Source organism: Paenactinomyces guangxiensis, from assembly GCF_016055185.1.
Lineage (GTDB): Bacteria > Bacillota > Bacilli > Thermoactinomycetales > Thermoactinomycetaceae > Paenactinomyces > Paenactinomyces guangxiensis.
Window position 1 is genome coordinate 115,344 of the sequence record NZ_JAECVR010000002.1, and the last position, 115,343, is coordinate 230,686.

The 115,343-nt window shown below is 41.3% G+C and carries 91 protein-coding genes and 5 pseudogenes (2 of these 96 cut by a window edge); 86 read left to right on the forward strand and 10 right to left on the reverse strand.

The features are described from left to right. The 19 genes from I8U27_RS03810 to I8U27_RS03900 all read left to right on the forward strand — a co-directional run. Positions 1–206 carry the 3' portion of an ATP-grasp domain-containing protein gene (locus tag I8U27_RS03810; protein ID WP_181750685.1) on the forward strand. Its footprint begins 1,042 nt before the window's first position, so only the last 206 of its 1,248 coding nucleotides appear in the window; its start codon lies beyond the left edge, outside the window; it ends in the stop codon at positions 204–206. A gap of 12 nt (positions 207–218) precedes the next feature. After that, complete coding sequence (locus I8U27_RS03815) at positions 219–5,918, forward strand: non-ribosomal peptide synthetase (protein ID WP_181750686.1); 5,700 nt, start codon at positions 219–221, stop codon at positions 5,916–5,918. Between the two features lie 152 nt (positions 5,919–6,070). Further along, the gene (locus I8U27_RS03820; protein ID WP_181750687.1) at positions 6,071–6,979 is read left to right on the forward strand and encodes a C40 family peptidase; all 909 of its coding nucleotides are present in this window, start codon (positions 6,071–6,073) and stop codon (positions 6,977–6,979) included. Positions 6,980–7,033: 54 nt separating this feature from the next. After that, entirely contained in the window at positions 7,034–8,122 is a 1,089-nt protein-coding gene (locus I8U27_RS03825) for a C39 family peptidase (protein ID WP_181750688.1), read from the forward strand. A 51-nt stretch (positions 8,123–8,173) separates the two neighbouring features. Then, entirely contained in the window at positions 8,174–9,934 is a 1,761-nt protein-coding gene (locus I8U27_RS03830; RefSeq protein WP_181750689.1) for an ABC transporter ATP-binding protein, read from the forward strand. After that, positions 9,927–11,642, forward strand: coding sequence for an ABC transporter ATP-binding protein (locus I8U27_RS03835; RefSeq protein WP_181750690.1), 1,716 nt, complete (start codon positions 9,927–9,929; stop codon positions 11,640–11,642). The genes I8U27_RS03830 and I8U27_RS03835 overlap by 8 nt, the downstream gene beginning before the upstream one ends. A gap of 84 nt (positions 11,643–11,726) precedes the next feature. Then, positions 11,727–11,969: a phosphopantetheine-binding protein gene (locus I8U27_RS03840; protein ID WP_181750691.1), complete on the forward strand. Its 243-nt coding sequence runs from the start codon at positions 11,727–11,729 to the stop codon at positions 11,967–11,969. A gap of 98 nt (positions 11,970–12,067) precedes the next feature. Beyond that, entirely contained in the window at positions 12,068–13,192 is a 1,125-nt protein-coding gene (locus I8U27_RS03845; protein WP_181750692.1) for an acyl-CoA dehydrogenase family protein, read from the forward strand. 760 nt (positions 13,193–13,952) lie between these two features. Continuing rightward, a complete protein-coding gene (locus tag I8U27_RS03850) occupies positions 13,953–14,738 on the forward strand; it encodes a P-loop NTPase (RefSeq protein WP_181750693.1) in 786 nt (261 codons plus the stop codon). A 16-nt stretch (positions 14,739–14,754) separates the two neighbouring features. After that, positions 14,755–15,816, forward strand: coding sequence for a phosphotransferase enzyme family protein (locus tag I8U27_RS03855; protein WP_181750694.1), 1,062 nt, complete (start codon positions 14,755–14,757; stop codon positions 15,814–15,816). Between the two features lie 152 nt (positions 15,817–15,968). Further along, on the forward strand, positions 15,969–17,201 hold the full coding sequence (locus tag I8U27_RS03860) for a phenylacetate--CoA ligase family protein (RefSeq protein WP_181750695.1): 1,233 nt from the start codon (positions 15,969–15,971) through the stop codon (positions 17,199–17,201). Positions 17,202–17,337: 136 nt separating this feature from the next. Then, complete coding sequence (locus I8U27_RS03865; protein ID WP_181750696.1) at positions 17,338–17,595, forward strand: acyl carrier protein; 258 nt, start codon at positions 17,338–17,340, stop codon at positions 17,593–17,595. Positions 17,596–17,600: 5 nt separating this feature from the next. Further along, entirely contained in the window at positions 17,601–18,335 is a 735-nt protein-coding gene (locus tag I8U27_RS03870; protein WP_181750697.1) for an SDR family NAD(P)-dependent oxidoreductase, read from the forward strand. A gap of 10 nt (positions 18,336–18,345) precedes the next feature. Further along, the gene (locus I8U27_RS03875) at positions 18,346–19,803 is read left to right on the forward strand and encodes a class I adenylate-forming enzyme family protein (protein WP_181750698.1); all 1,458 of its coding nucleotides are present in this window, start codon (positions 18,346–18,348) and stop codon (positions 19,801–19,803) included. A 27-nt stretch (positions 19,804–19,830) separates the two neighbouring features. Next, positions 19,831–20,700 carry a hypothetical protein gene (locus I8U27_RS03880; RefSeq protein WP_181750699.1) on the forward strand — a complete coding sequence of 290 codons (870 nt, stop codon included), beginning with the start codon at positions 19,831–19,833 and terminating at the stop codon, positions 20,698–20,700. A 17-nt stretch (positions 20,701–20,717) separates the two neighbouring features. Next, on the forward strand, positions 20,718–21,224 hold the full coding sequence (locus I8U27_RS03885; protein ID WP_181750700.1) for an NUDIX hydrolase: 507 nt from the start codon (positions 20,718–20,720) through the stop codon (positions 21,222–21,224). Further along, positions 21,224–22,066: a class I SAM-dependent methyltransferase gene (locus I8U27_RS03890; RefSeq protein WP_181750701.1), complete on the forward strand. Its 843-nt coding sequence runs from the start codon at positions 21,224–21,226 to the stop codon at positions 22,064–22,066. Before I8U27_RS03885 ends, I8U27_RS03890 begins: the two co-directional genes overlap by 1 nt. A gap of 499 nt (positions 22,067–22,565) precedes the next feature. After that, entirely contained in the window at positions 22,566–23,597 is a 1,032-nt protein-coding gene (locus tag I8U27_RS03895) for an asparagine synthetase A (protein WP_181750702.1), read from the forward strand. Positions 23,598–23,827: 230 nt separating this feature from the next. Next, the gene (locus tag I8U27_RS03900; RefSeq protein ID WP_181750703.1) at positions 23,828–25,000 is read left to right on the forward strand and encodes a nucleotidyltransferase family protein; all 1,173 of its coding nucleotides are present in this window, start codon (positions 23,828–23,830) and stop codon (positions 24,998–25,000) included. A 368-nt stretch (positions 25,001–25,368) separates the two neighbouring features. Here I8U27_RS03900 and I8U27_RS03905 read toward each other — a convergent pair whose 3' ends face one another. Next, on the reverse strand, positions 25,369–25,524 hold the full coding sequence (locus I8U27_RS03905) for a hypothetical protein (protein WP_181750704.1): 156 nt from the start codon (positions 25,522–25,524) through the stop codon (positions 25,369–25,371). Positions 25,525–25,756: 232 nt separating this feature from the next. Between I8U27_RS03905 and I8U27_RS03910 the strand changes: the two genes are divergently transcribed. The 24 genes from I8U27_RS03910 to I8U27_RS04025 all read left to right on the forward strand — a co-directional run bounded on the left by I8U27_RS03910 (position 25,757) and on the right by I8U27_RS04025 (position 59,504). Continuing rightward, positions 25,757–27,262 (forward strand): GH39 family glycosyl hydrolase, encoded by a 1,506-nt coding sequence (locus I8U27_RS03910; protein WP_181750705.1) that lies wholly within the window; start codon positions 25,757–25,759, stop codon positions 27,260–27,262. 225 nt (positions 27,263–27,487) lie between these two features. Beyond that, positions 27,488–28,282, forward strand: coding sequence for a Nif3-like dinuclear metal center hexameric protein (locus I8U27_RS03915; RefSeq protein WP_181750706.1), 795 nt, complete (start codon positions 27,488–27,490; stop codon positions 28,280–28,282). A gap of 376 nt (positions 28,283–28,658) precedes the next feature. Further along, positions 28,659–29,573, forward strand: a complete 915-nt coding sequence (locus tag I8U27_RS03920; protein ID WP_181750813.1) for an ABC transporter permease — start codon at positions 28,659–28,661, stop codon at positions 29,571–29,573. A 14-nt stretch (positions 29,574–29,587) separates the two neighbouring features. Next, positions 29,588–30,460: a carbohydrate ABC transporter permease gene (locus I8U27_RS03925; protein ID WP_181750707.1), complete on the forward strand. Its 873-nt coding sequence runs from the start codon at positions 29,588–29,590 to the stop codon at positions 30,458–30,460. Positions 30,461–30,532: 72 nt separating this feature from the next. Beyond that, positions 30,533–32,182 (forward strand): ABC transporter substrate-binding protein, encoded by a 1,650-nt coding sequence (locus I8U27_RS03930; RefSeq protein WP_181750708.1) that lies wholly within the window; start codon positions 30,533–30,535, stop codon positions 32,180–32,182. Between the two features lie 201 nt (positions 32,183–32,383). Further along, positions 32,384–33,094, forward strand: coding sequence for a YesL family protein (locus I8U27_RS03935; RefSeq protein WP_181750709.1), 711 nt, complete (start codon positions 32,384–32,386; stop codon positions 33,092–33,094). A gap of 138 nt (positions 33,095–33,232) precedes the next feature. Further along, the gene (locus tag I8U27_RS03940) at positions 33,233–36,673 is read left to right on the forward strand and encodes a glycoside hydrolase family 2 TIM barrel-domain containing protein (protein WP_181750710.1); all 3,441 of its coding nucleotides are present in this window, start codon (positions 33,233–33,235) and stop codon (positions 36,671–36,673) included. A 476-nt stretch (positions 36,674–37,149) separates the two neighbouring features. After that, positions 37,150–37,824 (forward strand): GntR family transcriptional regulator, encoded by a 675-nt coding sequence (locus tag I8U27_RS03945; RefSeq protein WP_232345233.1) that lies wholly within the window; start codon positions 37,150–37,152, stop codon positions 37,822–37,824. 291 nt (positions 37,825–38,115) lie between these two features. After that, complete coding sequence (locus tag I8U27_RS03950; protein WP_181750712.1) at positions 38,116–39,270, forward strand: Gfo/Idh/MocA family protein; 1,155 nt, start codon at positions 38,116–38,118, stop codon at positions 39,268–39,270. Between the two features lie 76 nt (positions 39,271–39,346). Then, a complete protein-coding gene (locus I8U27_RS03955; RefSeq protein ID WP_181750713.1) occupies positions 39,347–40,507 on the forward strand; it encodes an extracellular solute-binding protein in 1,161 nt (386 codons plus the stop codon). Between the two features lie 63 nt (positions 40,508–40,570). After that, positions 40,571–41,674 (forward strand): ABC transporter ATP-binding protein, encoded by a 1,104-nt coding sequence (locus I8U27_RS03960; RefSeq protein ID WP_232345234.1) that lies wholly within the window; start codon positions 40,571–40,573, stop codon positions 41,672–41,674. A gap of 4 nt (positions 41,675–41,678) precedes the next feature. Further along, complete coding sequence (locus tag I8U27_RS03965) at positions 41,679–42,542, forward strand: ABC transporter permease (RefSeq protein WP_181750714.1); 864 nt, start codon at positions 41,679–41,681, stop codon at positions 42,540–42,542. Positions 42,543–42,562: 20 nt separating this feature from the next. Further along, the gene (locus tag I8U27_RS03970) at positions 42,563–43,441 is read left to right on the forward strand and encodes an ABC transporter permease (protein WP_181750715.1); all 879 of its coding nucleotides are present in this window, start codon (positions 42,563–42,565) and stop codon (positions 43,439–43,441) included. 173 nt (positions 43,442–43,614) lie between these two features. Further along, the gene (locus I8U27_RS03975) at positions 43,615–44,691 is read left to right on the forward strand and encodes a Gfo/Idh/MocA family protein (protein ID WP_181750716.1); all 1,077 of its coding nucleotides are present in this window, start codon (positions 43,615–43,617) and stop codon (positions 44,689–44,691) included. Between the two features lie 17 nt (positions 44,692–44,708). Next, positions 44,709–45,113 carry a VOC family protein gene (locus I8U27_RS03980; RefSeq protein ID WP_181750717.1) on the forward strand — a complete coding sequence of 135 codons (405 nt, stop codon included), beginning with the start codon at positions 44,709–44,711 and terminating at the stop codon, positions 45,111–45,113. Between the two features lie 72 nt (positions 45,114–45,185). Continuing rightward, positions 45,186–46,589 (forward strand): glucuronate isomerase, encoded by a 1,404-nt coding sequence (uxaC, locus tag I8U27_RS03985; protein ID WP_181750718.1) that lies wholly within the window; start codon positions 45,186–45,188, stop codon positions 46,587–46,589. Positions 46,590–46,622: 33 nt separating this feature from the next. Continuing rightward, the gene (locus I8U27_RS03990; RefSeq protein WP_181750719.1) at positions 46,623–48,749 is read left to right on the forward strand and encodes an alpha-glucuronidase family glycosyl hydrolase; all 2,127 of its coding nucleotides are present in this window, start codon (positions 46,623–46,625) and stop codon (positions 48,747–48,749) included. 115 nt (positions 48,750–48,864) lie between these two features. Next, positions 48,865–50,754 (forward strand): carbohydrate-binding protein, encoded by a 1,890-nt coding sequence (locus tag I8U27_RS03995; protein ID WP_232345235.1) that lies wholly within the window; start codon positions 48,865–48,867, stop codon positions 50,752–50,754. 196 nt (positions 50,755–50,950) lie between these two features. Beyond that, positions 50,951–52,036 carry a mannonate dehydratase gene (uxuA, locus tag I8U27_RS04000; protein WP_181750720.1) on the forward strand — a complete coding sequence of 362 codons (1,086 nt, stop codon included), beginning with the start codon at positions 50,951–50,953 and terminating at the stop codon, positions 52,034–52,036. Further along, positions 52,024–52,872, forward strand: coding sequence for an SDR family oxidoreductase (locus I8U27_RS04005; protein WP_181750721.1), 849 nt, complete (start codon positions 52,024–52,026; stop codon positions 52,870–52,872). Before uxuA ends, I8U27_RS04005 begins: the two co-directional genes overlap by 13 nt. 18 nt (positions 52,873–52,890) lie before the next feature. Beyond that, entirely contained in the window at positions 52,891–55,086 is a 2,196-nt protein-coding gene (locus I8U27_RS04010; RefSeq protein ID WP_181750722.1) for a dihydroxy-acid dehydratase domain-containing protein, read from the forward strand. A 229-nt stretch (positions 55,087–55,315) separates the two neighbouring features. Continuing rightward, positions 55,316–56,218: a fumarylacetoacetate hydrolase family protein gene (locus I8U27_RS04015; RefSeq protein WP_181750723.1), complete on the forward strand. Its 903-nt coding sequence runs from the start codon at positions 55,316–55,318 to the stop codon at positions 56,216–56,218. A gap of 126 nt (positions 56,219–56,344) precedes the next feature. Then, on the forward strand, positions 56,345–57,811 hold the full coding sequence (gene gucD, locus I8U27_RS04020) for an alpha-ketoglutaric semialdehyde dehydrogenase GucD (RefSeq protein ID WP_181750816.1): 1,467 nt from the start codon (positions 56,345–56,347) through the stop codon (positions 57,809–57,811). A gap of 82 nt (positions 57,812–57,893) precedes the next feature. Beyond that, positions 57,894–59,504, forward strand: a complete 1,611-nt coding sequence (locus I8U27_RS04025) for a glycoside hydrolase family 43 protein (RefSeq protein WP_181750724.1) — start codon at positions 57,894–57,896, stop codon at positions 59,502–59,504. Between the two features lie 206 nt (positions 59,505–59,710). Here the strand turns inward: I8U27_RS04025 and I8U27_RS04030 are convergent, their stop codons facing one another. Together I8U27_RS04030 and I8U27_RS04035 are read right to left on the reverse strand one after the other, a co-directional pair. Beyond that, positions 59,711–59,938 (reverse strand): hypothetical protein, encoded by a 228-nt coding sequence (locus tag I8U27_RS04030; protein WP_181750725.1) that lies wholly within the window; start codon positions 59,936–59,938, stop codon positions 59,711–59,713. Between the two features lie 1,246 nt (positions 59,939–61,184). After that, entirely contained in the window at positions 61,185–63,044 is a 1,860-nt protein-coding gene (locus tag I8U27_RS04035) for a sigma-54-dependent Fis family transcriptional regulator (protein ID WP_181750726.1), read from the reverse strand. Positions 63,045–63,214: 170 nt separating this feature from the next. Here I8U27_RS04035 and I8U27_RS04040 point away from each other — a divergent pair, with 170 nt between their 5' ends. The 9 genes and pseudogenes from I8U27_RS04040 (at position 63,215) to I8U27_RS04080 (ending at position 72,658) form a co-directional block, all read left to right on the forward strand. Further along, a complete protein-coding gene (locus I8U27_RS04040; RefSeq protein WP_181750727.1) occupies positions 63,215–63,469 on the forward strand; it encodes a hypothetical protein in 255 nt (84 codons plus the stop codon). A gap of 420 nt (positions 63,470–63,889) precedes the next feature. After that, positions 63,890–64,600 carry a lipoyl(octanoyl) transferase LipB gene (gene lipB / locus I8U27_RS04045; protein WP_198065843.1) on the forward strand — a complete coding sequence of 237 codons (711 nt, stop codon included), beginning with the start codon at positions 63,890–63,892 and terminating at the stop codon, positions 64,598–64,600. After that, positions 64,560–65,552 (forward strand): thiamine pyrophosphate-dependent dehydrogenase E1 component subunit alpha, encoded by a 993-nt coding sequence (locus tag I8U27_RS04050; RefSeq protein ID WP_181750729.1) that lies wholly within the window; start codon positions 64,560–64,562, stop codon positions 65,550–65,552. Before lipB ends, I8U27_RS04050 begins: the two co-directional genes overlap by 41 nt. Positions 65,553–65,581: 29 nt before the next feature. Continuing rightward, the gene (locus I8U27_RS04055) at positions 65,582–66,619 is read left to right on the forward strand and encodes an alpha-ketoacid dehydrogenase subunit beta (RefSeq protein ID WP_181750730.1); all 1,038 of its coding nucleotides are present in this window, start codon (positions 65,582–65,584) and stop codon (positions 66,617–66,619) included. 74 nt (positions 66,620–66,693) lie between these two features. Then, a complete protein-coding gene (locus tag I8U27_RS04060) occupies positions 66,694–67,935 on the forward strand; it encodes a dihydrolipoamide acetyltransferase family protein (RefSeq protein ID WP_181750731.1) in 1,242 nt (413 codons plus the stop codon). Between the two features lie 19 nt (positions 67,936–67,954). Next, entirely contained in the window at positions 67,955–69,334 is a 1,380-nt protein-coding gene (gene lpdA / locus I8U27_RS04065) for a dihydrolipoyl dehydrogenase (protein WP_309506093.1), read from the forward strand. A 68-nt stretch (positions 69,335–69,402) separates the two neighbouring features. Further along, positions 69,403–70,260, forward strand: a complete 858-nt coding sequence (gene lipA, locus I8U27_RS04070) for a lipoyl synthase (RefSeq protein ID WP_181750733.1) — start codon at positions 69,403–69,405, stop codon at positions 70,258–70,260. A gap of 147 nt (positions 70,261–70,407) precedes the next feature. After that, positions 70,408–71,475, forward strand: a pseudogene (locus tag I8U27_RS04075) (2,3-butanediol dehydrogenase). A 337-nt stretch (positions 71,476–71,812) separates the two neighbouring features. Next, positions 71,813–72,658, forward strand: a complete 846-nt coding sequence (locus I8U27_RS04080; RefSeq protein ID WP_181750817.1) for an MBL fold metallo-hydrolase — start codon at positions 71,813–71,815, stop codon at positions 72,656–72,658. Between the two features lie 293 nt (positions 72,659–72,951). Here I8U27_RS04080 and I8U27_RS04085 read toward each other — a convergent pair whose 3' ends face one another. Then, entirely contained in the window at positions 72,952–73,635 is a 684-nt protein-coding gene (locus I8U27_RS04085; RefSeq protein WP_181750734.1) for a Crp/Fnr family transcriptional regulator, read from the reverse strand. A 435-nt stretch (positions 73,636–74,070) separates the two neighbouring features. Between I8U27_RS04085 and hmpA the strand changes: the two genes are divergently transcribed. From hmpA to I8U27_RS04115, 6 genes are all read left to right on the forward strand, one after another. Further along, positions 74,071–75,315 carry an NO-inducible flavohemoprotein gene (gene hmpA / locus I8U27_RS04090; protein WP_232345236.1) on the forward strand — a complete coding sequence of 415 codons (1,245 nt, stop codon included), beginning with the start codon at positions 74,071–74,073 and terminating at the stop codon, positions 75,313–75,315. Then, positions 75,281–75,586, forward strand: a complete 306-nt coding sequence (locus I8U27_RS04095; RefSeq protein WP_181750735.1) for a hypothetical protein — start codon at positions 75,281–75,283, stop codon at positions 75,584–75,586. The genes hmpA and I8U27_RS04095 overlap by 35 nt, the downstream gene beginning before the upstream one ends. Before the next feature lie 334 nt (positions 75,587–75,920). Beyond that, complete coding sequence (locus tag I8U27_RS04100) at positions 75,921–76,907, forward strand: endo-1,4-beta-xylanase (RefSeq protein ID WP_374057903.1); 987 nt, start codon at positions 75,921–75,923, stop codon at positions 76,905–76,907. 46 nt (positions 76,908–76,953) lie between these two features. After that, complete coding sequence (locus I8U27_RS04105; RefSeq protein ID WP_332310901.1) at positions 76,954–77,286, forward strand: hypothetical protein; 333 nt, start codon at positions 76,954–76,956, stop codon at positions 77,284–77,286. 151 nt (positions 77,287–77,437) lie between these two features. Next, positions 77,438–78,799, forward strand: a complete 1,362-nt coding sequence (locus tag I8U27_RS04110; protein WP_181750738.1) for an amidohydrolase family protein — start codon at positions 77,438–77,440, stop codon at positions 78,797–78,799. Between the two features lie 92 nt (positions 78,800–78,891). After that, entirely contained in the window at positions 78,892–79,170 is a 279-nt protein-coding gene (locus I8U27_RS04115) for a hypothetical protein (protein ID WP_181750739.1), read from the forward strand. On the opposite strand, the pseudogene I8U27_RS04120 reads toward I8U27_RS04115, so the two are convergent. Next, positions 79,162–80,423 (reverse strand): annotated as a pseudogene (locus I8U27_RS04120) (MFS transporter). The gene I8U27_RS04115 and the pseudogene I8U27_RS04120 sit on opposite strands and share 9 nt — an antisense overlap. Before the next feature lie 399 nt (positions 80,424–80,822). On the opposite strand from I8U27_RS04120, the gene I8U27_RS04125 reads away from it, so the two are divergent. The 8 genes from I8U27_RS04125 (at position 80,823) to I8U27_RS04160 (ending at position 88,388) form a co-directional block, all read left to right on the forward strand. After that, complete coding sequence (locus I8U27_RS04125; protein WP_181750740.1) at positions 80,823–81,773, forward strand: sugar-binding transcriptional regulator; 951 nt, start codon at positions 80,823–80,825, stop codon at positions 81,771–81,773. A 27-nt stretch (positions 81,774–81,800) separates the two neighbouring features. Further along, entirely contained in the window at positions 81,801–82,799 is a 999-nt protein-coding gene (locus I8U27_RS04130) for a 2-hydroxyacid dehydrogenase (protein ID WP_181750741.1), read from the forward strand. Between the two features lie 19 nt (positions 82,800–82,818). Then, positions 82,819–84,297, forward strand: coding sequence for an FGGY-family carbohydrate kinase (locus I8U27_RS04135; protein WP_181750819.1), 1,479 nt, complete (start codon positions 82,819–82,821; stop codon positions 84,295–84,297). 7 nt (positions 84,298–84,304) lie between these two features. Then, positions 84,305–85,780 (forward strand): FGGY-family carbohydrate kinase, encoded by a 1,476-nt coding sequence (locus I8U27_RS04140; protein WP_181750742.1) that lies wholly within the window; start codon positions 84,305–84,307, stop codon positions 85,778–85,780. Beyond that, positions 85,773–86,384 carry a histidine phosphatase family protein gene (locus I8U27_RS04145; RefSeq protein WP_181750743.1) on the forward strand — a complete coding sequence of 204 codons (612 nt, stop codon included), beginning with the start codon at positions 85,773–85,775 and terminating at the stop codon, positions 86,382–86,384. Before I8U27_RS04140 ends, I8U27_RS04145 begins: the two co-directional genes overlap by 8 nt. Positions 86,385–86,809: 425 nt before the next feature. Then, positions 86,810–87,166: an ArsI/CadI family heavy metal resistance metalloenzyme gene (locus I8U27_RS04150; protein ID WP_232345237.1), complete on the forward strand. Its 357-nt coding sequence runs from the start codon at positions 86,810–86,812 to the stop codon at positions 87,164–87,166. Positions 87,167–87,264: 98 nt separating this feature from the next. After that, positions 87,265–87,666: an ArsR/SmtB family transcription factor gene (locus tag I8U27_RS04155; RefSeq protein WP_181750744.1), complete on the forward strand. Its 402-nt coding sequence runs from the start codon at positions 87,265–87,267 to the stop codon at positions 87,664–87,666. Positions 87,667–88,070: 404 nt separating this feature from the next. After that, the gene (locus tag I8U27_RS04160; RefSeq protein ID WP_181750745.1) at positions 88,071–88,388 is read left to right on the forward strand and encodes a YnfA family protein; all 318 of its coding nucleotides are present in this window, start codon (positions 88,071–88,073) and stop codon (positions 88,386–88,388) included. Between the two features lie 116 nt (positions 88,389–88,504). Here the strand turns inward: I8U27_RS04160 and I8U27_RS04165 are convergent, their stop codons facing one another. The 3 genes from I8U27_RS04165 to I8U27_RS04175 form a co-directional block, all read right to left on the reverse strand. Next, a complete protein-coding gene (locus tag I8U27_RS04165) occupies positions 88,505–88,753 on the reverse strand; it encodes a hypothetical protein (protein WP_181750746.1) in 249 nt (82 codons plus the stop codon). A gap of 91 nt (positions 88,754–88,844) precedes the next feature. Beyond that, positions 88,845–90,596: a phospho-sugar mutase gene (locus tag I8U27_RS04170; protein ID WP_181750747.1), complete on the reverse strand. Its 1,752-nt coding sequence runs from the start codon at positions 90,594–90,596 to the stop codon at positions 88,845–88,847. Next, positions 90,562–91,602 (reverse strand): LacI family DNA-binding transcriptional regulator, encoded by a 1,041-nt coding sequence (locus I8U27_RS04175; protein WP_181750820.1) that lies wholly within the window; start codon positions 91,600–91,602, stop codon positions 90,562–90,564. The genes I8U27_RS04170 and I8U27_RS04175 overlap by 35 nt, the downstream gene beginning before the upstream one ends. Before the next feature lie 572 nt (positions 91,603–92,174). Between I8U27_RS04175 and I8U27_RS04180 the strand changes: the two genes are divergently transcribed. The 19 genes and pseudogenes from I8U27_RS04180 (at position 92,175) to I8U27_RS04265 (ending at position 111,732) form a co-directional block, all read left to right on the forward strand. Next, positions 92,175–93,491, forward strand: a complete 1,317-nt coding sequence (locus I8U27_RS04180; protein ID WP_181750748.1) for an extracellular solute-binding protein — start codon at positions 92,175–92,177, stop codon at positions 93,489–93,491. Further along, positions 93,488–93,937, forward strand: a pseudogene (locus I8U27_RS04185) (carbohydrate ABC transporter permease); the annotation flags it as partial. The gene I8U27_RS04180 and the pseudogene I8U27_RS04185, both read left to right, overlap by 4 nt. Further along, positions 93,904–94,560 carry an AAC(3) family N-acetyltransferase gene (locus I8U27_RS04190; protein WP_181750750.1) on the forward strand — a complete coding sequence of 219 codons (657 nt, stop codon included), beginning with the start codon at positions 93,904–93,906 and terminating at the stop codon, positions 94,558–94,560. The pseudogene I8U27_RS04185 and the gene I8U27_RS04190, both read left to right, overlap by 34 nt. A gap of 631 nt (positions 94,561–95,191) precedes the next feature. Beyond that, positions 95,192–97,222: a sigma 54-interacting transcriptional regulator gene (locus tag I8U27_RS04195; protein ID WP_181750751.1), complete on the forward strand. Its 2,031-nt coding sequence runs from the start codon at positions 95,192–95,194 to the stop codon at positions 97,220–97,222. A gap of 259 nt (positions 97,223–97,481) precedes the next feature. Beyond that, entirely contained in the window at positions 97,482–98,291 is an 810-nt protein-coding gene (locus I8U27_RS04200) for a carbon-nitrogen hydrolase family protein (protein ID WP_181750752.1), read from the forward strand. Positions 98,292–98,512: 221 nt separating this feature from the next. Then, positions 98,513–99,406 (forward strand): nitrilase family protein, encoded by an 894-nt coding sequence (locus tag I8U27_RS04205; RefSeq protein ID WP_181750753.1) that lies wholly within the window; start codon positions 98,513–98,515, stop codon positions 99,404–99,406. Positions 99,407–99,424: 18 nt separating this feature from the next. Then, positions 99,425–100,654, forward strand: coding sequence for a hypothetical protein (locus I8U27_RS04210; RefSeq protein WP_181750754.1), 1,230 nt, complete (start codon positions 99,425–99,427; stop codon positions 100,652–100,654). 553 nt (positions 100,655–101,207) lie between these two features. Beyond that, positions 101,208–102,630, forward strand: a pseudogene (locus tag I8U27_RS04215) (aldehyde dehydrogenase family protein). A 122-nt stretch (positions 102,631–102,752) separates the two neighbouring features. After that, positions 102,753–102,956 (forward strand): hypothetical protein, encoded by a 204-nt coding sequence (locus tag I8U27_RS04220; protein WP_181750755.1) that lies wholly within the window; start codon positions 102,753–102,755, stop codon positions 102,954–102,956. 424 nt (positions 102,957–103,380) lie between these two features. Next, the gene (locus I8U27_RS04225; RefSeq protein ID WP_181750756.1) at positions 103,381–105,507 is read left to right on the forward strand and encodes a BglG family transcription antiterminator; all 2,127 of its coding nucleotides are present in this window, start codon (positions 103,381–103,383) and stop codon (positions 105,505–105,507) included. Further along, positions 105,504–105,941, forward strand: a complete 438-nt coding sequence (locus I8U27_RS04230; protein ID WP_181750821.1) for a PTS sugar transporter subunit IIA — start codon at positions 105,504–105,506, stop codon at positions 105,939–105,941. Before I8U27_RS04225 ends, I8U27_RS04230 begins: the two co-directional genes overlap by 4 nt. A 1-nt stretch (position 105,942) precedes the next feature. Further along, positions 105,943–106,206: a PTS sugar transporter subunit IIB gene (locus I8U27_RS04235; RefSeq protein WP_181750757.1), complete on the forward strand. Its 264-nt coding sequence runs from the start codon at positions 105,943–105,945 to the stop codon at positions 106,204–106,206. A gap of 29 nt (positions 106,207–106,235) precedes the next feature. Next, entirely contained in the window at positions 106,236–107,531 is a 1,296-nt protein-coding gene (locus tag I8U27_RS04240) for a PTS ascorbate transporter subunit IIC (protein WP_181750758.1), read from the forward strand. Between the two features lie 207 nt (positions 107,532–107,738). Continuing rightward, entirely contained in the window at positions 107,739–108,731 is a 993-nt protein-coding gene (locus tag I8U27_RS04245) for a phosphotriesterase family protein (RefSeq protein WP_181750759.1), read from the forward strand. A 12-nt stretch (positions 108,732–108,743) separates the two neighbouring features. Continuing rightward, entirely contained in the window at positions 108,744–109,484 is a 741-nt protein-coding gene (locus I8U27_RS04250) for a creatininase family protein (protein ID WP_181750760.1), read from the forward strand. Between the two features lie 169 nt (positions 109,485–109,653). Beyond that, positions 109,654–110,403: an SIS domain-containing protein gene (locus I8U27_RS04255; RefSeq protein ID WP_181750761.1), complete on the forward strand. Its 750-nt coding sequence runs from the start codon at positions 109,654–109,656 to the stop codon at positions 110,401–110,403. A 66-nt stretch (positions 110,404–110,469) separates the two neighbouring features. Continuing rightward, a complete protein-coding gene (locus I8U27_RS21265; RefSeq protein WP_374057901.1) occupies positions 110,470–110,643 on the forward strand; it encodes a hypothetical protein in 174 nt (57 codons plus the stop codon). A gap of 37 nt (positions 110,644–110,680) precedes the next feature. Next, positions 110,681–111,371, forward strand: a pseudogene (locus tag I8U27_RS04260) (aspartate/glutamate racemase family protein). 193 nt (positions 111,372–111,564) lie between these two features. Further along, entirely contained in the window at positions 111,565–111,732 is a 168-nt protein-coding gene (locus I8U27_RS04265) for a phospholipase D-like domain-containing protein (protein ID WP_181750762.1), read from the forward strand. Between the two features lie 580 nt (positions 111,733–112,312). Here the strand turns inward: I8U27_RS04265 and I8U27_RS04270 are convergent. Then, complete coding sequence (locus I8U27_RS04270; RefSeq protein ID WP_181750763.1) at positions 112,313–112,549, reverse strand: hypothetical protein; 237 nt, start codon at positions 112,547–112,549, stop codon at positions 112,313–112,315. Between the two features lie 144 nt (positions 112,550–112,693). Between I8U27_RS04270 and I8U27_RS04275 the strand changes: the two genes are divergently transcribed. After that, complete coding sequence (locus I8U27_RS04275; RefSeq protein ID WP_181750764.1) at positions 112,694–114,223, forward strand: class I adenylate-forming enzyme family protein; 1,530 nt, start codon at positions 112,694–112,696, stop codon at positions 114,221–114,223. A 246-nt stretch (positions 114,224–114,469) separates the two neighbouring features. On the opposite strand, the gene uvsE is transcribed toward I8U27_RS04275, so the two are convergent. Then, positions 114,470–115,343: the 3' portion of a UV DNA damage repair endonuclease UvsE gene (gene uvsE, locus I8U27_RS04280; RefSeq protein WP_181750765.1), read on the reverse strand. 95 nt of this gene lie beyond the right edge of the window; the window shows 874 of its 969 coding nt (coding positions 96–969); the start codon falls outside the window, past its right edge — the gene reads right to left on this strand; it ends in the stop codon at positions 114,470–114,472.

A 115,343-nucleotide genomic window follows, 5' to 3' on the forward strand; every position in this document is an offset into this window, starting at 1 on the left:
AAAACGATTGGGCAAGGCATCCTGATGTAAAACTAATCCATCAATATCAGCAAGGTGCTTTTGTTCGAGAGGCGTCCTCAAATGGACACATTATTTCTAGAATATTAACAGTTGGCTCAACAAAGAGAGAAGCGCAAGAGTTGGCTTACCAAATATTACAGGATTATGAGATTCATATGATTCTCAAACCTGAGGTACACAAGTAAGAGGAGGGCATTATGTACACAGAGGATTCCCAAAACGCACACCATGATTATTGGGCAAAAATACTTAGTAAACCACTTCCTATATTAACTTTGCCAGGTGAACGTCTAGGTGAGTTAAATCAAAGTGAATGGAAAGAAATTGACTTTAACCTTTTCGAAGTTCACCAGCTAAATGAATTGAGTCAAGAAGTGGAAGTGCCGGTGCCAATCATCTTGTTAACCATGTTTCATGTACTTATTTACCGATATACAAATCAGCAGGACTTATTAGTTGGATTTCCTGTTTCGAATAAAAATAGCAACACGACTCAAAAGAGCAATACATTAATTTTACGCACAATAATCAAGGACACAACTACTTTTGTTGATCTATGCAAACATATTTATAATAATGTAGTTCAAGCTGGCTTATATCAGAGTTTACCTTCAAAAACCTTAATTGAAGAGGATTTATACAAATTAACATTTGTCTATCAATCTCAGACTCAATCGATATCCAATGTATTTTTATGTTCTCCTGGTGAGCAATTTGACAAAAAGGCGATAGCAAACTTTATTTTCATAGAAAACGACGAGAGCATTAGATCGAAAATTATATATAAACATCCTATTCTGGATAATGATATTCTTATAAATATGATATATAATTATCAATCTTTGATCCGGTCTATCTTTTCTAACCCTCAACAGGAGATAAGTAAAATCCCGCTATTGTCTGAACAAGAGTATGAGTTGATAATGAGTTGGAACCCGAATCCGAGTGATTTCATTTATCCTAAAGAAAAGTGCTTACACGAGCTATTTGAGGACCAAGTAGATCAAACGCCAGATAAAACGGCTGTCATTTTTCATAAGAATGAGATTACTTATAAAGAATTAAACGAGCAATCAAATAAATTGGCGTCCTATCTAAAAAGCAAAGGTGTTGGTCCAGATGTGTTAGTGGGAATTTGTTTAGAGCGGTCTATTGAATTAATTGTTGGCATAATGGGAATTTTGAAAGCAGGTGGTGCATATGTACCAATAGATCCGCGCTATCCACAGGATCGTGTTACTCATATCGTAAAAGACACGAATACACCATTAGTATTAACATCAGAGCGTTGCGTGAATTTGTTTGAGGGAATCGATTTAGATACCATTTGTTTAGATACTGAATTGGATCACATATTGTCTCTTGATATTCCTTTACCTAAAAAAGAAGTGATGCCAACAAACCTTGCATATGTGATTTATACTTCGGGTACTACTGGCAAACCTAAAGGAGTAGCAATTGAACATCATAGTCCAGTAGCGTTATTACATTGGGCCTTGAGCATATATCCATTGGATACTTTATCAGGAGTGCTTGCTTCTACCTCTATTTGTTTCGATCTATCTGTGTTTGAGATCTTTTTGCCTCTGATTTGTGGTGGAAAAGTAGTATTAGTAGATAACCTTTTCTCGTTAATAGATCTGCCTGTTGCTAATGAGGTCTCCCTTATTAACACTGTTCCATCAGTTTTGGCGGAATATTTAAGGTTTAATACTATACCACATTCTGTGAAAGTTGTTAACTTGGCAGGTGAACCACTCAAAAGTTCTTTGGTTCGACAGATTTATCAAGCAGAATCCGTTGAGTATGTGTATAATCTGTATGGACCAACAGAAGACACAACTTATTCCACTTATGAATTGATTTTAAGAGATTCTCAAAATGAACCAACCATAGGTAAACCTATAGCAAATACTCATATTTATATCTTAGATAAGCAATTAAAGCCCGTGCCTATCGGAGTTGAAGGCGAGTTGTATATCGCAGGTGAAGGTTTGGCGCGTGGCTATTTAAACCAGCCAGATCTTACGGACCACAAGTTTATACCAAATCCCGTAAAAGATGGCCCTTATACCCGTGTTTATAAAACAGGGGATTTGGCTCGATTCAGAGTTGATGGTTCAATTGAATATATAGGCAGAATAGACGATCAGGTAAAAGTTCGTGGACATCGCATTGAATTGCAAGAGATAGAAACTGTTTTACTTAAATATCCTGGCATACAGCAGGCTTTAGTCTTGGTGAGGGAGGATCTGACTAATCATCTTAAATGTTTAGTGGCTTATATTGTTTTGAATAAAAACTTGAAGCAAAAAAAAGAAATCCTCATAAAAAACATCTGGTCATATTTAAAAAATAAATTGCCTGATTATATGGTTCCATCATATTTTGAGTTCATTGACCATATACCACTAACTTATAATGGTAAAGTGGATCGCAATGCTTTACCTGTATTATCCGCACAGCATAATAATGAATTATCCGAAAGTATCGTAGGTCCTAGGGATGACATTGAGGAGAAAATAGTACAGTTTATTTCTGAAATATTGCCCATTAACTGTGTGGGGATTTATGATTCTTTTTTTGAAATTGGTGGAGATTCTTTATCGGCTGTGAGATTGATGGCAAGGATTCGTGACTATTTTGAAGTAGAATTAACTTTGCAAATGATTTTAGAAATGCGTACTATTGCAGAGTTGGCTGATTTTATAAAAAAATCTGTTCCTACAAAAAAAAGTAAATCTATAATTGGAGAGATGAACTCGCATGAAAGCTCACAGATGACTATATCCCAAAAGTCATTGTGGCTTATGGACAAGTTATATGGAGGCAGTTCGCAATACAATATCGTAAAAGCATTTCGTATTAAAGGAGATCTGGATGTTAAAAGAATAGAATATAGTTTGAACAGGATCATAGAGCGTCATGATGCCTTAAGAACTAACTTTCGTAATCGTGGAGATGGGAATCCCATATCCGTTATTCATAATAAAAAAGAGTTGAAAATAGAGGTCAAAGACTTTAGCCACTGGAGAGATAATCAACTGGATCAACAAGTTACACTTTTTATTCAGAATGAATCAAATTATCAGTTTGATTTGGAGAAGGAGACTCTTATTCGTGTTACCATATTAAAACTAGCTGCACATGAATACGTGATGGTTTTCAATCTCCATCATATTATCGCAGATGGTTGGTCTATGATTTTATTGATTGAAGAATTATTAGGTTTTTATTATGGGAATATAGATGATACCAAACCACCATTTCAATTCTCTGATTATGTGATACTGGAGAATAAAAAGTTACAGGATGTTTCATATAAAAGACAGTTACAATATTGGAAAGCCCAACTGAATAATTGTCCTACTTATTTTTCTCTGCCAACAGATCGGCCTAGGGAGACAATGCGTACATTTCAAGGAGGTTGTTATCATTTTACTTTGCCTATTAAATATAAAGAATTGATAAAGATTTATAGCCAGAGAGAAGGGGTCACCCCTTACATGGTTCTTGTTTCGATATTTATAGCCCTTTTGTATCGGTATACTATGCAAAATGAAATTGTAGTGGGGATGCCGATTTCTAACCGAAGTTCTTCGTACATGGAAAAATCCATAGGTTTTTTTCTAAATACATTGGTATTACGTGTTGATGCATCTGGATATCCAACTTTTAATCAGTTGTTAAAGAGAGTGCGTAAAGTAATGCTGGAGGCTTTTAACAATAAAGACGTCACATTTGAAATGCTAATCGATAAACTGAAGATAAAGAGACCCACTCAATTTAACCCATTATTTCAAGTGATGTTCAATTTCTTTAAACCGCCATTCAAATTAGTAAATAATGGTGAACTTATTATAAAAGAGATGAAAATAGAGAAAACGTTAGCGAAATACGATATGGACTTTTATCTGGAGGAAACAGAAGAAGAATTGAAGGGTTATGTCGAGTTTAATAAGGATTTATTTAACAAAGAAACCATAGTTCAATTTGTAGAACATTATCAAGCGTTATTAGGGGCCATCTTGATTGATGATTTCAAGCCTATTCCTCAATATTTTCTATCTTCGGCTACGAGACAACAAAAGCAAAAAGTTGAGATTAAAGAAGTTGAGGACGGCTCTTTTACTGTTTTTAAAAGTGATGAAGTTGAGCAATCACTCGTTGACCGTTTTTGTCAACAGGTGAATAAATATCCAGAAAAAATTGCTGTTTTGACAAAGAGTGACTGTCTAACTTATAAAAGTCTGAATGAGTTAGCTAATGGGGTGGCGCACAAAATTTTAGGGGCAGGGCTCGAGAAACAAAAAATAGGTTTGTTTTTTGAGCAAGGCGTGCACATGGTAGTAGGTTTAATAGGAACGTTAAAAGCAGGTTCTGCTTATGTACCAATTGATCCGTTTTTCCCAGACAAAAAGATTCTTTTCATGGCTGATGACGCCGAATTGAATGCTATTGTAACCAATTCCCGAAATCTAAAGCGTGTTAGCCGTCTTTTTTCTAATAGCTCCAAGATGATCATCAATATTGATGAATGTCATATAGTGGACGAAAATCCCGAAATAAAGATAGATCCGGACGAGTTGGCTTATATTTTATATACTTCTGGCTCCACCGGTATACCTAAGGGTGTTATGCAAAGTCACCGTAATGTCTTGCATCATATTAAGAACTATACGAATTCAATTAAACTAAGTCCAAATGACCGATTGATCCAATTAGCTTCATACTGTTTTGATGCGGCTGTGATGGATATGTTTGGCGCATTAATGAATGGGGCTACACTATATCCTTTAAATGTAAGAGAAGAGAGTTTTACGGAAATCGGTGAGTGGATCAAAAAACAGAAGATTACTGTTTATCATTCTACTCCTACCTTATTTCGCTATCTTCTGGAATATTTTAATGATGAGAAGTTTCATGATATAAGAGTTGTGGTTCTAGGTGGGGAAGCAGCGCATCAGAAGGATGTGTCCCTGTACAAAAAACATTTCACAAAAGATTGTTTTTTTGTAAATGGTTTAGGACCTACTGAATGTACGATAGGTTTACAATATGTACTAGACCAAGAAACTTCATTAAAAAGTCAGTACGTTCCGGTTGGTTATCCGGTTGAGGATGTAGAAGTTTTATTATTGGATGAAAAAGGAAATCCTACTGATTTATTTGGTGAGATTGCATTCAAAAGTCGTTATGTGGCCTTAGGATATTGGAATAGATTAGATGAGAGTAGTAAAGCATTTTTGAATGACAGCAGTAAAAAAATTTTTCGAACGGGTGATTTGGCTCGGCTTTTACCGGACGGAACTCTCTTATACCTTGGAAGAAAGGATTTTCAGTTTAAGGTAAGAGGATATAAAGTGGATCCGAGTGAAATCGAATTGAGCCTGTTGGAATTGCCTTATATTAAAGATGCATTGGTAGTGGTTCATTCCAATAAAAATGATGAGCCTTTGGTTGTGGCTTATGTGGTGCATATGAACCATATTTCAATGCCAATGCAAGAAATTCGTAACGACCTTAAGGCAAAATTACCTGAATATATGATTCCCACTAGGTTTGAATTTGTGAAAACGATTCCGTTAACATCGAATGGAAAAATGGACCGGCATTCCTTGCCTCGTCCTACTGAACATCAAGAAAAAGCCGGCGGTAGTATTGTTGAACCGCAGAATGAGACTGAAGAAATGATATTGGATATTTGGAAAAGAGTTCTTGGTCAACTGGAATTTGGAGTAACAGATGATTTTTTTGAGTTAGGTGGACATTCGTTACAGGCCATTCAAATGATGACGGAAATCAATAGGGCTTTTCAGGTCAAAATACCGCTGCATGTTTTATTTGAATTTCCTACTATTTCCTGTTTGGCTGAATATATTAAGACGGAGACTTGATAACCATCGTACGCGTTTTCTATAGAGTGAAATATTAAAGATAAGCTTTTTCCTCCCAGTAGAGAGTAAGAAAGATCTGTTGGGAGGAGCATTTAACTAAGTTTCCCTGATAATTGACAAAGAACCAGGAGCAAAAGGTGGAGGGGTATATATTGCAAGTTCAATATATTCAGGTTTCTGTATCAAATCTTTGGGTTCATAAGGATCAGCTCTTTGACGAAGACGAAATGGCTTTAGCCAATTATGTTGAAATTTCAAAGTGGTTTTCTCAACTCCCTCTTCGTTTAAAAGCGACCCGAAAGCGTCTGGAAAGTCAACTTCTTTATGGGGAGCCGGTTTTGATCGAACAAGACTTGGGAGACTGGTTAAAAGTATATGCGAAGGAACAGTTTACAACTAAAAGCTCGTCTGGCTATCCCGGCTGGATTCCTTCAAATCATATTGTGTTTAATGAAAAATATCATTCTCTCTATTCTCAAGGTGTGTTTGCTTATGTGATGTCTAAAACAGCAAATTTAGAGTTGGAAGATGGAACTATACAACTACTCAGTTTTATGACCAAGCTCCCTCTTGTTAAGCAGATAGGAGAATATGTTGTGGTTTTAACTCCTCAGGGAGATGAAGCTAAACTGTTAAAATCTCATGTGGCCATTAGGCATAAGCAAGAGGTAATAACAGACATAGATTTGGCCTCATTAGCGTCTCAATTTTTGAAGGTTCCGTTTATTGGTGGAGGTGCATCCTCATTTGGTTTTGACTGTTCAGGCCTTTTGTTCAGGTTATATCAAGCGAAAGGAATTCAAGTGCCAAGAGACGTCAATGACCAAATCACACATGGACAAAATGTTCCGTTAAGTGAAATTAAAACGGGAGATCTTCTATATTTTAAAACTGATCCAGAAGACTGTGAACGTGTAAGCCATGCAGGAATCTATATAGGAAACAGCGATTTTATCAGTGCTCGGAGAACTGGAATGCCAATCAGAGTAAGCAGTTTGTCTGAGAATTACTATAAGGAAAGGTTTTGGGGAGCGAGAAGATATGTTGCTCCAGAAATTTGATAAGTGTTCATGACTTTTATTTAGTCATATTTTGATAAAGGGAGTAAAGACGGGATGGATTCTAGTAAAGTATATTGTAATTTCTCGTTTTTTGAAAAGAGAGGGATGAAAAGAGTTAAGCAATGGAAAGATTATCTAATATTAGATATGGAGAATCTGCATATAACAGAGGACAAGTTAAGGAGATACAATGTTGATTATTATTATTGCGGCAGTTACACTACTGCACCAATCTTTCTGGCACACAAAGATGGAGTCATTTCTTGGCAAGCAAAAACTCCTTTAGGAACCTGGTTAGAGTTTGATATTCGTTCTTTGATAAATGACAATTGGACCAAATGGTATTGTATGGGATCTTGGTCTTTAAACTCTTCCCCTTTCAAGAGACGGTCAATTAGGAATCAATTTGATCATTTTGGAGATGTCAAAATAGATACACTAGTATTAAATGATGTAGCAAGTGCCTTTCAAGTTCGAGTCACCCTTTTTACGATAGATCTAAAGATTTCGCCGAGGTTGTATTCTTTTGGCATAAGCCTTTCAAACGGTACTGATGTAGGCGGTAGCAGGAGTGGCCCAGATGGAGCTAATAGTTTGGTTGTTCCTAAACGATCCCAGATGCCCTTTTTGGGAGGACAAGTCATGTGCTCACCAGCTTGTGTTTCTATGGTATTGGGTTATTGGGCTGCTGTAACCGATAATGAGACGTTAGACAAGTCGGTTACACAAGTTGCACGTTTTGTTTGGGACAGTGAATATAAAAGTTTTGGTAACTGGTCTTTTAACATAGCATATATCGCATCACTGGGGTTACAGGCAAAAGTGGTTCGTTTGTGCAATCTAAATGATATTGAGCAATGGATTAAGTCCAAGGTACCAGTAATCGTCAGCGTCGCATATAAAAGTGGCCAGCTCAAGGGAGCACCACTAAATGAAACAAAAGGGCATTTGTTAGTTGTTCGGGGATTCGATGAGTTGGGTAATGTATTGGTAAATGACCCTGCGGCGTTAACTGATGAAGACGTTTCACTCACCTATGATCGAATTCAATTTGAACAAGTATGGCTGAATGGATCTAACGGTACCGCTTATCTTATTTATGATCCTAACTGGCCTATACCTAAAAGCAATGGACGCTGGTAAGAGCAAATATGTTCTAAATTCAAGTATAGATAGGGAGCGAATATTTCTTTAATGAAAAAAAATAAGTTAGGGCTCTTTCATGTATATATTTGGTGCATGTCAATATTGAGACCTTATTTAGTTTCGGTTGTTATGTTAATTCTATGCGGATTAACTATTTCCGTTTGTGAGCTATATATACCAAAGTATATTCAGTATCTTATAGATAAAATTATTCCGAATCGAGATGTTTATTTATTGACAAAAAGTGCATTCATCGTGTTATTTTTTCTTGTTTTCAGATTTTTAGCGAGTTCTGGAAAAGAAATTTTGCAACGAAATATCCAGGAAAAGGCCACACGAGATTTGCAATTGAAAATGTTGAAGAAGTTGCACCGTTTAGGTTTACCTTTTATTGAGAAAAATACGACAGGCAAAATCCTGTCCCTACTGAATACGGAAGTTGCAGCGATGCAAAAACTATATGGACTTCACTTTCCGGAGATGGTTCAATATGCGTTATTCTCTGTAGTGGCAATCTTTTTAATGTTGAATCTTAGTGTAAAGCTTTCATTAATTATAATTCCATGTTTTTTTCTGTATTATATAATCGGTCCATACTTGGAGAAGCAAGCATCTTTGGCTGCAAATGATTTGGCTACAAGCCAAATCAACCTTGGTCAAAAACTTTATGAAAGCATTTCATCCTTGACGGAACTGAGGGCTAATAACGCATGTGATTGGGATTTGCAAAGAGCCATGCGTGAGACTGAAACGAACATAAATTGTTATACAAAACGTTATTGGTACGCATATTGGAGAGGCACCTGTCGTCGTTTATCTTACTATACTGGGGCCGTTGCTCTGTTTATTTATGGTTTTTTTTTAATAGGCCAACACAAACTGTCTGTTGGAGGATTTGTCGCATTTCTGTTAATTTATTTTAATACAATGTCCAAATTAACATCCGTTATAACGGCGATAACTGAACAAAAAATTCTCATGTTTCAAGCGGAAAAGATCTACTCCTTTATGAATGAGAAAGAGGAAGTCAAGGAGCCTAAAAATCCTAATCCATTCTCAAAAATTAAGGGACAGATTACCTTTGAAAATGTACAATTTTCTTACGGAAATGAACAACGGGTGCTTAAAGGTCTCAATTTTACGATTTCTCCGGGAGAAAAGGTGGGCTTTGTTGGTCATAGTGGTTCCGGCAAGTCAACCATTCTGAAACTTTTTGGTCGTTTTTACGATCCACAACAAGGTAAGATTTATTTGGATGGAATCCCTATAGAAAAACTGTCATTTGCCCATTTGCGTAGCTACATCGGTTTTGTATTTCAGGATATTTACTTGTTTGGCACAACCATTCGCGAAAATATTCGATTTTCCAAGCCAGAAGCAACTGATAGTGAAATCATCGAAGCAGCTAAAGCCGCTTATCTTCACGATTTTATCATGGAGCTGCCTGATAAATATGATACTTACATAGGAGAGAGGGGGGTAAAGCTTTCTGGAGGACAAAGACAGCGCTTGGCACTTGCTCGTATTTTTTTGAGTGCCCCTACTGTAGTAATATTGGATGAGCCTACTTCATCCTTAGACAATCTAAGCGAGGGAAATATACAACAATCTTTGAAATCTTTTTTCAGAAATCATACCGTGATAACTGTTGCTCATAGGCTAAGCACCATTCGTCACTATGATAAAATAATTGTAATTAACAAAGGAAATATAACCGAGATTGGTACGTATGATGAGTTAGTTCAGAAAAAAGGGGCGTTTTATAGATTACAAAAAAAAGAAGGGGTAAAGCGGATCATTTATGAATAATGTGAAGTGGATTCTAATGTATATAAAGGGCATTCGATTGATATATATATCTTCCATCTTACTTTTGCTGCTTGAATCGATTGCTTATATTTATACAATTCAATTACAGCAAAAAATGATAGACGATGTGATTGTTAACGGGATGTATAGTAACTTCTGGGATGTATTGCTGTTAATCATTCTGTGCTATATCACTTATTCACTATTATTTGTGATTAACCCATTTGTTCAAAGCAAAATCCATGGATCTGTCAAAAAGGTTTTGACGAAAGAAGCTCTTTCCCATTTGTACAGAATTCCACATGAACGGTTTCAAGAGAAACGAACGGGACAATACGTACATTTTCTCTCCAATGAAATCCCCATTGTTGCGAGGTTTATCGGAGAAGATATTTCCGATACCATAAAATATATTGTTAATACATTTGTTATCTGCCTCTTGATCGCTTTAACAAACATATGGATGTTTGTGTGTGTATTGGCATTATGCATGGTATATTTAAAAAGTGTACGATATTTCTCGCAAAAACAAAAAGAAATTTCAACGCATATGCAAAAAGATAAAGGAAATTTAATCGCCATATTAGAAGAAGGTGTTGCATCTACACGCGAGATTATTGCTTTTAATCAAATGAAGTGGTGGGAGGCGAAATATTTAGACATATTTCAAAGGTATTATAGTAGAGTTATTGAGGAAGGAAAGTGGAGAGTTAAGCAGATTTTCACACAGGAATCTGTGACAACGTGTACTTATCTCATTGTACTGGGATTTGGTGTTTTTCTTATTTTTAAGGGAAACATAACGGTAGGCATGCTTGTAGTTATTTATCAATTGATTGCTGAATTGATTCAATCGTTCGAAAAGACCAATAGACTCATTGTTGATTTTAGTGGAAAAATGGTAGTGGTAGAACGGGTTAGGAACTTCATAGAAGATAAAAAAGAAAAAGTAAGGGTGAAGAAATTAAATGAAAAAATATATTCATTAAGATTTGATAAAGTATCATTTTGTTACGATCAACAAATGCATGTTTTGCAGGACTTGAGCCTCAATATCCCTATAGGAAAAAAGGTCGCTCTTGTGGGGGCCAGTGGTAGTGGAAAATCTACGATGGCACAATTGCTCATTCGACATTTCGCTCCTCAACATGGAAATATAAATGCAAATGATATACCGATTGACTTGATCATGACAGAAGAATGGACACGAAAAGTCGGGATTGTTTTTCAAGAACCCTATTTGTTTGCGAATACGATACGCGAAAACCTACTTCTTGGGAATCATCAAGTCTCAGAAAAAGACTTGGTTGATATGTGTAAAGCCATGTGTATTCATGATTTCATTATGAGTTTGCCCAATGGATATGATACCAATATTGGAGAAAGGGGAGTAACTCTATCAGGCGGTCAGAAGCAACGATTAGCTTTGGTCAGGGCTTTGTTAAGGAATCCTGAAATCCTGATTTTGGATGAGGCGACATCTGCGCTCGATTTTAATACAGAGCGTATTGTACAAAACAATATAGATCGGATAAGGAAAGGAAAAACAACGATTATTATTGCCCATAGACTATCAACTATTAAAAATGCAGATATCATATATGTTATACGTCTAGGTCGAGTTGTAGAATCTGGTAAGCACGATTGGCTCATAAATCATAATAACTATTATAAAAGCTTAGTAGATGCGGAAAAAGTTAAAACTTGAACTGTTAGATGTTTGCATGTAGTTTTCCTATTTTGTCTCTTTAAAATATGACGTCTCTTCTAAATGGATAAGGAGGTAATCCTAATGGAAAATAACATGAAAGAAATTATCAAATTAAAACTAAACGGTATTTTGAACAGATGTGTTGCTTTGAATGACGATAGCGATTTGTTTAATGAAGGTATTGATTCTTTGAGTTTAATTGAATTGATTGTTGCATTAGAGGAACAACTTAATATTCAGATATCAGATGATGATCTTAGTAGAGAAAATTTCAGAAGCATTAATTCTATTTGCAATCTATTGACTAGTAAATATATAAATTAACAGGTAGTAATCAAATGGTTTAATTGTTACTCGAATACTGTTTTTTTAACGAGGTATAGCGGGTAAAAATTAGATAAAACATGAAAGGATGAAAGTAAATGACTCCTGTATCTGGATTTGAGAAAATACAAAAACTATTAGATAACGGTGTTCATTGCTTTACGGTTCTGGATGATAAAGATGGTGGGAGTTTGGATCCTTTTGATTATTTCCGGTTGATAGAATCATTGGTAGAAGACTCGCCGGCTGTTGCATTGAGTATGTCAATGCATTTATACACAGTGTGGGGATTGCAATTTTTGTTTAATGAAAAGCAGAAACTAACCTATTTCGAAAAAGTTAAAAACGATCGAGCGCTTTTTGGTTCCCCAAACGAACCAGCTCTTTACTTTGTGACGGGGAGAAATTTCAATGAGGACGAATATCCAATTATTGCAAGAAAAAGTGGAAATATATATTTTGTTAGCGGCAAAAAAAGGTTTGTCTCTTTAGAACCATTTGTAAAGTACTTACCAGTTTATTGCTATGTAAAAGGATACAATAGTTCAAAAATTGGTTTAGCTCTTTTTATAATTGATAAAAATTCTGAGGGTGTTTCAGTAACTAAAGATTGGAATACTATATCTATGAAAGAATCATACAGTAATACAGTATGTTTTGATGATGTTATAGTGAAAGAGGATCAAATAGTCTTTTGTGAAGGACAAACTATTGATAAAGCTGATATCCTCGCTTATCTATTTCGGCTAAGTGTTTGTTCTGTGTACTATGGAATCATGCTTAAAGCTATAAATATGGTTACTGAAAGTTGCAAAAAAAAGAAAGTACCTCATACAAATAGTAAACTAAGTTCTTTCCCAGGCGTTCAGTTTACTCTTGCTGAAATGATAATTCTGCAAGAAACATGCTATTCCCAAATAAAGCGTTTTTGTGAATTATTGAAAAATTATATAGTTACGTACCCAGACAATATAGGAAAAGATTCGGCTTTAAATACAATAAGTATAATAACGAAGGAATATGTTACAAAGTCGGCCGAGGAAGTGGTAAACAAAGCGATGAAAATCGAAGGAATTGGCAGTATTTTTGAAGATAATATTCTCTCAAAACTATATCTGGATATTAAGGCGGGCCTATTTCATCCTCCACAGTCTGATGTTGTGTACGAGATATTAGCAAAACAAAAATTGGGTATTTTCTCTTTCAGAAGACGCTGGTTGTAGTTCTAAATAAAATCTAACCTTATATAAAGCTCCCTGTCAGGTGATATAGAGAGTTTTACTACATCCAATTTAAGCTGAAGAATGTCAAACAAAAAGTGGTTCTCCCGCACTTTTGATGAAATTCAGCCTTAGTTATCATAAAATAGCTACTAGTCATAAAATGAGGGATATTAACGGGGAGACGTTCATCTAAGTGCGACACGAGATTTACAGAATTGGCGTATTGGTGGAGAAAAGATAACAATCAATTTAAAGTCCCTTTTTCGCAAACCAATTGACCTACTTCCAGATCGTTCTACAAAATTATTGGTAAAGCTGATCGATTGCATCTCCTAAAGAATTAGGAGATGCTCTGGAAAATATTTACACGAAGTGTATTTGTCAAAAAATTGACCATTTGTGATAAATTTATTCAACCGGAACTGGGTAACTTTTTTAATGATTACGCTCTTGCTTAAAACAGTACCATTCTTGGCATGGATAAATGTATTTTTCCTGCACTAAAGGTACTGGAGAGGATGATACTTTCCTATTGACAATGTTCTTTAATAGTAAAATGTATATAATAAATTAAATAAGAATTTTAATAATAGTATTGACAAATATATGATTGAATTTTATAATATATACATAAATATATTTATATTCATAATTTAAAAATATTTTCTAAGTATTTTTATATTAATAGGAAAGTATAATTATCTAACTATAAATAAGTGTGACTCTTCTTGAAAAAGTTAATTCGTAAAGGAGATCTTTAATGTTATCAGAATCAACTAAAGTTATCTATATTTATAGTGGTAAGGGCGGTGTAGGAAAGTCGACGGTTGCTGTAAATCTAGCATATGCTTTTCAAACTTATTATAACAATTTACGAGTAGGATTGTTTGACGCTGATTTTCAAGGGCCTAGTATACCAACAATGTTAAATGGAATAGAGGTTCAAAAGAAAATACATATGAAAAAAAACACTATCCAGCCAGCAATTATTGGTGAAATAACTGTCTCATCACCTGGTTATATTGATGGCTATCAAAACGGGAATTACTTTTTTGGAAAGTATATTGAAGGAGCTTTGCACCAATTATTATACAAGCCAGATTGGGACTGCGATGTGTTGATAGTAGATCTTCCACCTGGTTCGGGAGAATTGCATAAGCAATTACTTTCCCAAGTAAAGGGGAAAGTGGTACTTGTAACAACACCTGAACGTATTAGTTACGCAGATACTCAAAAAGGGATTGATATGTTACGACGGCTGGAAATCCCAATTTTAGGTGTTATAGAAAATATGTCTTATATAGGATGCTTCAACTGTGGTACGAATATTCATTTGTATCAAGGAGATGTGGAGAACGAGTTTGCTCAACCGAACCAATTACCTCTCTTAAACTCTATTCCAATTTTACCTGAGATAAGTACAGGTAATAATAAAGGCATTCCATTCATATTAGAAGCCCCTGAGCATCCAATTAGCATGAAATTTAAAGTTTTGGCCTCTGAACTTTTGACGAGTTTCACGTCAAAAAGATTCCAAGATCACTAAGGAAAGAGGAATATACATGCTAAAACCAATTGATTCTGAAATGGGGTTGTTACCTAATATTATATTATATGATGTAGCGGAAGCCTATGGATTTAACGAATTTTTAGTATTTCCTTATATGAACATTAATGAAATACCAGTAAGTATTAACCAACGTTCGGAAACGTCTCGAAAAGCAGTTTTAGAGTCAGATCATAATATGTACTTGTTAAAAGAATTTCCTTGGTATACAGAAGATGAAGAACGGGTACAAGAGCTATTGAAGTTTCAGAGCGAGCTCTATGAAAATGGTGTTCCGGTTCCCAAGATTATACAAACAAAATATGGAGATCTTTATATAGAAATCTATAAAAAAAAGTTGTTTTTACAGGAGTATCTGGAAGGTGTGTCTTGGAAAAGTACAGTTTCACAAGCTAATCAAATTGGTCGTATGCTCGCAACCTTTCATGTAACCAGTAGGAATTTATCAACAATGAAGCCATGGAAATTTCGACTTCAAAGTTTGTTTGATTTAGCTCAAGGAATCCTTACTTTACTTACCAAAAAGTTTGTATACCATCGAAAACAACTTCCTTTGAAAGAGGAAAAAATAATTTCTTCCTATTTACACATAGCTAACAACCGGATTAAAAAACTTAAAGCTCATTGTATGTCATTAGGTTATGGAAAAGAAAAGTTAATTGTACACGGTGACTTTAATCCGAATAATTTGATTTATACTAAAAAAGATCAAGTTCTGGGTTTAATTGATTTTGATAATGCTACTTTTGATGATCCTCTTCATGATCTTGCCGAGGGTCTGATCAATGTATCAGGCATACGTTTCCGGCCTTTTTCTTCTCGTTATCAAGAATTTTTACCTACACTTAATTCCGAGAGGTTTATTGCCTTTTTACAAGGATATAAAAGCAAAGTGACTATGAAGATAGATTGGGAACTACTTCCATACTGTATAGCTACAACTTATATTGAACTTATGACTTTAGGTCTATTAAGAGGAGATTTATTGTATAGAGATGCTCTGTCCCGTTTAAATCAGCTTGATTTGATTATTAGCCAAGTACACGATTATTTGTAAAAAGAATGTATTTCAGAACCATGCTCTTTCGAGAAAAATGACATTCATTTACAATCTTAATTTTTAAATTATTATAATACGACAGCAATTTCAGATAATTAGATATCAACTTTTACAGATATAATATTGTTAAATCATAGGAGAGTTTTATTATGAGAGATCCACTGTATCTTAATCAAGAGAGGAAATTAAGGCTCTTATTAAAAAAAGCACAAAACAGGTCTCCCTTTTATCAAAAACGCCTTGCTGAATTAAATACAGAGACATTTTTGCTGCAGGATTTAGATTCAATTCCTTTATTAGAAAAGAAAGATCTGATTGGGAAAGAAAAAGAACTTCTTCCATTAAATTATCCTCATCAACAACTTCATATGGAACTAACGAGTGGTTCAACAGGGCGCCCTCTCATTTGTTATAAGTCAAACCAAGAGTTATTATTAAAACAAAAGGATTTATGGAAATTACGGATGGAGTATGGAGATATTAGCTCAAAAGATCGGTATGGAATGTTTTATGCATTTACAGAAGATACATTCAATACAAAGCCAATTAATCGTGTAGGTAATATATTGTACCTTTCAATGCTTAACATGTCAGCAAAAACACTTTATAAATACTATCATGCTTTAATGAAGTTCCAACCATCTTGGTTTTTATCTCCACCTTCTGCTATGGCGTTATTTGCTACTTATTTACTTGAGACCGGACTGGAACCTAAAGCTATTGGCTTGCGCTACATCGAGTTAACAGGTGAACTCTTGTTTGATCATCAGCTAAGAGTAATAGAAGAAGCATTTGGTAAGATAGTGCACAATCATTACGGTTGTCGAGAATTCTGGTGTCTAGGTATGACATGTAAGGTTGGGAATTTACACATTAATGTTGATCGTTTCATATTTGAAGTCATTAACATTGACAAGGCTGGTATTGGTGAATTGGTTGTAACAGATCTTAACAACACTACATGGCCATTAATACGTTATCATCTGGGTGATTTAGTACATCAAGAATTAACAACATGTAGCTGTGGTAAACCATTACCAGTATTAAAGGTTACTGGTGGACGTACTCAGGAATATGTACGTATTGGCGAATGGGTTTCTAATCCAATTCTTTTTCACTATTGTGTAATGAAATTGAATCATATGGAAGGAGATTGTATCCGTCAATTTCGGATTATTCAGGTTAAGGAAGCTGTTTTTGATATTTTCCTAGTTCCAGGTACTTGTTTCAACAAAAGTAAAGAAGATTTATTTGTTCAGGAGATTTTACAAAAACTTCCCAAGAATGCACAAATAAATATACGACTGGTACATACGATTGAATTTACTACACACAAATTCACATACTTTGTTCCTTATAAACAAGGTAATGAGAGTAAATAATAAGTTTCTCTAGTATGTGATAAAGTAATGTTTTTTTATGGTTATTGATTTTCAGTAAAAAAAATCGTTGAAATAATCAAAAGGATTCTCATGAAAGATTTTATCTTTTTACGAGATACGTTAAGGAGCTGGTATGATGGGGATTTTTCAAGAGGTACTGAAAATTGTAATTGAGGAATTAGATGAACGTACAGTCCTTGAAACTCAATTAACTGGTGAGGAAAGTCTTATTGAAGATCTTGGCTTTGATTCCATTATGTTACTACAGCTGATCATTCGACTTGAAGATCATTTTCAGATTGATTTTGAAGTTGAAGATATGTCCCTTGAATTGTTTAAAAGCATAAATAGTCTCACGGGGTTTATTGAACATCTTATAGAAAAGGAGAAATAGAAAATTTGAACGTCTCGCTCAATGGGAAAAAGATACTAATTGTGGGTGCTTCTGGTATCTTAGGGGATTGTTTGTTGCGTCGTCTTTTAGAAGAAGGTGCAATAGTTGGAGGCACTTATTATTCTCAATCCGTAAAAACGTTAACTGAAGATTTGGTTCCATATGATCATCAACTTATATTACAGCATGTGGATGCGTCAGATCCTATTTCTATTCAGAAGGGGCTAACCAGGTTGGTTAAACAACTTGGAACAATTGATTCCTACATCTATAATTCAGGAATTTGTGAAGATGCTTTACTCCCCTTTATGTCTTTTAAAAAGTGGAAACATGTTATGAGTGTTAACTTGGATGGAGCTTTTTTAGCTGGAAGAATAGTTAGCAAGGAGATGATCCGTCTCAAAAAAGGAAAAATTTTGCATATCGCTTCCTATAAGGGGGTATTTGGTTCTTATGGTCAAGCAAATTATTCTGCTTCAAAGGCCGGTATGATTGCCTTAACCAAGACAATGGCTAAAGAGTTAGGGCAGTTTGGTATTTCTGTTAATGCACTATGTCCTGGTTTCATGATTACAAATCTGAACCGTAATCCAGAAAAAAAGCGAGAACGCGCAATACAAGATAGTGTACTCTCTAGTATTTCTGAACCTTTAGAAGTGGTTGATTTTATTATCTATTTGCTATCCGATAAAATATTTAACTTGTCTGGTCAAGTCCTTCACCTAGATAGCCGAATGTGAGGTGCATTGAATGTGTAGTTCTCTAGGTTCAATTGGAGAGCTTTTATTACAAAGCGTCGAGCGTTATCCAAATAAAGTAGCTGTAAAATCGAAGCGAAAACAGTTGACTTATACCGAATTGTTACAAGAAATTGCTAACATACAAGCAGTATTGAAAGGCTTAGTAAGACCAGGAGATGTTGTTGCTTTACAATTGCCAAATTCAATTGAATATATTGCTGCATACTTTGCGACATCTTTGTTGGGAGCCACCATATTCCCTGTATACTGGAAAGTTGCAAGAGATGAAGTGTTGACTATTTGTAACTATGTAGGAGCGGTGGTGCTTTTAACAAATAAAGTTATTATACAGAAGTATAAAGGAACAGATTTATTTTGCCTGGATGTGACTTCTATCAGTCGTAAATCTTTTACTTCCTTACATGTTGAGCCTGGTTCCTTATCCCAACCGGCGATCCTCTTACAAACTTCTGGTACAACATCCAAACCAAAAGTGGTCGCTTTATCGCATGAAAATCTAATAAGCAATGTAATTGCTCATTGTCATTCACTTGGGCTAACACCAGACGATCGGGTTCTTATTGCTCTCCCGTTTCCTTTTGGGTATTGTAATACCTCTCAATTACTCAGTCATATTTATTTGGGAGGAACGATTAGTATATTACCAGAACCATTTTTGCCTAATCAATTAATAAAGCAGATAAAGGAAGACCATATTACAGTATTTACAGCCGTACCCACTATGTTATTGATGCTAGAAAAGGCTATTCGTAAGTCGTACATGCTAGAAAACCTTCGAATGATTTGCTTTGGTGGTGGTATGCTACCACAGTTCACATTAAAAAAATTAATAGAGCGTTTTTCCCGAGTGCAATTTGTTCAAACTTACGGTCAGACAGAAGCAGGACCACGGATTAGCAGTGCATTCTTAACATCAAACTTTTCGGTTAGTGATGTTGGTTTACCGATTCCAGGAGTTGAAATACAAATTTGTTCTGAAGACGGTAAACCCGTTCCTATCGAGGAGATAGGGCAAATAACAGTTAAAAGCCCTAGTGTCATGATTGGTTATTATAAGAATGCTGAAGAAACGGCGAGAGTACTCAAAAATGGTTGGCTGCAAACAGGTGATATTGGATATTTGGATAAAGATGGACATCTGCATGTAACCGGGCGACTGAAAAATGTAATAAAAACCAGAGGAATACAAATTCACCCGGAAGAAATCGAGCAGTTCATTGCTGAACGATTTCCAGTTTCTCGTGTTCTGGTTAAAGGATCCTCTTCATCATTACATGGAGAGGTACCAGTAGCATATTTAGAACCACAACCTGAAGCTGTGATTGATGCTAATGCCGTAATTGCTGTTTGTCGTCAGTATTTATCTCCCTATAAAGTACCACATGAAATAAAACTGGTTAAAAACCTGGAAACAACATTCACCGGAAAAATACGCCGATATATTTGAGCGTTCCTGCAGGGGGAAGTTAAAAAGATGTTTGTCTATCGTTTTGGTCCTTTTTTTGTTAAGGTGATTTTTCCGTCTGGTACAGTTGATCTTGAAAAAAAGGCAAAAAGATGGTATAAGCATGTTTTGGTTGATCATGTTACTACAATTGACCATGTAAGTTATTTATCTCGCTGGGATTTATGTCCAGATCTTATCCCGCCCACAGAAGATAGAATACTGTGGCAAGAGACAAAATTGGAATTACAGTCAATTTTTAATATTAATTTGTGGGGTAGTTGGAATCCAGATAGTTTTGATGCTAATTTACAATTGCAAGGGGGATGCAGGTTAGATAGTCACACTCATTTTAAAATGTGGGAATTTGTGCAACGTATAAGTTTATATCCGAAAATAGTTAATTCTCGTGCCTTTATGTTGCATTGTGTTGCTTTACTGATAAATGGTAAAGTTTCCTTGTTTATGGGGCCGAGCGGAGCCGGGAAATCAACTATTGCAGAGAAAGCTATCGAAAGTGGATACCAAGTATTGACTGATGATACAGCTCTACTCATGTTTGATAGCCAGGATCAGCTAACCGCTTGGGCGACTCCCTATCCTTCTAAATCAGGTCTTATAGGTTTAGCAGGCAGTTTCCCTGTTAGCAGGTTCTATGTGCTGAAACATTCTCCACAAGTGGAAATTAAACCGCTTCCAAGAAATATATTTGCTCGTTCTTTATTAGAACGCATATTTGAAACTCAATACTCTTCACATGTTTTTGGATTTAAATCGAAAGGATTAGGAAAGGATGTATTTCAGAAGATTTATCACTTTGCGAACCTGGTAACTAAGAAGTATACCGCTGAACAATTCGGATTTAGCTTAGATACAACTTTGAAGGATATTTTTGAATAGACAAAGGAGAAGGTGACATGATATATGTTAATGTGCGTGCGTTGATCGAACGTACAAGTGATGGAAAACGAGAAATCCTATTACAGATTCGTGACCGGGAAGGTGAATTTGAAGCATTAGAGTTGCCCGGAGGACAGATAGAAGAGTTCGAATCATTACTACAAGGGCTACGCCGTGAAGTGTTTGAAGAGACAGGTTTACAGATTAAAACTATTGTTGGAAGTGAAACCTATATAACAACATCGCAGTCAGACTCAAATGTGGAATGTATCAGCCCATTTGCTGTTTACCAAACCATTTACGGACCTGTTGATTCAATGGGAGTATATTTCCGCTGTACTGCTGAGGGGGATCTTTTTAAGCGTGGAGATGGTTCAAAGGATGCGCGTTGGGTAGACATCAAAGAAGTTCAACGCTTAATAGGAGAGACACCAGAAGTATTTTCATGGGTTGACCTCGCAGGTTTAAAGCGTTATATAGCATTCTTGGAAACAGAGGGAAAATATATAGGAGTTGATGAATAATGAGTAATATAGTTAAACAAACAATAGAATATTTTTCGAAAAAAGCTAGTCAATATGATCTTGTTGAAAGTCAAAACTATTGGAGACTGTCTGATAAATTGTTATGGGAAATATTTAATCGTATGATTCTCTCTAAACTACCTTCCAATTTTGTTTTCTTTGACGCTGGTGGTGGAACTGGGCGCTGGTCGTTAAAAATTTTGGAAGAATATCCAGAGGCAAAAGGATTTACCTATGACATATCAGAAGACATGCTCAATCAGGCTCGTCTTAAACAAAAGAAGCATCAATTATATGATCGATGGGAAATTCGTCAAGGTGACCTTCACCATATAGAAGGAATAAAAAAGGAGTCAGTAGATGTTTGTTTTAATTTTCACAATGTAATTGGCTTTGTTGAAAATCCGTCTCTCGTAATTTCCAAGCTTAATGATTTGGTAAAACCAGGAGGCTTTATGGTAACCTTAGCTCCAAATCTCTATCATGCAATATACTTCAATTTATCACTAGGTAAGATAGAGGAAGCGATAAAGGCTGTTAAAGGCAAAGGACGATTTACAGAAGATATGCCATATATCCATTTGTTTTCACCAGAACAATTACGAAACATATATACGAAGAACAATTTAAAAATCGAAAAATTAGTGGGGTTCCCATCATTCATTTATCCCGGGTTTCAGGAAACACAATTAACAGGTGAAACACAAAAGATAGCAGATATTTTATCGGTTTCTGACCTGTTTGAGCGTGTTTTTGAACTTGAATTACAGTTTATGTCAGACGAAGCAACTGTTGCTCGAGGAAACAATCTGTTTATTATTGGTAGGAAGAATGAGGGATAGATTGTGTCTCCTGTCTCTTTGTAAAATTTTCATTGTCCGCTGTTTGTTGGTAACAAAGAAGCATTTTTTCCCAAGCTTGGTGTTATCTCATTTCGTCTCACCATGATGCAGTCCACCTTGTAAGTATTAATAACTCTTATTGTAACAACTACTAAGAATATTTACCAGACACGCCCTAGTGCTACAGTTGTATCATAAAAATTGATATCCAAGAGTTTGATAAAACCAGCTATATTTCAATGAATCTATTGCGAAGATCACTGAAATCAGCGGGAAAAATATCTATCTTCTACTCAAGCACAACTGTAGTACTAGTCAAATCACGGGAACAGTGAAATTTTTACGATTCCTGGGGGCAAGATCTACAACAGTTTATAGGCTTTTATTGAGGATTGAGACCTCTAATTTATGAAACATTCTTTAAACCGGGATTAAATCTCAAATATAAAGAAAACGAGATTAAGTGAGAGAAACTTAATTTATAGAAGGAGGAAAATAAATGGCTAATAATTTTGAATTAATAAGACCGAAGAAATATTGGAAAAATACCTCTACTCACTATTTGAATGTAATTAATGATTCGTGGTACAAGTCTTTAGTAGAAGTGCAAGATTTGATAAATTACTATACTGTCGAATTTTATAAGGAGAAAGATATTAAAACTTTATTCTTGCCTATCACAACTGGTTCCATTTCTAGTCCTATGGGACTTGGAAGTGATTCACTGCCTGTTAGTGTGGAAATGTTTGGCATTAAATCCTATCTTGCTGATTCGATGCAATTCATGTTGGAGTATGGATGTCGCTTGTTTGAAAATGGATGCTATTACATTATGCCCTCCTTTCGAGGAGAATTACCGGATCATAGGCATTTGTGTCAGTTTTACCATAGTGAGGCGGAAATACCGGGAGGTTTGGATGATGTAATTCAATTAGTTGAAGAATATATATCGTTTCTAAGTAGGAAAATTCTTAATGATTTTGGAGATAAGCTTTTAAATATTAATGGGAGTAATAGACATATTGAGAAGATGGCCTATTTACAAGAGCCGCTTCCAAGAATTACTCTTGATGAAGCGGTAAATATTCTGGAAGATTCTGATGAATATGTTGATAAACACTCAGCAGGATTTAAAAGTATTAATAGTAAGGGTGAACTGAAGCTCATTTCAATGTTTGGTGGAGCAGTTTGGTTGACACACTTTGATCATCTTTCTGTTCCTTTCTATCAAAAGTTTGATTCTGTTGACCAATCAAAAGCGCTGAATGCAGATTTATTAATGGGAATTGGTGAGCTGGTGGGTTCTGGAGAAAGGCACGAAACGAGTCAGGATTTAATCAAAGCCCTTAATTTTCATAAGGTTCCTCTTAAAAACTACAAATGGTATAAAGATATGAAAGAAAATTATCCCTTAAAAACCTCAGGCTTTGGTATGGGAATAGAAAGGTTTATATTGTGGCTTTTCAATCATAATGATATTAGGGATTGCGAAGTGCTACCAAGGATAAATGGGAAAAATATTTTACCTTAATACCAGGCCCTCTTCTACAGGGGGCTTAACAGGGTTTTCGGCAGCTATATGGGATCAAAGTGAAAGCAGATGCAAGACCTGATAATAAAGTTGATTTTTAATTTATGGAATGGGCTGTAAGTGAATAGTCATTGATTGCATTGATAAGAATTAGACCCGAATTAGGCTTAATAATATGCTATATTCAACGTTTACAAATTGATTACAGAGATTTATGGAGGGATCAGTTAATGAATGAGTTAAAAGCTGAAGAAAAATTAATTTTGAGTTTAATAAAGTTGGAATTAACAGATAGTGAAGTAGAGTCAGTAGAAAAAAACTTTATTAGCAAGCGGTTGAACTGGGGTTATATAGCTAGATGGATGTTTGAACATAGAGTAGCAATGGTGGTTTATAAAAATCTGTTGAAATACAATTGGGCAAACCGTATTCCGGGAAAGTGGAGACATTTATTCGAATACTACTATTTAGCAAATAGAGAAAGAAACAAGTATATATATGAGGCGATTACACCGGTCTTAAATGATCTATATGAAAATAAAGTCCATTGTATTGCATTAAAAGGATTGTTTTTAAACCATATGGTTTACAACGATTTAGGATTAAGACAAAGTAAAGACATTGACCTATTTTTTCCGGAAGATGAATTAGCTTTGGCGACGGATATCATTTTGAAACACGGTTTTATTCAGGGAGAAATAGACAGGAATAATGGACAAATTATAAAAGCGACAAGGAAAGAGAAAATTTTTAGGAAAATGATATCTCATGAGTTGATTTCATTTATCAAGAAAACAAACAATCAATTTTGTGAGTATATAGAAATCGATGTACAGTATGATATTTTTTCACATGCAAAGCGTCTGAGAGTTCCATTTAACACAGAAGTTTTACATAGTTCGGCTAAGTTGTTAGAAATAAATAAGGGTAAAGGGAGATGTTATCAATTTAAGGAGGAGTATAATTTATTGCAATTATGTTCCCATTTATATCAAGATTCCGTAATGTTTTATGGGATTTTGCAAAATAAAGATCACGAGTTAAGTAAGTATATGGATATATATGAGTTTGTAAAACATTTTGGCCGAGAGATATCTTGGAATGACTTTTCAGAAGAGCTTATTGAGAATAAAGTGAATCACATTGTATATTTTGCGCTTGCTCATGCGGAACAGATTTACGGGGTTTTTGTTCCAGAGTTCTTTAGTGAGCGAATTAAACCTAAAGATCTCCAATATTTAAACCAGTTCGGAGTAGAAGAGAAAAACCCATTAACTTGGACAAAGCCTTTTATAGAGAGAATATTTGATGATAATAAGTGGAAAAAGATTGGTTCTGATACTTCTGCTTTTATCACAGAATCTGTTAAAAATTATATGTATCCTTTTAAAAATAAAGATTAAAATAAATTCTGTGATAGGATGGTTGTTTAAATTTTTGTGAAAAGTAATTTCCCACAGGCTGTAAGATTATTGAGAAACCTAGTACTATAATATTTTTTTCCTTTAGGTAGACAAAAGGAAAATGATTGGGGCCATCACTGATGACAGCCTATCGCCATATCCGGGAACCAAAGTTTCTCTATTATGTGATCCGGGAGAAAAGTCAGGTGTACGATGCGTTAAAACATTTCTTTGGGAACAAACAGGTCAGTTAAACCCTCCGGATTTGCGGGTTTAACTGAAATAACAAAGTCATCCTGCTTATGGATCTCCGATATGTCGCTTTTTCAAGTATTGACTTGAGAAAGCGATTTTTCTTCTCTACATCATCATAGGTTGTATATTTCACCAACATATTTCTTTACTGGCAGAGCCGTTGAACAGAGTTGAAAGAAGAATGGTAAATCGTACACCGGCCATTCCCGATCTTCTTCGGCATTCGGATTCACCGGCGTATGGTTCGTAATCTGTGTGATTGCTTTCACTGTAAAAAAATATCCTTATATGGCGGTAGATTTATTTTATCATAAACTTTGTTTATTGGATATACAAACTTGGCGATGGGATGATATAATGAATTCAACGGCGCACAGAAATCTCGAAATTATTCGGCATTTCTCCTGCTTTCTGCCCGCCGCGGGTGGAATCTCATGTGTGAGTTTACCCTGTTAAGAATAGTGTTGCAATCTATAATATTTAGTGAACCAGGAGGATAGGATGATTAAAATAGTAGTAACCGAAAATTCTCCAGTACAATTCAAAAAGAACTGGAAATTTTGTGTTGGAACGGGCAGACTAGGACTTGCCCTTCAAAAGGAATACTTGGAACATCTAAAAATAGTAAAAGACGCGATCGGATTTGAATACATCCGGGGACATGGCTTGTTACACGATGATATCGGCATCTACCGTGAAATAGAAATAGATGGAGAAATTCGTCCCTTCTACAACTTTACTTATATTGATCGAATTTTCGACGCGTATTTGGAGTTAGGGATCCGTCCATTTGTAGAAATAGGATTTATGCCAAAGCTATTGGCTTCAGGTGACCAAACGATTTTTGAATGGAAAGGGAATGTGACCCCGCCAAAAAACTATGAAAAATGGTCTGATTTAGTAAAGGCAGTAGTATCCCATTTTGTGGAACGTTATGGACTTGAGGAAGTTTTGAAATGGCCATTCGAAATTTGGAACGAGCCGAATCTAGTAAACTTCTGGAAAGATGCAGATAAACAAGAGTACTTTAAATTATACAAGGTAACTGCGAATGCTGTGAAGGCGGTACATCCTGACCTCCAGGTTGGCGGACCGGCCATTTGTGGTGGAGCAGACGAGTGGATTGTCGAGTTTCTTGAATTCTGTGATATAGAGAAAGTGCCGGTTGATTTTGTTTCTCGGCATGCTTATACATCTAAAAAGCCAAAAAAGATAACGTTTGATTATTACTATCAGGACTTAGTTGAAAATACGGCTATGTTAGCTGAGTTTGAAAAGGTCCGGGGATTAATTGATCAATCTGCTTTTCCACACTTGCCTCTTCATATAACGGAATACAACACATCTTATAGTCCAATCAATCCAGTGCATGACACGGTGTTAAACGCTGCATACTTAGCTCGGATTCTCAGCGAAGGAGCAGATTACGTTGATTCGTTCTCCTACTGGACATTTAGCGATGTGTTTGAGGAATTAGGTGTACCAAAGGCCCAGTTCCATGGGGGATTTGGATTGATCGCTTTAAACGGAATACCAAAGCCGACATTTCATTTGTTCTCCTTCTTCAATTCCTTGGGTGAAGAGCAGCTCTACCGTGATGAAAATACATTGATTACAAGAAGACGGGATGGCAGTATCGCCTTAGTTGCCTGGAATCTGGTTATGGATAAAGGAACAGGCTTTGAAAAGGAAGTTGAATTTGAGCTTCCTGTTTCCTTTAATGAGGTTTTTGTAAAACGGCAAACGGTTGATGAAAATCACGCAAATCCGTGGAGAACATGGCAGGAGATGGGGCGTCCAAGATTTCCTGATAAAACCAGCGTAGAAACCTTACGCCAAGTAGCAAAGCCTCTAGTTAGAACATCCAGAATGAAGTCTGTAGGGGGCAAAGTAACATACCGTGCAACCTTAACAAAAAATGAAGTAACATTAATGGAATTCATTCCTGTTAAGGATGAAACGGATACGTATATTGGTTTAGATGATAGCTTAATAACTTCTTATTGAACCTCCTCCACCTGTAGAGGTGGAGGTTTCTTACCATTAGGATAGAAAATGCTTCTGTGTAAGTAAGGGTTTGCCTTACTCACTCAATCGAAAAGATTTGGAAGTTATCGTCTCCGTAAGTAAGCAACAGGTACATGGAGTAACAGGGGCGAAACAGACCATCTACTATTAAGAGAGATTAAATATGCTGTTAAAATTTTAAATTCCTGTGAAAGGAATGAAATAATGGCGATAACTGTTCAGAATATCTTGGATAAATTAATGGAACCAGTGGGGAAAATTCCAAATACGGTGGATACACTTAAATCTGGTGATCCAAACATGGAAGTAAAGGGAATTACAACTAGTTTCATGCCCACACATTATGTGATTCACCAGTCCATTAAGATGGGGGCAAATCTGCTCATCACCCATGAAGGCTTATTTTACAGTCACATGGACAATACAGAGACATTGAAAAGTGATCCAGTATATAATGAAAAACGGCGTCTGATCGATGAGTCTGGTATTGCCATCTATCGTTTTCATGATTATTGGCACCGATATCAACCTGATGGTATTATGGTTGGTTTAATTCAGGCTTTGGGGTGGCAACCATATGTTGACGAGAATCAACCAGCTGCAACGATTCTTACTGTTCCTGTAATGACTGTAAGGGAAATTGCCGAGTACGTTAAAAATAGGCTGGGTATTAAGTTTGTACGTGTTACTGGAGATTTATCTACACCATGCACCCGTATTGGTTTATTAGCAGGGTATAGGGGGGGAGGTGATTTGTCTATTCCGCTTTTTGAGAAGGAGAATCTTGATTTAATTATTTCTGGAGAAGGTCCCGAGTGGGAGACTCCGGAATATGTTCGGGATGCTGTCTATCAAGGGAAACAAAAGGCTTTCATTGTTCTAGGTCATGCGGAAAGTGAAGAACCTGGTATGAAGTATTTATCGGAATGGATGAAAACGATTTTTCCTAGTATTCCCATTCACTTTGTTCCTGAAAAGCAAACGTTCCAAGTGATTTAAGATGAAAAAAAGAACATTTAGATATTATTTGAAAACGCTTGCAACAATGGGCACACGGATGATAAACTACAGATATAAAAGATAGTTTGTTGCCTATACAAACTATCTTTTTGAGCCATTCGAAATAACTGCCGATAACTGGGCTATAAATCGCGAATAAATTTTTAAAAGGAGGCGAAACAATTGTTGGAATCATCAAACATGATAAACTACAGATATAAAAGATAGTTTGTTGCCTATACAAACTATCTTTTTGAGCCATTCGAAATAACTGCCAATAACTGGGCTATAAATCGCGAATAAATTTTATAAAAGGGGGGCGAAACAATTGTTGGAAGCATCAAAGCAGAAGCAAGATATTGGGATACCAAAAGTAATGAAGACAAAGAAAACATTAGTATTTAAAACAATCAAAAAAGATTGGCAATTGTACTCCCTGCTTGTTTTACCAATTATTTATCTGGTGGTTTTCAAATACATTCCGATGATTGGTAATATGATTGCCTTTAGAAGATTCATTCCTGGAGGTAATATTTTTGGTGAAGAGTGGGTCGGTCTTCATTACTTTAAAATGTTTATTGAGGACCCAACCTTCTGGCAGGTATTTAAAAACACTCTTATTTTGAGTAGTTTAACATTACTATTTGTTTTTCCCGCACCGATTATTATTGCTCTATTATTAAATGAAGTGAAATCGAAAAAGTTCAAAAAATTTGTTCAAACCACTTCTTATTTGCCACATTTCCTATCCATCGTTATTATAAGTGGGATGATTTTACAATTAACATCTACCACTGGTGCGATCAATGAGTTAATTCAATTCTTTGGCGGGGAGCCTATCATTTTTATGCAGGATCCAAGCTGGTTTAGACCGGTTTATATCGCGTCGGAGGTTTGGCAAACCATGGGTTGGGGAGCAATTCTTTATTTAGCTGCACTGACAAATATCGACGAATCCTTATATGAAGCAGCTAAGATAGATGGTGCAAACAGATGGAAACAAACCATTCATATTACGATTCCAGGGATTCTTCCGACAATTATTACATTACTCATCCTGAATATTGGAAATTTGTTGGCGGTGGGATTTGAAAAAATCTTATTAATATATAACCCACTCAACTATGAAACTTCGGATGTTATATCTACATACCTTTACCGGGTAGGTTTACAATCAAGCAACTTTAGTTATGCGACAGCCATTGGTTTGTTTGAAGCAGTCATCGGATTGATTTTAGTCTTCTCTGCCAACTATCTATCCAAAAAATTTACAGACAATGGACTGTGGTAAGGGAGGAGAGAACAGTGAAGGAATCCATACAGTACAAAATATTTAAAGTTTTTAACGTGATTATTTTATTGCTCGTTGTATTTGTGACATTGTTCCCCTTTCTGAATGTCGTTGCCCAGTCATTTAGTGATCAGGCGGCAATTAACGCAGGTAAAGTAAATCTGATACCAAAAGGGTTTAACCTTGAAACCTATAAAACGATTCTTCATGACAAGGCCTTCTGGACCAGCTATAGGAATACAATTATATACACGGTTGTTGCTACATTGATCTCCATGGTTATGACGACAATGTTGGCTTATGCATTATCGAAAAAGCGTCTGATGGGACGCAAGTTCTTTACCTCTTTTGCCGTTTTCACAATGTTTTTTAACGGAGGATTGATTCCGAACTATATCCTTATTAAAACGCTTGGGTGGACAAATACGATATGGGCCATGGTTATTCCTGGTGCAATCAGTGTTTTTAATATGTTAATCATGAAAACATTTTTCGAGTCATTGCCGGAGGAACTTGAAGAAGCGGCAGCGATTGATGGATCTTCTACTTACGGGACACTTATAAAAATCGTATTGCCGTTATCCAAACCGATTTTAGCTACTATGGTATTGTTCTATGCGGTAGGGAACTGGAATTCATGGTTTTCGGCATTTCTATACTTGGATAAGCCAGACATGTTCCCAGTGACTCTTTACTTGAGGAATCTTTTGGCGGGAGCAACATCGGGTGAATCGGCTGGTGCAACAAATGCAGATAATCTAACGCAAATTGCTGCTAATATCAAGGCAGTAACGATGGTATTAACAGCATTGCCAATTTTAATGGTTTACCCGTTTATTCAGAAATATTTTGTTTCTGGTATCATGCTTGGAGCAGTTAAACAATAACGGTTGCAACTTCCTAAATAAGTTTATTATAAAAAATTTATTATAAAACAACAAAAAATAGGAGGTATTACGATGGCGAAAATTTCAAAAAAGTTAGCTCTTTTCGTTGCGATGGTTACTTTGATCGGCAGTTTATTGACTGCATGCAGCAGTGACCAAAGCACGAGCTCGTCTTCTTCTATTCCAAAGGGTGCAGCGATGGATGACTATGGAGTAGGAAAGCAATTTAAAGCAACAAAACCGATTTCATTCACAACGATGTACAACGATGCTGCGTGGTATGCTTATAAAAAGGATTGGCTTCTGTGGAAAGAAATAACTAAGAGAACCAATGTTACCTTAAAACCGACGGTTGTTCCGATGAGTGATTACAACCAAAAAAGAAGTTTATTGATTAGTTCCGGGGATGCCCCGTTAATTATCCCTAAAACTTATCCGGGTCAGGAAACACCATTTGTTGCTTCTGGTGCTATTTTGCCAATTAGTGATTACGTTAAATACATGCCTAACTTTATGGATAAGGTAAAAAAATGGAATTTGGAGCCTGAACTGGATACTTTAAGACAAGCGGATGGAAAATATTATATACTCCCCGGATTGCATGAAAATGTTTGGCCAGATTACACATTGGCTGTAAGAACAGATATTTTCCAAAAGCATCATATCCCAATTCCCAAAACATGGGATGAATTTGAAGCAGCATTGAGAAAATTAAAGGAAATTTATCCTGATATTACACCATTCTCTGAGCGCTGGAGTACAGGAAATTCAACAACTCCGTTGGGTGCTTTATTGGGATATGCAGCTCCTACTTTCGGAACTGTGGGCGGCTGGGGCACAACAAACTATATTACATTTGACCAAAAACAAAATAAGTTTGTTTTTGCGGGTGCAACACAAGAATACAAAGACATGCTCACGTACTTTAACAGACTTGTAAAAGACGGCTTGATGGACAAAGAAAGCTTATCACAAAGTGATGATACGGCAGTTCAAAAATTTGTTAACGGGAAATCATTTGTTATCAGCACAAATTCCCAAGAAATTGAAGTAATGCGCAATAGTATGAAAAAAACACTGGGGGAAGGCAACTTCTCCATCTCAAAAATTGACGTACCTGGAGGTCCTAAAGGCCATGTCATTGCTGGTTCAAGATTGGAAAACGGGATCATGATTAATGCCAAAGCGAAGGATGACCCGAATTTTCTTGCTTTGCTGCAATTTATTGATTGGTTATGGTACAGTGACGAAGGTCAAGAATTTACTAAATGGGGTGTAGAAGGAACAACCTATAAAAAGGAAAATGGCAAACGTGTTCTTATGCCAGATATTAACTTCCTTGGACTAAATCCGGCTGGAAAGAAAGATTTACGTAAGGACTTTGGATTCGGAACGGGTACATTCTCTTATGGTGGAACAACAGAGTTACTTCGCTCTACAATGAACCCTGAAGAAATTAAATTCCAGGAGAGTATGCTCAAAAACAAGAAAGTATTACCAGTGAATCCGCCATATCCAATGAGTGCTGTGGATCAAGAACAGGCAAATCTTCTTTCTACACCATTAACGGATATGGTAAAACAAAATACAGCGAAATTTATTTTGGGTTCGCGTCCATTATCTGACTGGGATAAATATGTTAGCGAGTTGAAGGCTAAAGGAATGGACAGGTACGTAGGTCTAGTAAATAAAGCATACGAGGATTTCAAGAAGAAGAAATAATCAAATTAAAAGATTAAATGAAACTGCTGGCAATGTTTTTAATATGAACTTATTTGCTGGCAGTTTCCCTATATCAGTGTAAGAACAAACCTTTTATAAAATGGTTGTGGAAAGATAAGCAACTACTTGTATTCACAACCATTTTTCCACTATTTGTTTGTAATACCTTCACCATCAAAAATAAGCTTGAGGAAGATTAGTATGCAGAAAAGAAAAGAGTTTGGCGATGGACTTCTATTTCGTTTAACCAATTATATTTATTGCCTTTTAATGACCAATATTTATTTTGTATTAAGCAATATGATCTTTCTGTTTTTTTTCATGACATTAAAACCCAGTTTTTCTAATATCACTATCTATTTCTTGGCACTGACTCTAACAGGCCCATCGATTTCAGCACTTTTATATTCAATTGGAAAACTCATCCGTGAAAAAGAACTTTCCCCGCTTAAAGACTTTTTCCACGGATATAAAATAAATTTTAAAGACACGATGAAATTTTGGTTGCCGCTGCTTTTGGTCTTATATATTCTGTTTGTTGATTTGCAATATTTTAATGCAAACCCATCTACAATCAACAATGTTTTATCGGCAGTGTTTTTAATTGGCATTATATTAATGATCATCTTATCCATGTACGCATTTTTGATTAATGCAGGTTTTAAATTTCGTTTGAAAGATATTTGGAAACTTTCAATTTATTACAGTTTTAAAAAAGTGAAAATTACCTTTGGTAATCTCGGTATCGTCATCATCTCTATGTTTCTTACCTCTATTATATCTGATGTTTTAATTGTATGTATTCCCAGTCTTGTTTGTTATCTTTTTATGCTTAACAGCAAAGAGATTATGGAAGATATAAAGGTGAATTTCTGTCAGCCGCAAAAAATCCAAGTTAATCAAAAAATATAAGATCAATATGATGGAAATGATCATGGCATGTTTCGAATGAAAATGGTGGAACATGCTTTTACTTTGGAGTATTACTAATTGCAGTTGTTTCTTATATCGAATACACCTAAACAAATAAAGAAAGTGGGTGCACCAAACATGAATAAGAAAACACTTTTTAATGATGGATGGGAATTTGCCAAAAGCAGCTTGGAAGTTGCAGATCTTTCTACTTTGAAATTTGAACCGGTTGATATACCCCATGATTGGCTTATTTATGATACATTAAATCTTTATGAAAACAGTATAGGTTGGTATCGTAAGAGATTTACATGCACGAAAGAAGATAAGCAGCTTCTTTTGTGTTTTGATGGGGTTTATATGGATTCTTCCCTATATGTGAACGGGCAGTTTGTAGGTGAATGGAAATATGGTTATTCCTCTTTTGAACACGAGATAACAGACAAGATCGCGGAAGGGGAAAATGAAATTCTTGTGAAAGTAGTATATCAAAGCCCGAATAGCAGATGGTACTCGGGTGCCGGCATCTATCGCAATGTATGGCTAAGGACAAGAGAAAAGAATCATATTGTAACAAATGGAATTTACATAACAACGAAACAGAAGGATGATGGATGGGAGGTAGAGATCGACACAGAAATGAACATCTATGAAGACGTACAACTCTCACATACGATCATGTATAAGGATCAAATGATTGCTACAACTTCAAAGAGAGTTGTTGCAGGAAATGACTCTAGTTCACATAATCGACAAAGGCTATTTGTAAAAAATCCTTTGTTATGGAGCACGGATGACCCTAATCTTTATAAGCTTATCACCCGATTATATCTAATTGAGACAGATAAGAATGCAAATCAGAGTTTGAAAGAGATTGAATCGATATCTCATAACATTGGGTTTCGAAACATTATACTTGATCCCCATCAAGGTCTTTTGCTAAACGGAAAAAAGATGAAATTAAATGGGGTTTGTGAACACCATGATTTAGGAGCCTTAGGAGCTGCGTTTAATAAAGCCGCTCTAAAAAGAAGGTTTGTAATATTGAAAGAAATGGGCGTTAACGCTATACGAACCGCTCACAATATGCCTGCAAAAGAACTTATGGAATTAGCCGATGAGATGGGACTACTTGTCGTCTCGGAAGCCTTTGATATGTGGGAAAGATCAAAAACTCCTTTTGATTACGCAAGATTTTTTAAAGATTGGGCTCATATCGATGTAAAAAGCTGGGTAATGCGGGATCGGAACCATCCGAGTTTGCTGATGTGGAGCATTGGAAATGAAATTTATGATACTCATGCAGATGAAAGAGGGCAAGAAGTAACAAAAATGCTCATGGATTACGTACGAAAATATGATCCGAAAGAAAATGCAAAGGTTACCATTGGTTCCAATTATATGCCCTGGGAGAATGCTCAAAAATGTGCTGATATTGTTAAGGTGGCGGGATATAATTACGCAGAAAAATATTATCAAAAACATCATGAGGAACATCCGGACTGGATTATCTATGGCAGTGAGACAGGCTCTGTCGTACAAAGTAGAGGCATCTATCATTTCCCATTTGAAAAATCTATTCTTGCAGATGATGACGAGCAATGTTCTGCCCTTGGAAATAGTGCAACGAGCTGGGGGGCAAAGTCAGCAGAAGCATGTATTCTAGCAGAAAGAGATACCCCTTTCTCCCTCGGTCAATTTATATGGACCGGATTTGACTATATAGGTGAACCCACACCTTATCATACCAAGAACTCCTATTTTGGACAGATTGATACGGCAACATTTAAGAAAGATTCGTATTACATCTATCAAGCAGCATGGACCGACTACAAGACAAAGCCAATGGTGCATATTTTCCCTTATTGGGATTTTAATAAAGGTCAAATGATTGATGTTCGAGTATGTTCGAATGCTCCTAAAATTGAACTGCAATGCAATGGTAAGACGATCGGAACCCATGAGATTGACCGTGAACATGGAACGCAACTTGTTGGGTGGTGGAAAATACCTTATAAAGAAGGTGAAATAAAAGCAATCGCCTATGATGAAACAGGCAAAGTGATTGCGACAGATGTAAGAAAATCCTTTGGAGATGCGAAGAAGATTTGTTTGCATGCGGACAAAGAAAGACTTATTGCAAATGGAACAGATTTAATTTTTGTAGAAATAACCATGGAAGATGAATATGGCAATCCAGTAGAGAATGCAAATAATCGAGTGCATGTTCATGTTACTGGAGCAGGTCGATTAATAGGTCTTGATAATGGTGATAGTACCGATTATGACCAGTATAAAGGGGTATCCAGAAGATTATTCAGTGGTAAGTTAATGGCAATCATAGGAGCAACATTAGAGCCCGGAAAAATTCAGATTGAAGTATCATCCATAGGTTTAGAAAGTCAGATGGCAGAATATGAGTCTCTGCCAATAGAGGATGGAGCATTAGAGGGGATTTCTGCACGCATGGAAAATCAAGATTTGCCATGTGTGATGGGAAACAAAGAAGAAATTCCTCTTCGTAAGATTGAATTGATCAGCGATTCAGGACAAGTGTTTGATGAATCAAGAAAAGAGATGGTTGTCCGAGCAAAATTATACCCGGAAGATACTTCTTATCAAGAAGTAGAGTGGAGTGTAGTGAATGACTCCGGGATCGTCTCAAACATTGCCAAAGTAGAAGCGTTCGGCCATGAAGCGAAGATCATCGCTTTAGGGGATGGAGAATTTCGAGTTCGTTGTACCAGTAAGAATGGTACTGACAAGACGAAACTCATATCCGAACTAGAATTTAAAGCAGTTGGTCTTGGTACAGCCTACAAAGATCCTTATGGATTTATATCTGCAGGACTCTATGATTATAGTAAAGGTGAAGTTGGAAACGGAAATGAAAGAGGAGTAGCTACAAGCAGAGATGGTGAAACCCAAGTAGGTTTCCGTGATATTGACTTTGGTTCTTATGGCTCTGATACCATAACGATTCCAATTTTTGCGTTAACAAACGAAGAGTATTCTTTGCAAATTTGGGAAGGAATGCCTGATGAAGATGGAAGTTCATTACTAGCTGATGTAATCTATCAAAAAGAACCCAAGTGGAATGTGTATCAAGAAGAAACCTATCACTTGTCAAAAAGACTTCGCGGTATTACTTCAATTTGTTTTGTCCTTCATCAGAAGGTACATATCAAAGGGTTTTCTTTTGAAAAAAAGAATCGAGCGTTTGAACAAAATATCACAACAGAATGTGACCGCATCTATGGGGATACATTTACAATAACAGAAAATAGCGTTGAAGGTATAGGAAATAATGTTTCTCTAGAGTTTGAACAAATGGATTTTACAAGTGAAGGTGCTACGAAACTGGTCGTTTTTGGCAGGTCGCCTATAGATAAAAATACCATTCATATCCGATTTACTAATCATGAAGGCGAAAGCAATCAAATCATCGAATTCACTCAGTCTGATGAATACGAAGAACGAATATTTGAATTGGAAAAAATTACAGGAGTACAAAAAGTAACCTTCATATTCCTGCCAGGATGCAATTTTGATTTTGGTTGGTTCCGTTTTGAACGGTAAGAAGCTAGTACTACAGTTGTAATTAAATCTAAAGCATCAAAATTTAGTTATGTAAATCCTCCTTTCTTATATCCTTCTTAACAGAACAAATAAATGGCGTATCTTTTATAATAAATCCAAAAATGCTTTCGGGAAAATAACAATAACAAGGCCGGCCATCCATGTGGACCGGCTTTTGTTTGTGCATCGGGCATTTGCTTACATAGCATTTCCAATTAAAATTTCTTTTGCTATGGTAAAAAAATTCATAATTTTTAAAATTTAAGGATAGGTTCATTTTATGTCAGAAGGGGTTATATTAGACTTTAAGTATTTAACCGAGAGCAAAGCCCATATTTATCGGTCGATTATAACATATATATATTGAATTATTCGTGAATAGGAAATATAATAAATTTAACAATTACCATACTAGTATGATTAGAGTATTAATTATACAAGTATATCTGATTACCGATTGTGAGGTGAAAGACATATTGACATTTAAAACACGCATCAACGGTTCAACAAGGGATTTTATCTACCAAACACTTAGAGAACAGATTATTAATTTAGAGCTAAAGCCGGGAACAAAGATTTCAGAGAAGGAAATCGCGGAGAAGTTTAAAGTAAGCCGTACGCCGGTACGCGAATCGTTTCTTAAGTTGGCACAAGAAGAGTTGCTGGAAATCTATCCGCAAAGCGGAACAATCATATCTCGGATCGATTTGGATCATGTAGAAGAGGCAAGATTTACCAGAGAGATGATTGAACGCGGGATTGTAAGAATAGCTTGTGGCGAATTTCCGGAAGAATTGCTGTTTCAGCTGGAATCGAATATCACCATGCAAGAGTTATGTGTTGAGAAAGGGAATCATCAGCGATTGTTTGAGCTGGATGAGGAGTTTCACAAAACTTTGTTTTATGGATGTAAAAAAAACCGAACCTGGGAAATGATTCGGCAGATGAATTGCCATTTCGACCGGATCCGCATGCTTCGATTAGCTTCCAACACAGATTGGAGGGTAGTGATTTCACAGCATAAAGAAATCTTTGATTTAATCATAAAGAAAGATCCGGATAAGGCAGAAAAAGCAATGATGAACCATTTGAAACTAGTCATTCTGGAGAAGGAAGAATTGCAGATTCGCTATCCGGATTATTTCAAATGAACGGAGTAGATAAAAGGACGAAGCAGCAGTAATTATCTTTGAGTTAACGAAACGCGATTGAATCAAAAAAACCTGAAAGCGGGAATTCCGGTTTATGTATGGAATAGAAGATCTGTTTAAACCGGTCTTTCGACTCTTGATATGTAAGCGCTGTTACACGGACTGTGGCTATGGTCGGATGGCCCATTGATGGTTTTAATGAACCTGACAAGAGTATATGAATCGAAAAACTGTTACTTTTACTCATTGATAATCTGTTCAACCGTAAAGATAGAAATGGAGGACCAATCCATGATCAATATTGCCATTGTTGGTACCGGTGCCATTGCAAGATCGCATATTGAAGGGTATCTTGCATTCCCCGAAAGGTGCAAAATCGTTGCGTTAGTGGATATCTATCCACAGAAGGCTGCTGAAACGGGTAAAAAGTTTAAATTAAATGCCGAGATCTTCAGTGATTACAGGGATCTGTTGGATCGTCCCGATATTCATGCGGTTTCTATCTGTACACCTCCTTATGTGCATGCTCCCATTTCGATTGATTTTCTCAAAGCGGGCAAACATGTTTTAGTTGAAAAACCAATGGCCTCTTCATTAAAAGAATGCGATGAAATGTTGGAAGCAGCTGCAACAAGCAATAAGCTTCTTTCGGTGGTTGCCCAAAATCGGTTTAGAACCCCGGTCATGAAGTTAAAACATGTCCTGGATACCGGATTGATCGGTAAAATTGCACACGCTCAAGTAGATTCATTCTGGTGGCGCGGTTATAGCTACTATGATCTATGGTGGCGCGGAACATGGGAAAAAGAAGGGGGCGGCTGTACGCTCAATCACGCCGTTCACCACATTGACATGCTTCAATGGATGATGGGCATGCCATCCGAAGTGTCGGCCATGATGAGCAATACGTTACACGATAATGCTGAGGTTGAGGATTTATCCATTGCTATCTTCCGTTATGAAAATGGAAGCTTATCCCAAATTACAAGTTCTGTTGTTCATCATGGGGAGAATCAACAATTAATTTTCCAGGGAGAAAAAGCCAGAGTGTCTGTTCCGTGGAAAGTTAAGTCCTCCAAGTCGAAGGAAAATGGTTTTCCACTGGAAAATCCAGAACTAGAGCGGGAAATTCAAACGATTTATGATCAGTTCCCTGAAGTAGTCTATGAAGGTCATCAAGGACAAATCGATGATTTCCTTACAGCGGTTAAACGCGGGACCAGCTTACTGATTGACGGGGTTCAGGGAAGGCGGACACTTGAGCTCATTACGGCAATATATAAATCGGCAAGTCTTGGACAAACCGTGAAGCTGCCTTTGGCAAAGGATGATCCATTCTATACAAGAGAAGGAATATTGGCCAACGTACAGCATTTCTATGAAAAGAAAAACAGCATTGAGAATTTTAAAGACAATGTAATTACCACTGGCGGAAAATATGAATAAGCCACTTATGCCCTAACTATGAATAATATTCCCATCATTCAATTAAACAATATCCTTTTTACGGGGAGGATTCGTAATGAAAAAAGGGCTAGGAATACTTTTAAGTCTCGCATTGACGGTTGGAATACTGTTAACTGGATGCAGCAGTGATGGAGCAGGAAGCGGCTCTCCTCAGAAAATCACGGTTTACACCGTTGCTGGAGGGGATGAATACTACAAAGATGTGCTGGTTCCCATGTTTGAAAAAGCAATGAAAGGAAAGTACAAGGTCGAATACGGGCGATCGACACCTCAGGAGCTGATTAACAAAATAAAGGCCCAGGGAAAGAACGGCAACATCGATGTCGTTATATCGGGGGTAGACGCATTGCCTATAGGCATGAAGCAGGGGCTCTGGGAGCAGATTCTGCCGAAGTACGGCAAAGAACTTCATGCTGATGAATTGAATGAATTGTCTCAGGCATATGTCAAAAAATTCGATGGGTATGGCATCCCAAACAAAACCGGTCCAGCGGGTCCCGTCCTTGCCTACAACAAGGATAAAGTGAAGCAGCCTCCAAAAACTTATGAAGAATTGAAACAGTGGGTGAAAAAACATCCTAAGAAATTTATGTATGCAGCCGTTCCGTCCAGTGGACCGTCCCGCGCATTCTTCTTTGGACTCGCGCAAAGCATGGGAGAAGATTATAACAAAGTAGAAAGTTTGAATAAGACATGGAGCTATTTAGAGGAGATTGGCCAAAACATTGATCTCTATCCTTCAAAAACATCTGATTCTTTCAACTATCTGTATGACGGAACAGTGGATATAATCCCGCACTCACCTTTATGGGCTGCCATGCTGAAAGCGACCGGAACTTTACCTCCGAATATTGGTCTTATTAAGTTAACCGACGCGAAAACAGTTGTAGATTCACATTTCTATGTGATGCCTAAGGACCTTCCGGAAGATCGAAAAAAGGCCGCATTGGAATTCATTGGTTTCGCTTTATCAAAAGAGGCTCAGGCACAGCAATTGGCGACCGGAGCGATCCCATCCAACAAAAATGCGACGCCGGACCTCATTCTGCCTCAATACAAAGATGATTATAAAAAAATCATAGACAGTGTGATTCCGGAATTTAAAGATGGTGACATGATGATCATCCCGAAAGGAGATGGCGTGCTGTTCCCAGATCCGGATCCAATGAACCAAATCTATAAGACATGGGAAGAAAAAATCCAGTCGAAAAAGTAAGCGGTTTCCTTAATCTCGGCCTTGTGCGCAAGGTCGAGATTCATATACAAGAGGAGGGATAAAATGGAACAAGCTGTAACGTATAAGGAAAAAGCGACAAGCACAAGTGTACAAATGAAGGACCTTGTTAAAAAATTCGGTAATATAACAGCGGTTTCATCGGTCAACATAGATGTTGACAGCGGCGAATTCATGACCCTGCTCGGACCCAGCGGATGCGGCAAAACAACCATTCTCTCGATGATATTGGGAATTCTGGAACCGACCTCCGGATCCATCTCTTTTGATGGGCAAGTCATCAGCCAGACCCCTATGAATAAGAGAGATGTAGGAATGGTTTTTCAGAATTATGCCTTATTTCCACATATGACGGTCGCACAAAATGTTGCTTTTGGACTGGATATGAGAAAGGTGCCAAAAGAAGAAAAGGAACGAAGAGTAAAGCAAGTTCTGGAAATGGTACAGCTCAGTGATTTGGCCGCCCGCTTTCCCAAGGAACTTAGCGGAGGGCAGCAGCAACGGGTTGCCCTTGCAAGGGCTCTGGTCATTCGGCCGAAGGTGCTGCTGTTGGATGAGCCGTTAAGTAACCTGGACGCAAAATTGCGCAAAGAGATGCGGATTCAATTGAAAAGGCTGCATGAGGAAGTAGGAATTACCACCATCTACGTTACCCATGACCTGGAGGAAGCCCTTTCCTTATCCACTAAAGTGGCGGTGATGTCTAAGGGGATTGTCCGGCAGATCGGATCACCGCAAGAAATTTTCTTGCAGCCAAAAAATCATTTTGTGGCCAATTTCGTCGGATATGGAAACTTTATCCACGGAAAATTAAAAAAAGAAATAGACAAATATTTTGTATTTGAAGCAGATAAGGGATTCACATTGCGGGTGAGAAAAAATGGACATCATCGTGTGGGTGACTCTGTCATTCTCACGATTAAACCGGAAAATGTAAAAATTGTGGGCGAAAAAGAAGAAGGGGCCAACTGCATTAAAGGCAAAGTTCTGATCAGCGATTATGTCGGCAGTACGACTAGTTATGAGATCCTTTCAGAAAAAGGGGATATCTTGAAAGTCAATGTTCTGGGATTAGAGCCTCTTCCGCAAAATCATACCATTAATCTTTACCTTGCCCCCGAAAGCTTACTCATTTTGGATAAGGAGTGAAAAGATGAACCAGCAGCCGACAACCAAAAAAACAGATTTTCTTCTTTTACTGCCAGCGTTGCTTCCCATACTGATTCTATTCTTATACCCGCTTCTGAAAGGAGTGTTACTAACGTTTCAGCCTCAAGGGGGAACTGGTTTTACCCTGGAAAACTATATCCAGTTTTTTGCGAAGCCCCAATATTATCAAACGATATATAAAACGTTATACCTTGTTGTCCCCGCCGCATTTTTGGAGTTGTTTGTTGCTTTTGCGATTGCTTATTTTATTCGGGGAAAGAGGAAAGGCAAGAGCCTTATAGCAGGATTAGCCATATTTCCTCTCACATTGGGATCACTGATCGTAGATATGGGGATCATCTCCTTTTTTAAGCCTGCGGGATGGTTTAATCAATTGTTTCTGGGTTTAGGAATCATAGATGAGCCGTTGAAGCTTGTGTACAACTATTGGGGTGCGTTTATTGCCCTGTTTATACTTGGTGTCGCTTTCATTACTTCGAACTTTGTCGGAATGATGGATTCCATTGATCCCAATTTGGAGCAAGCTGCCCGCTCCCTTGGAGCCAGCGAATGGACAACGTTTCGGCGCGTGTTCTTTCCGTTGATCCGTTCCAATGTGTTAACCGTATTTGCCTTGAATCTCATTATGCAGATCGGGGTATACACATCCGCCGTCATCGTCGGGAATCCTGCGTCAGAAACACGCACATTTGCGGTGGTCGCCTTTGAGGAAGCCATGCGCAATTTTAACTATAACATGTCCAATACGGTTGCGATGATCATGGCGATCACTCAAATCGTCTGTCTTGCAATCGTTTTCTGGATTCGCAAGCGCGGATATGTCGGGTCCGCATCGACATTTAAATAAGAACAGAGGAGGGATTTCATTTGCATACGGAAACAACCATGCCCAAACAGGTTGAAGCGGATAATTCAAATCAATCACATGGAATATGGAATTTTCTAAAATACCTCAGAGCCATTCCATTTTGGATCATTATTGTATGTTTCATCACGCTGGTCATAGGCATGACAGTGGCTGTCTTTTTTAACGCCTTTGCTAAAGCGTGGAATGGTACGATTCTTCCCGACGGATATACGCTGCAATGGTTTAAGCAAGCCTGGGTTTCCTATGAAATAGGTAATTACTATCAAATTACTTTAGAGATCGTTTTTTCTGCGACAGTGATATCCCTTGTTTTAAGTTTACCTACTGCTTATATTTTAGCTCGCAGGGACTTTCCCTATAAGAACTTGCTCATCGGCTTTTTCCAAATGCCCTTTACTTTGCCCGAACTGGTGTATGCCATACCGATTACTTCTATATTTTACTCCATCGGATTGGCGGAGACGATGCCAGGTCTCATTCTCGTCAATTTGATCATAGGGATTCCCTTCTCGGTTTTTATCTTGATTCCATTCATCGAATCATTGGATCAGCGTTTGGAATGGGCGGCCCAATCTCTGGGAGCCAGCAAATTTAAGATGTTAACGAGAATTATTATCCCTCAGCTGATCCCTGGGATAACCGCTTCGGCGATTAACATTTTTATCCGTATGTTTAGTAACTTTACGATTATCTTATTGATTTCCGGTCCAGAAAAACAAACCCTTCCCGTCATGGTGTTTAGTGTGCTTAGTAGTTCGGGTTCACAGCCTCCTCAGATGTTAAATTCATTAGCGCTTAGTTTGATGTTCCCATTACTTTTCTTTGCTTTTTTCAGCCTTTGGTTCTCTTCTTACACTCAACGCCGGTTAGGAAAATAATGTTCCAGGAAAAAGATATTTTGCTGGTAACAGCTCTACAACCAGTAAGATTTCGGATATAAGTTTGTCGTTGTTCATATTCAGCAGCAGGAAGATAACGTAAAAAAGATAGTTCTCTTATGTTTGGATTTATGATTAGAATACTGAACTATTCGCAAAGTGGGGTGGCGACATTGTCAAACAAAGATGGGATGAATTATGCTCCAAAAGGGAAACCAAATCCTGTTGTAAAAGAAGGGGATTTTCTTTTTGCGGCTATCGGATTGGATCACGGGCATATCTACGGTATGTGCAATGGTCTGATTGAAGCGGGTGCAACACCTAAGTGGGTTTATGATCCCGATCCTAAAAAGGTTGACGAGTTTTGTAAAAGATATCCAAATGTCCTGGCTGCAACTTCAGAAGATGACATTTTGCAGGATCCATCTGTTCAATTAGTAGCCAGTGCAAAAATCCCTTCTCAGAGATGCGATTTAGGGTTGAAAGTATTGGATCACGGAAAGCATTATTTCTCCGACAAACCTCCGTTTACCACCCTGGAACAACTGGAGGCGGCCCGTAAAAAAACAGCGGAAACAGGATTAAAATGGGCGGTTTATTATAGTGAGCGCTTACATGTGGAAAGCGCTGTGTTTGCGGGTCAATTGATTAAGGAAGGGGCAATCGGGCGAGTCGTACATGTGATTGGAACAGGTCCGCACCGCAGCAATGTGAAAAGCAGACCTGAATGGTTCTTCCAAAAAGAGCATTATGGCGGAATCCTGTGCGATATCGGGAGTCATCAGATTGAACAATTCCTGTACTATGCGAACGCGAAAGATGCCAAGGTCCTTCATAGTAAAGTGGGCAACTATAAACACAAAGACTATCCCGGACTGGAGGATTTCGGTGATGCCACTTTACTTGCGGATAATGGAGCAACCCATTATTTTCGGGTAGACTGGCTGACCCCTGACGGGCTGGGGACATGGGGGGATGGAAGAGTTCTGATCCTGGGAACGGATGGTTACATCGAAGTGAGAAAATACATTGATATTGCCCGTGATCAGAATGGCGATCACCTGTATTTGGTTAATCATCAAGGAGAGAAACATTATGTATTGAGCGGCCAGGTTGGATTCCCGTATTTTGGGGAGCTCATCCTGGATATCTTGAACGGCACGGAGAATGCAATGACACAGGAACATGTGTTTAAAGCGGCCGAACTGTGTCTCATTGCTCAGAAACAAGCTATCCGTGTTGAAGAATAAGAGAAGGGGTGGACATTTTGATCAGATCCGTGGGGCTCCACCATGTAAGTTTATCTGTATCAGACCTGGAAAAAGCCAAAGACTTTTACGGAAGAATTTTGGGTCTAAAAGAAATTGAGCGTCCTCCTTTTGATTTCCCCGGAGCATGGTACAGTATAGGAACGCAACAGATCCATCTCATCGTTCACCCAGCTTCGGAAACCATTCGCCGCAATGAAAAGATTGATACGAAAGAAGGGCATGTTGCCTTAAGGATAAAGGATTATGATGAAGCACTCTCGTGGCTTCGTAAGCAAGGGGTGAAGGTCTTGGAAAAACCGGATAGCAAAAGTGGCTTTGCCCAGATTTTCTGTTGTGATCCCGATGGTAATATAGTTGAGTTAAATGTGGATAGGCAGGACTATATTTCCAAAAAGAACTGATTGTGTCTATTCATTGAGAGATTCTTTGTGGTGGCTTGAGTACTGAAAAATAAAAGAGAGGGTGCTCTTTCATTGATAACTTTTATTCATGAGGATTTTTTATTAAATAATGAAACAGCAAAAGTGCTTTACCACGAATATGCCAAGCAGCTGCCGATTATTGACTACCATTGTCATTTAAACCCGCAAGAAATCGCCGAAAATAAACAATTCCGCAATCTGACGGAGATTTGGCTGAACGGCGATCATTACAAGTGGAGAGCCATGCGAAGCTTTGGGATCGACGAAAAATTTATCACAGGAGACAGCGATGACTGGGAGCGGTTTCGTAATTGGGCTAAAACAGTCCCCTATTGCTTGGGAAACCCTTTATACCACTGGACACATTTGGAATTAAAGCGATATTTTGATGTCGATATTTTGCTTAATGAGGATACCAGCAAGGAAATCTGGGAGCACTGCAATAAGTTGCTGCAACAAGAAAACTATCGTTCGCAAAAAATTATTGAAAGATCAAATGTAGAAGTGGTTAGCACAACGGATGAACCTGTTGACGATCTAGCCTATCATCAGCTGATCCGAAAAAATGAAAAGGTTAAAACAAAAGTTTTACCTGCTTTTCGGCCAGATATGGCACTTGAAATTAACCAGCCGACATTTCAGGAGTTCATCAAAAAATTGTCTGAAGCAGCGGGTTGTGAAATAACTACCTTCGAGAAATTCTTGGAAGCACTTGAGAAACGGATTCATTATTTTCATGATGCAGGATGCCGGATCTCAGATCATGGAATTGAATATCTGCCATATGAAGAATGCTCGTATAAGGAAGCGTCAGCCATTTTTATAAAAGGAAAAAATGGTGAACCTGTTTCGAAACTGGAAGAAGACAAGTATAAAACGTTTACTTTGCTGTTCCTGGGGAAATTATATCATTCTTTAGATTGGGTCATGCAATTGCATATCGGGGCGATCAGAAACAATAGCAAGAGGTGGTTTAAGCAGTTAGGACCGAATACCGGTTACGATTCCATAAGAGATTTTGAGTTAGCCAAGCCGCTTAATCAATTTTTAAACGCTTTAGATGAACAAGATCAATTGCCAAAAACCATCCTTTATAACTTGAATCCAATCCATAATTATGTCGTTGCTTCTGCTTGCGGCAATTTTCAAACCAATGGAGGAAGAGGGAAAGTGCAATTTGGGGCCGGCTGGTGGTTTAACGATCAGAAAGATGGAATGCTCAAACAGATGACAGACCTGGCAAATGTAGGCCTGCTCAGCACTTTTGTCGGCATGGTGACCGATTCAAGAAGTTTCCTTTCCTATACCAGACATGAATATTTTAGGAGGATTTTATGTGATCTCATAGGGAGATGGGTTGAACTTGGGGAAGTGCCAAGGGATTATAAGTTGCTTGGAGAATTGGTTCAGAACATTTGTTACTACAATGCCAAAAATTATTTTGAAATTAATTAAGTTATAACTGATATTATTGCAGAGATGTTGAGGATGAGAGGGGAAATTTCATTGGAGAATTATAAAGAAAATCGAAATGTTAGTAATGAGTACGTACCTAATCATGGGAATGAATATGCCTGCTGGCTGCAATATAACAAAATCAAGGAATCTGCTTGGATGGAGGAATACAAAACATGGTGTTCCAATCTGGTAGTTGTAGAAAATTCTGAGGTGATCAATTCCGCGAAAGCGGAACTATTACGAGGCATTTCTTCCATGCTTGGATTTAATCCTTCTGTTTTAATGGAACCCCAACAAAAAACATTGATCATGTTGGGTACAATCGGAAAAACGGATCTGCTTGACAACCGAATCAACAAGCAGGAATTCGAACATTTAAATCCGGATGGATATGTGATTAAAACGGTGACGGTTGGTGAACACAATCGCCTCCTACTCATCGGGAAAACGGAAAAAGGGGCACTTTATGCGGCATTTCATCTGCTCCGATTGATGCAAACCAGAAAGCATCTTCACAATCTGGATATCATCCAGAATCCGAAGAACCCTTTAAGAATGATCAACCAGTGGGATAACATGGACGGCAGCATCGAGCGTGGATATGCCGGGAAGTCCATCTTTTATGAAAACAATAAAATTACCACCCGGTTAGATCGAATCAAGGATTATGCACGATTACTCTCGTCGGTGGGTATTAATGCAATTGCAATCAACAACGTGAATGTTCATCAGGTGGAAACGAAGCTGACCACCTCCGAATTTTTACCTGATGTGGCAAAGATCGCGGATATATTCAGAGCCTATGGCATTCGAACATTCCTCAGTATCAATTATGCAAGTCCGATTCAAATTGGCAACCTGCCGACAGCAGATCCTCTGGAGCCGAAAGTAAGAGAGTGGTGGCGCGAGAGAGTCGAGGAAATCTATCGTTACATCCCTGATTTCGGGGGATTCTTGGTAAAAGCAGATTCAGAACACCGCCCGGGACCATTCACTTACAACAGAAACCATGCTGATGGAGCAAACGTAATCGCTGAAGCCTTAAATCCATTTGGAGGATTGGTCATCTGGAGATGTTTTGTTTACAATTGCCTGCAGGATTGGCGTGACAGATCCACTGATCGAGCGAAAGCGGCTTATGACCATTTCAAACCGCTCGATGGGAAATTTCTGGATAATGTCATCCTTCAGATCAAGAATGGCCCTATGGACTTCCAAGTGCGCGAGCCGGTCTCCCCATTGTTTGGAGCAATGGAAAACACGAACCAGATGCTTGAATTCCAAATAACTCAGGAATATACAGGACAGCAAAGGCACCTTTGTTACTTGGTGCCACAGTGGAAAGAAGTATTGGATTTTGACACCTTCGCAAAAGGTGAAGAATCGACTGTCAAACGGATTGTAGACGGTTCCTTGTTTCAATATTCAAACTGTGGAATAACCGCTGTTTCCAATATCGGGAATGATACCAACTGGACAGGACATACGCTTGCACAAGCCAACTTATATGGATACGGTCGTTTGACTTGGGATCCTGATCTTTCCTCAGAAGAGATTACCGATGAGTGGGTAAGGCAAACATTTGGACATGACCCCCTTGTCGTTGAACAAATAGGAAAGATGTTGATGGATTCATGGCGGATTTATGAGAATTATACTTCTCCTCTGGGCATTGGCTGGATGGTCAATCCCGGTCATCACTATGGACCCAATGTAGACGGGTATGAATACTCGGTTTGGGGAACTTACCATTATGCCGATTGTCACGGGATTGGAGTCAATCGAACGGTCAAAGACGGAACCGGATATACAGGACAATACTTTCCGCCAAATGCCCAAATATACGAATCGTTGGAGTCCTGTCCGGATGAATTGCTCTTGTTCTTTCACCACGTCCCCTATACACATCGTTTAAAATCGGGTAAGACTGTTATTCAACACATCTACGACACCCATTTTGATGGTGTAGAACAGGCTGAGGGCTTAAAACAGCGATGGACTTCATTAAAGGGAAAAATTGATGATGCGAGATATGACTCTGTATTGAAAAGGCTCAATGAACAGATTGAGCACGCCAGGGAGTGGAGAGATGTAATCAACACATACTTTTACAGAAAGTCCGGTATTCCTGACGAACAAAATAGAACCATTTATTGAGCAAGCCAATTAGTAAATCGAACGAAAGGGCGTGACAATGAGAATGATGAGAAAAAGTTTTGGAGTTATTGCTAGTATTTTACTTTGCTTTTGTTTGATCTCGGGAACCATTGGATTGCCATCGGCACAGGCGAGATCGTCAGTCAGCGCCATTGATTGGAACGCGGAACTTCAGCATGTGGATGGTTTCGGCGGTTCGGGCGCGTTTCACAAAGCCGGTTCCATCATGCGTCTTCCGGAACCGGTCCGCACCAAAATTTTGGACATGATTTTTTCCCAGGAGAAAGGAATCGGCATCACTATCGTACGCAACATGGTCGGTGACGGGGGAACATGGGGCAGCAAGGAATACGACGGGCCGACTGATACGATCGAGCCTGAACCTGGCGTCTTCGTGTGGGACGACCCGGAGTGGGAAACGAAAAAGAATAATTTCGACAAGTACCAAATCTGGTTTATGAATGAGGCCAAAAAGCGGGGCGTCACCACGTTCATGAGCACCGTATGGAGCCCACCGGCCTGGATGAAAACGAACAACAGCGTACTGGGCAAAGGAAACGGGAAGCTGAAGCCCGAACATTATCAGGATTTTGCCGACTACCTGGCCGAATACGTTCTCGGGTATAAGAAACATTTCGATCTGGATATTTCTTATATATCGATCGCCAACGAGCCCGGTTTGGCTCCCAACTATTCGGGATGCGTATGGACGCCGGAAGAAATGAATTTATTTATTCGCGATTATTTGGGTCCTACCTTCAAAGCGAGAAACGTACCGGCGAAGATCGTCATGCCGGAGGACATGAGCTTCTCCGAGGAGTACGCGCTGCCGGCGTTGAACGATCCGGTGACGGTCAATTATATCGACGTCGTGGCTGCACACGCGTACGGAATCGGGACGGACGTGCCGGCTTTCCCGGTATCGGCGGAGAAAGGAAAGACGATTTGGCAAACCGAATACATGAACCAGGGCGCCGAGAGACAAACATATGAAAACAATACGATCACGGATGCGCTTCGGTATGCCAATCTGATCGGCAACATGTTCGACATTACCGGCATCAGCGCCTATTTCTGGTGGTGGCCCGCAGCGAACAACGGCGCCGACGGCTCCGATCTGATCCGTCTCGCCAACGACGGCTCGAATCAGGCGATAAAACCGACGGAAAACGGCTTGTTCCGGGTATTTAAAAGGTACTATGCGTTCGGAAATTACAGCCGTTTCGTGCGGCCGGGATATGTCATGATTGGGGCGGAAAAGCACCCTGTCGACGATGTGATGATCACCGCTTATAAGGATCCGAATACCGGAAATTTCGCGATTGTAGCTATAAACAACAGCACCGCCAAACGGAAAATTACATTCGAGCTAAACCATTTCCCGGATCGGGTGAAAGAGGTCGTTCCGTACCGGACATCCCCGAATGAAAACTTGAAAAAGCTGGACTACGTGAAGGTGAGCGGAAACTCCTTCACCGTTGACCTGAGGGGCTCCAGCGTAACGACGTTCATTCCGAAAGCGTTCGAATTGCCTGCGCTGGAGGACATGAAGGATGTGTTCTCAACGTATGAAGCGGAAGAAAACGACGGCCAGTCGAAAGGACTCGTCACGCACAAGGACGACGCGGGCAAGTCGCACTTGGCCAACGTGAGGAACGGAGACTATATCAAATATGGGAACGTGAATTTTGCCGACGGGTCCGCAAACGGTACGGTGGAAAAACGCCAAATTCTTAGTATGAATGCGCACGTGGCCTCCCTCCATGGCGGTACCATCGAGGTGCGACTTGACGATCCGGAAGACGGCAAGGTCGTCGGAACGATGACAGTGCCGACGCTGAACGATCCCGGACGTTGGGTGACCGTTTCGACGATGATCGATACGAATCCGGAAGACGGCGCGTACGGGTTTCACGATATGTACCTTGTATTTAAGGGCAAGAGCAAAGAACAACTATTCTACGTCGACGCGTTTACGTTTGGCGACGGAATCGAGAGCCCGTAGAATTGATCCAGATTGTTCAAGTAACTGGCCTAAATAGCCGTGACACCATTGGGTACCGCCAGATTTAAAAAAAACGTACGCTAAGGACCGGAATCTCATGAAAAAAGCCGATTTTCCGTACGCTAAAGAAAGGAAATCGACATTAACTTTTTTATTGTATACCTCAAGAATTGTATCAGGGATCGGAGGAATAAACGTGAGAATGGTATTTCGTTGGTTCGGCCAAGGCAACGACCATGTTTCTCTCAGACATATTAAACATATTCCGGGTGTAGAGGGAATTGTGTGGGCTCTTCACGATGTTCCGGCAGGGGAAGAGTGGCCGATGGACAAAATTTTGGAGGTAAAAAAACAAGCGGATGAGCACGGTTTAAATATTGATGTTGTTGAAAGTGTCAATGTTCATGAGGATATTAAACTCGGGCTTCCAACGAGAGCTCAATATATTGAGAATTACAAAAGAACGATAGAAAAATTGGCTAAGGTTGGCGTCAAAGTTATTTGCTATAACTTCATGCCTGTATTTGATTGGACCAGGACGGAGCTGTACAAAGAACTGGAGGATGGTTCAACGGCTCTCTTTTATGAAAAAGCGAAGGTAGAGAATATGGATCCGATCGAATTGGTGGGTAAGATTGCGGACAATCCGAAATATACCATGCCAGGATGGGAGCCTGAGAGATTAAAGCACCTTTCCAATCTTTTTGAAGCGTATAAGAATGTAACAGAAGAAGATTTATGGAATCATTTACGGTATTTCCTGGAAGAAATTATTCCTGTCGCTGAGAATAATGATATTAAGATGGCTATTCATCCTGATGATCCGCCTTGGTCTATTTTCGGACTGCCAAGAATTATTACCAACAAAGAGAATATTAGAAGGTTATTAAAGCTTGTTGACAGCCCGTACAATGGTGTAACTCTCTGCAGCGGTTCGTTAGGTGCAAATCCAAAGAACAATATAGCGGAAATGGTAAGAGAATTTGCCGATCGGATTCCTTTTGCCCACATTAGAAATGTAAGAGTCTATGAAAACGGTGACTTTATTGAAACATCTCATAGAACGTCTGATGGCACTGTGGATATTTATAATATCGTAAAGGCATATCACGAGAATCATTTTACAGGATATGCAAGACCGGACCATGGAAGACATATCTGGGATGAGAAATGCAGGCCGGGCTACGGTCTTTATGACAGAGCTCTCGGAATTATGTACTTATGGGGTATTTGGGATTCTTTAGAAAGAGCGAAGCAGGAGGGATTTTCATGCTCCCGATAAATGAAAATTTAAAAGGAAAAGTTGCGGTTATTACTGGTGGAAGCGGAGTTCTTTGCGGTGCCATGGCCAGGGAGCTGGGCAGACAGGGCCTAAAAGTGGCTGTTTTAAACCGGAATGCAGAAAACGGTGAAAAAGTGGCAGATGAAATTCGCCAAGCAGGCGGTGAAGCCATCGCTGTTTCCTGTAACGTGTTAGATGCCGAAAGTGTAAAGAGAGCGGAAAAAATCGTCTATGACACGTTCGGTGCTTGTGACATCTTGATTAACGGTGCGGGCGGGAACCATCCAAAAGGGATTACCACGAATGAAACATTAAAGATTGAGGATCTTGACAATAAAGAAATTACAACATTCTTTGACTTAAGTGAAGATGGGTTTGGCTTTGTATTCAACTTGAATATACTTGGAACACTTATTCCCACCCAAATTTTTACCAAGAAGATGATTAATAAAAAAGGTGCAATCGTCATTAATATGTCCTCCATGAGTGCTCCATCTCCAATGACAAAAGTGCCGGCTTACAGTGCAGCGAAAGCGGGGGTTGAAAACTTTACGAAATGGTTAGCTGTTCACATGGCGGAAGCAGGAATTCGAGTAAATGCAATTGCTCCTGGTTTTTTCCTGGGAGAGCAAAACAGAAAACTTTTACTTAATGAAGATGGCTCTTTAACCGAAAGATCACATAAAATCATTTCGCATACCCCGATGCGGCGATTCGGTTCTCCCGAAGATCTGCTGGGAACATTGATATGGCTTGCGGACGAGAATATGTCAGGGTTTGTGACCGGAATTACGATCCCCGTGGATGGTGGATTTATGGCTTATTCGGGTGTATAGGAGAGGAGAATAGACCCCATGCCACAATATCCATTGATGAATACCGTTAATCCATATGCATCCAATGTACAAGGAAAAGCGAATGAACCGATATGTGTCGCCGGATTTCTTGACCGGGCCAAAATAGTCCTTGGATCAGCCTATGAAGGTCCAGCTCCCGATTGGAGTTTGGATGCTGTCTATGACCGCCTGGAAGCAAATGCTCCCCGGATCGCCATTATCGGGGGATCTCCTGATCACCCTGCCCATATTATGGATTATTTGACCTCAGCCCGAGCGGCCATCCGAATCTGGCAGAATGGCGGCGTTCCATTTTACTTTTCCACCCCGGTTATGTGCGACGGTACAGCCCAGAGTACGATGGGAATGAGTTATTCGCTGCAAAGTCGGAATGCCGTGGCGCAGATGGTCATCAACCAGATTGAATCCCACGCGTATCATGGAGCCTTTGTGATCCAGGGATGTGACAAGCAGCCGTTAGGCGTTGTAAGTGCCGTGGTTCACGTTGACCGGGTTCGGCGAGAAAGAGGAGAAGCGCCATTCTTTGCGACTTTTGCACCAGCTCATGTGCTGCAGGGCGGTACCATCCCTTCCGCTTTGTATGCTGAACTGGAACAGTTGGCCCAACTCTGGGACCGGAACGGGAATGAAGATCTTGCTTATGACTTGAGAGATGCCATGGCCTATATCCTTCAGTGCACATCTAACACCGCTTTCCAAGGAGTTTTGGAGAGAGCAAGAAATCGCAACCTCATCAGTAAAGAGAAACACAAAGATTATGAAAAACGTTTGGCTGTGGCAACCTGTGACGGAAAAGGCGGTGTGTGTGCGTTTAATGGTACAGGAAACAGTTCGCGTCATTTGGTTGCAGGGTTGGGGTTGGTTCATCCGGCCATTGAACTGCTTACCGCTCCTCCTGAACAGAAGCAGGTCAATCAAGCCTTGGATAGCCTGGCCGTCATGATGAATAATCCGGTTTACGGTGCTGCCAATGTGATGGCTTCCAACATTCGCAATGCAATCCGAATCCATAGCGCCACGGGAGGTTCAACCAACCTGATGATGCACGTGGTGGCAGCCATGCTTTATGGTGGCTATGCATTTAGTCTATCGGATTATGACAAGATTCATCATGAAGTTCCGATTCCCGACTTATTTGACTACAGCCTGACCCAGGGCAGGGACATCTTTGTACTGGCTATGCAGTGCTGCAGCGGGAAGAGCAGAGGGATGGAAAGCCTTTTCTATGAGCTGATTCAAAACGGGGTGCCGATGGATGTGGATGCACCGACTGTGACCGGTACAAGCTGGCGTGAACGACTTACCAGCCTGGATAACCTTTCCGCAGATCATGTAAAAGAAAATCCGATCATCCTATCCAAGCCTCGCCGGCCATTCAGCGGTGTCGATGTGCTGGCTGGGAATTTCTTTGAAACTGCCGTGGTCAAAATCAGCGGCATGACGACAGACCAGCTGGATCAATTTGATAAGAAGGCTGCCTTTGTTCTCTACTACGAAAATGAGGATGATGCCAACCGGGAATTGCTTGATCCGGATCTTTTGAAAAAAATCAAGGGAAATCGGACCTTCAGCCACGATAATCTATTAGCTGTTTTCCAAAACAATGAACCTGACAGCTTTGAAGATTTGAAAGAGCTGGATTACGAAGCATTGTTTGACAAAATGACGGAAAACGGGGCGCTGAAGATCGCGGTTGTTATTTCCGGTCAAGGGCCTTTGGCTTTTGGAATGCCGGAGATGTTTACCCCGATGCAGCACATTAATGCCAACCATAAATTGAAACGCCTGGCTACCTTGATTAGTGACGGCCGCTATTCCGGGGTTACCTATGGAGCAGCCATCGGTCATATGACCCCGGAGGCGCTAGTGGGCGGCGGTATTCTCTATCTGCAAACGGGGGATCTTCTCTACTTAAACCTGCGCAAACGCCAGGTACAGTACTTGAATGAAATATCATTCCGCTTTGGAGCCATTGAATTCAAATTTGACCATGTTATCGAGGAGAGACGAGATCTGGCGGCAGAGAGATTAGAACGCATCCGCAAGCGCCAGCGCCTGGTGGCGGCAGGCAATCGAATGGTTGCTCATACCGACGCAGCCAACGGGGTGGTGCCGATTGCAGTCTATGAACAGGCGGAACTGGATTACAAGACAGACATTACACTTCCTGCTCAGCAAATCAAAGATAAATAGGAACGGGTACAGCGATTAGCATCTCCAACCTGGGATCGCGAGTAAATGATCAAGACCTGCAGAAGGCAGCTAGCGAAATGTCGGCGCAAATGGGCTATGCATGACACCAGTACCCCTTTTTAGTGCTTAGGGTAAAGGTATTCATCAAGTGAGATCGTTGTCTATGCACTTCCATTCTATATTAATAATGGAACGAGGTTTTATATTATAAAACTGGAGGCCATTACCTATGCGAATCATTCGATTTCTAAATGAAAATTTAGTCCCTACTCTTGCGGCCCTAACCGATGACGAGAAAGTTTATGTTTTGCCCCATCGAGATTTTATAGAATTGGTGCAAGTGGCAGAAGAGCAGGGGTCTACTCCCCTTTCTCTCATTGAGGGCATTATGGCCACTTCCAATCCGCTTGACGGGGCGGCATCGGATTTGAATCTGATCGTACCGATTGAAGCTCCTGAGGTATGGGCGTGCGGCGTAACCTACGAACGCAGCCGTGATGCGCGCAACTATGAGGCTACTGGAGGAAAGTTGGATCAAAGCACATTCTACGACAAGGTTTATGATGCGGAACGACCTGAAGTCTTCTTTAAATCCACAGCAGCACGTACGGTCGGACCTAATCAGAACGTTTACTTGCGAAGCGATTCCACTTGGCAAATTCCAGAACCTGAATTAGGATTGGTCATCAGCAAAAGCGGAAAGATTGTTGGATACACCATCGGGAATGACATGAGTTGCCGTGATATTGAAGGAGAAAACCCGCTTTATTTGCCACAGGCAAAAATTTGGAGATATTCCTGCTCTATCGGTCCAGCTATCCGCTTAGCGGAAACTGTAGAGGATCCTTACAATTTTGATATTACTTGCCGAATCTATCGAGACGAAAAGCTGGTAGTAGAAGGTTCAGCCAATACTGGGCAGCTGAAGAGAAAGTTTGATGAGCTGATAACATACTTAGTGCGAGACAATGAGGTGTTTGATGGAACTGTACTGCTAACCGGTACGTGCATTGTTCCTCCAAACGAATTCACCTTGGAAGATGGGGATCGAATTGAAATTGAGATCTCCCGTATTGGAGTTCTGAATAACCCAGTGAAAAGTCAAGTTGGCAAATCTGTTGGCGCTCAATAGCGGGAATTTTGGAACAGCATGATCTTGGCATTTGGATAATAGGACCTGCTTTTTAATTGATTAACGCGCAAAACTACATTTTATGATATAGAACAATTAATTGCAAGGAAAGGATGGATGGAGAAAATGGCTGTGCAAACCGATGTAAAAAAATATCAAAACTATATCAATGGTGAATGGGTTTCTTCTTCTACTAACCAGGTGGATGCAAGCATTAACCCTGCCAACAAAAATGAAATCGTTGGCTACGTTCAAAAATCCGCCAAGGAAGATTTGGACCTAGCCGTTGCTGCGGCTAAAAGTGCCCAAGCACAATGGAAAAAACTATCTGGTGCGGCAAGAGGACAGTTTCTGTATAAAGTTGCAGATGAATTGGAAAAGCGTTTGGATGACATCGCAGAAACGATGACCAGGGAAATGGGAAAAACGCTGCTTGAAGCAAAAGGAGAAACCGCTCGCGGGGTTGCGATTCTTCGCTATTATGCGGGTGAAGGGATGCGCAAAATCGGAGATGTGATTCCTTCTACTGACAGTGAAGCGTTGATGTTTACCAGTCGCGTTCCGCTTGGCGTGGTTGGTGTGATTACACCTTGGAACTTTCCGGTGGCCATCCCTGTTTGGAAAATGGCACCAGCTATTGTATACGGGAACACCGTGGTATTAAAGCCGGCTCAAGAAACAGCTGTTACGGCCGCAAAGGTGATTGAAGCGTTTGGTGCAGCGGGTCTTCCCGCCGGAGTCGTGAACATGGTTACCGGTCCCGGATCCGTGATCGGTCAAGGAATCATTGATCATCCGGATATTGCGGCTGTTACTTTTACGGGTTCCGATATCGTTGGAAAGCTCGTGGGACAAGGTGCGCTTGCTCGCGGTGCGAAATACCAGCTTGAAATGGGCGGTAAGAATCCTGTCATCGTGGCAGCGGATGCTGATCTTGATGTGGCGGTGGAGCAAACCATTAACGGGGCGTTCAAGTCCACCGGTCAAAAATGTACGGCTACCAGCCGCGCGATCATAATGAGTGAAGTTTATGAGGTATTCAAAGAAAAGCTTCTTGCAAAAGTGAAAGAAATCAAAGTCGGAAACGGGTTGAATCCGGACACCTGGATGGGGCCTTGCTCCAGCGAAAGCCAACTGAACACTGTCCTTTCCTACATTGAAAAAGGTGTGGCAGAAGGAGCCGCTCTATTAACCGGCGGCAAACGAATGGACGATGGTGAATTATCCAATGGATTTTATGTTGAACCGACTGTATTTGAAAACGTGAGACCGGATTCGATCATTGCACAGGAAGAAATTTTCGGGCCGGTACTGGCGTTGATCAAAGTGGATACGTTGGAAGAAGCACTGAACATTGCCAACGATGTGAAGTTCGGATTAAGTGCGTCGATCTTTACCCAGAATATTGGAAACATGCTTTCCTTTATTGACGAGATGGATGCAGGTCTTGTCCGCATTAATGCGGAGAGTGCAGGGGTTGAGCTCCAGGCTCCGTTCGGCGGCATGAAGCAGTCCAGCTCCCATTCACGTGAGCAAGGACAGGCAGCGATGGAATTCTTTACTGCGGTAAAAACCGTTTTTGTAAAATCTTAATTCTCAAGGGCTCGTTGTTCGCCTGGGCTTACCTACAGAGGAGGGAAAAGATGATTATGGTTACGTTAGGAGAGAATTGGTTATGTCGAAGATTGTAAATCCAATTTTACGGGGATTTAATCCTGACCCTTCTATTATTCGGGTGGGAGACGATTACTATATCGCTACTTCAACGTTCGAGTGGTTTCCCGGGGTTCAAATCCATCATTCCAAAGACTTAAAAAATTGGAGGCTGCTCACCCATCCATTAGCGCGCAAGAGCCAGCTTGATATGATTGGGAATCCGGATTCCGGGGGCGTTTGGGCTCCATGTTTAAGTTATTCCGATGGAACGTTTTATTTGGTTTTCACCGATGTGAAGAGTCACTTGGGTCCATTCAAAGATACCCATAACTATTTGGTTACTGCCAAAGATATTAAGGGGCCATGGTCTGACCCAATTTATTTGAACAGCAGTGGGTTCGATCCGTCCTTATTCCACGATGAAGACGGCAAAAAGTGGCTGTTGAATATGGTATGGGACCACCGGAAAGGAAAAAATTCTTTTGGCGGCATTCTGTTGCAGGAGTACTCTGTAGAAGAACAACGGTTAGTCGGTCCGATTTACAACATTTTCAGAGGGACGGAACTCGGGCTGACGGAAGGCCCGCATATTTATAAACATAACCGATACTATTATTTGATGACCGCAGAGGGAGGTACCCGATTTGGGCATGCCGTAACCGTTGCGCGCTCAAAATCATTGTTCGGTCCGTATCAGGTTGATCCGTTCGGTCCGATTTTGACTTCTTCCGGTAAGCCGGAACTTGAATTGCAAAGGGCGGGACATGCAAGTTTAGTGGAAACTCAAAACAACGAATGGTATATTGCGCATTTGTGCGGGCGTCCGTTAAGACCCTCGATGAATTGTAACTTAGGACGGGAAACAGCTTTGCAACGGGTTGAATGGACTGGGGATGGCTGGCTTCGACTCGTCGGTGGAGGCAACAGTCCGCATGTAGAGGTGCAAGGTCCCGTACTGCCGGAACATCCTTTTGCGCCGGAACCGCAAACGGAACATTTTGATGGAAAGCATATCAGTATTCATCTGCAGTCGCTTCGCGAACCGCTCAGTGAAGAGTGGGTTTCGATTAAGAAGAGACCGGGCTTTTTAAGACTGACTGGCAGAGAGTCGTTGTCCTCTACTCATCGACAAAGTATGATCGCGCGCAGGCAGCAATCGTTCACCGTTGAAGCGGAAACGGTTGTGCAATTTTCCCCGGAAACGTACCAGCATTTGGCCGGACTCATTTATTATTACAACACGAAAAACTATTACTATTTATGGATTAGTCATGATGAACAGTTAGGTAAATGTTTGGGGATCATGACCAGTGATCGTGGAATGTACGATGAGCCGTTGGAAACTCCGGTTTCAATTGAGGGCTGGGAGCGCGTCTATTTAAAAGTGAAAATTCACTTTGAGCAATTACAGTTTTATTATTCGCAAGATGGTGTAAATTGGATTGCGATCGGGCCGGTGTTGGATGCAAGCAAAATTTCGGATGAGAACGTTGAATTGGTGACCGGCGGCTACAGGATCGACCAAGGCTTTACAGGTGCCTTTATCGGATTGTGCGTGCAAGATTTAAGCGGTCAGAAAAAATATGCGGATTTTGACTATTTTACTTATCGCGAGCTTGACCGTCAATAAACATAAGTACCAGAATGACAAAGCTCCAACAAAGGTAAAGCCCTCTCGCACAACTGGCGAGAGGGCTTTACCTTTGTTCATTTGCAACCTCAAGGGGAAGCAGCGTTTTTTGTATTATCTTCGGTGTTTTCCTCTATCTTGGAAAATGCCTCGACACCAGATAGAGATTTTCGATTTTCGGGCTGCATCCTACGGTGATCCCTAGATTAAGGATTTCGCCCTGTTCTTTCCTGTATCATTTTTTCTATTCTTTCAAACCTTTCGTCAATACTGACCATCCTTCGTTTAATTTCTTCCGCTATGCTCATATGTTTTGTAATTACTTGATCTACATCTTCAGTCTTTCTCCTTTTTGCACTGTGAATGGGAATCCCTTCACCATGAGTGGGAATCGCGTATGGACTGTATGGATAATAAGGATAACCAGAATACATTTTCTCACTCCTCTTTTATTAGGTGTAACATTCCTACCCATTATATGAGTAATGCAGGATTTTGCACCGCCTATATTTAGTGGTTCAGGCTTTTTTCAAAAGGTCATTTTATAAGCTTATCGAAATTTTGGTAAAAGTTTGGGGTAGACAGAAGGCGCATAGTACGTTGGGTGAGAGGTCTGACTCGGATCTGCGGGAAACACATATTTTTGGGGTAGAGATTAAGATCTTTTTATATCCCCAAAACAAAAAATTTATATTTCTAAAACACTGATCATTTTTATGGAGCGTCCACTTATTTTTTTATTTTTCAATCTCCTTAGCATAAGCAGACGACTAATTATTTATAATATTTTCAAGTTTTTTAAAATAGGAATATATTATATTAATCTGATAGATTTTAGAAATTGTAATCTCAACCTCCTCATCAGGAAATGACTTTATTGATGATAGGAGGTGAATCATAATGAATAGTACCCAAAAGCAGCAACGATTTAGAAGAGGACGTTTCTGTCCAAGACGTTGTTTCTGTTTATGCCCAAGACGTCGCAGGCGTCGGCCGTTTAGATGATTAGATTTTTATACTGTCGTATCTTTCAGAAAAAAATTAAGCACCCAAGCGGTGCTTTTTTATTGAATGGTTGAAAATCATGATGAGAAAAAGTTTGTATCATGGATAACAGTATAACCTATACGAAATACGAATCTTTTTCAAGATCCTAAGTTCCTATGCTATGTGATTCGCGAAAAATCTCCAATTTACGATGCTTTCAAACTTTTTTTGGTAAGAAAGAAGTCAGTTAAAACCTCTGAATTCGAGGGTATAACTGAATGGCAAAGTCATCTGGCTTTTTGGACTTAACGGATCGCCGATCAGTCGCTTTCTTAAGTATTGACTGGAGGAGGCGATTTTTTTTTCTACATCATCAGTGGTTCTATATTTCGACCAATACTTTTTTGATCATGGGTACATATTCATTTTGGCGTTTCTCTTTTTTTCCTGTTCCTGGTTGGCCGCATCGACTTCCCGGAGAAACCTCAACCCCGCCGAGCACCAATTGTCTATTTTTGAAGTCAACTTTGATGGAGAGAGATAACTTCCACATGGTTATAAAACAGAATGAACCAAAAATAAAAGGAATTCGCGGCGAATTCCTTAAGAAATGGAGTAAGTTTATTGGATGATCCAAAATGGTTAAGGTACCGTCTCCAATCATTCTCATTACCTGAGATACCAAGACACAGTTTACAGATTAAACTTCTGTAATCTTCGATAAAATGTACTTCGCGGGATGTTCATCAATCGGGCAGCCTGCGTGGCATTTCCTCCGGTTTTTTGCAACGCCTGAATGATCTTCTCCTTCTGAATCTGTTCTCGCAATGTAAGAGTGTTTGATCTTACAATACGATCAGTTTTCGATTGTTCCCCGGGTGATGGCAGTTCTGTTGAATGCGCAAATAACGGAGGTAAATGAGAGAGATCGGGTGACTCATCTCCACAGATGATGTGCATGCGTTCCAAGGCATTGAAAAGCTCACGGATGTTCCCAGGCCAGTCATATTGGATGAATTTATTCATAATTTCGTCCGGGATCTCAACCGGCCAATTTTTCTGACGACAATAGTATTTGACCAGATAAGGAATATCCTCCTTGCGCTCACGAAGCGAGGGAACATTGATCGGAAAAACAAAAAGACGATAAAATAAATCTTCGCGAAAATTTCCTTGTTGCACCCGTTCACGAAGGTCATGGTGTGTAGCCGTAATCACCCGAATATCAAGTGGAATCGCTTTCATTCCACCGACTGGTATCACCTCACGCTCCTGTAGCACACGCAAAAGCGCAACCTGCATAGCTGGCGGGATCTCCCCGATTTCATCAAGAAATAATGTTCCGTGATTTGCCTGCTCCAGCTTTCCTTTATATCCGTGGCGTCGAGCACCAGTGAAAGCTCCCCCCACGTAACCAAATAATTCGCTTTCCATCAGGCTCGGCGGAATCGCTCCACAGTTTACAGTGATAAAAGGACCATTCTTGCGGGAACTATTCTGATGAATCGCACGAGCAATGACCTCTTTTCCCGTTCCGGTTTCGCCATGAATATAAATGTCTGCATCGGAGTGTGCAACCAGTTCAATTTCGCGCAATGTCCGCTGAAAAACCTTACTAATTCCGGTTTCACCGGGAAAATGAAGAGAACTTGTGTAGAACTTCTGGCTTGATGTTGATTTTGATGGTGCTTCGAATTGAATATAGTACCCAATCAATTGACTATGCCGGGCAGAATATAAAGGAGTACAGAGACGTTCTCTGTATCCGTATTCCCTTAAATCCGCCAGATTCAGATCAGACCGCTCAGGAACAGCCGACCGGAAAGCTTGGTTCACACAAACCATTTGTTTGCGCCGGTTAAAGACTGCCATGAGTTGATTTGTCTGCAACAAGTCGATGGACCGTTGCATGAGTTCCAGTTGATCTTGCTGTTCTCGCAAGCTCCATTGATGTTCAATCGCGTATACGGTGGATACAACCGTCGCCAACGTATGAGGATGATAGTGCTGAACAGGACTGGAGACATTGAGCACTCCGACCAGATTCCCTTGATCATCGCGAACGGGTGCAGCTGAACATGTCCACACATGAGACGCAATCGAGTAGTGCTCTGACCCTTTTACATTAATTGGTTCACCTGTCCTCAATGCCGTACCGATCGCATTGGTTCCAACCTCATCTTCAGTCCATTTGACTCCTTCTACAAAATTGATTTTTCTCGCTCTCCCCAAAATCTCAGCATCACCTTTCATAGCCAATACATACCCTTGAAGATCAATCAACAATACAATCGATCTCGAACCTTCCATATGTTGGTTGAGCTTGTTCAAATAAGGGTATGCAATATCAAGTAACACAGAGTTTTCTTCCTTTTTTTGACGAAATGACTTTCCTGTAAGAATATCCCGACCTTCCCCAGAATGCGGATTTACACCTGCATGTTGACAACGATACCAAGATTCAATGATTCGTTTGTTTAATCGGGATGAATCTAATACCCCTTCCTGAATGAATCGTTTCCATAATCTCTTGGACATTGCACCATCCACCATTTATTTACCTCCTTTTCAAATTGAAAAAGAATTTTTGGTCGGAAATGGCTTCGTTTTATTTTCCCTGTATCATTTTATGAATTTTCTATTTTATTGTGGGTAGAAGAAATTTGTCCGTTGATTGTCGGAGTTAATCCTGTAGGCACAAAAGGTTCTCGAATGGGTTGATCATGACTGCCGCTGTATATGGCAACTTCATGGAGTTTATTCATGCAATCCATGAAGACGAATGGCAATTTGCTTCTACCTATGAACAGGCAGAAGATTGTCTATCAATATTGTCATGTAAGATTTTATCTGATGAAATACGGTGTGGGATTGCCGGCTCCGTCCCAATCCAGTTGCGAGTCGCCATCTGCAACCCTGCCCTTCTGCTTCTTTTCAGTTCAATTTATATAGAAATTGTCGATATCTTTTTGTTTTGAGTGATATTTATTAAAACGCTTTCGTTCATTATAACAAATATTCAATCTATTACACTCTAAAAAAATGTAAGTGCCGATGGATGAACCATAGCTGCCTGGCCGGATGGGGCAGTACAGAAAGAGGAGCTTCTCTGAACAGAGGGTAGACTTTCATGCCGATCAAAACAGTACATCCGTCATTGCTATGTTTCAGGAGGTGCAGACTTCTTTTGCTGAGGGGAAGAATCTATCTTCCATATACACGTGATACGATTTTTTGTTTTATACAAAGTGAGACAAAACGGGACAGTTGTCTCATTTTGTCTAAAAAAACTACTCTTTTATGCAAGATGATTGTACCTGACCTCAGGTGAAAAAGAAAAAATCGATGTTGGCACGGGATTTGCAATGGATAGAGTAGCAGAAGGAGGTGAAAAGGGATTGCGGGCTTATGTATGCCAGGAACTAGATTATGAGATCGCGCTTCGTTGGCAAAAGGATCTGGTTGCCAAGAGAAAGTCAGGAGAGATTGAGGATACGCTGATCTTGCTTGAGCATCCCCCCACCTATACGATGGGTTCGGACCAAAAATGGGAGCACTTGCTATATCCCCAAGATTTTCTTAGGAGCCAGGGATTTAGTATTTGCAAGTGTGACCGGGGAGGGGATATTACCTATCATGGCCCGGGGCAGCTTGTTGTATATCCCATTACACGTTTGCGTGACTCCGGATTAACACCGATCGGATACGTACGATTATTGGAACAGATCATATGTGATGTTCTGGCCATGTACAACCTCGAGGGACAACGAAAAAAAGGGTATCCCGGTGTCTGGTTGGAAGACCGCAAAATTTGTGCCATTGGTATAGGGATCAGTCGGGGTGTGACATTCCATGGTCTGGCGTTAAATGTAAACCCGGATCTTACTCACTTTCAAAATATTGTTCCCTGCGGACTCGCAAAGTTTGGAGTGACGTCACTTGCACGGGAACTGGAGTTTTCCCCCGAAATGTCTATAGTCAAACAGCAGATCATCGCTTCGTTTGAACGAAATCTGAATGTGAAATGCAGTGTATCAATTGATCAACGAATGTCAGGAGGAGTCCATCATGAAAACGGCTCAGAAGAAAAATCAGTTGCTCTCTCGTGAGAAAGCAACTTGGATGTATCGAAAAATGGTGGAAATCAGAAAGTTTGAAGACAAAGTGCATGAACTGTTTGCGAAAGGCAACTTACCCGGATTTGTTCATTTGTACGCGGGTGAAGAAGCGGTAGCCGTTGGTATTTGCGCGCATTTGAATAAAAAAGACAGCATTACCAGCACGCATCGCGGGCATGGCCATTGTATTGCAAAAGAGTGCGATTTGAATGGAATGATGGCAGAGATCTACGGGAAAGCAACAGGTTTATGTAAAGGAAAAGGCGGCTCGATGCATATTGCCGACCTGGAAAAAGGTATGCTTGGGGCAAACGGGATTGTCGGAGGAGGCTTTCCGCTGGCGTGTGGTTCAGCACTGACAGCAAAATTGAAAAAAACCGATGCTGTATCAGTTAGCTTCTTTGGGGATGGCGCAAACAATCAGGGAACATTCCATGAAGGGATTAATTTGGCTGCCATTTGGAAATTGCCGGTTATTTTCGTGGCGGAAAATAATGGATATGCAGAAGCGACACCTTTCTCTTACGCTTCCAGTTGTAAGGATATTGCTCAAAGGGCGGCTGCCTATAACATTCCCGGTGTGGTAGTAGACGGAAAGGATGTAGTTGCTGTTTACAAGGCGGCCCAAGAGGCTGTAGAAAGAGCGAGAAGGGGCGAAGGACCAACCCTTATCGAGTGCAAAACTTATCGTAATTATGGTCACTTTGAAGGGGATCAGCAGAAGTACAAAACGAGTGAGGAGTCACAATACCATCGTAACGAAAAAGATCCAATCAATCTATTCCGTGCTTACTTGGTAGAGTCTAAACTTTTAACTGAAGAAGAACTTTCCAACATTGACAGCGATGTGGAGAAAGCGATTTCAGACGCTGTCAAATTTGCGGAAGAAAGTCCGCTGCCATCTGCAGAAGAACTGTTCACAGAAGTTTATGTGTCTTATTAATAAATTTCAAAATTATAGAGGTGTTTTAAATGACTAGAAAAATAAGTTTCGCAGATGCGATTAATGAAGCGATGAAACTGGCGATGCGTGAAGATGAAAATGTGATTCTTTTAGGAGAAGACGTAGCCGGAGGGGCAGAAATGGATCATTTGGCAGATGATGAAGCATGGGGTGGTGTCTTGGGGGTAACTAAAGGGTTGGTGAAGGAATTTGGGCGTGACCGCGTGTTAGATACGCCCATTAGTGAAGCCGGTTTTGTGGGAGCAGCGGTGGCAGCCGCTGCCACGGGGTTGAGACCGATTGCAGAATTGATGTTTAACGATTTTATCGGTTCATGTTTGGATCAGGTTATGAATCAGTGTGCAAAATTGCGGTATATGTTTGGCGGCAAGGCGCAAGTGCCCGTAACGATCCGAACCATGCACGGAGCCGGGTTCCGCGCAGCTGCTCAGCATTCACAGAGTTTGTATGCGATGTTTACCCATTTACCCGGCATCAAAGTGGCTGTGCCGTCCACTCCGGCTGATGCGAAAGGTTTGCTTCTGGCTTCGATCGCTGACAACGATCCGGTCATTTTCTTTGAAGATAAGACATTGTACAACATGAAAGGGGAAGTACCTGAAGATTATTATACGATCCCGTTTGGGAAAGCGGATGTGAAGCGGCAGGGGACCCACCTTACCATCGTAGCGATCGGCAAACAAGTACACACCGCTCTGACTGCGGCGGAACAGCTTGCGAAAAAAGGGATTCAAGTCGAAGTCATCGACCCGCGCACGCTGTCACCGCTGGATGAAGATACTATTCTTTCTTCCGTGGAGAAAACCAACCGTCTCATTGTGATTGACGAAGCGAATCCGCGTTGCAGCATGGCAACCGATATTGCAGCTCTTGTGGCAGATAAAGGATTTGACTCGCTGGATGCACCGATTAAGAGGGTAACGGCTCCACATACACCGGTTCCGTTTGCACCGAATCTTGAGGATCTCTATCTGCCTTCACCGGAAAAAGTGATTCAAGCTGTTTCTGAACTTCTTGGTGACGAGTCAATCGTGGCTGTTTCGTAAGCGCATTCATAGAAGCATTGGAAAGAGGTGGGTTGAGACCCCACCTCCTATCTGGAAAAAGGAGTGTAAAAGACATGGCAACTGAAATAATTATGCCGAAACTGGGAATGGGGATGAAAGAAGGAACCGTCGTCGAATGGAAAAAAAACATTGGCGATTCCGTCCAAAAAGGGGATATCATTGTTGTTATCAGTTCCGAGAAAATTGAAATGGAAGTAGAGTCGCCGGCAGACGGAGTGATCCTGGATATGTCGGCTCAAAACGGAGAAGTGGTTCCTGTTGGAGGAGTGATTGGCTATATTGGTTCGGAAGGTGAGAAGGCAGGGAGTATGGAAACGTCAGAGACGCCCTCCGTGAAAGTGGGAGAGCAGGCGGCTGCTTCTTCTGAAACCGCTGTCCAAGTGGTTGCCTCGCCTAGGAAAAGCCAAGTGAAAATCTCACCGGCTGCCCGAAAAATGGCGGCTGCTGCCGGATTGGATATAGCGACTCTTGTCGGAACTGGCCCACAGGGACGGATTACGAAAGAAGATGTTGAAAAGGCGATTGAAAGCGCTGCGCAAACGTCGTCAACCAAAGATGGGAAACAAGCGGTTTTAACTGGAGAGCAAGAAAAGCCGGAATCTGCTGCAATTGATCGTACTTCTGTCAGTGGTATGCGGAAAGCAATCGCTACACGTATGTTTGAAAGTTTACAGCAAAGTGCCCAACTGACGATCAGCATGAGCGCCGATGTGAGTGACCTGCTTACACTAAGAAAACAAGTTTTGTCTGATGTTCAGGAACGTCTTAAAGTCAAACTGACTGTAACCGATTTTATCGCCCGTGCAGTCGTATTGGCCCTGCTTAAGCATAAACAGATGAACAGTGCTTATATTGAAGACAGTATCAACACTTACGGAAATGTTCACCTGGGAATTGCAGTCGCTTTGGAAAAAGGGTTAGTCGTACCTGTGATCCGAAATGCGGAGCGTTGTTCGGTTATTGAATTGTCACGAGCTATCAAATCGTTGAGTCACAAGGCGCGAAATGGTCAATTGAGCGCCGAAGAAATGAAAGGTTCAACGTTTACGATCACAAACCTGGGAGCGTACGGGGTAGAACTGTTTACACCTGTGCTCAATCCGCCGGAAGCGGGCATCCTGGGTGTCGGTTCGATTCAGGATACACCTGTTTATATCGAGGACTCACTGGAACGCCGCAGTTTATTGCCGTTAAGCTTGACGTTTGATCATCGTGTGCTTGATGGAGCGCCTGCGGCGGAATTTCTCGCAACCGTCAAGCGATACCTCGAACAGCCGTACACCATGTTGTTATAGGCGAGGAGGGCGTGAAAAAGTGAGTACAGTAACCATTATCGGAGGTGGACCGGCTGGATATGTTGCGGCAATCACAGCCGCCCGCCTCGGCAAACAAGTCGTATTGATCGAAGAGGCCGAACTGGGTGGAACCTGTTTAAATGAAGGATGTATACCGACCAAGTCATTGCTGGAAAGTGCCGAAACGTATGACCGGATCAAACACGCGAGTCGTTTTGGAATCGATTTACCGCTGGATCAGGTGCACCTGAATTGGCAAAGCGTTCAACAGTATAAAAATAACGTGGTCAAAAAGCTGGTACTCGGAATCGGGTACTTGATGAAGAAGAATAAGGTGCATGTGGTAAAAGGAAAAGCTTCTTTTTTGACAGATCAGCTCATCCGGGTTCAGACAGAAGATGGTATTGCGGAAATTACAGCAAATCAATTTATTATAGCGACAGGAGCCGAGCCGATCGCATTGCCTTTTGCTCCGTTTGACGGGGAGTGGGTGATCCATAACAGGCATGCGATTGCACTGCCGGAAGTTCCTTCTTCATTGTTGATTGTTGGCGGCGGTGTGATCGGTTGTGAATTTGCGAGCGTTTACAGCCGGATGGGCAGTAAGGTAACCATTGTGGAAATGGCGGACCAGATTCTCCCCGGAGAAGATTCGGATCTTGCGGCGATTTTGTATCATCAATTAGTAAAAGACGGAGTTCTCATTCATACATCGACAAGTGTGCAGGAGATCGACCGCAATGACCGATCGGTCACACTGGCGATGAATGGAGAAATTACGAAAATGACGGCCGATTATGTACTGGTGGCGATTGGCCGTAAACCGCGTGTGGAAGGATTGGGACTGGATCAGATCGGAGTGCTCTATACAAAACAGGGAATTCAAGTCAATGAGCACATGCAGACAAGCATTCCCCACATGTACGCATGCGGCGATGTTGTCGGCGGTATCCAGTTGGCTCATTTTGCTTTTCATGAAGGGGAAGTGGCTGCCGAGAATGCATGCGGCAAGCAAAAGAAGATAAACCGCCGCGTCGTCCCACGATGCATTTACACCTGGCCGGAAATCGGCAGTGTGGGATTGACAGAGAAAAAGGCCAGAGAGATATACGGGGATATTCGTATCGGAGAATTTCCTTTCGCCGCAAATGGGAAAGCGTTAATTCTAGGTGAACAAACCGGAAAGGTAAAAGTGATCGTTCATCCGGAATTTAATGAGATCATTGGTTTTTCGATTGTTGGGCCGCGTGCGACAGAGCTGATCGGACAGGGGTCCATGATGTTGCACTCCGAAATGACTGTAGATACAATGGAAAGTTTTATTGCAGCGCATCCGACACTGTCTGAAGCGTTACAAGAAGCGGTCTTGAGTGCAACGGGTCTCGCCGTGCATCTATAACAGCGGGTTTATATTTACTTTTATATGAAAAATCGTCCAAGATTTAGCAACAATTTGGAGTGAGACACATGTCAGATCGCAAACCGGAATGGTTGAAAGTTAGCTTGAAAGCAAGCGAGAATTATCATGACCTGAAGAAGATGATGCGCAGTAAAGTCTTGCACACCGTATGTGAAGAAGCCCAGTGTCCAAATATCTACGAATGCTGGAGCCAGCGTACAGCTACCTTTATGATTCTTGGCGATATTTGTACACGGGCGTGCCGATTCTGTGCCGTAAAAACGGGCCAACCGACAGAATTGGATTGGCAGGAGCCTGAACGGGTAGCAGAAGCGGTTGAATATATGGGTCTGCAGCATGTGGTTGTCACTTCTGTAGCCCGCGATGATCTTCATGACGGCGGGGAAGCGATCTTTGCTGCCACCATACGGGCTATCAGAGACAGGAATCCGTTTTGCAGTGTGGAGGTATTAATTCCCGACTTTATGGGCAATTGGGATGCTCTCCGTACGGTCATGAACGCTGAGCCTGACGTGTTGAATCGTAATATTAAGACGGTCCGCCGTTTATCGGACCGCATCCGATCCAAAGCCAAATTTGACCGTTCACTCGACCTGCTTCAATGTGCTAAGGAAATGAAATCCCATATTCCGACCAAGTCAAGCATGATGGTTGGGGTCGGTGAAACGTGGGATGAAATTTTGGAAGCAATGGATGAGTTAAGAGCGGTTTGCTGTGATATCATCACGGTCGGCCAGTACTTGCAGCCGACCAAACGGCATGTAAAGATTCAAAAATATTATCATCCAGATGAGTTCAGGGCGTTAAAGGAAGAGGGAATAAAACGTGGTTTTAAACATGTGGAATCATCTTATCACGCTCGAGAGCATATTCAGGGTGTGACAGCAACATCTCTTCAAAATTAGCATCTCATTCTCTAAGATATGATTTCTTGACGGAATATATAGAAACGGCACGCAGAACTCAATCATAAGATCGTGCTGTCTCTCCGGATACAACATAAGAAATATTTAGGTAAATGAATATTTACAAAAATATAATGAGGTGACAACATGAAAGCAGCACGATGGTACGGAGTTAAAGATGTTCGTGTAGAGGAAATTCCCGAGCAACAAGTAAAGCCGGGTATGGTAAAAATAAGGGTGGAATGGTGCGGGATCTGCGGTACCGACTTGCATGAATATTTAGCAGGTCCCATTTTCCTTCCTTCAAAAGAACCTCATCCTTTAACGAATGAAAAAGTACCTCTTGTGCTTGGACATGAATTTGCAGGTGAAATTGTAGAGATTGGCGAAAGCGTTACCAAATTTAAAGTAGGTGACCGGGTTACAGTAGAGCCGATTCTTAATTGCGGCAAATGCGGTGCCTGTAGATCGGGAATTTACAATCTTTGTGAAAAGCTCGGATTTCATGGTCTGGCCGGCGGCGGCGGTGGCTTCTCTGAATACACGTTGGTCAAAGAAAACATGGTTCATAAATTACCGGATCAAATGAGTTATGAACAAGGAGTTATGGTAGAACCTGCCGCGGTTGCAGTACATGCGATAAGACAAAGCAAACTTCAAGTTGGTGACAAAGTTGCGGTGTTTGGTGCAGGACCCATCGGTCTGTTAACGATTCAAGCCGCGAAAGCTGCAGGTGCAAGTCAAATTATTGCTATCGAACTTTCAGTAGAACGCAGAGAATTCGCTCAAAAAGTTGGTGCGGACATTGTCTTGGATCCGAAAAGTGTAGATGTGGTGAAAGAAATTCAAACCCTTACAAATGGAGGGGTTGATGTAAGCTTTGAGGTTGCCGGTGTGGAAAGGGTCTTAAATTAAGCGATTGAGAGCACAAAATTTGATGGACAAATGATTATTGTCAGTGTTTGGGAAAAAGCAGCAACCATCCTTCCAAACAGCTTTGTCTTAAAAGAGCGTGAAATGAAAGGGATACTTGGCTATCGAAATATCTTTCCGGAAGTGATCCAACTGATCGCGAACGGCAGCATCAAAGCGGAAGAACTGGTTACGAAAAAAATTAACATTGATCACATTATCGAAGAAGGGTTTGAAACGTTGGTGAAAGAGAAAAGCCATGTAAAAATCTTGGTAAGTCCAAGAGCTTTCTATTTACCATGATAATGGGGGTGAAAAATATGAGTAACATTACATTTATGGTTAATCCGTTGACATTGCAAGGCAATCAAGTAAAAGTTGACCAAACGCTCTCTCTGGGGAGTGAAGGGCAAGAAAAAAGATAGCTAGTTCGCTATCTCTTCACCCAACCGGGATAGTTGTCCAGCACCCCGTTCTAATCAACCGAGATATGATACTTACCTCTATTCCTCAACTACAGTATAGCATCCTATCTTTTCGTTCTTTCACGGTTCTCCCGGGCTTATGCTCTCCTGAATACTTCCAGTATCAATGGGTTATAACTATCACAAAAAAGGAGGCAGACGGTTTGGATAGGAATATGGAAGACACGATGGAAGGTAAATTTATTCCAGCAACATCGGTAAGAAGCAAAGTCGGCCAAGAGGTTGTTCCGGATTTGTACTGTTTGACTATCCAAATAGTAAACGTTTGTTTCGTTGGAGACCCTGATCAATCAAATGAATGGGTACTTGTCGATGCGGGTATGCCAGAGTCAGCCGATGACATTATTTCTGCAGCAACAAAACGGTTTGGTTCTAAAAGCAGGCCAAAAGCGATTGTTCTTACACACGGGCATTTCGATCATGTTGGCGCAGTTGTTGATTTAGTAAGAGAATGGAATGTTCCTGTCTATGCACACGAATTAGAAATGCCTTATCTAACCGGTAAATCCAGTTACCCTAAACCCGATCCAACTGTCGAGGGGGGATTTGTAGCTAAAATGTCTTCCCTATTTCCGGTTGAACCCATTGACTTGGGAAACCATGTAGAGAAACTCCCTTCTGATGGCAGTGTACCAAGTATGTCCGGTTGGAGGTGGATCCACACACCCGGACATACTCCTGGACATATTTCCTTGTTTCGAGAGACTGACCGTTCGCTTATCGCTGGGGACGCCTTCGTTACAGTCAAACAAGAATCTCTTTATAAAGTGTTCATTCAGAATCAGGAAATCAATGGTCCACCAAGATACTTGACAACGGATTGGCAAGCAGCCTGGGAATCTGTTAAGCGACTCGAAGCATTAAAGCCCTCTCAAGTTGTTACTGGACATGGGATACCTATGGCTGGGGAACAGTTGCGAAGTGGACTGGAAAGGCTCGCAAAAGAGTTTGATCGCATCGCGATTCCAGACTATGGGCGTTATATTGATGGCATCCATTAAGATTTTCTCGGATAAAGCGGTGTCCCCGGAAGTTGAGGAGGTGATTTTTCTTTAAGGTTCTCCGACACCATGCTAACTGCCATGTGCTCATTTTTGTAATAAGTGGGGAAGTATGGTTAGGCGTGTCTGAGCGGAAATTTCACTTGAAAGCAGGTTCATTTCTTCATATGAACTCTTTTAAGGAAACATGACATTGAGGCATTACAGGGATTCAAATTTACTCGTTCTTAAAGTTGGTTCCCAGAGCAGTTGCCATTTGAAATCGTGTAATCCAATACAACGGATTTGTGCCCTTAATGGTTGATCCAGCGTTTCAGCGCATTCTTATCCAAAATGATCATTTCCGAGCGGTTCTTTTCAATAATTTGTTCCTTTTTGAGTTGATTTAATAACCGATTGACTGTTTCTCTGGATGTTCCGACCGTATTGGCGAGTTCTTGGTTGGTCATGGGCAGTTCGATATGAATCCGGGGGCCTTTTACTTTCCCGTGTTTGTCTGCCAGATATAGCAAAAAGGAAAGAATCCTGCTGTTCGCGTCATAACCGGTAAACTGCTGAAGTTTTTGTTGGAGCTCCCGAATTTTGGCACCCATGCCATCGATGACTTTGATGGCAAGCGATGGCATTGCCAAGATAAGTTGCTCAAAAGCGGGAACAGGGATCGCCAAAAGATGGGTATCCACAAGGGCTTCCGTTGTTGCCGGATAAGGTGTCTGATTAAAGAAACCAGTATGCGGAAACATATCGCCGGTTTGCAGCAGAGACACAATTTGTTCGTGGCCCGCCTTGTCAGTCTTATAGGCTTTGACAAGTCCGTTCTGTATAAAAAATATCGCTTCTTTTTCGCTTCCTTCTGTGAAGATGGTCGTCTTTTTCCGGAAAAAACGATAAATGGTGATTTTTTGGACACGGGTCAATTCCTGCGAGTTCAAGTCCCGGAATAAAGGGATCTGCTGCAATACATTCCGTTTTTCCATAAAAATAGGTCCTTTCGCTTGAAATCAACTCAATCACAAACGACTTATGAACATTACGAAAAGAGCAGAAAGAAAACAATTACTCTCACTTAATTATATCCTCTTTTTCGTCACTGGCCTCTTCATCATGTATTTCGTTGTAGGACTAAAAAGTTCGACTTACGATGACTTGAGACACCTGTGGAACTCAAGTCATTTACTTTGTGACGATACTTTTACAGATTTAAGTCCGGAAGATGAAACCAGATTTATTTGTGATCCATTTCACATTCCAACGCCTCCCTTCTTGTTATAAAAAGAGCGTAAGGGGTGAAACCATAGAAGCAATATTCTCCTTTAAATATGCCTTCTCCCAACAAGAACCACATCCGCCATTTTTCGAATACCCGCAGGGGAGTAATGTGCAATATAACAAGCAAGATAGGAGGAAATATAATGGATAACAAAACGATCCGGATCGTAAAATCAACGGCACCACTACTTCAAGAGCACAGTAAAGCGATTGGTAAACGTTTTTATCAATTGCTTTTCGGAAGCCACCCCGAGCTATACAATTTATTTAACCAAACGAATCAACGTCGGGGTATTCAACAGAAAGCACTCGCTCATTCCGTTTACACATCCGGAGAACATCTGGACAATCTGGAAGCGATCCGGCCCATCATTACCTGTATTGCCCATAAACATCGGGCTATTGGAGTCGTACCTGAGCAATATCCCATTGTAGGTGAAAAATTGATCCAAGCTGTTCAGGACGTGTTAGGGAGTCAAACAAATAAGGAAATCCTGGATGCGTGGGAAAAAGCGTATCATTTTATTGCCGATATTTTTATCAGAATTGAACGGGATTTATATGAACAGGCGGAATCCCAACCGGGTGGTTGGAGAGGATTCAGGGATTTTGTAGTGGATCAAAAAGTGAAAGAAAGTGAAGTCATAACGTCCTTTTATTTAAAGCCCGCCGATGGGAAAGCGATCGCACCGTACCTGGCCGGACAATATTTGACTTTAAGAGCAAAAATACCGGGTGAAAAGTACGACCATATCCGGCATTACAGTTTATCGGATGTACCAGGCAAGGATTATTACCGAATTACTGTCAAAAGGGAAGATGCTCACAATGGAAATCCACCGGGTATTGTTTCCAATTACCTTCATCATCAAGTAAATGAAGGGGATATTTTGTCCTTTAGTGCACCGGCAGGTGACTTTGTTTTGACGGAGAATAGTGATCCGCTTATTCTCATTAGTGGCGGTGTTGGATTGACACCACTCTTAAGCATGTTAAAAACGACAGCTGAAAGACAACCAGGGCGACATGTAACTTTCATTCACGCAGCCATCAACGGAGACGTCCATGCCATGAAAGATGAGGTATCCCGATTGACAGACCAAAATCCCAACATTCAGTCTTATGTCTGTTATGAAAGGCCCACGGAAAAAGACCGTCAAGCACAAAATTTCGACAAAGAAGGATTTATTGACCGCAGTTGGTTGGAATCCATTATCTCCAAACCTGACGGAACGTTTTATTTTTGCGGACCGATTCCCTTCATGAAGGTGATCTATCGAGCTTTAATAGAAATGGGAATCCCTAAAAACCAAATTCACTTTGAGGCTTTTAGCCCAATCAGTGTATTGATCCATGAGAGAAAAAGCGGCGACTCTATGGAATTTTGAATTTCCTCCTGTATTTGAACCTGAGGCGGTAGAAATGGAAACCGTTGAATCCACAGACCCGGAAATGACTGATATACCACTGGTTCCTGAAGTCACACAAATAAATAAGAGTGGAGCCCATAGATGGAAACTTGGAATGGTTTATGAAACAAGTGATCAAACCCATTCGAAAGGGGGTGGAAAACTGTCCAATCATCCATCTGCAGTTTCAATGCATATTTCTTTACCAAAAACTGAACCGATCTTGGCGTCATCAGGTCAGAGCGAGTAGAGGTAAAGAGCCAATGACTTTCCTTTGCGATCTGTGATTTCAATATCATCCAACCGCAGTTGCACTGTCACATTCTCAGGACTAAACGATTCTTCTGTAGTATCTTCCAGCGAGCCAATGGTTTTAATACGCTTATAAATATCTATGTTTTCTTAGGTATAATCTAAATTTTTTGGAATATTATCTAATTATTTTGGAATGACTTTCCTTCTCGAAAGCTTTACAATATGAAAATGAAAACGTTTTATTCTGAATATTTGGAGGAGGGTGTATTATGGGAAAAATGGCTATCTTGTGTACTGTGTTGGTATTACTGGGGTCTTTGTTCCTGCCTATGGGGGCAGATAATGCTTATGCAGGTCTAGCAACTGGCGGTAAGTTTCTAGGAAACATCGTTGCTAATAGTGTTCCTTCCAGCTTCTCTACTTATTGGAATCAAGTGACGCCTGAAAATTCAACCAAATGGGGTTCTGTTGAATCTAGCAGAGACAATATGAACTGGAGTGCAGCAGATACAGCTTACAACTTTGCTAAAAGTAACGGCTATCCATTCAAATTCCATACATTAGTATGGGGAAGTCAGGAACCCAGCTGGATTAGCGGACTTTCTGCAGCTGATCAAAAGGCAGAAGTAACCGAGTGGATCCAAGCTGCTGGTCAAAAATATCGTAATGCAGAGTTTGTCGATGTAGTAAATGAACCCTTACACGCAAAGCCTTCCTATCGAAATGCAATCGGTGGAGATGGCTCGACTGGCTGGGATTGGGTAATCTGGTCATTCGAGCAAGCAAGACAAGCTTTTCCTAACTCCAAGTTGCTTATTAATGATTATGGAATTATCAGTGATCCCAATGCAGCAGCACAATATGTCCAAATCATTAATCTGCTAAAAAGCAGAGGATTGATTGACGGAATCGGAATTCAGTGTCACTACTTTAATATGAATAATGTATCTGTCAGCACCATGAATAGCGTTCTAAATACCTTAGCTGAAACTGGATTGCCCATTTATGTCTCTGAGCTTGATATGGGAGGCGATGATAGTACACAGCTTTCTAGATATCAACAAAAATTCCCTGTTTTATGGGAACACCCTGCTGTCAAAGGAATTACATTGTGGGGATACATTCAAGGTCAAACCTGGCAATCTGATACGTATCTACTGACCAGTTCAGGTGCTGAGCGCCCTGCACTTCAATGGTTAAAACAATATCTAGGTGGAGGTAGTGGAGGTGGCGGCGGAGGAAGCACAAAGCTTCTAGCCGACTTTGAGTCCGGAACGGAAAGCTGGAGTGGCAGCAATATCGCTGGAGGTCCATAGTCTACCACTGCCTGGAGTTCAAAAGGTTCCAGATCATTGCAAGTAGATATCCAGATGTCAGAGCCAGCATTATATGTCTAAGAGTGGCAATACCAATTTTTCCGGATACTCCAAACTAAAAGCTACAGTAAAAGGAGCAACCTGGGGAAATTATGGAACAGGCTTAGGAGTTAAGGTATTTGTGAAGTACGGGAATAACTATACTTGGAAAGATAGCGGCTGGACAACTATCAGCTCTGGAGGAACCACTGAATTAACATTAGATTTATCTGGCGTAGATCTAGCCAATATAAAAGAGTATGGTGTTCAGTTTATTGGGGCAAGCAATTCATCTGGACAAACATCGGTTTATGTAGATAATGTATATTTGTCAAATTAAGGATTATCAAACAAGGGCAGATCATTCTGCCCCTTGTTTGGCTTTATTAGGAAAGAATATGAAATCTGGCAGAGACGGTGAATGAACATAAAATCAGCAATGTCCAACGTATGGGAAACCATTAAGAAAAGATAATCGGGGGGGGATAAAAATGATAAAAAGAACATTGCTCAAAAACGGAACTGTAATTACCCTTGACAAAACGATTGGCGATTTTAAGCAAGCGGACGTATTAATTGAAGGAAATAAAATTGTAGAGATACAACCCGATCTAAATGTATCCGAGTGTGAGACCATCGATGCTGAAAATATGATTGTGATGCCGGGTTTTGTCGATACCCATCGCCATACCTGGGAATCCTTGATCCGAAACATCGGAGCTGATTGGTCGTTGGATACTTACTTAAAAAATATTTACTTCGGAAATATCGGCAGTCGATTACGTCCGTTTGACGGATATGTAGGAAATCTGATCGGTGCATTGGAAGCACTGGAAGCAGGTGTAACCACCATTTTGGATTGGTCGATGATCGAGTCACCAGAACATGCGGACGAATGGATTCGGGGATTGAAGGAAGCGGGGATCCGGGCCGTTTTTGCATATGGGCTTTCCGGAGATCATGACTATTGGAACAGAGAAAGTAAACTGAGACACCCTGAAGACAGCAAACGGGTCAAGAAACAGTATTTTTCCTCAACAGATCAATTGCTTACTATGGGACTGGCGATTCGTGGACCCGAATTTAGTCACTGGGAAGCAACCGTATCCGATATTCAGTTGGCACGGGAGCTAGATGTCATCTGTTCGATGCATTTGGGCTTTGGAACATGGGGTTCAGTGGATCGATCGATCGAAAAACTGCACAAAGCTGATCTGCTGGGACCTGATCTTAACTTTGTCCACGCCAATACAATCAATGACAACGAGTTTGGATTGATTGCAAGTTCGGGTGCATCTATATCCGTCACACCAGAAGTGGAAATGATGATGGGACATGGATATCCGGCCACTGGTTTATTTCTGGAACAAGGAGGAAGGCCTGCGATCGGTGTCGATGTGGTGACATCTACTGGCGGCGATCTGTTTGCTCAGATGAAGTTTGCCCTTCAGGCCGAACGCTCTCGCATCAACGAACAGCTTCTAAAGGAAGAAAAAATGCCGGAACAACTGGCTCTGTCTGCACGGGATGTCCTGGAATTTGCGACTATCGACGGAGCGCGTGCATTGGGATTGGATCACAAGACTGGTACACTAACGCCAGGAAAAGAAGCGGATATCATTATGATCGATCTCACGCATTTAAACATGTTCCCCCTCAATGACCCCGTTGGTGCTGTGGTACAATGTGCGAACACCCACAATGTCGATTCAGTATTTGTTGCTGGAAAAGCGATCAAAAGGAGAGGAGAGATGTTAAATATTAATTTGGATCGGCTACGTCAATGGGCTATGGAATCTCGTGACCATCTCTTAACAGGATATCAGACAGCTGAAGGAAATGAGACAAATTAACTTGTGCTGTAATGTTTTTGGGGTTACCGTACCATTTCAGGTAAAAGTGTACCGTATCATCCGGCGATAGATACCTACTTGCTTGATATGTAATGGGGCATATTTATTTAACTTCAGAGGGCGTATGGACAGCTAGGGGAAAATATTTTGATGAAACTAATAACATTATTCCTGCTCAAGGAAAAACATCTATCAAACATTCTTATGATTATTGGATTCTTGATGGTTATGAAATTACACCGATAAAAAGCGATTTTACGAATTGGAATTCATTTAACCCAGCACACCAAACCTTGTTTGGGGCTGGGTTTGTCAATAACCTCAGCAGCAGTACACCTGCTGCTCTTTTCATTTCCCCTTTTTTAAACTGAAATCGCTTTCTTTTTTCCGGTTTCAGAATGAGCCGTTTTGATATTGCCGGGCAACGTAATGAACTTGGTTAAGAATGCACTTAAAAAGTAAAGCCCGGCCAGAATCCAAATGACACCTTCGTTCCCGATCAACCCGATAAATACGCCAACGATGGAAGGGCCGACAAATACCGGCAATCCCGCACCAAGATTAAGAATTGCCATTGCGGCACCCTTGTCTTTCTGAACCAGAGATGGGACTAATGCGGAAAGTGGAACATAGCCTGCCAGCAATCCGCCCCAAAGGATGCCGGCTATCAGAATTATCCAGAAGTTACCGTTTATAAACTGTGGTACGTAGAACAGGAGAAGGGTTGTAATACCGCAACCCACGCCGCCAAACCACATGATTGTGTTTCTCCAACCGAATTTATCCCCTACAAATCCGAATAGGAGATTAAAGAGAATATTGCTTGTGAAGATTGTTCCCCAGATTTGCAGCCAAGTTGTAGTAGGAATGCCGTGCTCTGCCATATAACTCGGCAAGAAAACCGGGAAAGCGAATTGAGCCGTCGTGTTTATGACACGCACATACCGCCCAACAATACTTTTGGTTCCTCTTTAACAATGGTTAATCCTTTGACCAGTTCTCTTGCTTTGCCCTTTGCGTCAGCGTTTTGCTTTTGTTCCAATTTGTCGCGATTGATGACTAATGCGAAAAAACCTCCGATTGATACCCATAACAGTGAACTCCACAACGTATTCAAGTGTCCGAGATGGGCGATCGCCCAGCTGGAATAATAAGCTCCGAGTACGTTTAGCCCCCCGGTGAACACAAACCAGAACCAGCCGACGGCAGCGCCAAGTTTTTCTTTCGGACTGCGGTACGCAATCCATACAAGGAACGAATACGCAAATAACGGATAACCGAACCCTCTTAGTGCATAAGTAAGGAGCATCGTTCCATAGGAGAGTTCAGGGATACCAAAGCCAACAAATCCAATCGTTCCGATAATATAAAGGAGTAATCCCATAAACATTGTACGTTTTGTTCCTAATGCTTCAACCAGTACACCTGAAAACCACGAGGATATGGCAATGGTCACACCATAAGCGGTGAAAAGGGAGGCAGACTGCTGAATGCTCATACCCTTTTCGATCAGATATGGGCTTAACCAGGCAATCTCAAGGCCGTCTCCCATCATGAAGATAAAAATCCCAAGGTAACCCCAGGCAATTTTACTCGGAATTCCAATCCGATCTAAAAAATGCATTTGATTCGATGAAGGAACCGCTTTCATTTTATCCAACTCCTTACTTTCAAGAATAGTTTCAAGCCCTTAACCTGCGAGCCTGATCGATTTGTAAGGGTTTACAAGTAAACAAACTTCTTTCTCTCTTGCTAATGAACAAATGTCCAAATATAATAAAATTGTCCTGGGGTTTGTTTTTATATTATCAGTCGTTACTCGGATGTCAAGCAGCTTTTTTTGGTAAAACGGTTTTCGATCTGAGGTTAATCAAGGGAAACGTTTATATTAAAAAACGATTTCTATTTGTTTTTGAGACGGATATAAGCCCTCTGTTGGTTATCACTTGGATATGAAAGTATACTAAATACCTCTGAAAGTGTTTACAAATCATGAATCAATTTATATAATGGAGGCGTCATCATGAACAAAACAACTAAAAATGAACAATTGTCCAAAAGGGGTTTATTAGAAAGAGTTGCAAGAATGTATTATGTTCTTGGCATGAACCAACAGGCGATTGCTGATCAGTTGGAAGTGGGGAGATCTTCGGTTGCACGTTTCTTAAACGAAGCAAGAGAGGAAGGGATTGTACAGTTTCATATTCAATCGCGGGTTGACAAGTCCCGAAATAGTCAGATCGAGCAGCAACTTCATGAAATCTATCGGATGCGGGATGTTGTCGTACTGAAGAATAATCAAAGTTCAATCAACTCATTCGAAACATTGGTTGTTCAATATCTAAACAGCATTCTTCCCTTCCAGGGATCAATTGGACTGGGGTGGGGGAAAACACTCTATTCCGTCGGACAGTATATGCACTTGGCCGAGTCGCGACCAAACCTAAAAGTCGTGCAATTATCAGGAAGCTCCGGAGGAAAAGAGAATGTTGTACCGGCTTCAAGAAATATTCAAACATGGGCACAGGCAATTGATGCGCAGGCTTTTTTCTTGCCGGCACCTGCAATTGTCGAAAAGCCGGAGAGTAAAGACATGTTCTTACAAAATGAAAGCATCCGAAATGTTTATGAAGAGATCAAGAAAGTGGATATGGCTATTGTGGGAATCGGACATACGAAAGAGAGCTCAACGATTCTTCAGGCGGGTTTGGTACACGGCCTGACCAGTGAAGATCTGGAATCGCACAATGTGGGAGATGTTATTTTCCATTTTTACAATGAAAAAGGCGAATTCTCTTTTCAGGAATTATCCGATCGTGTGATTGGAGCATCACCTACGGACTTTATGCGTATTCCCATACGAATCGGCATCGCTTATGGAGATTCCAAACAACTAGCGATCCGGGGAGCGCTTGAAGGAGGCATAGTTAACCTTCTTATTACCGATGAAAACACCGCAAACCTTCTAGTTTGATCAAACACATGAGAGGAAAGGATCAAAATGAACATCTTGTTAACGGCACCGTATAACGAAGAAGCACGAGAAGTTTTAAGTAAATTTGGTAACGTGGTCTATAAGCCATGGAAGCCTCATGGCAGAGCATACCATGCCAACGAGTTAATTCAATTATTAAAAGAAGCCAATGCAGATGCGTTAATAACGGAACACGACCACGTAACAAAGGAAGTGCTAAGCAATGTTCCGCTTCAATTCGTTGGTGTATGCCGCGGCACACCGTCAAATGTAGACGTGAAATATGCTACGAAAAAAGGAATTCCGGTTTTCAATACACCGGCTAGAAACGCACAGGCCGTTGCCGAAATGTTTATCGGAAACCTGATTACATTTATGAGAAACACGTTCTATGGCCACAAGTGGTTAAAGGAGAAAAAGTGGGATGCCGATGCTCATACGGCTTACCTTCAATTTAAAGGAAATGAAATCGCCGGAAAAACCGTTGGCATGGTCGGCTTTGGTGCAGTCGGACAGTGCATTGCGGGGATTTTAAGACATTTTCCGTGCGACATTCAATTCTATGACCCATTCATCGAATCGCCTGATCCGGATTATAAAAAAGTGACCCTGGAAGAGGTTTTTTCAACGAGCGAGATCGTATCGATTCACTTGCCTGTGAATGAGCATACGAAGGGTATGATCAATAAAGAGCTCATGAACAGGATGAAAAAAGATGCGATCTTTATCAACACGGCACGTGCTGTGGTGGTGGACAGAGAAGCACTCATCGAAGTGTTAAAGGAAAACAAAATCAGAGGTGCGATTCTTGATGTGTTTTATCATGAGCCTCCGGATGAAGTCGATTATGAAATCATCAACCATCCGAATGTATTGGCAACACCTCATATTGCGGGGGCCACTTATGAAGTGGAAGATCATCATGCGGTGATCATGAATGAAAATTTAAGAAAGTGGTTTATAGATAAGAATCGTGATTTTAAAGAGTTTGTCAATAAAGAGGTGCTTCAGGTCCTGGAAGTATAAACACAACGGAAGAAGGGATATTGGCATGCAAGCAGGTTATTTGATTTTTGATATTGGAACCGGTAACGCGCGTGTCGTTGTTGCCGGTTCTGATGGCACCATTCATGCCGTGGAAAGGGAAGACCTTCCTTATAAAAGGGATCATCATTATCCAGACAGCCTTTATTTCGAGCCGGAGGCACTGTGGCAGCAACTGAAACGCATGGCTAAAAAAGCGGTTGAATTGTCATCGAATGTGAAGATAAAAGCAATCACATCAACCAGCCAACGCCAGGGTATTGTGTTATTCGATGAAAACGGAAATCATTATCTGGGTCTTCCAAACATTGATAACCGCGGCAAAGCATATGAAGCTCGGATTGCTGATCTGGATACGATCTATCAACAGGTTGGACGGAGACCAACAACGTTATTTTCAGCATTGAAGCTAACGGCTGTAAAACATGAACAGCCTGACCTTTGGCATCGTTTTAAAGCGTTTACAAGCATCAGTGACTGGGTCACCTATTTGCTTTCTGGCGAGCTTGTGTACGAGCATTCCCAGGCGACAGAAACATTGCTTTACGATGTTCGAAAAAACGAATGGAGTCTCTCCCTGTGTGATACGTTTGGTATTCCGGTTGATAAACTTCCTCCTCTCGTGGATTCAGGATCGATTTTAGGAAAACTGAAACCGGAATATGTATCTGAATGGAATCTTGGCAAGGATGTAGCGGTGATTGTCGGTGGTGCGGATACACAGCTGGCTATTAAAGGAACAAATCCTCTCATAAATGATTACGTCATCGTATCGGGGACGACGACTCCTGTCACCAAAGTGATGGACGAGTACCGTTTTGATTGTGAACAAAGAACGTGGACAAACGGCCATGTAGAAAAAGGACAATGGATTTTCGAAACAAATTGCGGTGTAACGGGATTGAATTATCAGCGTTTGAAAGCAATTTTTTACCCAAACGAAGATTATAGTGTTATAGAAAAAGAGATAAACGAACTTGAGGACTTCAGCTGCATTGCTACATTAGGGTCGATTCTTTCGGATGAGCAAGAGCCGCTTAAGACAGGGGGATTCGTTTTTGAAACGCCTGTTTCCCATGAATTAAAACGGGCGCATTTTGCACTTGCATCACTGGGAGATATTGCTTGTTCGATTGCAGAAAACTACAGGGTTTTGCATGATGTGACCGGAGATGAACCTGAATACATCTGGGGTTGTGGCGGCGGATTTCAAAGTAAGACGTTAAGGCAGTTGTTGGCAAACCTCCTGCAAAAAGAGATTCGTATTCGAAAAGGATACCGCCAGTCCTCAGTGAGCGGCGCGATCTTAATCTGTAATGAAATATTAGGAATTGAAGCGGCAATTGCAAATGATTTTGAAGTAACGAATCTAAACGAAGACGACCGGATAGCCAAATGGTTCGAAAAGTGGAAATGGGCTCGAAAAACACTCCGGAATTGTAAGCAGGATATCACGCAAAAAAGGATCAAAGGCAGGTGAAAATTCGGTGAACGGCACAAAATCGCCCCTTTTTTTGGGAGCAGATATAGGGACACAGGGTGTTCGGGTTGTAGCAGTTGATCAATCTGGAAATCTTGCGGGCGCAACTGAAGAAACATTTAAACTGGATGAACAAGCGAGACAGGAACAGTCTCCTGAAAAATGGTGGGAGATTCTCTTGAAGACGATGGGAGAACTGGCGAATCAGCTCCGAACGGCTGGGAAACTGGATACTATTGTTGCTATGTCTGTAACATCAACGTCGGGTACGATGATCCCGCTTGACAGTAACAACCAGCCGCTTCATAACGCGATTATGTACAGTGACAAGCGCTCCGGTGCAGAAGCGGAGATTTGTCGAAATGCTGTTTCCCGCGATGATGGAGAGGGCTACAAAGATTTTAACACTTCGAGCGGTTTGCCGAAAATTTTATGGTTTATGAATCGTTATCCTGAAAAAGAAGAAAAAATCAGGCGATGGGCTCATGCGGCCGACTTTATTTTGGCAAAGCTAAGTGGTAATTGGGGTGTAACGGACTATACCAATGCACTTAAAACTGGCTATGATCTCGTGAACTTATCCTGGCCTGATTATTTGTTTGAGAAACTCCAACTCCCGAAGAGTTGGTTCCCGGACGTTCTCCCGTCCGGTACTCCGATAGGCCGGATTTTACCGGAAGTAGCAGAGCAAACAGGCTTGCCAAAAACCATTACCATCGTTTCTGGTATAACTGATGGCTGCGCTTCTCAAATTGCTTCAGGAGCGATTAATCTCGGTGACTGGAACACGACGATCGGTACAACCCTCGTGTTAAAAGGTGTAACCAAGAATAAAGTAGTTGATCCGCTCAGACGGATTTATAATCATCGCCATCCGGAAGGACTCTGGATGCCGGGTGGAGCAAGCAATACCGGAGCCGATTGGGTGACAAAGGAATTTGGAAACGAGAATTTAAGAGAGTTAAACCAACAGGCGGAAGGCATCATCCCGACTTCTTTTATTTCCTATCCGCTAAATCAAGAAGGAGAACGTTTCCCTTTCATCGCACAGCAAGCAAGAGGTTTTGAACCGAAGGGGCTTTCAAAAGCAGAGGTTTTTGCCGCTAAGATGGAAGGAGTTGCGTATCTTGAACGCTATGCCTATGAAGTGATTGAAGAGCTGTCGGGTGAATTTGTTAACATTGTTTTCACAGCAGGCGGCGCGAGCAACAGTGATGTCTGGTCAACGATCCGAAGCAGTGTTTTGAATAAACCGATCTATAAAATGAAACATACGATGGGTGCGGTTGGCGCGGCAATTCTCGCAGCTTCGCAAACCAACTTTACAAGCATCATCGAAGCCGGAAAAGCGCTAACAATTAGTGAAAAACAATATGAACCTTCAAAGCACCTCATTTCTCAATATGACGAAGGTTACCATCGTTTTATAGAAAAGCTTCAAGAAAAAGGTTATTTAACGAAAAGAGGTCATGTTGTTGACTAAGATTTATTTATTGCGTCATGGAGAAACCGAATGGAATGCGTCAGGCAATCGATATTGCGGTCTTACGGATATTGAACTTTCAGATAACGGAAAAAAACAGGCAAAATTGGCGGCTGGATACTTAAAAGAAGTACCGTTTCATGCTGCTTATTCTTCCCCTTTATGTAGAGCATACGAAACAGCCAGAATCATTGCGAATGAACATCGGCTTTCCGTTGAAAAAGATGAGCGGATTATTGAAGCAGACTTTGGCCTCTGGGAAGGAAAACCAAAAGAGCAGTTTATTGAAGAAGACCCCCAGGCATGGCGGGATTGGTTGGTCGATCCCGGAACTGCTCGAGCAGGAAAGACCGGAGAAACAGCTGAAGAAATCTATCGCAGAGCGAAAGCCTTCTTTACTGAAATCGCGGATAAGCATAAGAGACAAACCATTCTTGTCGTTGCCCATAACACTGTAAACCGATTCTTTATTGCTGGATCGCTCGGGATACCGTTTAGAAATTACAGAAGAATTCTTCAGGATAATACCGGAATTACGGTGTTTGAGAAGGATGGAGAAGTCATCAAATTTTTAAACATCAATCTTAATGCACATTTGGAATAATCACGGATTTGAGTTTTTTTCTCGTATGCAATGTTTTCTAAAACAATATCAGGCGGGTTGTTATGATTACTTGAATAAAACGAGAAAAAAGCTTTTCTTATGAGGAGTTTAGTAAAGTCGAGGAAAGCACAGGACAAAAACAAGAAAATCCCATCACCATCTGGTGGAGCTTCCTGTTTAAATACAGTAATTCCGTATAAACAGCTTTTACACCAGATAGCTAAATAGCCAAATCGAGTATCAGGATCACCAACATATTGAAAGTCAATATTGTCTAATCCACAGTGTGGAACGTACCTTTAAGGATATTCAATAAACAAAAATAAAATATCGAATTTTTTTGATGTATGTATTGATAAATCAAAAAAAATTGATGTATATCAAATCAAGTAAAGTTGATATAAAATAACAGGAGAGTGAAAACGATGGTATTAAAACCCCATGTAGCGATTAATGTGAAAGACTTAAACAAATCTGTTGTTTTCTATACGCAATTGTTTGGCGCCGAGCCGGTGAAAGTTCGCCCTGGATATGCTAAGTTTGATCTGGAACAACCAGCCTTGAATTTTACTTTAAATGAAGGCGGAGAAGTAAGTGGCGGGCTGAATCATTTGGGGATTCAAGTGAAATCCACGGAAGATGTATTGGTCGCCAAAGAACGTCTTCAAAAAAAAGGGCTGGCTACTTTCGACGAAATGAATACTACTTGCTGCTATGCCAGACAAGATAAAATTTGGGTCACCACCCCGGATGGCATCGTTGGGAAGTGTTTACAGTGTTAGCAGACGCCGAAGAGAAATCCAATGAATCGGCCGGTGAACCGAAGCAAACAGAAACCGATTGCTGCTCATAATCAGTAAGAAGTAAGGAGGTGGGCGCGATGTCCTTATCTACAGAAAAATTCGCTCAAATCGCCAAGGCCCTGAGTGATCCGATTCGCATTAAAATTCTCGATCTTATTCAAGCCGGGTATGATCAACTAGGTGCTTCACCTCCTGTTACCTGTTGTTCTGGTGGTGTCTGTGTTTGTGATATTCAGGAGCAAATGAATATGGCACAATCCAAAGTGTCTTATCATCTGAGAGAATTGAAAAATGCTGGTCTTCTCTATGAAACCAAAGTAGGGAAATGGAATTTCTATGCCATTAACTATACAACGATGAAGTTGTTTCGAGACGAACTCCAACATCGATATCACAGGGAGGCAGAAACCGTTGGAACAAAACTGGATCATTCGGAAAGCAACAGAGCAGGATCTGCCCGGGATTACAGAGATTTATAATCAGGGCATTCATTAGAAGGAACGGCGGGTTACGTCTGTTAAAAACGGGAGACGACATTGGATAACTGCTGGAATAAAGTAGTCTATAAGTTTTGGGCTCCTCTGTGACCGTGGAATAAAGGGAAAAATGCCAGCAACTTCTAGAAGAGATGTCAAATTGTCGACAGGAGATAGATGAACTCCCCAACGGATACGCGATTTGTTATAAACAAAATCTTCTATGATCATCAAGCTTGCTGAATTGATCTCAGTGGAACGCTTATGGCGTCCATTTAAATTTTGAATTACGCGTAGAATACATCGTCCAGTTTGGTTACACTTGTCAGGTTTTGAAGAAGTAAAGGAATTATTAAAGGAAGCCCTAGATACAGCATTTCATGCCCAGACTTAAAGGAGTTTTCATCATGGTACTTATTTGGTTTTTACTCGCTGGAATCGCTGAAATTGGTGGAGGATATCTCGTCTGGCTTTGGTTACGAGAAGGAAAGTCTTGGTATTTGGGGGTTGCAGGAGGGTTATCATTATTTCTTTATGGAATCATCGCAACCTTTCAATCATTTCCTTCCTTCGGTCGTGTGTATGCAGCGTATGGAGGGGTATTCATTCTACTTTCGGTTCTCTGGGGATGGGGGATCGATAAAAAAACTCCAGATTTATATGATTGGGTAGGCGCCAGTGTTTGTCTAGTTGGAGTGGTAGTGATGCTGTTACCTAGAAGTTAAATGCAAGAAAAAGGGCCCATTCATTTTTAGAATGGGTCCATTTTGTATTATATGGGTCAATTGCTATGAAATCAAAGCGAAGACATTCAAGGAGTCTCAAGCTATTTGTTTGGGTTTTAAAATTGTATCGTTCTCATCTTTAAACCAATCGGCGGGGTAAAAATGGAACGTTTGCCTTCCATACTTGCCGCCATCGAATCTTCTTTTTTATTTACATCAAGTGTCTTAGAGGCTTCCAAAAAGTTTTTATACAGGGCAAAAGGATAAACCCCCACATAATCACGGTCTTTGGCATCGAAAGCAGCGAAAGATCCAAAGGGACCAACCAGAGGAATCAGCCGGTTGGTCCCTTTGGATTTAAACATATAAATTAGCGGAGGTATCCTCTTTCAACGACGGCTTGCTACTGGATTGGCAGAATAGGGTTTTGGTTCGGCCCCATTCACTTCCACAGTATCAAAAATTTTCAGAAGCAGGGGTTTGTTTCCAGAGGTTTATGACCGCTTCCTTTAGAATTCGCAACTTTGCCTGGCTTTTTTGCCAGGAGGATTCTTGAACCCCGAAGTAAAACTTTATTTTTGGTTCGGTTCCCGAAGGCCTGAGACAAAACCAGGCTCCGTTTTCAAGGTGATATTTGATTACATTGGAAGGGGGGAGGGCGATCGGTTCCTTTTTTGCTGTTTGTAAGTACAATCGTTGGCGATGTAAGTAGTCTTCAACCGCCAGCACTTTCATCCCGGCTAGTTTGTCCATCACATGGGTTCTGAAAAAATGCATGATGCTCTGGGTAAGCACCGCACCCTCCTTTCCTTTTAGGGTGATGGTGATCAGGTCTTCCAAAAAGGTTCCGTACTGATCAAACAGTTCAGTCAATGCTTGATACAACGATTTGCCCCGGGATTTGTGATAAGCAGCTACCTCGCAGATGAACAACGCGGCTTGCACGGCATCTTTGTCACGTACAAAATCGCCAATCAGGTAACCGTAGCTTTCCTCGTAACCAAATAGAAAACGATATTCTTTTGTTTGTTCATATTGTTTTATTTTTTCCCCGATGAATTTGAATCCCGTCAATGTATCTACCGTATGGACCCCATAATCTTGTGCGATTGCCCGTCCCAATTCTGAAGTGACGATCGTTTTCACGATGACTCCGTTTTCGGGCAGGACATTCTTATTCTTTTTTTGCGAAAGGAGATAGTGAAGCATTAAGGCCCCCGTTTGGTTTCCGGTCAGGACCACGTATTTTCCTTCGTTGTTTTTCACCGCTACGCCAAGGCGATCCGCATCAGGGTCTGTAGCAAGCAGCAAATCCGCCTTCATTTCCTCCCCATACCGGATCGCATATTCAAAAGCGGCATGTTCCTCAGGATTGGGGGAAGAAACAGTGGAAAAGTTGGGATCGGGCAATTCCTGCTCGTTTACAACGGTCACATTTGTAAAGCCGATTTCTTTTAAACCCTGTCTGATCAGTTTATTCGATGTCCCGTGCAGGGGTGTAAAGACAATCCTCAGATTTTGCCTGTTTTGTTCTATAATTTCGGGATGAATGATAATGGTCTTCTGTTTTTCAAGATAGACCCGGTCGATTTCACTGCCGACGATTTTTAAAAGGCCGTTTTCCTTTAATGTCTGGGTATCGGCAACAGGAATGGCCAACTCATTCTCCACGCTGTTTACAAATTGGATTAAAGCGTCTGCTTCGCGAGGAATCAATTGTCCGCCATCTTCTCCATATACTTTGTAACCGTTGTATTCCGGCGGATTGTGACTCGCTGTCAAAACTACGCCGCCAAATGCTTTTAAATACCGAACTGCGAAAGAAAGTTCAGGGGTCGGTCGCAGATCATCGAAAAGATAAGATGGAATCCCATGACATCCTAACGTACGTGCCACTTCCAGCGCAAATTCCTGAGATTTGTGACGCGAGTCATAAGCAATCACAATCCCGCGCTTGATCGCTTCCTGTCCATGATTCTCGATATAACGGGCCAATCCTTCCGTGGCTTTGCGAACGGTATAAAGGTTTATGCGATTGGTACCGGGTCCGATCTCTCCCCGCATCCCGCCTGTACCAAATTCCAAATTTTTATAAAAACAATCTTCCAGTGTTTTTTCATCTGTCTTCAACCGGACTAAAGCTTGTTTCATTTCTTCATCCAGAAACGGGTAGTTAATCCAATCCGTATATTTCTTTTTCCAATCCATTTTTATTCTCCTCATATGTTCTTTTTTGCAAGACAGAAGTGGATTCTCTTTTAATCAACTCGGAAGGCAACAAAATTTCGATGAAAGGCTCATTTCTATTTTCCATTCTCCAGCATAATTGTTCGACTGCTTTTTTTCCATAATATTGCAAATCGATGTCCATGCTGGTGATTTGGGCCATCCTGGAGAGTTGGCCATTGTCAAAACTGCAGATGGAAACATCCTGCGGAATCTTTTTTCCCATCTTCTGAAGACAGGTTTTCATCAGGAATCCCAGTCCGTCGTTTACACAGAACCAGGCAGTGGGCTGCCCGGGAATCTGTTCGAGCCAGTTGTAAAGGAAATCTTCCTCTTCTCTCGCATTTTTTAGAATAAAATCTTCATTCGCGTTGATTCCATGATCACTCAGTGCCATATTATACCCCTCAAGACGTTCTTGATAACTGGGGGAGAAGGAGATGTTGCCCACAAAACCGATTTCTTTGTGGTTGAGACCGATCAAATGCTGGACCGATGTATAGGCGCCGAACCGATTGTTCGTCAGGATGCAATCGGCCCGGATGGCAGGGTGATGATGATCGATCAATACCGTAGGAATCTCAGTTGATATCACCTTTTGAATATATTCTGTATTGATATGCGAAAGAATGAGTAATCCGTCCATCTGGTTATTTTCAATAAACGATGGCAGAAGGAGCTGTTCTTTTGCTGCCTCGTCGATTGATTGGATGACCAGATTCATCCCTCTTTTTAAAATCTCTTTTTCAATGCTGAGATAGATTTCCCCGAAAAAGCTCTTTTGCGAAAAGGCATAATCAGAAGCGATTAAGCCAATATTTTTGTATCCGTTTAGCCGGGTTCTTTTTTTGGACGGGTAATGATATCCCAATTCTTCTGCAACCTGGAAAATCAATTTACGGGTAGCTTCACTCACTCCCGGCTTTCCGGTCAGGGCTTGTGAAACGGCATTTTTCGATATATTCAGCTTGTTCGCGATGTCTTGCATGGTGATTCTTTTTTTATTCACCATCGGAACTCATACCTTTCTCGGGCGTATTCAAAAAGGGTTAAAGGGAACTTTATTTTTATATTTGTAACTTTACAATAATACATTTGTCATGATGTTGTAAAGTCTTGTCGTGTTTTGATTTATAGGTGGAAACAGGTTTTTCAAGCGGTTCTAATGAGTCCGGTGTGATTTGCCGATTTCAGTGGCCAGCGGGTTATCACCAATCAGTGCAAGCGTTTTTTGTGTGGAAAGTTCTTATCAAAAAAATGATTGACGATTTATTGGTTTAGATGGTAACGTTATTGAAAGCACTTTCAATTATTTTTGTAAAGTTATTTTTGGTTATTTTTTTCGATAAAAGGTAGTGTGAGAAAACTAAGAAAGAAGTGGTTGTCTGTCAGTTAAAAATGAGAGACGGAACCGTAAATCTCATACCGTTTCAATTTATTTATATGTTGGAAACTGTTTCCATGCGAAGGACGTTCATCGCCAACAACACCTTTTTGATCGTTCTTTAGTTCCACATATATAAAAACATCATTATCATACCATTTGTAGGAGGGGAAGAAATGAGAATGAGAAAAATGGGTATTGTCTTTCTGGTGCTGGTTATTTCTCTGTCTCTCTTAACGGGATGCGGAGCAAACGAAGAAACCGCCAAATCGCAAAAAGGGGTAACAACCATCGAATTTTGGACGGCCCCCAACCCTCCACAACAAAAATACTGGGAGCAAATGGCCCGCCAATTCGAAAAAGAGAATCCTGATATTCGCGTCATTGTCACCCCGATGAGAGAAACACCTTCTTCTGAGGCATACGTGATCTCTTCATTGATTGGCAAAAAAGGACCTACCATTGCCGAGAACATCACACGGGGCTTTGCGGCGCAACTGGCAGAAAGTAAAGTGCTGGAGCCGATCAACAGGTTAAAGGACCTCAGGGTGATGCAAACACGAAACATGGATAAAACCATGGATGCCTGGAGATTTCCGGACGGTAACCAGTATGTCATTCCGGTTTATTCCAATGCCATGTTATTTGGATGGAGAATTGACATTCTGCGGGAGATTGGATACGATCAACCGCCCAGAACATACAGTGAAATGATCGATGCAGCTAAAAAGCTGAAAGCCAGATATCCGAACAAATTTATATGGGCCAAAGCCGATCTGGCGGACCCGACGTCATGGAAGAGATGGTTTGATTTTTTTATGCTTTACGATGCTGCCTCAAATGGGAACGACTTTGTTCAGGGAAACCGGTTTGTGGGGGACAAAGAGGCCGGCAAGAAAGTGTTTCAGCTCATGCTGGACCTGCACAGGGAAAACGGATTGCTGGCGAAACAGGTGAAGGATCCCTTTGAATCCGGGGTCGGGATTTTCGCGGATCTGGGTCCATGGACGTTCAGTTACTGGATGGAAAAGTTTCCGGAAATGAAGTTAAACAAAACCTTTGTACTGGCTCCCCCGCCAGTTCCGGACAATATGAAAGTGGATCATCCCAGAACATTTGCCGATTCCAAAGGCATTGTCCTCTTTTCCCAAAAACCAGAAGCCGAAAAAAGAGCAGCGATCCGATTTCTCAACTGGGTCTATCAAGATCCAAAACATGATCTGGCTTTGATGGAAATGACCAGTTTGCCCGCGGCGCGGGATGATTTGCTGTCCAATAAGACCTTCCAACCATATTTTGAAAAAAATCCTGCACTGAAAGCTTATGCGGGAGCGGTCCCTTACGGAGTCCCCGCCATGGCAAACGCCAAATACAACAACATCCAAACCATCATTGGACAGGAAGCGTTCAACAAGGTAGTAAAAGGGCAAAAAAGTGCTGAGCAGGCCTGGGCTGATATGAAAGAAGAGATTGAGAAGGAGCTTGTAGAATGAGCGATAAAAGAACAAACGGTTTAGGATGGTTTTTTTCCAGCCCCTACTTGATCTACGCGGTCATCTTTTTTCTGGTTCCTCTGGTTTCATCCGTCTATCTCGCTTGTACGAACTGGAATCTCATCTCTCCCGAATATGACTTCATGGGATTGAAAAATTTTATGAAAGCGATGAAGAGACCTGATGTGTTTGCCGCATTTATCAACACCTTTAAATTTATGGCCCTCTTTATTCCAATCTCTCTTGGGTTGTCGATGCTTGTAGCGGTGATCGTCAACAGTCTACCGAAATTCAGGGGTTTGTATTTAGTAGGTTTTTTTCTCCCATACCTGGCTTCAGGGGTCATTTCGTCTCTGATTGCAAAGGGAATCCTGTCTTACAACAGCGCCTTTAATGTTTTTTTACGGGAGAAATGGGGATTGGATATCGACTGGCTGGGCTCTCCTTGCTTGGTGTGATTGGCGACCATGGGAATTTAGTCATCCCCACCCTTTCATTTAGCAGTATAGATGAAAAAGCTCCTTTTTTTGATGTGAATGAAACGCCTTCCGATTGCGGAGTTATTTCGGAAACGTTTAGAAAAATGCCCGGTGTAGCCCGATCCATCCATCCCTTTTCCTCCATCGCAGCATTTGGCCCTGAGAGTTTGTTCATCACGGTCGGCCACCATCCGACCCCGTGCGGGATTGGTTCCCCGTATTACAAAGTATTGGAACTTCAAGGGTATTCGTTGTTTATAGGAGCCGGGTTACAGGCGAATACCTTGTTTCATGTGGCTGAGGAGATCGTCAATCCTCCTTATCTAAGGTATAAATGTTTTAAAAAGGTAAGGGTGAAAACAGAATCTGGAGCCGTTGTTTCCGGTACATTCAGCAGGTACGACTGTTACCAGACGGGGATTATCAGAGAGTTGGAGAAAATGGAGGAGGTATTGAGAAAAAGGGGGGCGATCAGGGACTTTGACGTTGGGAATTCACATTTTATGCTGGTAAGCGCTGTGGAAAATGTGCGGATAAGTTGTGAGGTTTTAAAGCATAACTATGAGTTTATCCTGAAGGGAGCTAAATAAACCGTTATTATTTTGTTGTCCGTGGCAAGAGACTCATGGTGCCAGGGTAGTCAGAGTTTGGACTTGCCCGTGACGGTAACCGGATTTGATACTGAAAGAAAAAAGTCACAGCCGAAGTAATTTGCAGATAGTAAGCTAAAAAAGAGTCTGCCAAATAAGTCCCCTGCTAAATGCAGTGAGGGACTATTCATGTTTATGGAGACGGTAAACAACATTTTGGTTTTTGATTTCAACAGCAATCTGGAACCTCGTTGGGGCAGGTGTTTGTAAGCTATTTTGAACATGGCTAATTTCTCACACCGGCCCATGGACATGCAGCGATGATGGGAGTATACGGGATGTAGTCTATTAGCCCGATTCGTAGGGATCAAAGTCAGGATTAGATTTAAACAATTTCCAATGCAACAGGCTCTTTACAGAAAGACCGTCAGGGAAAAGCGCCCCGACGGTCCTTTTGGTTCCTTTACGGTAAGGAGATCGAAGTTTTGAAACGGACTCTGGAAAAATGGATCACGGGATCAAGGTGCTATTATGCATTTTTGCATAACAATTCTTGTAAATGCAATATAATACAAGTATAATTGGAAATAAAAAAAGTAAAGTTGAACTTTTAAATAAATCGAGGTGGGTTATGACCATTTCTACCGTTCTAAAGCATAATTATGCAATTATTTCGGAGGCCGAATGGAACCAAAACCCAGACTTCTCGAGATACTCAGAATACGGACTGATTTTGCTTCGCGATGCAAAGGACGCGATAATCGGGGCGGTTTGGGAAGGCCGGCCAGGTGAAATGATTCCCGTTGGGATCGCATCCTTGCAGATGCTTGAGGAAGATGCTGAGTGGGACAGGTATTCTGTATGGATTTTTACAGATCCGTATAGAAATATATTGGGGTGGATCGAACGTGAATCTTTGTATCGATTTCTCTGCCATTTTTACAAAACGAAGAAAGAGTTTTACGAAACAGTACTTTTTTCTCTTCCCCATCGCGTTACCGTGATTGATGGCAATTCCCTGATCTGCTTTGTCAACGAACAGGAAATACAGGCACGGGGGATGGCGAAAAATCAGATCATAGGTAAGAGAATTCATGAGATTGATAAAGAATCTTCACTGGAACGATTACTTTCCGATCGAGAAAAAAAGACGGTTATCCGGTTGACCGATAACAAAAGGGGGATTTATACCCAAACGAATATCTTGAAAGATGGAACATCCATTGGCGCAATCCAAGTCTGCTGGGAAGCGGAAGAAATTGAAAAAATTGTCATGAATCTTGAAGCTTATACCAGTCTGGCACAGGATTTAAAAGCGGTGTTTGATTTGAGTTATGATGTAATTTATGTCTCTGATGGCGAGGGCATGACTTTGCGAGTCAGTTCGGCATCGGAGAGACTCTGGGGATATAAGCCGGAAGAACTGGTAGGAAAAACTGTCTATGAATTGGAAAAACAAGGAGTCTTTAAACCATCCATTACCCGCCTGGTACTGGAAAAAAAAGATAAAGTTCAGACCATCCAGACTACCAAAACCGGTAAAAGGCTGATGGTGGTGGGAATCCCCATTAAGGACGAAAAGGGTAATATTATCCGCGTCATCAATACTTCCCGTGATATTACCCAGGAAAGCCGGCTTCAAGCGGAATTGGAAGCGGCCAAATCCATCATGCAGGGATACAAGCAGGAACTGGAACAGTTGAAACAGAGTGCATGGAAGAATGATCGGCTTATTTTTAAAAGTGAACAGATGAGGAATCTGGTCACGCTGGCCGGTAAAGTGGCGGAGGTAGATTCCACCGTTTTGATACTCGGAGAGTCCGGCGTGGGGAAAGAGGTGATCGCTTCCTTCATTCACCAAAAAAGCCAGAGAAAGGAAAATCCTTTTATTAAAGTAAATTGTGGTGCGATACCGGAGAATTTGCTTGAATCGGAACTGTTCGGTTATGAAAAAGGGGCTTTTACCGGTGCTTCAAAGGACGGAAAACGGGGTCTGTTCGAAGTGGCGAACGAGGGCACTCTGTTTTTGGATGAGATCGGCGAAATTCCTTTGCGGTTACAGGTTAAATTATTGCGGGTCCTGCAGGAGAAAGAATTAGTTCGTCTGGGTGGAACGAAACCGGTTCGGGTGAACGTGCGAATTATAGCTGCAACCAATCGCGATTTGAAGGAAGAAGTGCAAAAACGCGCTTTTCGTGAAGATCTCTATTATCGGCTGAATGTGGTTCCAATTCAGATTCCGCCTCTGCGGGAACGAAGAGAGGATATTCTGCCGTTGGCCCTCCATTTTATTGACAAATTTAACAGGGAATACAATAGAAACAAAATGTTTTCCCCGGAAGCCCTGGAAAAATTGCAAGCCTATAAATGGCCGGGCAATGTCCGGGAATTGCAAAACATCATTGAAAGAGTGGTTGTGATTGCCGAACAACAAATCATAGAACCCCGCCATTTGCCAGAGACCCTGTTCCATGCACAAAATAATTCAAATGGTATTAGCGTATCAACGATTATGCCTCTGGATCAGGCGAAAGAGTTGGTGGAACGTCAACTTTTGGCCATGGCAAAGGAAAGGTACGGAACAACAACCAGAATAGCGGAAGTGTTGGGAGTCAATCAGTCCACTGTCAGCAGAAAAATAACCAGACTGGGAATCCGCTGACGAATTTTGCATTTATGCATAGTGGTTATGCAAAAAAACATAACACGTGTCATCATCGAATGATTCTATTAGCTTATGAGCTTGATAATGCACCGGCTTAATAGAATGAATATGCATCGATGCATAAAAACGCTTTCTTTTAGATTCATATTTATCTTGAAAATTCGTATTTTGGGGCGGGAATTTACCCGCCTTTACTTTGTTGGCACAATACTTGCTTGTTTAAATAAATGAGAACGTTTCAGAAAGAAGGTGAGATATGTCCAGTAAGTTAAAAGTTGCGGCTGTTCAAATGAATTGCGTTCCCGGAAACAAAACGGAGAATCTAAAAAAAGCGAAGGGATTGATTGAAGAAGCCGTGGGACAAGGCGCAAAATTGATTGTCCTGCCGGAACTATTCAATACCGGATATCGTGTGGAAGAATATGATATGGATCTGGCGGAAACGATTCCGGGTCCCACCACAGACTGGATGGGTGAACTGTGCAGAGAGAACGGGATTTACGCAGTCGGCTGTGTGCTGGAGAATGGCAACACCGCCGGACTTGTATATGACACAGCTGTAGTTGTGGGGCCGGGCGGGCTTGTCGGTACCTACAGGAAAATTCACCTGTGGGATGCGGAGAATACACGATTTACAAAAGGAGAAGATTTTCCCGTTTTTAATCTGGGGTTTGCCCGGGTCGGCGTGCAGATCTGTTATGAAGTCGGATTCCCTGAAGGAACTCGAATTCTGGCGTTAAACGGCGCGGATATAGTGGTTTTTCCATCTGCTTTTGGAAAAGCCCGCCTTTATGCATGGGACGTGGCTACACGTTCCAGGGCACTGGAAAACGGCCTTTATGTCATTGCTTCCAATCGGACGGGTACCGAAAAAGGGGAAACGACGTTTGGCGGGATGAGCCGCATAGTCAATCCGCAGGGTCTGGTACTGGCTGAAGCGACTCGGGAAGATGAGATGATTGTCTCTGAGGTTGATTTGAATCTGGTTGCCAGGCAACGCCGAACCATCCCGTATTTAAGGGATTTTAACAAGAGTGTTATTTTAAAGGGATTGTCCTCTTGTTGAAACAAGAAACTAGTGACCCATCCGGGAAATTGGTTGGGAATGGCGTAACAGATTCGCCTTTGCACTCACAGAGTACAGGTCTCTCCAGGGTCGCTCCGGTCTCTGGTCTCGCAAAGCGCTTTTTAAGAACTTGCAGAAGGCCCACCATCCCGACCGCCCCCGTATTTTTTGGGGAAACAATCGAACAAAGTAGTACTATCTGGTATTAGGAGGTCAGAATAATGAGTGAACAAATGCATGAAAGTCCCGTCAAAGTAGCCGTTGTCCAGATGGACCCGCAAGTAGGTCTGGAGAACAAAGCGAAAAACGTACAAATGACGCTTGACTACATCAACCAAGCGGCTTCAAATGGAGCCAAACTCATTGTACTCCCTGAACTATGCAACACGGGCTATAGCTTCCAGACACGAGAAGAAGCATTTGCTCACGCAGAACCAGTTCCCAACGGCAAGACGGTAGAAACCTGGGTTGCTATAGCAAACGAAAGAAATGTCTATCTCGTCGCAGGCATTACTGAACTAGACGGTAATTACTTGTATGACTCCGCCGTTCTGATTGGTCCAGAAGGGTATATCGGTAAGTATCGAAAGGCGCATTTGTGGTATAAGGAAAAGTTGTTCTTTACACCGGGGGACACTGGGTTTCCGGTCTTCGAAACGAAGATGGGTCGCATCGGCTTGCTGATTTGTTGGGATATTTGGTTCCCGGAGGTTGCAAGGATACTGAGCATGCAGGGGGCCGATATCATCTGTTCATGCAACAACTGGGTATGGACGCCACCCCCGTTGTTTGATGAGACAGGTAAGTGCATGGCGAGCTATCTGACCATGACGGCCGCACATTCCAACAACTTGTTTATCGCTGCAGCCAACCGTGTCGGCGAAGAACGGGGAGGAAAGTTTTTGGGGTGCAGCTTAATTGCCGGAAATAATGGTTGGCCGATTACGGGTCCGGCAAGTCCGGAAGAGGAGACGATCCTGTACGCGGACATTAACCTTGTTTCCTCACGGCAGGCACCCATTTGGAACGAACTCAATGATTTGATCCGGGACAGGCGCACCGACTTGTATAACGAGATGCTGGGATATCAGCTCGGAAAAAAACTGCCTCGTTAACTTAATAGGGGGGGTCGTATGAAATCGCGTATACGCATCTTACCCGGATTTCTTATTGTTGTTATCACAGGGTTTGCCCTGTATATGATGATGGTCAGCTTACAGACGAAGCTACTGGCCCATCCCATACTCTTTGACTACGACACCTTACAGAAGCAAGCGGTGTCGAACGTGCAATGGCGTTTGCTATGGCTGATTGGAGACACCACGGAAGCACAATTTTATAAGAGTGTGTTCGCAGGTATAGGTCTGTTGACATTTGCATTGATCGCCCATGTCCTGGATCGATGGCGTTTGAGATGGGCAGGATTCCCCATTGCTTACGGAACAGGGCTATGGCTGTGGATCTTTTTTGCATCCATGGTAGGCTTGTTTGTTTCCGTCTTTCTGTACGGTGGACAACTTTCACATGGATGGGTTCCGACATTCGTTCCCTTTGTAAGTGTTCCAGCCGGGGTGGTACTTATCTACGGACGGGGATGGAAGACCGCAGTAACCGGAGGAATCCTCGGGGGTCTATTCACCTTCCCAATTTCCTGGTTTCTTATTGAGAAGATCTTGAACCCTTTAGGGTACCCATCCGTGATCGGGAACGTTACAGGGATGTGGCTGGGAGCTATACTGGTTTTTGAAATCTGTCGTTATTTGCCGTGGATGAGTCCTGGACAAGTTACTCCGATAGAATCATCAGCAGACAACGGCGGGAATTCAGAAATAACACAACAAGAAATTGCCACGACAATTGAGACACCTGAAACAGGGCAACTGAAAAAGGATCTTGGTTCAATGTGGTTTGTCCGTCGTGTACTGGCTGACTTCACGGAAGCACCTTTCTACGCGAATGAACTTGCGTCTATTGGATTGATTCTCGGTGCAATTTTGAGTTGGGTGTTGAATCCACTGAACCCTGCCTATGGGTCCGGTGTTTTTCCAGCCATTCTCCTCAGCCAAATACTGACTGCAGCCATCGGGATTTTCCTGTACTATGACTTGTGGAAGAAACTGGGGTGGTATCCTACCTTTGTGCCCTTGGTCAGCGTGGCACCAGCAGTTGTGCTGACTTTTAATGGCTCGATGACCAGTATTATTGCAGGTGCTTTGCTCGGTGCATTAGCAGGACCGCCGTTTGCGCAATGCATAATACGTATCTTGCCAAAACACTACCATGGATTTATTGGCAATACCCTATCCATGGCTGTATGTACATGGGTCATTATCTCCATGTTAAAGTACGTACAGGGACTCTAATGCCTTTGAGCAGGAAAAGTAAAAGATGAAAACATACTTCACAGCGGGTCGCTGAAAATGCGAGCCGTTTTTCTTTTAGGAGCGAGGAGAAGTATAAATGACAGGTGCTTCTTGGAGTCTGTGATCCTCAAGTTCTATATGCCAAAATCAAGTGCTCCTTCTATTTGTTGCTTATATAGGAACATCGATCTTCTCTGATAGACATTTCCATCCTGCCGTAAATTCAAAATAAAAAGAACAGTATCAATTATTGCAATTATATTATAAAAACATCATCACAGTTGCGCATAGAAGAACTATGGTGTTGTATGGTGAACGTTCTTGTTTTACTATAAATATCAGGAAGCATGGGAAATGTGTAAATTTTGATATTTTGCATCTTTTAATTCGGGGAGCCACAATTGCATTCCAGGTAAAACCACCAGGAGAATGAATCGTCCCGCGCGTTCCTGCTCACATCAATGGCCGGGATTACCATCAAGATTGTATGATTCATGAAATGATAAAGGAGGTTTTTAGAGCCGTGAAATTTTCAGAATAGAACAAATTTTTTATTAACGGGGTTTGGAGGAAAGGATCGAGCAGTTCCAGCTGTATCAATCAGAATCCATATAATGGCGAACTCCTGGTGGAAATGCAATTGGCAAATAAGAATGATGTGGATGAAGCATACAGGGCTGCTAAGAACGCGCAGAAGGTATGGGAAAATGTGCCTGCTTTCGATAAATCGGCAACCATCGAAAAGGCGGCACAAATCCTGGAAAATCGTAAAGAGGAAGTCATCAGCCTATCATAGAGGAGACGGAGAGTTCTTTTGTTAAAGCGAACTTTGAAGTAAATAGCGCTATCCAGTTTATGAAGGAAACGGCAACTTATCCCTTGCGCATGCGTGGAGACCTTCTGCCTTCAATTATACCGGGTAAAGAAAATCGGGTTTATCGTATTCCATTAGGTGTTGTGGGTGTGATTGCCCCCCTGGAATGTTCCGCTCCATCTGGCTATGCGTTCCGTGACAGCGGCACTTGCGGCAGGAAACGGCGTTGTACTAAAACCTGACTCACAAACATTTATCGCTGGCGGGATCATTATTGCCGAGGTGTTTCAGGAAGCCGGAATCCCTGCCGGATTGTTGAATGTTATTGTCTACGATCTGAATGAAATCGGAGACTATTTTTTGGAACACCCGATTCCGAGAATGATTTCATTCACCGGATCAACCGCTGCCGGCCGGCATATAGCAACGGTTGCCGCTCAAAATCTTAAAAAAGCCGCTCTCGAGCTGGGAGGCAATAGCGCATTTGTTGTTCTCGATGACGCAAATGTTGAACAAGCAGCTTCTGCCGCAGCTTTCGGAAAATTTATTCATCAGGGTCAAATTTGTATGTCTGTCAACAGAATCATTATAGACCGCAAAATCTATCAACCGTTTGTTGATGTATTTAAGGAAAAGGTTTCTAAAATTAAAACGGGGAATCCTGGAACCGGATACGATGATTGGCCCGCTGATCAACAGAAAACAAGTAGACCGAATCCTGAACTTAATCGAAAAGAGCGTGCAAGAAGGAGCCAGGCTGATTTTTAAAGGAAATGTAAGGGACAATTTGATGGAACCATTCATTCTCATCGACGCCACAAATAACATGACCATTGCACAGAGCGAAATTTTTGGGCCAGTTGCCGTTATCATTCCGGTGGACAGTGAAAAAGAGGCCATTGAAGCGGCAAATGCTACCCCTTACGGGCTGAGCGGATCGGTTTTCGCCGGAACGATTGAAAGAGGGATTCGTGTCGCTAAGCAAATTCAAACCGGAATGATTCATGTCAATGATCAAAGTGTAAACGATGAACCGCATATCGCTTTCGGAGGGGAGAAAAATTCGGGATTGGGCAGGTTTGGAGGCAAATGGTCTCTGGAGGAATTTACCATAAGATGGATTTCCGTTCAAAATGAACCGCGTCAATATCCTTTCTCTTAAATGATTTGAAGGCGCATTCAAAAAGCATCGGATGAAACATGAAAGGTTTTTGTATCGTTTTCCGCGCTAACCAGAAACATGTTAATGTAGTTCACTGCGTCGATGGGAGAGCAGCGTTTGGAATGTATAATTTTATTTCAGAAATCGGGGCGGTTCTATCTCCCGTTGTTGCCGGGGTTCTTCGTGACAGTACAGGGAACTGGGGTATACCGCTGATCCTTGATGGAGTTCTATTAGCAGCAAGCTGTTTATTTGTGATCGGGGTTTCCACTAAAGTGATTCATCCTGTTTCTGTTCAGCCGGTGATAAAGAGAGATGTGCCGTGAAAAAGGGCTTACGATCCATTGTTCAGGAGAGAGTGGACCCCGCTTTCGTTATGGAATGCAGGAGGCCAGGCACAAAGATCAACGTGTTACTCATGAAGCCAAAGATGGTTCTAATATGGCAGATGATATGACCTTTTTTTAACCACACGGGTGAACAGGCTTGGAAATATCATGAAATTCCGTTTGCCATCCACGGGAACATTGTGGATGGCTTTCTTCTTGTGTGCCAGAACGGTGTATTGATTTGTTTAGAATCTCACAATCTGTTTCTGTCTGCCTCTTCAATCTATTACAGAGTACAATTTTTGCACAATAGACTTACTATAATTGGGACTTAAGTCTTTGGTTTCCTTATGTTATATTCAAATTAAAGTTACAGGATTTTAAAGAATTTGCGCAAATAACTGTAACGATGGAGGATCCTATGTTTTTAAATCAACGCTGTACCATCATTCTCGAGAAATTGATGAATTCCAATTCTTATGTGTTGATAAATGAATTAGTTGAAGAACTGAAAGTGTCCAGGCGTTCGATCTATTATGACTTAGAAAAGATCGATGGATGGTTAAAAAATCATGGCCTGCCTCCTGTTTCACGCATTCGGTTCACCGGGATCTCTCTTCACCCGAAGACCAAAGAAGCAATTCCATCTCTTATCAAAACCATTAATACTCAAGAATACGAGTATACGGTTGAAGAAAGAAAAGCGTGGATTGCCATTTGTTTGCTGTCACAAAACAGGCCGTATCATATTGACGATTTGATGCAAATGACAAACGTCAGTCGAACCACAACAATCGAAGATCTGAAGAAGCTGAAAGAAGACCTTCTTCGCTACCGTTTACAATTAAAATATGAACGAAAACACGGTTATCAGATTGCAGGCCAGGAAAATAATATCCGTCGAGCGATTGTTTATTTCTTATCGCGGTTTTACACCAGAAATGACTGGAAAGGTATCTCAAGCCAAATTCATCTCATATTGAATAACCAGATGATCAACAGGCAAATCGAAGAGAACGGCCTGCAAAAGATATATAAAATTATTACTGAATCTGAACAACTCCTCGGTAAGCAATTTACGGATGATGTGTTAATGAGCTTATCCATCCGTCTTCTTCTATTTATCAATCGCTTTGTGCAAGGGCATATCGTTTCGATCGACCTCGTTGAGAAAAAAGTCCTGCAGGCAACCAGAGAATATGTAGCGGCAAGGGGAATCGCGAATCAGTTGGAGTCAGCATTGGCGATTCATTTCCCGGAAAATGAAACCGTATACATGACTATTCATCTACTGGGGGCAAAAGTGAACACATTTGATGCGGAAGATGAACAGGGCTCTGCCTTACAAACTGTTGTTCAACAGATGGTCAATGATTTTGAAACCTTTGCCTGTATCCAATTTCAACAAAAAGACCGCCTGGTCAATAATTTGCTGGTCCACTTAAAGCCTGCTTATTATCGCATTAAGTACGGGATCGATGTAGAGAATCCATTAGCTGAAACGATTAAAACCAAATATGGAGATGTATTTGATATTACCAGGCGAGCGGCTCATCACTTTGAAGGGTTCACTGGCAATCCGGTTAGCGATGGAGAACTTGCTTATATTGCGATGCATTTCTTAGGGTGGATAAATCAGGGGGACCGGGTTACACCCAGGCAGAAAGTATTAATCGTCTGCCCGAACGGAGTAGGGACTTCGAGAATTCTGCAAAAGCAACTGGAAGATCTGTTTCCCAATCTTGAAGTGTCCGATGTGGTTTCTACCCGTCAGTATGAGGAGATGGAACTCAATGTTGATGTTGTCCTGTCGACCTCAACCATACGCAGACGAAATAAGCCTGTCTGGATCGTGAATCCTATCCTCAATGAATCAGAAAAAGAAATGCTGTATAAAAAAGTGAATGCGTTGTTTCCAGCCCGCAAAAACAGTTGGTCCGCACAGGCTTTGCTGGAGATGATTAAAAAATATGCCACTGTTCACCAGGAAGATAAATTGTTACAAGAATTGAAGGAATACATCAGTTCACCGGTAAAGACCATTGATCTAAACCAATGTTCTCCTTCACTCAATCGGTTAATTACGGACAATCGGGTGGTAATGGAAAAGGAGGTTGCAAACTGGCAATCTGCCATCCGTTTAGCGGCTGCACCTTTGCTGCATGAAGGGACCATTACAGAACATTATGTAGAGGCCATGATACAACAAATAGAGAAAAGAGGACCCTATATTCTCTTAGCTCCTCAAATTGCCATTCCCCATGCGAGGGCGGAAGATGGAGTCAACCAGCTGAGTATGAGCTTACTGAAGCTGGAAAAAAGTGTCTCATTTTCTTCAAAAAAGGAGCATGAAGCCAAACTCTTTATTGTTCTGGCAAACATCGATGATCATGCTCATTTAAAAGCGCTGGCCCAATTAAATCGAATGCTGAGTCAAGCTGAGGTTAGGAAGAAATTGGTACAAACGAACAGAAAAGAAAAAATATTACAGCTGATCGACGAATACTCTCTTGATGAGAATACAGGGGTAAGGACGTGTCAGGATTGAGATTTCTCGAAGAAAGTTTAACTCATTTTGGTGTAGAGGCAGAAAGTCCTGTCCAGGCGATCCGGGAAGCGGGGAGATTACTGGTCAATGCAGGAACCGCCAGTGAGTCCTACATCGAAGCCATGCTTCATTCTTTTGAGAAAAACGGACCCTATTTTGTGATTGCTCCCCATATCGCTCTTCCTCATGCCAGACCGGAAGATGGAGTGATAGAAGCATCGGTATCCATGATTCAACTGAAGAATCCTGTAAAATTCGGCCATCAAGCCAATGATCCCGTCAGGCTGGTTTTCGCCATAGGTGCTTCTTCCAGTGAAGATCACCTGGAGCTTCTGCAGAAAATATCGACTTTGCTCAGTAATCAGGAGAATGTGAAGAAACTGGGAGAAGCGAAATGCTATGAAACTATCCAGGAGTTAATAGGGGGAATCTAAGTTGAAAATTTTATGTGTATGCGGGTTGGGACAGGGAACCAGCCTGATTTTGCGGATGAATGTAGAAAATGTTTTAAAACAACTGGGCATTCAAGCAGAAGTGGAACATGTGGATGTATCAACGGCATCCGGTTTAGCTGCTGATCTCATCATTACAAGTAATGAATTAGCCCAGTCACTGGCCGGTCACACTGCAAAGATCGTCATTGTCAACAACTATTTTGATACTGGAGAAATTAAAACAGCCTTGCAAAGCCATATCTAAGTGCCAGTGAGAAAGGAGCGGGGTTACTGATGGAAGTGATTCAATGGATTGCGACCAATATTTTTGGAGTACCGGCATTTTTACTGGGTTTTATCGTATTGCTCGGGTTATTGCTGCAGAAAAAGACAGCCAGCCAAATTACAAGTGGAACTTTTAAAGCGGTTATCGGATTTTTGATTATCGGTGCAGGTTCTGGTGTCATAGTAAATTCTTTACAAGTGTTTGAACCCATGTGGAAAGAAGTTTTTAACCTGAAGGCAAGCAGTCTGGGCCAATTCATGGGGCAGGATAAATTTAATGTCAAATTTGGCAGTGCAGTCACACTGGCCATGACGATCGGTTTCTTAATTAACGTACTTCTCGCCCGTTTTACCCGATTCAAATATATCTATTTAACCGGGCACATGATGTTCTGGACAACCACGATTTTTGCCGGGATCGTAATCAACACGGCAGGTGAAGTGTCTTTTGTGAAACTGGTTGCTTTCCTGGCCGTAATGATGGGACTTTACTGGACGCTTCAACCCGCTCTTACTCAGCCGTTCTTGCGGAAAATCACCGGCAATGACAACATCGCCCTGGGTCACACTTCTGCCTCTGTCGTATTATTAGCGGCCCTGGCCGGGAAAGTGTTAGGAAATAAGGAAAATGACTCGGAAAAGATAAAACTGCCCAAAGGGCTGGAGTTCATCCGGGATTCCAATGTAATAACCGCACTGACCATGGGTATTCTCTTCTTCATCGGAGCGCTGATTCTAACGACCAAAGACACTGCTGGTGCCAGAGAACTGATGGCCAAAGCGGGAGAACAAAATTTTGTCATGTACTCGATAATCCAATCCCTGACTTTCGCGGGTGGGATCGCCATCGTACTGATGGGAGTTCGGATGTTTATTGGGGAAATGGTGCCAGCATTTAATGGGATTGCAACCAAACTCGTTCCAGGCTCCAGACCCGCATTAGACTGTCCGATTGTTTACCCCTATGCTCCGAATGCTGTCATTCTGGGATTCTTAGGTTCTTTCATCGGGGCAATCATCTGGCTCGTGGTCATTGGCAATACGGTTGCCTATGTTTTTGTTCCCACGATGATCGTATTATTCTTCCACAGTGCGACTGCAGGGGTGTTTGGTAATTCGACAGGTGGTGTCCGCGGTGCGTTGCTTGGCGGGTTTATCACCTCAACCGTTGTGGCCTGGGGACAATTTATCATGGTGAAAATGCTGATCAGCAGCACGATTCCCGACACGGCCATGTGGGCGGCAGACAGTGATATGTTCATCCTTGGTCCGATTGTGAAGTTCTTAGCTCATTTATTGTTTTAATCCGAACGTGTTGATTATATAGATTTTTTGATCGGTTCTAATGGGTCAGGTGCCGGTTTGCCGACACAGAAGTTGTTAGAGCTTTTAGCTTTTAGAACTGCTTGTCCCTGTGGGGCTCCGCTCCCATCCGGCGGCAAGCCGCTCATCGCCAGACCAATACCTCCCTGATCATTTTTAGTTTCATATATCGAAAAGAAGGTGTAATCAATGGGTTTTATCCGAACACTTCGTGGAGACATTTCTCCTGATGAACTGGGGTTTACCTATTCTCATGAGCATATTGTCTGTACGCCTCCCTACTGGAAGGAGAAAAAGGAGGAGGATCTCTTATTAGACGATAAAGAGAAATCGAAAAAAGATGTCCGGGATTTCGTGCGTGCAGGTGGCAAATCCATCATCGATGCAACTGCCGTGGACTATGGACGAAATGTACCTGCTGTCAAAGAAATCTCAGAGGAATTGGGCGTTCATATCATCGGAACTGCCGGCTTTAATAAGAGTTTTCTCTGGGAAGCGAAGATTCCTTCACATTTGAAAGAAGTGATCGGCAATTATGAGACGTATTACGAATGGATTGAAAAGCAGTCCATCCACCAACTCGCGGTTTTTGTTATTTCCGAAGTAGAAGAAGGTCTGGAAGGTACACCATATAAAGCCGGGCAGGTTAAGTTTGGAACCGGTTATAATCGCATCACTCCGCTTGAAGAAAAAACGATTCGTGCTGTAGCGAGAGCTCACCATGAAACTAAAGCGCCCATCCATTCTCATACAGAAGCCGGAACGATGGCTTTGGAACAAATTGAAATCTTACAGAGTGAAAATGTGGATTTACGGCATGTATCTTTTGGACATATGGATCGCAACATTGATCTTACTTACTACAAACAAATCGCCAGAACGGGTGCTTTTCTATCCTTTGATGGAATAGGGAAGATTAAGTACGCTCCGGAAAGTGCCCGAATACAGGCAATCCTGTCTTTAGTGAAGCTGGGATTTGAAGATCAGATTCTCATCAGCGGGGATACAGCAAGGAAATCCTACTATAAACATTACGATTATGGCCTGGGTCTTCAATATATCATTACAAAATGGGTTCCACGTTTTATCGAAGAAGCAAATGAAGCCGGTTTGGATGGCGAGGCGTTGATCAAGAAGTTTTTTATTCAAAATCCTGCCGTTTGTTTTGCCTTTAAGAAGTAAGGGGACTTGCAAATGGACTATTCTCTGGAAAACTCTTTTGAAGTACAAGAAAAAATCAGGGAGAAAAAAGTAGCGATTTTACCGATCGGTGCTGTTGAAGCACACGGACCCCACTTGCCCCTGGGAACAGATAACATTTTAGCAGAACGGTTAGCCGATAAAATAGCATCAGAAGTGGATGCATTTGTCCTCCCGCTTCTTCCATACGGGCAAGTATGGAGTTTGAAGAACTTTCCGGGAAGTTTAACGATCTCCAACCAAACCTTGATCCAATTGGTCACGGATTTAGGCAAGAGCTTATATGAACAGGGTTTTAAAGTATTCGTTTTACTCAGCGCCCATCTGGGAAATATTACCGCATTAAAAGAAGCGGCGCGACACTTATATGAGAGCACTCCCGGGTTGACCGTGTTATCATTTTTCTACCCCGGTACGACGGAAGTGATGAATCAAGTCAGAGAAGGAGAGAAGGTACATCACACCTATATTCACGCCTGTGAAATAGAAACGTCTATCATGTTATATCTGGCTGAAGAATTTGTCGATATGTCAAAAGCCATCAAGGATCTTCCAGATATTCCTCCGGATGCCGATGTGACCCCCACACCGTGGGAGAGGTTTACCCGGACAGCTGTGCTCGGTGATGCGACTCTGGCTACCAGAGAAAAAGGCGAAAAAATAGTGACTTTAGCCATAAAGAATAGTGTGAGGTTAATCGAACATGCAAAAAAACGCGATAGAACAACTCAATAAAATAGATCGCTTCCTGCTCTTTTATTTTCTGGTCAAAGACCACAACGATACAAATATCAGGGAATGGGCCAGCTCCGATTCGGGGTTTCCATCTTAACGGCCCGGAAACAGGGAAAACCAGACTGGATGAGGTAAAAAGAATGTTACAAAGTATACAGGAGGTTCTAATATGCTGCAAACCTATCTAAACAAAGTGAAAGAACTCCTTGACGTCATCGAGAAAAACGAACTGGATCACATGAAACAGGCAGCTCAAAAAGTAGCAGAAGCCATCCAAAAAGGGGGGATTATCCATCTTTTTGGTTGCGGTCACTCCCATATCCTGACGGAAGAAGTATTTTATCGCGCGGGGGGGTTAGTTCCTATCCATCCCATTTTGCACGAACCTTTGATGCTGCATGAAGGGGCTGTCAGATCTTCTCAACTGGAAAGAAAAAATAACTATGCAGAGTTATTCTTGAAAGATCACGATATCCGTGAACATGACATTTGTTTTGTCCTCTCTACCTCCGGCAGAAATCCTGTACCCGTCGATGTAGCCAACCATTTCAGACAAAAAGGCGTTTTCGTCATCGGGATTACTTCGATCACCTATTCCAGCAGCCAGCCATCCAGACATCAGAGTGGAAAGCATTTATTTGATTCTGTTGATATCGTCATTGATAATCACTCACCGATCGGGGATGCCGTCCTAACTCATGAACAGGTAAAAGTGCCTTTTACCCCCACTTCGACCGTCATCGGTGCCACCATTTTAAACGCTATTTTTTCGGAAGCAATCACAATAATGGCGGAAAACGGTTTTGAGCCTCCTGTGTTTTTAAGCGGGAATATCAATGGGGCGGACGAGCACAATAATCAACTGATTGCGAAGTATGCGGACAGAATTCCCCTCCTGACATTAAATCTGGAAGGCTGACTCGGCAGCTCTCTCAATCCGTTGTTGAAACGGACCTTGGTATATTACGATTCACGCTGGGCTGGCTTGAGCGCACTGATGGCAGCCCGTGCGATTGGATGGCCTATCATCGCTGTTGATATACACGACAATCGCTTTCAACTCGCCACGGAACTGGGAGCCACCTATACCATAAGTTGGATAGATACACATTCTGGGGTACCACTTTGCAGTATAATCAAAAAAGAGGGGGAATTCTAATAAAATCTCGGAAGAATGCGAAGAGGGAGGGTTTATTTTGAAAGTAATTGGCCTTTTAGGTGGAATGAGCTGGGAATCGTCTGCTATTTACTATCAAATTATACAACAGGGTGAAAGAAAAATTAGGAGGGCATCATTCGACAGAAAGTATGATGTATTCCGTTAACTTTCAACGAATTAAAGAATTTCAACATGCTGGAAAATGGGAAGAAGCTACCGATGTGATGATTCATGCAGCCCGGAAGCTTGAAAAAGCAGGGGCTGATTTTTTAGTAATTTGTACAAACACAATGCATAAGATGGCAGAAGCTGTTCAAGAAAGTATTAAAATTCCACTACAACATATCGCTGATGCTACTGCAGAGGAAATTAAAGAAGATTCTATTCAGACTGTAGGATTACTTGCAACCAACTTTACTATGGAACAGGATTTCTATAAAGGGAAACTTAAAGATGTATATGGTTTAAAGGTTATTGTTCCTGCAGATGAGGAAAGAAAAATTGTTCACGAAATTATATATAACGAACTTTGTCTGGGTCAGGTTAAAGAAAAATCTAAAAAGAAATATTTGGAGATTATTGATCACCTGATACAACAAGGTGCTGAAGCTGTCATATTAGGTTGTACAGAAATAACAATGCTTATCGGGCAACAAGATGTATCTGTTCCAGTTTACGACACAACCAGGATTCATGCTATAAAGGCAGCAGATCTATCTATAAAGTAAGATATGCTCCTTGATTTTCCAAGGGCTGCGTAATTCCTGGATCGCCTTTTCTGTCTTTATATGGAAGATATTTAGGTACTGAGGGGTATGTCAAAAATGGCGTACCCTATTTGCTATATTTAAAGAATACAGAAATAAAGAATTTCCCCATTCGACAAATAATAACAGGAATGACGAAGGTGAAAAAGAAAAAATGAGCGGAGTCAAACTGATCACACATCATCTGATCAACGAACTGATCGGGGAAATAAAGCAGGCTTCTTCCATATACATCCTCACCTCTTTTGTCATGAAATCGGGTGTGCGGCTGCTTCAGCCACACTTGAAAGAAGCATTAAACAGAAACGCAGATGTCAAATGACTGGCAGGAGATTATCTGTACATCACCCAGCCTGACGCTTTAAAAGCTCTCGACGGGAGAATCGAAGTCCGTTTGTGGAAAGCAGGGGAAAGTCCTTTCATCCCAAGTGGTATTTGTTTCAGAAGGGGTTGAACGAAGGATCATTGTTCGTCGGATCATCCAACCTCTCCAGATCCGCTTTATAATCAATAGACTAAAATATCAAACAATTCCGCGTCCAAAAACATAACTTGGATTGAGAAAATTTAAAATAAAGCAATATAATTTAGCCATGAGCAGGTTGCTTACTGCCAATAGATTCAGTTCCATCCGGTTTATTGAATCGCCCTTAGGGGGGTGAAATAATTATTAAAATTCAAGTCGAGGGGCAGAATGAGCAGGTTCTCCCCTTTTTGTACGATCTGCAACAACGTCCATAAATCGAGCTGGTCAGCTTGGAAAATCAGCCCGGGGATACGGAGGAAGATGGGTCGGTTTTCGTTACTTGTTCCATCAGGTCTCATTCTAACCGCCGAATCAGGATCGTTCAACTTACAACGGCGGAAGGCACGGAGATTCATATTCCCATGCTCGATTTAATTCAAGTTGAAATAACTGATGGGGTATCCATTTTTTCCGGGGAGTATTCGATATTTTCGCGTAAAAAAAGAGAGGCGAAAAAAATGGCTACAGGAAGAAAGTTTCCTATACTTGCTATATTATGGCTGGAAAGGGGCTCATCATGAGTGTTTAGTTTTGGTTCGATGAATCGAAACAGAGGCTTATGATATCCCCATAAAAAATAATATAATTTTTCTATTTTTCCTAAAATAGCCATCAATACAAAACCTTCCTAATGAGATACAAAGTCTCAAAAGTTTTCTCACTATCACATAAAAAATCAGAAGGAAATTCAATAGTTTTGTAGAATTACATTAAAATACAAGATTATTATTGAAATCGGGACATCGAGGAGGTTATCATGAAAACGGTATCAGACATAATGAAGCATCGCGTGCGATTTTCTCCTCAATTGGAAGCCCTGGTGAGTGGAGAAAAGCGATATACTTTTCAAGAGTATAACCAGCGAGCAAACCAGCTTGCACATGTTTTACTTGAGAAATATGTGCAAAAAGGAGATCGGGTGGCGATTTTATGTAAAAACAGCCATCTCTTTCCCACGATCGTGTTGGCAATCTTGAAAGCGGGAGCCATAGCAGTTCCTTTGAATTGGCGGTTGAACCCGGGTGAATTGGATTATATTCTGAGGGACTGCCAGCCGAAGGTTCTGTTCTATGATGAAGAGTATGAGTCGACTCTCTCTTTCGTCCGCGAAGCAGGTCTTTTTTTCACTGCGATTCTAGCCGGTTCAGGAGTCGATTCCCATCCCTCGTTTGAAGCTCTCCTGCTCAACAGCTCTGTCATGGAACCGGATGTCCCTATTGATCCCGAGGATCCGGCAACGATCATCTATACTTCGGGAACCACGGGAAACCCCAAGGGAGTGGTATCGTGCCATCGAAATTGGTTTTACAGTGTTGTGTCTACGACGAATGCATTAGACTGGTGCGAGGGAGATCGCTATCTCGCTGCTTCTCCCATTTTTCATGCGAGTGGAATGATTGTCATTTTTAGCTCGATCTTGAGAGGAATGACGATGGTTTTAATGGCAGATTTCGATCCTGCCAAAATCCTGGATACCCTGGAAAGGGAAAGAATTAACAGTATGGTGGCCGTCCCTACCATGCTGATCTACCTGTTGCCAGAGGTAATGAAAACCGAAAGAGATTTGAGTTCGCTGAAATTCTTCATTTCAGGAGCGTCCAAAGTTCCTGAAAAACTGATTGAGCAATATCATTCATTTGGATATTCCGTCGTTCAAGCTTATGGTTGCACAGAAGCCTCTACCATTATTACCTATTGGAAACCGCGGATGGGATGGGACACTGTTCGTTCTGTTGGAAAACCTGTTCTGGAGGCAGAAATAAAAATTGTCGACCCGGAGACGGAACAGGAACTGCCTGCGGGTGAAGTCGGAGAAATTGTTTTTCGAGGACCTCATGTTTTTCAAGGCTACTGGAAGAATCCTGAAGCCACCGAGCAAACGTTACGGAATGGCTGGCTGTTCACCGGAGATGCCGGAAAACTGGATGAGGATGGATTTTTATATGTGATTGACCGCTATAAGGACCTGATCATCTGTGGAGGAACCAATATTTATCCGGCTCAAGTCGAACCAGTGATTCAAGAGCTGGAAGGAGTTCAAGAAGTGGCTCTCATTGGCATTCCCGATAAGGTTTGGGGAGAACTGGCTGTGGCTTACATCGTCAAGCGTCCCGGGTCCAATCTGACCGAAGACCAAGTAATCGATTACTGCAAACAAAAGTTGGCCAATTATAAAGTGGCGGGAGTGGTTTTTGTCGAAGATCTTCCGAAAAACAGCATGGGCAAAGTTCTCAAAAGGGTGTTGAGACAACAGGCGATCGACGCGTTGGAAGATAATGATGAATAGAAAGGAAACAAGTCGTCCCCGTCCGAGCCTTTGCCAACAAGTTGTGGGCTCCTTTTTAAATTTTGCCGGGGATTGACGAAGCTTATTCTTCTCAATCACGCCTGACAGGTGTCTGCTTTCATTACGGATATACCGGTTAAGTGGGAATTGACTACAGGTGCGAGTGGTGGTACTTGAAGGAGTGTTTAACGGGCAACGTTTAGCCAGGAGCAGGATAGATCTTTTGGCATTTATCCATATGGCGATCTAAAATGGTAAGTATTTCAAAGAGGCCTGGTTTACTCTTTCAATACCATCAATTGCTTCCAGTTCATCCATTAGACGAAACAATGCTTCATCCTTCATTTTCGCTTCGATCATTACATCCAACCTGTCTGTAGAGGCCTGGGCAATCCGAAGAAAAGGCAGAAGGTCATTGGGATTGACAAAATCAGCGTGGTTGAGAACTTCTTTATCATTTTTAGGGCTGGAGATGTGAATCTTTGGGGGGAATTTTTCTTTTTCCCATGTTTGCACGATATGTGGCCATAATTCTTCGACAGTCTCTCCGTGATTGTTCACTTTATGGTGATGGAGATCAAGTACCATGGGGACTCCGACTCTCTGTGCAATATCTAATGTTTCGCGAGCAGTAAATGTTCTATCATCATTTTCGAGACAGATGTATGCCTGAATGAGTGGATTCAGCCGTTTAAAGTGATCAATAAACCGCTGGCCCGCCGACTCCTTGTTACCGTAAACACCGCCCACATGGATGTTGCATTTATAAAAAGAATTAAGGCCCATTGCCCGCAGCATTTTGACGTGGTGGATTAAATCCTGCACCGATGCTTTAACGACATTCTTTTTCGGGGAATTGAGAACAGTAAAATGCTCTGGATGAAAACCAACCCTCATCCTCTTTTCCCTGATTAAGTTCCCGAGATCCTTGAATTCTCTCCTCAGTTCACGGATCAAATCCTTGCCTTCCAAGAGTGGATGTCCTAAGAGTGGGATGAGACGGGAAGAAAACCGATAAAAATAAATATCGTTTGCCACTGCATGATATATAATTCTCCTGGTATTATGGATATTTTCTTTTGAAATGCGAATGATTTTGCGTATAGCTGCATTCTTGTCT

Excerpts from the sequence above, each read along its gene's own strand:
- I8U27_RS04005 (WP_181750721.1), top strand. The coding sequence starts at position 52,024 with ATGCTCCCGATAAATGAAAATTTAAAAGGAAAAGTTGCGGTTATTACT.
- I8U27_RS03915 (WP_181750706.1), top strand. The coding sequence starts at position 27,488 with ATGGCGATAACTGTTCAGAATATCTTGGATAAATTAATGGAACCAGTG.
- I8U27_RS03920 (WP_181750813.1), top strand. The coding sequence starts at position 28,659 with ATGAAGACAAAGAAAACATTAGTATTTAAAACAATCAAAAAAGATTGG.
- I8U27_RS03830 (WP_181750689.1), top strand. The coding sequence starts at position 8,174 with ATGAAAAAAAATAAGTTAGGGCTCTTTCATGTATATATTTGGTGCATG.
- I8U27_RS04210 (WP_181750754.1), top strand. The coding sequence starts at position 99,425 with ATGAAATCGCGTATACGCATCTTACCCGGATTTCTTATTGTTGTTATC.
- I8U27_RS04035 (WP_181750726.1), bottom strand. The coding sequence starts at position 63,044 with ATGGTGGATGGTGCAATGTCCAAGAGATTATGGAAACGATTCATTCAG.
- I8U27_RS03940 (WP_181750710.1), top strand. The coding sequence starts at position 33,233 with ATGAATAAGAAAACACTTTTTAATGATGGATGGGAATTTGCCAAAAGC.
- I8U27_RS04195 (WP_181750751.1), top strand. The coding sequence starts at position 95,192 with ATGACCATTTCTACCGTTCTAAAGCATAATTATGCAATTATTTCGGAG.
- I8U27_RS04250 (WP_181750760.1), top strand. The coding sequence starts at position 108,744 with ATGGACTATTCTCTGGAAAACTCTTTTGAAGTACAAGAAAAAATCAGG.
- I8U27_RS04080 (WP_181750817.1), top strand. The coding sequence starts at position 71,813 with ATGGAAGACACGATGGAAGGTAAATTTATTCCAGCAACATCGGTAAGA.
- I8U27_RS04240 (WP_181750758.1), top strand. The coding sequence starts at position 106,236 with ATGGAAGTGATTCAATGGATTGCGACCAATATTTTTGGAGTACCGGCA.
- I8U27_RS03875 (WP_181750698.1), top strand. The coding sequence starts at position 18,346 with ATGTGTAGTTCTCTAGGTTCAATTGGAGAGCTTTTATTACAAAGCGTC.
- I8U27_RS04220 (WP_181750755.1), top strand. The coding sequence starts at position 102,753 with ATGTATAATTTTATTTCAGAAATCGGGGCGGTTCTATCTCCCGTTGTT.
- I8U27_RS04180 (WP_181750748.1), top strand. The coding sequence starts at position 92,175 with ATGAGAATGAGAAAAATGGGTATTGTCTTTCTGGTGCTGGTTATTTCT.
- I8U27_RS03890 (WP_181750701.1), top strand. The coding sequence starts at position 21,224 with ATGAGTAATATAGTTAAACAAACAATAGAATATTTTTCGAAAAAAGCT.
- I8U27_RS04165 (WP_181750746.1), bottom strand. The coding sequence starts at position 88,753 with ATGTTTAAATCCAAAGGGACCAACCGGCTGATTCCTCTGGTTGGTCCC.
- gucD (WP_181750816.1), top strand. The coding sequence starts at position 56,345 with ATGGCTGTGCAAACCGATGTAAAAAAATATCAAAACTATATCAATGGT.
- I8U27_RS03910 (WP_181750705.1), top strand. The coding sequence starts at position 25,757 with ATGATTAAAATAGTAGTAACCGAAAATTCTCCAGTACAATTCAAAAAG.
- I8U27_RS04175 (WP_181750820.1), bottom strand. The coding sequence starts at position 91,602 with ATGCAAGACATCGCGAACAAGCTGAATATATCGAAAAATGCCGTTTCA.
- I8U27_RS03955 (WP_181750713.1), top strand. The coding sequence starts at position 39,347 with ATGAAAAAAGGGCTAGGAATACTTTTAAGTCTCGCATTGACGGTTGGA.
- I8U27_RS04050 (WP_181750729.1), top strand. The coding sequence starts at position 64,560 with ATGAAAACGGCTCAGAAGAAAAATCAGTTGCTCTCTCGTGAGAAAGCA.
- I8U27_RS04130 (WP_181750741.1), top strand. The coding sequence starts at position 81,801 with ATGAACATCTTGTTAACGGCACCGTATAACGAAGAAGCACGAGAAGTT.
- I8U27_RS03960 (WP_232345234.1), top strand. The coding sequence starts at position 40,571 with ATGGAACAAGCTGTAACGTATAAGGAAAAAGCGACAAGCACAAGTGTA.
- I8U27_RS04025 (WP_181750724.1), top strand. The coding sequence starts at position 57,894 with ATGTCGAAGATTGTAAATCCAATTTTACGGGGATTTAATCCTGACCCT.
- I8U27_RS03850 (WP_181750693.1), top strand. The coding sequence starts at position 13,953 with ATGTTATCAGAATCAACTAAAGTTATCTATATTTATAGTGGTAAGGGC.
- I8U27_RS04100 (WP_374057903.1), top strand. The coding sequence starts at position 75,921 with ATGGGGGCAGATAATGCTTATGCAGGTCTAGCAACTGGCGGTAAGTTT.
- I8U27_RS04150 (WP_232345237.1), top strand. The coding sequence starts at position 86,810 with ATGGTATTAAAACCCCATGTAGCGATTAATGTGAAAGACTTAAACAAA.
- I8U27_RS04055 (WP_181750730.1), top strand. The coding sequence starts at position 65,582 with ATGACTAGAAAAATAAGTTTCGCAGATGCGATTAATGAAGCGATGAAA.
- I8U27_RS04110 (WP_181750738.1), top strand. The coding sequence starts at position 77,438 with ATGATAAAAAGAACATTGCTCAAAAACGGAACTGTAATTACCCTTGAC.
- I8U27_RS03835 (WP_181750690.1), top strand. The coding sequence starts at position 9,927 with ATGAATAATGTGAAGTGGATTCTAATGTATATAAAGGGCATTCGATTG.
- I8U27_RS04160 (WP_181750745.1), top strand. The coding sequence starts at position 88,071 with ATGGTACTTATTTGGTTTTTACTCGCTGGAATCGCTGAAATTGGTGGA.
- I8U27_RS04095 (WP_181750735.1), top strand. The coding sequence starts at position 75,281 with ATGAGAGAAAAAGCGGCGACTCTATGGAATTTTGAATTTCCTCCTGTA.
- I8U27_RS03860 (WP_181750695.1), top strand. The coding sequence starts at position 15,969 with ATGAGAGATCCACTGTATCTTAATCAAGAGAGGAAATTAAGGCTCTTA.
- I8U27_RS04040 (WP_181750727.1), top strand. The coding sequence starts at position 63,215 with ATGACTGCCGCTGTATATGGCAACTTCATGGAGTTTATTCATGCAATC.
- I8U27_RS04015 (WP_181750723.1), top strand. The coding sequence starts at position 55,316 with ATGCGAATCATTCGATTTCTAAATGAAAATTTAGTCCCTACTCTTGCG.
- I8U27_RS03840 (WP_181750691.1), top strand. The coding sequence starts at position 11,727 with ATGGAAAATAACATGAAAGAAATTATCAAATTAAAACTAAACGGTATT.
- I8U27_RS03815 (WP_181750686.1), top strand. The coding sequence starts at position 219 with ATGTACACAGAGGATTCCCAAAACGCACACCATGATTATTGGGCAAAA.
- I8U27_RS04270 (WP_181750763.1), bottom strand. The coding sequence starts at position 112,549 with ATGGCTATTTTAGGAAAAATAGAAAAATTATATTATTTTTTATGGGGA.
- I8U27_RS03880 (WP_181750699.1), top strand. The coding sequence starts at position 19,831 with ATGTTTGTCTATCGTTTTGGTCCTTTTTTTGTTAAGGTGATTTTTCCG.
- I8U27_RS04125 (WP_181750740.1), top strand. The coding sequence starts at position 80,823 with ATGAACAAAACAACTAAAAATGAACAATTGTCCAAAAGGGGTTTATTA.
- I8U27_RS04060 (WP_181750731.1), top strand. The coding sequence starts at position 66,694 with ATGGCAACTGAAATAATTATGCCGAAACTGGGAATGGGGATGAAAGAA.
- I8U27_RS04170 (WP_181750747.1), bottom strand. The coding sequence starts at position 90,596 with ATGGATTGGAAAAAGAAATATACGGATTGGATTAACTACCCGTTTCTG.
- I8U27_RS03935 (WP_181750709.1), top strand. The coding sequence starts at position 32,384 with ATGCAGAAAAGAAAAGAGTTTGGCGATGGACTTCTATTTCGTTTAACC.
- hmpA (WP_232345236.1), top strand. The coding sequence starts at position 74,071 with ATGGATAACAAAACGATCCGGATCGTAAAATCAACGGCACCACTACTT.
- I8U27_RS03950 (WP_181750712.1), top strand. The coding sequence starts at position 38,116 with ATGATCAATATTGCCATTGTTGGTACCGGTGCCATTGCAAGATCGCAT.
- I8U27_RS03930 (WP_181750708.1), top strand. The coding sequence starts at position 30,533 with ATGGCGAAAATTTCAAAAAAGTTAGCTCTTTTCGTTGCGATGGTTACT.
- I8U27_RS03990 (WP_181750719.1), top strand. The coding sequence starts at position 46,623 with ATGAGAGGGGAAATTTCATTGGAGAATTATAAAGAAAATCGAAATGTT.
- I8U27_RS04085 (WP_181750734.1), bottom strand. The coding sequence starts at position 73,635 with ATGGAAAAACGGAATGTATTGCAGCAGATCCCTTTATTCCGGGACTTG.
- I8U27_RS04245 (WP_181750759.1), top strand. The coding sequence starts at position 107,739 with ATGGGTTTTATCCGAACACTTCGTGGAGACATTTCTCCTGATGAACTG.
- I8U27_RS03885 (WP_181750700.1), top strand. The coding sequence starts at position 20,718 with ATGATATATGTTAATGTGCGTGCGTTGATCGAACGTACAAGTGATGGA.
- I8U27_RS04265 (WP_181750762.1), top strand. The coding sequence starts at position 111,565 with ATGAGCGGAGTCAAACTGATCACACATCATCTGATCAACGAACTGATC.
- I8U27_RS03965 (WP_181750714.1), top strand. The coding sequence starts at position 41,679 with ATGAACCAGCAGCCGACAACCAAAAAAACAGATTTTCTTCTTTTACTG.
- I8U27_RS03865 (WP_181750696.1), top strand. The coding sequence starts at position 17,338 with ATGGGGATTTTTCAAGAGGTACTGAAAATTGTAATTGAGGAATTAGAT.
- I8U27_RS03855 (WP_181750694.1), top strand. The coding sequence starts at position 14,755 with ATGCTAAAACCAATTGATTCTGAAATGGGGTTGTTACCTAATATTATA.
- I8U27_RS04255 (WP_181750761.1), top strand. The coding sequence starts at position 109,654 with ATGCTGCAAACCTATCTAAACAAAGTGAAAGAACTCCTTGACGTCATC.
- I8U27_RS04010 (WP_181750722.1), top strand. The coding sequence starts at position 52,891 with ATGCCACAATATCCATTGATGAATACCGTTAATCCATATGCATCCAAT.
- I8U27_RS04225 (WP_181750756.1), top strand. The coding sequence starts at position 103,381 with ATGTTTTTAAATCAACGCTGTACCATCATTCTCGAGAAATTGATGAAT.
- I8U27_RS04200 (WP_181750752.1), top strand. The coding sequence starts at position 97,482 with ATGTCCAGTAAGTTAAAAGTTGCGGCTGTTCAAATGAATTGCGTTCCC.
- I8U27_RS04205 (WP_181750753.1), top strand. The coding sequence starts at position 98,513 with ATGAGTGAACAAATGCATGAAAGTCCCGTCAAAGTAGCCGTTGTCCAG.
- I8U27_RS04275 (WP_181750764.1), top strand. The coding sequence starts at position 112,694 with ATGAAAACGGTATCAGACATAATGAAGCATCGCGTGCGATTTTCTCCT.
- I8U27_RS03825 (WP_181750688.1), top strand. The coding sequence starts at position 7,034 with ATGGATTCTAGTAAAGTATATTGTAATTTCTCGTTTTTTGAAAAGAGA.
- lipA (WP_181750733.1), top strand. The coding sequence starts at position 69,403 with ATGTCAGATCGCAAACCGGAATGGTTGAAAGTTAGCTTGAAAGCAAGC.
- I8U27_RS04155 (WP_181750744.1), top strand. The coding sequence starts at position 87,265 with ATGTCCTTATCTACAGAAAAATTCGCTCAAATCGCCAAGGCCCTGAGT.
- I8U27_RS03895 (WP_181750702.1), top strand. The coding sequence starts at position 22,566 with ATGGCTAATAATTTTGAATTAATAAGACCGAAGAAATATTGGAAAAAT.
- I8U27_RS04190 (WP_181750750.1), top strand. The coding sequence starts at position 93,904 with ATGGGGATTGGATATCGACTGGCTGGGCTCTCCTTGCTTGGTGTGATT.
- I8U27_RS03900 (WP_181750703.1), top strand. The coding sequence starts at position 23,828 with ATGAATGAGTTAAAAGCTGAAGAAAAATTAATTTTGAGTTTAATAAAG.
- I8U27_RS03845 (WP_181750692.1), top strand. The coding sequence starts at position 12,068 with ATGACTCCTGTATCTGGATTTGAGAAAATACAAAAACTATTAGATAAC.
- I8U27_RS04030 (WP_181750725.1), bottom strand. The coding sequence starts at position 59,938 with ATGTATTCTGGTTATCCTTATTATCCATACAGTCCATACGCGATTCCC.
- I8U27_RS04115 (WP_181750739.1), top strand. The coding sequence starts at position 78,892 with ATGGGGCATATTTATTTAACTTCAGAGGGCGTATGGACAGCTAGGGGA.